This window comes from Mesorhizobium sp. RCC_202, from assembly GCF_041355295.1.
In the GTDB taxonomy this organism is placed as follows: domain Bacteria; phylum Pseudomonadota; class Alphaproteobacteria; order Rhizobiales; family Rhizobiaceae; genus Mesorhizobium.
This window is the reverse complement of sequence record NZ_JBFUPO010000017.1, coordinates 1-109723: the sequence shown is the minus strand read 5'-3', so window position 1 is coordinate 109723 and position 109723 is coordinate 1. Positions and strand designations below refer to the sequence as shown.

The 109723-nt window shown below is 63.4% G+C and carries 103 protein-coding genes and 1 pseudogene; 50 read left to right on the top strand and 54 right to left on the bottom strand.

Translation table 11 applies throughout. The features are described 5' to 3' along the window. Nucleotides 1-111: 111 nt before the first annotated feature. The gene (locus AB6802_RS28370) at nucleotides 112-495 is read right to left on the bottom strand and encodes a RidA family protein (protein ID WP_371013514.1); all 384 of its coding nucleotides are present in this window, start codon (nucleotides 493-495) and stop codon (nucleotides 112-114) included. A 253-nt stretch (nucleotides 496-748) separates the two neighbouring features. Here AB6802_RS28370 and AB6802_RS28365 point away from each other — a divergent pair, with 253 nt between their 5' ends. The 7 genes from AB6802_RS28365 to AB6802_RS28335 all read left to right on the top strand — a co-directional run bounded on the left by AB6802_RS28365 (nucleotide 749) and on the right by AB6802_RS28335 (nucleotide 7540). Beyond that, a complete protein-coding gene (locus AB6802_RS28365; protein WP_371013513.1) occupies nucleotides 749-1753 on the top strand; it encodes an ABC transporter substrate-binding protein in 1005 nt (334 codons plus the stop codon). Nucleotides 1754-1768: 15 nt separating this feature from the next. After that, on the top strand, nucleotides 1769-2590 hold the full coding sequence (locus AB6802_RS28360) for an ABC transporter ATP-binding protein (RefSeq protein WP_371013512.1): 822 nt from the start codon (nucleotides 1769-1771) through the stop codon (nucleotides 2588-2590). Next, nucleotides 2577-3428 carry an ABC transporter permease gene (locus AB6802_RS28355; RefSeq protein WP_371013511.1) on the top strand — a complete coding sequence of 284 codons (852 nt, stop codon included), beginning with the start codon at nucleotides 2577-2579 and terminating at the stop codon, nucleotides 3426-3428. Before AB6802_RS28360 ends, AB6802_RS28355 begins: the two co-directional genes overlap by 14 nt. Nucleotides 3429-3461: 33 nt before the next feature. After that, nucleotides 3462-4763, top strand: coding sequence for a cytosine deaminase (locus tag AB6802_RS28350; RefSeq protein WP_371013510.1), 1302 nt, complete (start codon nucleotides 3462-3464; stop codon nucleotides 4761-4763). Beyond that, entirely contained in the window at nucleotides 4763-6166 is a 1404-nt protein-coding gene (locus tag AB6802_RS28345) for an FAD-binding oxidoreductase (RefSeq protein WP_371013519.1), read from the top strand. Before AB6802_RS28350 ends, AB6802_RS28345 begins: the two co-directional genes overlap by 1 nt. 205 nt (nucleotides 6167-6371) lie before the next feature. Continuing rightward, complete coding sequence (locus AB6802_RS28340; protein WP_371013509.1) at nucleotides 6372-6953, top strand: NAD(P)H-dependent oxidoreductase; 582 nt, start codon at nucleotides 6372-6374, stop codon at nucleotides 6951-6953. Continuing rightward, the gene (locus tag AB6802_RS28335; protein ID WP_371013508.1) at nucleotides 6953-7540 is read left to right on the top strand and encodes an NAD(P)H-dependent oxidoreductase; all 588 of its coding nucleotides are present in this window, start codon (nucleotides 6953-6955) and stop codon (nucleotides 7538-7540) included. Before AB6802_RS28340 ends, AB6802_RS28335 begins: the two co-directional genes overlap by 1 nt. 145 nt (nucleotides 7541-7685) lie before the next feature. Here the strand turns inward: AB6802_RS28335 and AB6802_RS28330 are convergent, their stop codons facing one another. Genes AB6802_RS28330 through AB6802_RS28310 form a run of 5 tightly spaced genes read right to left on the bottom strand, consistent with a single transcriptional unit; the run spans nucleotide 7686 to nucleotide 15275 of the window. Further along, complete coding sequence (locus tag AB6802_RS28330) at nucleotides 7686-10133, bottom strand: FAD-dependent oxidoreductase (protein WP_371013507.1); 2448 nt, start codon at nucleotides 10131-10133, stop codon at nucleotides 7686-7688. Further along, complete coding sequence (locus AB6802_RS28325; RefSeq protein WP_371013506.1) at nucleotides 10130-11311, bottom strand: pyridoxal phosphate-dependent aminotransferase; 1182 nt, start codon at nucleotides 11309-11311, stop codon at nucleotides 10130-10132. The genes AB6802_RS28330 and AB6802_RS28325 overlap by 4 nt, the downstream gene beginning before the upstream one ends. Next, nucleotides 11311-12210, bottom strand: a complete 900-nt coding sequence (locus AB6802_RS28320; RefSeq protein WP_371013505.1) for a homocysteine S-methyltransferase family protein — start codon at nucleotides 12208-12210, stop codon at nucleotides 11311-11313. The genes AB6802_RS28325 and AB6802_RS28320 overlap by 1 nt, the downstream gene beginning before the upstream one ends. After that, nucleotides 12207-14660, bottom strand: a complete 2454-nt coding sequence (locus tag AB6802_RS28315) for an FAD-dependent oxidoreductase (RefSeq protein WP_371013504.1) — start codon at nucleotides 14658-14660, stop codon at nucleotides 12207-12209. The genes AB6802_RS28320 and AB6802_RS28315 overlap by 4 nt, the downstream gene beginning before the upstream one ends. A gap of 21 nt (nucleotides 14661-14681) precedes the next feature. Beyond that, nucleotides 14682-15275, bottom strand: coding sequence for a helix-turn-helix domain-containing protein (locus AB6802_RS28310; RefSeq protein ID WP_371013503.1), 594 nt, complete (start codon nucleotides 15273-15275; stop codon nucleotides 14682-14684). Nucleotides 15276-15501: 226 nt separating this feature from the next. On the opposite strand from AB6802_RS28310, the gene AB6802_RS28305 reads away from it, so the two are divergent. Further along, nucleotides 15502-16206 carry a nitroreductase gene (locus tag AB6802_RS28305; protein WP_371013502.1) on the top strand — a complete coding sequence of 235 codons (705 nt, stop codon included), beginning with the start codon at nucleotides 15502-15504 and terminating at the stop codon, nucleotides 16204-16206. Nucleotides 16207-16232: 26 nt separating this feature from the next. Here the strand turns inward: AB6802_RS28305 and AB6802_RS28300 are convergent, their stop codons facing one another. The 5 genes from AB6802_RS28300 to AB6802_RS28280 form a co-directional block, all read right to left on the bottom strand. Then, nucleotides 16233-17615: an MFS transporter gene (locus AB6802_RS28300; protein WP_371013501.1), complete on the bottom strand. Its 1383-nt coding sequence runs from the start codon at nucleotides 17613-17615 to the stop codon at nucleotides 16233-16235. A 350-nt stretch (nucleotides 17616-17965) separates the two neighbouring features. Next, entirely contained in the window at nucleotides 17966-18583 is a 618-nt protein-coding gene (gene soxG / locus AB6802_RS28295) for a sarcosine oxidase subunit gamma family protein (RefSeq protein WP_371013500.1), read from the bottom strand. Beyond that, nucleotides 18576-21569, bottom strand: coding sequence for a sarcosine oxidase subunit alpha (locus tag AB6802_RS28290; RefSeq protein ID WP_371013499.1), 2994 nt, complete (start codon nucleotides 21567-21569; stop codon nucleotides 18576-18578). Before AB6802_RS28290 ends, soxG begins: the two co-directional genes overlap by 8 nt. Beyond that, nucleotides 21566-21859, bottom strand: coding sequence for a sarcosine oxidase subunit delta (locus tag AB6802_RS28285; protein WP_371013498.1), 294 nt, complete (start codon nucleotides 21857-21859; stop codon nucleotides 21566-21568). The genes AB6802_RS28290 and AB6802_RS28285 overlap by 4 nt, the downstream gene beginning before the upstream one ends. A 69-nt stretch (nucleotides 21860-21928) precedes the next feature. Continuing rightward, nucleotides 21929-23188 carry a sarcosine oxidase subunit beta gene (locus AB6802_RS28280; protein ID WP_371013497.1) on the bottom strand — a complete coding sequence of 420 codons (1260 nt, stop codon included), beginning with the start codon at nucleotides 23186-23188 and terminating at the stop codon, nucleotides 21929-21931. Nucleotides 23189-23392: 204 nt separating this feature from the next. Between AB6802_RS28280 and AB6802_RS28275 the strand changes: the two genes are divergently transcribed. Further along, on the top strand, nucleotides 23393-25882 hold the full coding sequence (locus AB6802_RS28275; RefSeq protein WP_371013496.1) for a mechanosensitive ion channel family protein: 2490 nt from the start codon (nucleotides 23393-23395) through the stop codon (nucleotides 25880-25882). Here AB6802_RS28275 and AB6802_RS28270 read toward each other — a convergent pair. Then, nucleotides 25879-26775 (bottom strand): NAD(P)H-binding protein, encoded by an 897-nt coding sequence (locus AB6802_RS28270; RefSeq protein WP_371013495.1) that lies wholly within the window; start codon nucleotides 26773-26775, stop codon nucleotides 25879-25881. The genes AB6802_RS28275 and AB6802_RS28270 overlap by 4 nt on opposite strands. A 105-nt stretch (nucleotides 26776-26880) precedes the next feature. Next, nucleotides 26881-27732: a helix-turn-helix domain-containing protein gene (locus AB6802_RS28265; RefSeq protein ID WP_371013494.1), complete on the bottom strand. Its 852-nt coding sequence runs from the start codon at nucleotides 27730-27732 to the stop codon at nucleotides 26881-26883. A gap of 167 nt (nucleotides 27733-27899) precedes the next feature. Here AB6802_RS28265 and AB6802_RS28260 point away from each other — a divergent pair, with 167 nt between their 5' ends. The 14 genes and pseudogenes from AB6802_RS28260 (at nucleotide 27900) to AB6802_RS28195 (ending at nucleotide 43080) form a co-directional block, all read left to right on the top strand. Then, nucleotides 27900-28163 (top strand): hypothetical protein, encoded by a 264-nt coding sequence (locus AB6802_RS28260; RefSeq protein ID WP_371013493.1) that lies wholly within the window; start codon nucleotides 27900-27902, stop codon nucleotides 28161-28163. A 237-nt stretch (nucleotides 28164-28400) separates the two neighbouring features. Beyond that, nucleotides 28401-29834, top strand: coding sequence for a UbiA family prenyltransferase (locus AB6802_RS28255; RefSeq protein WP_371013492.1), 1434 nt, complete (start codon nucleotides 28401-28403; stop codon nucleotides 29832-29834). Then, nucleotides 29834-31186, top strand: a complete 1353-nt coding sequence (locus AB6802_RS28250) for an FAD-dependent oxidoreductase (RefSeq protein ID WP_371013491.1) — start codon at nucleotides 29834-29836, stop codon at nucleotides 31184-31186. The genes AB6802_RS28255 and AB6802_RS28250 overlap by 1 nt, the downstream gene beginning before the upstream one ends. A gap of 122 nt (nucleotides 31187-31308) precedes the next feature. After that, nucleotides 31309-31743: an EamA family transporter gene (locus AB6802_RS28245; RefSeq protein ID WP_371013490.1), complete on the top strand. Its 435-nt coding sequence runs from the start codon at nucleotides 31309-31311 to the stop codon at nucleotides 31741-31743. Next, nucleotides 31740-32747, top strand: coding sequence for an NAD-dependent epimerase/dehydratase family protein (locus tag AB6802_RS28240; RefSeq protein WP_371013489.1), 1008 nt, complete (start codon nucleotides 31740-31742; stop codon nucleotides 32745-32747). The genes AB6802_RS28245 and AB6802_RS28240 overlap by 4 nt, the downstream gene beginning before the upstream one ends. A 22-nt stretch (nucleotides 32748-32769) precedes the next feature. Then, a complete protein-coding gene (locus tag AB6802_RS28235) occupies nucleotides 32770-34245 on the top strand; it encodes an aspartate aminotransferase family protein (RefSeq protein ID WP_371013488.1) in 1476 nt (491 codons plus the stop codon). 18 nt (nucleotides 34246-34263) lie between these two features. Further along, complete coding sequence (locus AB6802_RS28230) at nucleotides 34264-35496, top strand: hypothetical protein (protein ID WP_371013487.1); 1233 nt, start codon at nucleotides 34264-34266, stop codon at nucleotides 35494-35496. Then, on the top strand, nucleotides 35493-36245 hold the full coding sequence (locus AB6802_RS28225) for an FkbM family methyltransferase (RefSeq protein WP_371013486.1): 753 nt from the start codon (nucleotides 35493-35495) through the stop codon (nucleotides 36243-36245). The genes AB6802_RS28230 and AB6802_RS28225 overlap by 4 nt, the downstream gene beginning before the upstream one ends. Before the next feature lie 157 nt (nucleotides 36246-36402). Next, a complete protein-coding gene (locus AB6802_RS28220; protein WP_371013485.1) occupies nucleotides 36403-38964 on the top strand; it encodes an FAD-dependent oxidoreductase in 2562 nt (853 codons plus the stop codon). An 86-nt stretch (nucleotides 38965-39050) separates the two neighbouring features. Beyond that, nucleotides 39051-39884 (top strand): annotated as a pseudogene (locus AB6802_RS28215) (DUF1194 domain-containing protein); the annotation flags it as partial. Then, a complete protein-coding gene (locus tag AB6802_RS28210; protein ID WP_371013518.1) occupies nucleotides 39861-40346 on the top strand; it encodes a beta/gamma crystallin-related protein in 486 nt (161 codons plus the stop codon). The pseudogene AB6802_RS28215 and the gene AB6802_RS28210, both read left to right, overlap by 24 nt. A 148-nt stretch (nucleotides 40347-40494) precedes the next feature. Continuing rightward, complete coding sequence (locus tag AB6802_RS28205) at nucleotides 40495-41445, top strand: ABC transporter substrate-binding protein (protein WP_371013484.1); 951 nt, start codon at nucleotides 40495-40497, stop codon at nucleotides 41443-41445. A gap of 64 nt (nucleotides 41446-41509) precedes the next feature. Then, nucleotides 41510-42286 (top strand): ABC transporter permease, encoded by a 777-nt coding sequence (locus AB6802_RS28200; RefSeq protein ID WP_371013483.1) that lies wholly within the window; start codon nucleotides 41510-41512, stop codon nucleotides 42284-42286. After that, nucleotides 42283-43080: an ABC transporter ATP-binding protein gene (locus AB6802_RS28195; protein WP_371013482.1), complete on the top strand. Its 798-nt coding sequence runs from the start codon at nucleotides 42283-42285 to the stop codon at nucleotides 43078-43080. Before AB6802_RS28200 ends, AB6802_RS28195 begins: the two co-directional genes overlap by 4 nt. 13 nt (nucleotides 43081-43093) lie before the next feature. Here the strand turns inward: AB6802_RS28195 and AB6802_RS28190 are convergent, their stop codons facing one another. The 3 genes from AB6802_RS28190 to AB6802_RS28180 all read right to left on the bottom strand — a co-directional run bounded on the left by AB6802_RS28190 (nucleotide 43094) and on the right by AB6802_RS28180 (nucleotide 45026). Continuing rightward, entirely contained in the window at nucleotides 43094-44032 is a 939-nt protein-coding gene (locus AB6802_RS28190; protein WP_371013517.1) for a GlxA family transcriptional regulator, read from the bottom strand. A 304-nt stretch (nucleotides 44033-44336) separates the two neighbouring features. Beyond that, the gene (locus tag AB6802_RS28185; protein WP_112394928.1) at nucleotides 44337-44471 is read right to left on the bottom strand and encodes a hypothetical protein; all 135 of its coding nucleotides are present in this window, start codon (nucleotides 44469-44471) and stop codon (nucleotides 44337-44339) included. Between the two features lie 369 nt (nucleotides 44472-44840). Further along, the gene (locus tag AB6802_RS28180; protein ID WP_371013481.1) at nucleotides 44841-45026 is read right to left on the bottom strand and encodes a hypothetical protein; all 186 of its coding nucleotides are present in this window, start codon (nucleotides 45024-45026) and stop codon (nucleotides 44841-44843) included. A gap of 220 nt (nucleotides 45027-45246) precedes the next feature. On the opposite strand from AB6802_RS28180, the gene AB6802_RS28175 reads away from it, so the two are divergent. Together AB6802_RS28175 and AB6802_RS28170 are read left to right on the top strand one after the other, a co-directional pair. After that, entirely contained in the window at nucleotides 45247-46146 is a 900-nt protein-coding gene (locus AB6802_RS28175) for a LysR substrate-binding domain-containing protein (protein ID WP_371013480.1), read from the top strand. 10 nt (nucleotides 46147-46156) lie between these two features. Next, complete coding sequence (locus AB6802_RS28170) at nucleotides 46157-46495, top strand: hypothetical protein (protein ID WP_371013479.1); 339 nt, start codon at nucleotides 46157-46159, stop codon at nucleotides 46493-46495. Here AB6802_RS28170 and AB6802_RS28165 read toward each other — a convergent pair. The 10 genes from AB6802_RS28165 to AB6802_RS28120 form a co-directional block, all read right to left on the bottom strand. Beyond that, complete coding sequence (locus tag AB6802_RS28165) at nucleotides 46414-47391, bottom strand: alpha/beta hydrolase (protein ID WP_371013478.1); 978 nt, start codon at nucleotides 47389-47391, stop codon at nucleotides 46414-46416. The genes AB6802_RS28170 and AB6802_RS28165 overlap by 82 nt on opposite strands. Nucleotides 47392-47702: 311 nt before the next feature. Continuing rightward, a complete protein-coding gene (locus AB6802_RS28160; RefSeq protein ID WP_371013477.1) occupies nucleotides 47703-47876 on the bottom strand; it encodes a hypothetical protein in 174 nt (57 codons plus the stop codon). Nucleotides 47877-48053: 177 nt separating this feature from the next. Continuing rightward, on the bottom strand, nucleotides 48054-50144 hold the full coding sequence (locus AB6802_RS28155; RefSeq protein WP_371013476.1) for an ASKHA domain-containing protein: 2091 nt from the start codon (nucleotides 50142-50144) through the stop codon (nucleotides 48054-48056). Between the two features lie 234 nt (nucleotides 50145-50378). Continuing rightward, entirely contained in the window at nucleotides 50379-51353 is a 975-nt protein-coding gene (locus AB6802_RS28150; protein ID WP_371013475.1) for a methyltetrahydrofolate cobalamin methyltransferase, read from the bottom strand. Between the two features lie 81 nt (nucleotides 51354-51434). Further along, nucleotides 51435-52526, bottom strand: coding sequence for a methylenetetrahydrofolate reductase (locus AB6802_RS28145; protein ID WP_371013474.1), 1092 nt, complete (start codon nucleotides 52524-52526; stop codon nucleotides 51435-51437). Beyond that, nucleotides 52523-53134: a methylenetetrahydrofolate reductase C-terminal domain-containing protein gene (locus AB6802_RS28140; protein ID WP_371013473.1), complete on the bottom strand. Its 612-nt coding sequence runs from the start codon at nucleotides 53132-53134 to the stop codon at nucleotides 52523-52525. Before AB6802_RS28140 ends, AB6802_RS28145 begins: the two co-directional genes overlap by 4 nt. Beyond that, nucleotides 53127-53429: a virulence factor gene (locus AB6802_RS28135; RefSeq protein WP_371013472.1), complete on the bottom strand. Its 303-nt coding sequence runs from the start codon at nucleotides 53427-53429 to the stop codon at nucleotides 53127-53129. The genes AB6802_RS28140 and AB6802_RS28135 overlap by 8 nt, the downstream gene beginning before the upstream one ends. Nucleotides 53430-53606: 177 nt before the next feature. Beyond that, a complete protein-coding gene (locus AB6802_RS28130) occupies nucleotides 53607-53873 on the bottom strand; it encodes a DUF1778 domain-containing protein (RefSeq protein ID WP_371013471.1) in 267 nt (88 codons plus the stop codon). A 58-nt stretch (nucleotides 53874-53931) separates the two neighbouring features. Next, nucleotides 53932-54714, bottom strand: a complete 783-nt coding sequence (locus tag AB6802_RS28125; RefSeq protein WP_371013470.1) for a formyl transferase — start codon at nucleotides 54712-54714, stop codon at nucleotides 53932-53934. A gap of 93 nt (nucleotides 54715-54807) precedes the next feature. Continuing rightward, on the bottom strand, nucleotides 54808-55383 hold the full coding sequence (locus AB6802_RS28120) for a DUF4893 domain-containing protein (protein WP_371013469.1): 576 nt from the start codon (nucleotides 55381-55383) through the stop codon (nucleotides 54808-54810). A 123-nt stretch (nucleotides 55384-55506) separates the two neighbouring features. On the opposite strand from AB6802_RS28120, the gene AB6802_RS28115 reads away from it, so the two are divergent. Beyond that, complete coding sequence (locus AB6802_RS28115; RefSeq protein ID WP_371013468.1) at nucleotides 55507-56421, top strand: NAD-dependent epimerase/dehydratase family protein; 915 nt, start codon at nucleotides 55507-55509, stop codon at nucleotides 56419-56421. Nucleotides 56422-56424: 3 nt separating this feature from the next. Here the strand turns inward: AB6802_RS28115 and AB6802_RS28110 are convergent, their stop codons facing one another. Continuing rightward, entirely contained in the window at nucleotides 56425-57057 is a 633-nt protein-coding gene (locus AB6802_RS28110; protein ID WP_371013467.1) for a DUF1638 domain-containing protein, read from the bottom strand. A 53-nt stretch (nucleotides 57058-57110) separates the two neighbouring features. On the opposite strand from AB6802_RS28110, the gene AB6802_RS28105 reads away from it, so the two are divergent. Beyond that, nucleotides 57111-57245 (top strand): entericidin A/B family lipoprotein, encoded by a 135-nt coding sequence (locus tag AB6802_RS28105; RefSeq protein WP_041003961.1) that lies wholly within the window; start codon nucleotides 57111-57113, stop codon nucleotides 57243-57245. A gap of 101 nt (nucleotides 57246-57346) precedes the next feature. Here AB6802_RS28105 and AB6802_RS28100 read toward each other — a convergent pair whose 3' ends face one another. Then, complete coding sequence (locus tag AB6802_RS28100) at nucleotides 57347-58045, bottom strand: B12-binding domain-containing protein (protein WP_149905338.1); 699 nt, start codon at nucleotides 58043-58045, stop codon at nucleotides 57347-57349. Nucleotides 58046-58314: 269 nt separating this feature from the next. Between AB6802_RS28100 and AB6802_RS28095 the strand changes: the two genes are divergently transcribed. Beyond that, complete coding sequence (locus AB6802_RS28095) at nucleotides 58315-59889, top strand: trimethylamine methyltransferase family protein (protein ID WP_371013466.1); 1575 nt, start codon at nucleotides 58315-58317, stop codon at nucleotides 59887-59889. A gap of 89 nt (nucleotides 59890-59978) precedes the next feature. Further along, the gene (locus AB6802_RS28090; RefSeq protein WP_371013465.1) at nucleotides 59979-60665 is read left to right on the top strand and encodes a hypothetical protein; all 687 of its coding nucleotides are present in this window, start codon (nucleotides 59979-59981) and stop codon (nucleotides 60663-60665) included. A gap of 19 nt (nucleotides 60666-60684) precedes the next feature. Here AB6802_RS28090 and AB6802_RS28085 read toward each other — a convergent pair whose 3' ends face one another. Beyond that, nucleotides 60685-61071 carry a hypothetical protein gene (locus AB6802_RS28085; protein WP_371013464.1) on the bottom strand — a complete coding sequence of 129 codons (387 nt, stop codon included), beginning with the start codon at nucleotides 61069-61071 and terminating at the stop codon, nucleotides 60685-60687. A gap of 58 nt (nucleotides 61072-61129) precedes the next feature. Between AB6802_RS28085 and AB6802_RS28080 the strand changes: the two genes are divergently transcribed. The 4 genes from AB6802_RS28080 to AB6802_RS28065 all read left to right on the top strand — a co-directional run bounded on the left by AB6802_RS28080 (nucleotide 61130) and on the right by AB6802_RS28065 (nucleotide 65175). Next, a complete protein-coding gene (locus AB6802_RS28080; RefSeq protein ID WP_371013463.1) occupies nucleotides 61130-61861 on the top strand; it encodes a dienelactone hydrolase family protein in 732 nt (243 codons plus the stop codon). A 186-nt stretch (nucleotides 61862-62047) separates the two neighbouring features. Next, nucleotides 62048-62608, top strand: a complete 561-nt coding sequence (locus AB6802_RS28075; protein WP_371013462.1) for an RNA polymerase sigma factor — start codon at nucleotides 62048-62050, stop codon at nucleotides 62606-62608. A 2-nt stretch (nucleotides 62609-62610) separates the two neighbouring features. Next, nucleotides 62611-64758 carry a von Willebrand factor type A domain-containing protein gene (locus AB6802_RS28070; protein WP_371013461.1) on the top strand — a complete coding sequence of 716 codons (2148 nt, stop codon included), beginning with the start codon at nucleotides 62611-62613 and terminating at the stop codon, nucleotides 64756-64758. Nucleotides 64759-64896: 138 nt separating this feature from the next. Continuing rightward, nucleotides 64897-65175 carry a hypothetical protein gene (locus tag AB6802_RS28065; RefSeq protein ID WP_371013460.1) on the top strand — a complete coding sequence of 93 codons (279 nt, stop codon included), beginning with the start codon at nucleotides 64897-64899 and terminating at the stop codon, nucleotides 65173-65175. Between the two features lie 9 nt (nucleotides 65176-65184). On the opposite strand, the gene bmt is transcribed toward AB6802_RS28065, so the two are convergent. The 3 genes from bmt to AB6802_RS28050 form a co-directional block, all read right to left on the bottom strand. Next, entirely contained in the window at nucleotides 65185-66207 is a 1023-nt protein-coding gene (gene bmt, locus AB6802_RS28060) for a betaine--homocysteine S-methyltransferase (protein WP_371013459.1), read from the bottom strand. Nucleotides 66208-66315: 108 nt separating this feature from the next. Beyond that, nucleotides 66316-66918 (bottom strand): DUF1989 domain-containing protein, encoded by a 603-nt coding sequence (locus AB6802_RS28055; protein WP_371013458.1) that lies wholly within the window; start codon nucleotides 66916-66918, stop codon nucleotides 66316-66318. A gap of 73 nt (nucleotides 66919-66991) precedes the next feature. Beyond that, a complete protein-coding gene (locus AB6802_RS28050) occupies nucleotides 66992-67849 on the bottom strand; it encodes a helix-turn-helix domain-containing protein (protein WP_371013457.1) in 858 nt (285 codons plus the stop codon). 231 nt (nucleotides 67850-68080) lie between these two features. Between AB6802_RS28050 and AB6802_RS28045 the strand changes: the two genes are divergently transcribed. Further along, nucleotides 68081-69094 (top strand): fatty acid desaturase, encoded by a 1014-nt coding sequence (locus AB6802_RS28045; RefSeq protein ID WP_371013456.1) that lies wholly within the window; start codon nucleotides 68081-68083, stop codon nucleotides 69092-69094. 91 nt (nucleotides 69095-69185) lie between these two features. Beyond that, nucleotides 69186-70013 carry a phosphate/phosphite/phosphonate ABC transporter substrate-binding protein gene (locus AB6802_RS28040; protein WP_371013455.1) on the top strand — a complete coding sequence of 276 codons (828 nt, stop codon included), beginning with the start codon at nucleotides 69186-69188 and terminating at the stop codon, nucleotides 70011-70013. On the opposite strand, the gene AB6802_RS28035 is transcribed toward AB6802_RS28040, so the two are convergent. The 3 genes from AB6802_RS28035 to AB6802_RS28025 form a co-directional block, all read right to left on the bottom strand. Further along, complete coding sequence (locus tag AB6802_RS28035; RefSeq protein ID WP_371013454.1) at nucleotides 69978-71333, bottom strand: M24 family metallopeptidase; 1356 nt, start codon at nucleotides 71331-71333, stop codon at nucleotides 69978-69980. The two genes, AB6802_RS28040 and AB6802_RS28035, sit on opposite strands and share 36 nt — an antisense overlap. Before the next feature lie 9 nt (nucleotides 71334-71342). After that, complete coding sequence (locus AB6802_RS28030; RefSeq protein WP_371013453.1) at nucleotides 71343-73913, bottom strand: FAD-dependent oxidoreductase; 2571 nt, start codon at nucleotides 73911-73913, stop codon at nucleotides 71343-71345. 80 nt (nucleotides 73914-73993) lie between these two features. Next, nucleotides 73994-75571, bottom strand: a complete 1578-nt coding sequence (locus AB6802_RS28025) for a trimethylamine methyltransferase family protein (RefSeq protein ID WP_371013452.1) — start codon at nucleotides 75569-75571, stop codon at nucleotides 73994-73996. A gap of 238 nt (nucleotides 75572-75809) precedes the next feature. Here AB6802_RS28025 and AB6802_RS28020 point away from each other — a divergent pair, with 238 nt between their 5' ends. Then, entirely contained in the window at nucleotides 75810-76970 is a 1161-nt protein-coding gene (locus AB6802_RS28020) for an MFS transporter (protein WP_371013451.1), read from the top strand. 12 nt (nucleotides 76971-76982) lie between these two features. Here the strand turns inward: AB6802_RS28020 and AB6802_RS28015 are convergent, their stop codons facing one another. After that, the gene (locus AB6802_RS28015; protein ID WP_371013450.1) at nucleotides 76983-77522 is read right to left on the bottom strand and encodes a hypothetical protein; all 540 of its coding nucleotides are present in this window, start codon (nucleotides 77520-77522) and stop codon (nucleotides 76983-76985) included. A 114-nt stretch (nucleotides 77523-77636) separates the two neighbouring features. Between AB6802_RS28015 and AB6802_RS28010 the strand changes: the two genes are divergently transcribed. The 4 genes from AB6802_RS28010 (at nucleotide 77637) to AB6802_RS27995 (ending at nucleotide 81802) form a co-directional block, all read left to right on the top strand. Then, nucleotides 77637-79709: a prolyl oligopeptidase family protein gene (locus tag AB6802_RS28010; protein WP_371013449.1), complete on the top strand. Its 2073-nt coding sequence runs from the start codon at nucleotides 77637-77639 to the stop codon at nucleotides 79707-79709. A 47-nt stretch (nucleotides 79710-79756) separates the two neighbouring features. After that, a complete protein-coding gene (locus AB6802_RS28005; protein ID WP_371013448.1) occupies nucleotides 79757-79879 on the top strand; it encodes a capsid protein in 123 nt (40 codons plus the stop codon). Nucleotides 79880-79931: 52 nt separating this feature from the next. Next, nucleotides 79932-81311 carry an aspartate aminotransferase family protein gene (locus AB6802_RS28000; protein WP_371013447.1) on the top strand — a complete coding sequence of 460 codons (1380 nt, stop codon included), beginning with the start codon at nucleotides 79932-79934 and terminating at the stop codon, nucleotides 81309-81311. Nucleotides 81312-81442: 131 nt separating this feature from the next. Next, the gene (locus AB6802_RS27995) at nucleotides 81443-81802 is read left to right on the top strand and encodes a hypothetical protein (protein WP_371013446.1); all 360 of its coding nucleotides are present in this window, start codon (nucleotides 81443-81445) and stop codon (nucleotides 81800-81802) included. A 280-nt stretch (nucleotides 81803-82082) separates the two neighbouring features. Here AB6802_RS27995 and mmsB read toward each other — a convergent pair whose 3' ends face one another. Continuing rightward, entirely contained in the window at nucleotides 82083-82967 is an 885-nt protein-coding gene (gene mmsB, locus AB6802_RS27990; RefSeq protein ID WP_371013445.1) for a 3-hydroxyisobutyrate dehydrogenase, read from the bottom strand. A 23-nt stretch (nucleotides 82968-82990) separates the two neighbouring features. Further along, nucleotides 82991-84157 carry an isobutyryl-CoA dehydrogenase gene (locus tag AB6802_RS27985; protein ID WP_371013444.1) on the bottom strand — a complete coding sequence of 389 codons (1167 nt, stop codon included), beginning with the start codon at nucleotides 84155-84157 and terminating at the stop codon, nucleotides 82991-82993. A gap of 145 nt (nucleotides 84158-84302) precedes the next feature. Between AB6802_RS27985 and AB6802_RS27980 the strand changes: the two genes are divergently transcribed. The 3 genes from AB6802_RS27980 to AB6802_RS27970 all read left to right on the top strand — a co-directional run bounded on the left by AB6802_RS27980 (nucleotide 84303) and on the right by AB6802_RS27970 (nucleotide 86954). Further along, a complete protein-coding gene (locus tag AB6802_RS27980) occupies nucleotides 84303-84908 on the top strand; it encodes a dimethylsulfonioproprionate lyase family protein (RefSeq protein ID WP_371013443.1) in 606 nt (201 codons plus the stop codon). Then, on the top strand, nucleotides 84908-86383 hold the full coding sequence (locus AB6802_RS27975) for a cobyric acid synthase (protein WP_371013442.1): 1476 nt from the start codon (nucleotides 84908-84910) through the stop codon (nucleotides 86381-86383). Before AB6802_RS27980 ends, AB6802_RS27975 begins: the two co-directional genes overlap by 1 nt. A gap of 112 nt (nucleotides 86384-86495) precedes the next feature. Next, entirely contained in the window at nucleotides 86496-86954 is a 459-nt protein-coding gene (locus tag AB6802_RS27970; RefSeq protein ID WP_371013441.1) for a hypothetical protein, read from the top strand. On the opposite strand, the gene AB6802_RS27965 is transcribed toward AB6802_RS27970, so the two are convergent. The 4 genes from AB6802_RS27965 to AB6802_RS27950 all read right to left on the bottom strand — a co-directional run bounded on the left by AB6802_RS27965 (nucleotide 86949) and on the right by AB6802_RS27950 (nucleotide 89365). Next, a complete protein-coding gene (locus tag AB6802_RS27965; protein WP_371013440.1) occupies nucleotides 86949-87368 on the bottom strand; it encodes a VOC family protein in 420 nt (139 codons plus the stop codon). The two genes, AB6802_RS27970 and AB6802_RS27965, sit on opposite strands and share 6 nt — an antisense overlap. A 72-nt stretch (nucleotides 87369-87440) precedes the next feature. After that, the gene (locus AB6802_RS27960; protein ID WP_371013439.1) at nucleotides 87441-88274 is read right to left on the bottom strand and encodes a helix-turn-helix domain-containing protein; all 834 of its coding nucleotides are present in this window, start codon (nucleotides 88272-88274) and stop codon (nucleotides 87441-87443) included. A gap of 83 nt (nucleotides 88275-88357) precedes the next feature. Further along, a complete protein-coding gene (locus AB6802_RS27955; RefSeq protein WP_371013438.1) occupies nucleotides 88358-88528 on the bottom strand; it encodes a hypothetical protein in 171 nt (56 codons plus the stop codon). Between the two features lie 51 nt (nucleotides 88529-88579). Then, a complete protein-coding gene (locus AB6802_RS27950) occupies nucleotides 88580-89365 on the bottom strand; it encodes a TSUP family transporter (RefSeq protein ID WP_371013437.1) in 786 nt (261 codons plus the stop codon). A gap of 104 nt (nucleotides 89366-89469) precedes the next feature. Between AB6802_RS27950 and AB6802_RS27945 the strand changes: the two genes are divergently transcribed. Next, nucleotides 89470-89901 carry a TerB family tellurite resistance protein gene (locus tag AB6802_RS27945; RefSeq protein ID WP_371013436.1) on the top strand — a complete coding sequence of 144 codons (432 nt, stop codon included), beginning with the start codon at nucleotides 89470-89472 and terminating at the stop codon, nucleotides 89899-89901. A gap of 105 nt (nucleotides 89902-90006) precedes the next feature. On the opposite strand, the gene AB6802_RS27940 is transcribed toward AB6802_RS27945, so the two are convergent. The 5 genes from AB6802_RS27940 to AB6802_RS27920 form a co-directional block, all read right to left on the bottom strand. Further along, complete coding sequence (locus tag AB6802_RS27940; RefSeq protein WP_371013435.1) at nucleotides 90007-91629, bottom strand: ABC transporter ATP-binding protein; 1623 nt, start codon at nucleotides 91627-91629, stop codon at nucleotides 90007-90009. Continuing rightward, nucleotides 91626-92495: an ABC transporter permease gene (locus AB6802_RS27935; RefSeq protein ID WP_371013434.1), complete on the bottom strand. Its 870-nt coding sequence runs from the start codon at nucleotides 92493-92495 to the stop codon at nucleotides 91626-91628. Before AB6802_RS27935 ends, AB6802_RS27940 begins: the two co-directional genes overlap by 4 nt. Beyond that, on the bottom strand, nucleotides 92492-93439 hold the full coding sequence (locus AB6802_RS27930) for an ABC transporter permease (protein ID WP_371013433.1): 948 nt from the start codon (nucleotides 93437-93439) through the stop codon (nucleotides 92492-92494). Before AB6802_RS27930 ends, AB6802_RS27935 begins: the two co-directional genes overlap by 4 nt. Before the next feature lie 27 nt (nucleotides 93440-93466). Next, nucleotides 93467-94948: an ABC transporter substrate-binding protein gene (locus AB6802_RS27925; protein ID WP_371013432.1), complete on the bottom strand. Its 1482-nt coding sequence runs from the start codon at nucleotides 94946-94948 to the stop codon at nucleotides 93467-93469. Between the two features lie 125 nt (nucleotides 94949-95073). Then, nucleotides 95074-96351 (bottom strand): acetylornithine deacetylase/succinyl-diaminopimelate desuccinylase family protein, encoded by a 1278-nt coding sequence (locus AB6802_RS27920; protein WP_371013431.1) that lies wholly within the window; start codon nucleotides 96349-96351, stop codon nucleotides 95074-95076. A gap of 261 nt (nucleotides 96352-96612) precedes the next feature. On the opposite strand from AB6802_RS27920, the gene AB6802_RS27915 reads away from it, so the two are divergent. Continuing rightward, complete coding sequence (locus AB6802_RS27915; protein WP_371013430.1) at nucleotides 96613-97044, top strand: L,D-transpeptidase; 432 nt, start codon at nucleotides 96613-96615, stop codon at nucleotides 97042-97044. Between the two features lie 22 nt (nucleotides 97045-97066). On the opposite strand, the gene AB6802_RS27910 is transcribed toward AB6802_RS27915, so the two are convergent. The 6 genes from AB6802_RS27910 to AB6802_RS27885 all read right to left on the bottom strand — a co-directional run bounded on the left by AB6802_RS27910 (nucleotide 97067) and on the right by AB6802_RS27885 (nucleotide 102877). After that, entirely contained in the window at nucleotides 97067-98059 is a 993-nt protein-coding gene (locus AB6802_RS27910) for a lipid A biosynthesis lauroyl acyltransferase (protein WP_371013429.1), read from the bottom strand. A 107-nt stretch (nucleotides 98060-98166) separates the two neighbouring features. Then, nucleotides 98167-99192 carry a zinc-binding dehydrogenase gene (locus AB6802_RS27905; RefSeq protein ID WP_371013428.1) on the bottom strand — a complete coding sequence of 342 codons (1026 nt, stop codon included), beginning with the start codon at nucleotides 99190-99192 and terminating at the stop codon, nucleotides 98167-98169. A 36-nt stretch (nucleotides 99193-99228) separates the two neighbouring features. Continuing rightward, the gene (locus AB6802_RS27900) at nucleotides 99229-100500 is read right to left on the bottom strand and encodes a beta-ketoacyl-ACP synthase (protein WP_371013427.1); all 1272 of its coding nucleotides are present in this window, start codon (nucleotides 100498-100500) and stop codon (nucleotides 99229-99231) included. Between the two features lie 17 nt (nucleotides 100501-100517). Beyond that, the gene (locus tag AB6802_RS27895) at nucleotides 100518-101708 is read right to left on the bottom strand and encodes a beta-ketoacyl-ACP synthase (protein WP_371013516.1); all 1191 of its coding nucleotides are present in this window, start codon (nucleotides 101706-101708) and stop codon (nucleotides 100518-100520) included. Nucleotides 101709-101823: 115 nt separating this feature from the next. Further along, a complete protein-coding gene (locus AB6802_RS27890) occupies nucleotides 101824-102105 on the bottom strand; it encodes an acyl carrier protein (protein WP_181056006.1) in 282 nt (93 codons plus the stop codon). Nucleotides 102106-102328: 223 nt separating this feature from the next. Further along, a complete protein-coding gene (locus AB6802_RS27885) occupies nucleotides 102329-102877 on the bottom strand; it encodes a histidine phosphatase family protein (protein ID WP_371013426.1) in 549 nt (182 codons plus the stop codon). A gap of 153 nt (nucleotides 102878-103030) precedes the next feature. On the opposite strand from AB6802_RS27885, the gene AB6802_RS27880 reads away from it, so the two are divergent. The 3 genes from AB6802_RS27880 to AB6802_RS27870 all read left to right on the top strand — a co-directional run bounded on the left by AB6802_RS27880 (nucleotide 103031) and on the right by AB6802_RS27870 (nucleotide 106752). Next, nucleotides 103031-103981, top strand: coding sequence for an AEC family transporter (locus tag AB6802_RS27880; protein WP_371013425.1), 951 nt, complete (start codon nucleotides 103031-103033; stop codon nucleotides 103979-103981). 162 nt (nucleotides 103982-104143) lie between these two features. After that, entirely contained in the window at nucleotides 104144-105601 is a 1458-nt protein-coding gene (locus AB6802_RS27875; protein WP_371013424.1) for an NAD-dependent succinate-semialdehyde dehydrogenase, read from the top strand. A gap of 125 nt (nucleotides 105602-105726) precedes the next feature. Next, the gene (locus tag AB6802_RS27870; protein WP_371013515.1) at nucleotides 105727-106752 is read left to right on the top strand and encodes an aldose epimerase family protein; all 1026 of its coding nucleotides are present in this window, start codon (nucleotides 105727-105729) and stop codon (nucleotides 106750-106752) included. 45 nt (nucleotides 106753-106797) lie between these two features. Here AB6802_RS27870 and AB6802_RS27865 read toward each other — a convergent pair whose 3' ends face one another. After that, nucleotides 106798-107718: a sugar kinase gene (locus AB6802_RS27865; protein ID WP_371013423.1), complete on the bottom strand. Its 921-nt coding sequence runs from the start codon at nucleotides 107716-107718 to the stop codon at nucleotides 106798-106800. A 158-nt stretch (nucleotides 107719-107876) separates the two neighbouring features. On the opposite strand from AB6802_RS27865, the gene AB6802_RS27860 reads away from it, so the two are divergent. Both AB6802_RS27860 and AB6802_RS27855 read left to right on the top strand, forming a co-directional pair. Continuing rightward, nucleotides 107877-108320 carry a FixH family protein gene (locus AB6802_RS27860; RefSeq protein WP_371013422.1) on the top strand — a complete coding sequence of 148 codons (444 nt, stop codon included), beginning with the start codon at nucleotides 107877-107879 and terminating at the stop codon, nucleotides 108318-108320. Between the two features lie 7 nt (nucleotides 108321-108327). Continuing rightward, nucleotides 108328-109536: a cytochrome-c peroxidase gene (locus tag AB6802_RS27855; RefSeq protein ID WP_371013421.1), complete on the top strand. Its 1209-nt coding sequence runs from the start codon at nucleotides 108328-108330 to the stop codon at nucleotides 109534-109536. Nucleotides 109537-109723 lie beyond the last annotated feature (187 nt).

Sequence of the window (109723 nt, the reverse complement as noted above, 5' to 3'; positions counted from 1 at the left end):
ACCGACCAGAGCTTCAACGCCATTATCCATCTCGCCGCCGCCGTCATAAACTCAAGATGAATCTCAACAGGCCCTAGACGGTCTAGTGCGCCTGACAGCCATCGGCAACCGTCAGCCCGCGGCCAACACTTCCACCTCGACCTTGAATTCCGGGCGGGCAAAGCCGGAAACGATCATCAGTGTCGAGGCCGGCGCCGGGCTGGTAAACAAGCGGTCGCGGACGTCCATATAGGGACGCAGGAAGGCGCGATCGGTGACATAGGTGTTGATGCGCACGATGTCGGAGAGCCCGAGCCCGGCCTCGCCCAGAATCGCGGCTATGTTCTGAAAGCATAGTTCCGTCTGGGCGCCGGCATCCTCCGGGATCTGGTCATCCGCGGTGATGGCAACCTGACCCGAACACAGCACCAGCCTTTTGCCCGCGGGGATCTCGACGCCGTGGCTGTAGCGGGCGAAGGGCGGCTTGATCGACTTCGGTGTCAGGAATCTGAACATTGGCAATCTCCGATTTGCAGCCAGCCTAAGGCTGGACGGCGGACCCCTCAAGATGCCGTGCATGCCGGCCGGGCGATTATGGACAGGCGTCCAAAAAATAGGCACGATGCCTTTCGTACAGCATGACCCGTCCGGTCTTTGGGGTGACTGTCGCGCAAGCAGGCGGCCCAGGCGGTGGCATGTGTCTTGCTTCTTGAAACAATGGTGTCGAGCTCCGCGCGTTGCGCGCCGGAGCCAACAGAGGGTGATGTTGATGATCGGAAGAGGGAATATCCTGGCAGGCTCGATTGCCCTGCTGGCGGCAGGCACGCTCAACGCGGCCGCGAACGAGAAAGCCACGTTCGGCACCAATTGGCTGGCTGAGCCGGAGCATGGCGGTTACTACCAGGCGGTCGCCGATGGCACCTACGCCGCTTGCGGCCTCGATGTTACCATCATGCAGGGCGGGCCGCAGGTCAGCGGCCGGCCGATGCTGCTTGCCGGCAAGATCGATTTCTACATGGGCGGCAATCTGCTGTCGGCTTTCGATGCCGTGCAGCAGGGCATTCCGATGCGCGTCGTCGCGTCCGACTTCCAGAAGGATCCGCAGGTCATCATGTCCCAGCCGGGGCAGGGGCTCGACAAGTGGGAAGACCTGAAGAACGCCGACCAGTATATCCTCGGCGACGAGGGCGCGCAGACCTTCTTCCAATGGATGGTCACCGAGCTCGGCTACGATGCCGCCAAGCGCGTGCCCTACACCTTCAACCCGGCGCCCTTCATCGCCAACAAGAAGTCGATCCAGCAGGGCTATGTCACGTCGGAGCCCTTCGCGGTGCAGAAGGCGGCCGGTTTCGTCCCCAACCAGTTCCTGCTCGCCGATTATGGCTGGGATACCTATGCGACGACCGTCGAGGTGATGCAGGACACCATCGACAAGCGGCCGGAGGTGGTCCAGTGCTTCGTCGATGGCTCGGCCAAGGGCTGGTACAATTATCTCTACGGCGACAACAAGGCCGCCAACGAGATGATCAAGAAGGACAATCCGGACATGACGGATGAGCAGATCGCCTTCTCGATCGAGCAGATGAAGAAGTTCGGCGTGGTCGATTCCGGCGATTCGGAAAAGCTCGGCATCGGCGCCATGACCGAAGCCCGCATCCAGAGTTTCTACGACAAGATGGTCAAGGCCAAGGTCGCGCAGCCGGGCATCGATATCAAGAAGGCCTATACGCTGGCCTTCATCAACAAAGGTGTCGGGCTGGAGCTGAAGAAGTAAAACGGCCTGCCTGAGATGATCCAGGAGAAAGTGGCGCAGATACCGGCAGCATCGGGTGAAGCCCCGATGCTGCTTTCGTTGCGCAATGTCGGCAAGGTCTTTTCCAACGGCGTCACGGCGCTGAGCAAGGTCGATCTCGCGATCCGGGAAGGCGATTTCCTGAGCCTGCTCGGACCCTCCGGCTGCGGCAAATCCACGGCGCTGCGATTGATCGCCGGCCTGTCGACGCCGACCTCGGGCCAGCTCGACTGGGGAGGCTCGATCGACCGCTCCAACATCGGCTTCGTCTTCCAGGAGCCGACGCTGCTGCCCTGGGCCAGCGTCTTCGACAATGTCTGGCTACCGCTGCGCTTGAAGGGCGTGTCGCGCGCCAAGGCCGAACCGGCGGTGATGGAGATGCTGTCGCGCGTCCATCTCACCGGCTTCGAGAACGCGGTGCCGCGCGAGCTGTCCGGCGGCATGAAGATGCGCGTCTCGATCGCGCGCGCCATGGTGACCAAGCCGCGCATCCTGTTGATGGACGAGCCGTTCGCCGCGCTCGACGAAATCACCCGCTTCAAGCTCAACAACGACCTTCTGGAGCTTTGGCAGGACGAGCGCTTCACCGTTGTCTTCGTCACCCACAGCGTGTTCGAAAGCGTGTTCCTGTCCAGCCGCGTCGTCGTCATGGCGGCGCGACCGGGCCGTGTCTTTGGGGAACTCGCCGTCGACGCGCCTTATCCACGCGACGAAGCATTCCGGACCTCGCCCGACTATGCCGCGCTTTGCCGGCAGGCCTCGGACGTGCTGGTCGACGCCATCAACTCAACTGTTGGACCGCATCATGACGGCCATTGAAGAAACAGCGCTCAAGCTCGACCCCGAAGAGGCGCGCCGTGTTCGCCAGGAACGGCTGGAGCGCATCGGCCGATGGGTGCTGCCGCTGGCGATCATGGTGCTGGCGATCTGGCTTTGGGACCGCATCTGCGTCTGGAACGAGATTCCGCAATACATCCTGCCGCGGCCAGGCGTGGTGTTGCAGACGCTGTATAACGATGCCGGGCTGTTGTTCTCGTCGCTCCTGGTGACGCTGAGGATCACTTTTCTCAGCCTGCTTTTGGCCGTTATCGGCGGTGTCGGGCTGGCGGTGCTGTTTGCGCAATCGAAATGGGTGGAGATGTCGTTCTTCCCCTTCGCCATCGTTCTGCAGGTGACGCCGATCGTCGCCATCTTCCCGCTGATCAACATCTATGTGGACAACCAGACGGTGAAACTGCTGCTGTGCGCCTGGATCGTCGCCTTCTTCCCGATCCTCTCCAATACCACGCTCGGGTTGAACTCGGTCGACCGCAACCTGCGCGACTTGTTCAAGCTCAATGGCGCGACGCACTGGCAGCAATTGCGCTATCTGCGCCTGCCGGCGGCGATGCCTTACTTCCTCGGCGGCCTGAAGATCGCCGGCGGCTTGTCGCTGATCGGCGCGGTGGTGGCGGAATTCGTCGCCGGCGCACAGGGGCAGTCGTCAGGTCTGGCGTCGCGCATCATCGAGGCCGGCTACCGGCTCAACGCACCGCGGCTGTTCGCGGCGCTGATCCTGATCTCGCTCACCGGCATCCTGATTTTCCTGGTGCTGTCGCTGGTGTCGCATCTCATCCTGCGGCGCTGGCATGAGAGCGCGCTGAAGCAGGAGCGCTAGGGTGGTTAGGCTCGTCACCCAGGAGAGCTGCATTTGATTCCGGACTCCGCCTCATACCGGCTGGCCAACGCCCGCGTTCACCGCTCGCTGACGCCTGGGCTGGCCGCAATTTTCGACACTGACGGTTTCGCGCTTGTCGACATCGCTGTCGCCGACGGGAAGATCTCCAGCATTGCGGCGCATGGCAAATCGAACGCTGGCGCCGAGGCGATCGACGTTGGTGGTCGCATCGTCCTGCCATGTTTCGTCGATTGCCACACCCATATCGACAAAGGCCATATCTGGCCGCGCAAGCCTAATCCCGACGGTACCTTCATGGGCGCGCTCAACGCCACCGGTGCCGACCGGGCCGCGCGCTGGAGCGCACAAGATGTGGCTCGGCGCATGGATTTCTCGCTGCGCTCGGCCTACGCGCATGGCACCAGGGCCGTGCGCACGCATCTCGACAGTGTGGCGCCGCAGGAGGAGATTTCCTGGCCGGTGTTCGAGGCGATGCGCGAGACCTGGCGCGGCCGCATCGACCTCCAGGCGGCCTGCCTGATCGGCATCGAAGGCGTGCGCGACAGGAAATGGTTCGAGAAACTGGCGAAACGCGTCGCCGCCGCCAAAGGCGTGCTCGGCGTCGTTACCTATATGGTGCCCGATCTCGAAGAGCTTATCGACAAGGTGTTCGCCGAAGCGATCAAGCACGGGCTTGACCTCGACTTTCACGCCGACGAGACCGACGATGTCGCGGCCATCTCCTTGAAGAAGATCGCGGAAGCCTCGCTGTGGAACGGTTTTGAGGGCAATATCCTTGTTGGCCATTGCTGCTCACTGGCGCGGCAGCCGGATCTCGACGTGCTCGACACGCTGGACAAGGTGGCGAAGGCGGGGCTGGCCGTCGTGTCGCTGCCAATGTGCAATCTCTATCTGCAGGACCGGCGCAACAACGCCACGACGCCGCGCTGGCGCGGCGTGACGCTGTTGCACGAGATGAAGGCGCGCGGCATCAAGGTGGCGGTCGCCTCCGACAACACGCGCGACCCGTTCTACGCCTATGGTGATCTCGACATGCTCGAAGTCTATCGCATGGCTACGCGCATCCTGCATTTCGACCATCCGGTCGGTGACTGGCCGAAGGCCGTGGCGGCGGCGCCCGCCGAGGTGATGCGGCTCGATGGTGCCGGCACGCTGGCCGCCGGCGGCAGCGCCGATTTCATCGTCTTCAAGGGCCGCAGCTGGACGGAATTGCTGTCGCGACCCGAATCGGATCGCATCGTCGTGCGCGCGGGCCGAGCGATCGAGCGCCAACTGCCCGACTATGCCGAGCTCGACGAACTGATGGTGGGATGATGGATATCGCGGCGCTGAAGCGCGATCTCGAAGGGCTGAAGATCGACGACCATCCTGCGATCGTCCAGCAGAAGAGCCGCGACTTCTACTGGTACAGCCCGGTGCTGAAAGCGCAGCTCGACCATGTCAAAGGCGATCTGATCGTGACGCCGAAGAGCGAGGATGAGGTAATCCGCGTTCTGGCCGCCTGCCACAAGCACGGCGTCCCGGTGACGCCACGCGGCAGCGGCACCGGCAATTACGGCCAGGCGATGCCGTTGTCGGGCGGTGTGGTGCTCAACCTGGCTGAAATGAGCGAGATCAAGACGATCGCGCCGGGCCGCGTGGTGACCGGACCTGGCGCGATCCTCGCCGACATCGACAAGGCGACGCGGGTGCATTCCGGGCAGGAGCTGCGGCTGTCGCCTTCGACCTACAACACGGCCTCGATCGGCGGCTTCATCGCCGGTGGCTCCGGCGGGGTCGGCTCGATCAATTTCGGCGGCTTGCGCGATTTCGGCAATGTGCTGCGGCTGCGCGTCGTCACCATGGAGGCCGAGCCGAAGGTGCTCGAACTCACCGGCGAGGATTTGCACAAGGTGACGCATGCTTACGGCACCAACGGCATCATCACCGAAGTCGAGATGCCGCTGACGGCAGCCTATGAGTGGATCGATGTGATTGTCGGCTTCGACCGTTTCATGGATGCAGCCCGCTACGGCAATGCGCTGGCATGCCAGGACGGCATCCTGACCAAGCTGATCACGCCGATCGCAGCGCCCGTGCCGCAGCTCTATTTCAAACGCCACCAGAAATTTTTCCGCCAGGGGCAAAGCATCTGCGTCGTCATGGTGGCCAGGCACGGGCTGGATGCCTTCCTCGCTTTCACCCGCCGCGCTGGCGGCGAGATTATCTTCAACGCGGCGACGGCGACGGACGAAGACAAGAAGGGCCTGCCGCCGGCCTATGAACTTGCCTGGAACCATACGACGCTGAGGGCGCTACGCGTCGATCCTTCCATCACTTACCTGCAGTCGCTCTATCCGTTTCCCAACCAGTTGGCGCTGGTCGAGAAGATGGACGCCATGTTCCCGGGTGAGGTGTTTTCGCATCTCGAATTCGTGCGCCTCGACGGCAACATCACCTGCTTCGGTCTGCCGCTGGTCAAATTCACCACCGAGGCGCGGCTCGACGAGATCATCCGCCTGCATGAGGAGAATGGCTGCCCGATCTTCAACCCGCACCGCTACACGCTGGAGGAGGGCGGCATGAAGCAGACCGACGCGATCCAGCTCGCCTTCAAGCGCGAGACCGATCCGCAGGGGCTGCTCAATCCTGGCAAGATGATCGCCTGGGAAAATCCGGACTACGACTATCGATCGGGCCGGACATTCCTGTTCAAGGGACTGCAGAAGGCGGGCTGATGATAGGTTTGCGCCTAGGCCCCCCTCTCTGGCCTGCCGGCCATCTCCCCCTCAAGGGGGGAGATCATTCGCTTCGCCGCTTTCGCCTATCTTCAACGTTGGAGGGACAGGCGCGGCGCAAGAACTGCCAATCTCCCCCCTTGAGGGGGAGATGCCCGGCAGGGCAGAGAGGGGGGCCTCGCGCTGACATGGGCAATCCTTTCCCATGAAAGTCCTCGTCCTCTACGCTCATCCGGTGGAGACCAGCTTCAATGCTGGCTTGCACCGGACGATCGTCGAGCGACTGGAGGCGGCGGGCCATATGGTCGATGATTGCGATCTCTACGCGGAAGATTTCGATCCGCGACTGACGCGCGCCGAGCGGCTCGGCTACCACGACCCGCGCGGACCGGACGATGCGGTCGCCTCCTATGTCGGAAGGCTGCAAAAGGCCGAGGCGCTGGTGCTGTCCTTTCCGGTCTGGAATTACGGCTACCCGGCAATTCTGAAAGGTTTCTTCGACCGCGTGTTTCTGCCCGGCGTGTCGTTCAAGCTGGTCGACGGCAAAGTGCAGCCATCATTGCACAACATCCGTAAGGTCGCGGCGATCACCACCTATGGCGGCAGTCGCTTCCGCGCCATGCTGATGGGCGATCCGCCGCGCAAACTGATCAAGCGCATGCTGCGCGCCACCGTGAAGCCGGGCGCGCCGGTGACTTACCTGGCGCATTACGCGATGAATTTGTCGACCGACGAGACTCGTAAAGCCTTCATGACCAAGGTCGCGGCCGGCATGGATTCATTCTGATGCGCGCGCTGGTCGTCTATTGCCACCCGGTACCGGAGAGCTTTTGCGCGGCCATCCGCGACACCGCCGTGGACGTGCTGAAGGCGAGGGGCTGGGAGGTGCGGTTGCTCGACCTCTATGCGGAAAAATTCGATCCGGTGATGGGGTGCGAGGAGCGTCGCAGCTACAATGATCAGGCGCCGGATGATCCGGCGCTGAAGCCGCATTTCGAGCATCTGAAATGGGCCGAGGCGATCCTCTTCATCTATCCGACCTGGTGGTATGGCCTGCCAGCGATGCTGAAGGGATGGCTCGACCGTGTCTGGGCGACGAATGTCGCCTTCAAGCTGCCAGGCGGCAAGGGGCGGATCACTTCGCTGATGACGCATGTCACCAAGGTCGGCGTCATCACCACCTGCGGCGCGCCGACCTGGTGGAGCGTCGTCGTCGGCCAGCCCGGCCGCAAGACCCTTTTGCGCGGCATGCGGGCGCTCTGCGCCAAACGCTGCCGGACGTTTTTCCTGGCGCATTATCTGATGGATGCCTCGACCCCGAAGAGCCGTGCGGCATTTCTGGCGAAAGTAAGGGCGAGGCTGGACCGGTTTTAAGGAATTAGCTTTCTTCTCCCCGTTCTACGGGGAGAAGATGGCGGCAGGCAGATGAGGGGCAGCGCGAACTTACGAGATGCTGGCGCCGCCCCTCATCCGCCCTTCGGGCACCTTCTCCCCGTGGAACGGGGAGAAGGAAAAGCCGCTACATCTTCACCCGTTCCGCCTTCGGGTCGTACATAGGCTTCAGCGAGGCTTCCACGGCAAAACGCTCGCCGGCTATCTCCACCTCGTAGCTCGAACCCAACACGTCCGCCTCGCTCTCGCCCTGGCACGGTACGTAGCCGAGGCCGATCGCGCCGCCGAGATGGTGGCCGTAATTGCCAGAGGTGATCGGGCCGACAATCCGGCCGTCGCGCAGGATCGCCTCATTGTGGAAGAGCAGGGGCTCAGGATCCCTCAAGCGGAACTGCACCAGCCGGCGGCTCAGTCCGGCTTCCTTCTTCTTCAGCACGGCATCGCGGCCGATGAAATCGGCCTTGGCCGTCTTCACGGCGAAGCCGAGGCCGGCCTCCAACACATTGTCCTCATCGGTGATGTCGTGGCCGAAATGGCGGAAGGCCTTTTCGATGCGGCAGGAATCCAGCGTATGCAGGCCGCATAGTTTCAGGCCGGTATCGGCGCCGGCTTCAGTGATCGCCTCGAAGACATGCGCCGCCTGTTCGGTCGAAACGTAGAGCTCCCAGCCGAGTTCGCCGACATAGGTGACGCGGTGGGCGCGGGCCAGCCCCATGCCGATCTCGATTTCCTGAAAGGTGCCGAACGGATTGGCCTCGTTGGAAAAGTCGTTCGGGCTGACCTTCTGGATCAGTTTTCGCGAGTCGGGCCCCATCACGCAGATGACGGCTTCAGCCGCGGTCACATCGGTGATGACGGCGAACTCGTCGGCGACGTGGCGTCTCAGCCAGGCAAGGTCGCGCTGCAACGTAGCGCCCGGCACGACGAGGAAATAGGCCGTCTCCGAAAGTCGCGTCACAGTGAGATCGCTCTCGATGCCGCCGCGCTGGTTGAGCATCTGGGTGTAGACAATCTTGCCCGGCGCGACATCCATGTCGTTGGCGCAGAGGCGCTGCAGGAAGGCGCATGCGTCGCGGCCCTCGACGCGGATCTTGCCGAAAGAGGTCATGTCGAACAGGCAGACGCCGTTGCGGACCGCCAGATGCTCCTCGCGCTGGTTGTCGAACCAGTTCTGCCGCTTCCAGGAATAGCGGTATTCGCGTTCCTGGCCCTCGCGGGCGAACCAGTTGGCGCGTTCCCAGCCGGCGACTTCGCCGAAGACGGCGCCGCGCGCCTTCAGATGCTCGTGCAGCGGCGAGCGGCGCACGCCGCGCGAGGTCGCCATCTGCCGATAGGGGAAATGGTCGGCATAGAGCAGGCCGAGCGTTTCAGAGACCCGCTCCTTGAGATAGCGGCGGTTCTTCTGGAACGGCTGAGCGCGGCGGATGTCGACCTCCCAGAGATCGAAGGGCGCCTCGCCATCGTCGATCCACTGCGCCAGCGCCATGCCGGCGCCGCCGGAAGAGACGATGCCGATCGAATTATAGCCGGTCGCCATCCAGTAGCCGGCAAGTTCCGGCGCCTCGCCGAGATAGTAGCGGTCGTCCGGCGTAAAGCTTTCGGGGCCGTTGAAAAAGGTGTGGATGCCGGCTGAGCCCAGCATCGGCATGCGGTTGACGCCCATTTCGAGGATCGGCTCGAAATGGTCCATGTCCTCGGGCAACTGGTCGAAGCAGAAATCCTCGCGGATGCCGTCCATGCCCCAGGGTTTTGCGACTGGCTCGAAGGCGCCGAGCATCATCTTGCCGGCGTCTTCCTTGTAATAAGCGCATTCGTCCGGCACGCGCAGCACCGGCAGGCGGGTCAACCCGGGGATCGGCTCGGTGACGAGATAGAAGTGTTCGCAGGCGTGCAGCGGGATGGTGACGCCGTTCTGGGCACCGAGTTCGCGCGCCCACATGCCGGCGCAGTTGACGACGATGCCGGTCCCGATCGTGCCTTGCTCGTCGCCCTGTGCCCAGGAGACGCCGGAAACGCGACCGTTCCTGGTATGCACCTTAGTGACCTTGACGTTCTCGATGATCGCCGCGCCGCGCTGGCGGGCGCCCTTGGCCAACGCCATGGCGATGTTGGCCGGGTCGCACTGGCCGTCGAGCGGCAGATGCACGGCGCCGACCACGTCCGAGACGTTGAGATGCGGGTACATTTCTTTGACTTCGCGGGGCGAAATCTCGCGCACGTCGACATCGAAGGCGCGGGCCAAAGATGCCTGCCGGTAGATCTCGTGCTTGCGCTCCTCGGTCAGCGCGACGGTGATCGAGCCGACCTGGCGCATGCCGGTGCCGACCTCTGTCTCGGCTTCGAGCTTGACGTAGAGGTCGGCCGAATATTTGGCCAGCCGCGTCATATTCTGCGAGCCGCGCAACTGGCCGATGAGACCGGCCGCATGCCAGGTCGTGCCCGAGGTGAGTTGCTTGCGCTCGAGCAGAACGATGTCGGTCCAGCCGAGCTTGGCGAGGTGATAGGCGACCGAACAGCCGGAGACGCCGCCGCCGATGATCACGGCGCGGGCCTTTGTTGGGATCGTCTTGGTCATGCGGCCTCGCGGCGATAGTTGGAAGCGAAGCGGCGCACGCGCAGCGCTGCTTCCTTGAGAATGGGTTCAGGCTGGCAGAGGCTGATGCGGATATGGCCGGCGGCGGCCTCGCCGAAGCTCGATCCGGGCATGACGCCGACCTTTTCCTTGTCGAGTAGCGCCCAGGCGAATTTCTCGTCGTCGGGCTCGACGGCGGAGACATCGAGCATGATGTACATGCCGCCCTCCGAGCCGCGCACGGTGACCTCGTTGGCGCCTCGTATGGCGTCGAGAAAGATGGTGCGGCGGGCCGCGTAGCGCTCGGCGATCTCCTTGACGCCATAGTGGTTCTCAAGCGCCTCCGCGCAGGCGATCGATATGAAGGCCGGCAGGCCGTAGGTCGTCACCAGGTTGAGATCGGTCATCAGCGCGATCATCGCCTTCGGGCCGGTCAGCCAGCCCATGCGCCATCCGGTCATGCCGTGGCTTTTCGACATCGAGTTGATGACCAGCGTGCGCTCGGCCATGCCGGGCAGCGAGCGCGGCGAGATATGCTCGCCGCCGCCAAGCGTCCAGTAGACTTCGTCGCACAGCAGCCAGAGATCGTGTTCCTTGCAGATCGCGGCCAGCTGTTCGAGCCGCTCGCGCGAATAGACCGCGCCCGTCGGGTTGTTCGGCGTGTTGATCAGGATGGCGCGCGTGTTGGGCTTCAGCGCCGCGTGGATCATGTCCGCGCGGGGTTGAAACCCGTCCTTGGCTGGAGTTTCGACCACGGTGAAGCTGGCGCCGGCGGCGCTGAAGGTGTTCGGGTAAGTGGCGTAGTAGGGCGCGACGACGATAGCGTGGTCGCCCGCGTCGAGCACGCCTTGCACGGCGGCGTAAAGCGCTGCCTGGCCGCCGGGCGTGGCGATCACTTCCTCAGGCTCGGTCAGGATGCCGCTGCAAGCGGTGGCGGCCGCCGCCATCGCTTTGCGCAGACGCGGCAGGCCGGGAAGCGGCGTGTAATGATGGTTGCTGCCGCGAACGGCATTGACGCAGGCTTCGATCGTCTCCGAGGGCGTGTCGAAGTCATGATCTCCGACCGAGAGCATGATGATGTCCTCGCCGGCCTGTTTGCGCGCCCAGGCGGCCGAGTGAACTTCCCAGCCATCCTTGCCTGAAGGCACGATGCCGGTGATGCGCTTTGATGGTCTGGGCATCAGGACACTCCCGAAATCTGGTGGCCGGCCTGCACGAGCCGGTCGCGCAGGGCTGCGATATGGGCTGGTCCGACCTCGCAGCAGCCGCCGACGATTTGCGCGCCGCCGTCGACCCAGCCGATGGCCTGGTCGGCATAGGCCTTCGGATCGAGATCGTGGCGGGCGTGCAGCACGTCGACCGTGCCGCCATGCTCGAGCGCTTCGACCGAGGTGAAGCCGTTGGCATAGGCGCCGACCGGGCCGCCGAGGCCGATGAGTTCGGGCAAGGCAGCGGTGATGGCTTCGGGCCGGCAACAGTTGAGCAGCCGAGCCGCGACCGTCAGGCCGTCGAGCGCACTGGCCGCTTCGGCTACGGTTTCGCCGCTGCGCAGGCGCGGCGCACCGTGGTCGGCGAGCGTCCAGGACACCCAAACCGGCTTGCCGCTTTCCGAGGCCGCGGTGACCGCCGCGTGCGCTTCTTCTGTGGAAGCCATTGTCTCGCACAGGAACAGATCGACGCCCTCGGCCTGCTCGGCGACGATGCGGCGATAGATGTCGAGCGTCTCTTCGAACGAGATGGTCAGCGCCGGCGCGTAGCTGCCGAACAACGGCGACAGGCAGCCGGCGATAGCCACGTCGCCGGCTTCGTCTCGCGCTTGTCTCGCCAGTTCGATGCCGCGCTTCTGCAGCGGTTTGAACAGGTCTTCCGCGCCCTCGCGCGCAAGGCGCTCCGGGGTTGCCGAATAGGTGTTGATGGTGATGACGCGGGCCCCGGCGCGGATGAATTCGGCATGCAGGTCGCGCACCAGGTCGGGCTCGTCGATCAGTACCCTGGCCGACCATAGCGGCGTCGGTTCGGAACTGCTGCGCCGGACCAGTTCCTGGCCCATGCCGCCGTCAGTGAGGATGATAGACGTCATGCCCGCAACCTCTCGTTCTTCGGATCCCAGAGCGGCTCGTCGTTCTGCACGACAGCCTTGAATCGGTCGCCGAAGATTTCAACTTCGACCGCCGTGCCCGGTTCGGTCAGATCGGTGCGCAACGTGCCGAGCGCGATCGATTTCTCGACCCGGTGGCCCCAGCCGCCGGACGTCGTCTCGCCGACGATCTTGCCGTCATGCCAGAGCGTCGACATGTAAGGCGCATCGCAATCGCCCGGGTTCTCGACGACCAAGGTGACGAATCGCTTCTTCACACCTTGCTGCTTTTCGTTCTGCAGTGCGGCCTTGCCGCGGAACTCCGGTTTTTCCCATTTCACGAAGCGCTCCAATCCGCCCTGCAGGATCGAATAGTCGGTGCTCAGGTCGCCTTTCCAGGTGCGGTAGCCTTTCTCGAGCCTGAGCGAATCCAGCGCGTACATGCCGAACGGCTTCAGGCCGTGCTTCTGGCCGGCTGCCCAGACCGCATCGAAGACCGTGGCGGTGTCGGCGATCTTGGTGTGGACTTCCCAGCCGAGCTCGCCGGCGAAGGACACGCGCACCAGCTTTGCCCAGCGCCCGGCGATCGTCGTTTCCTGATGTGTGAGCCAAGGCAAGGTGAGGTCGGCATCGCAGACCTCGGCGAGGATTTTCCGCGCGTTGGGGCCGGCGAGGATCTGCGTTGAGTATTCCTCGGTTCGGTCGGTCAGGGTGAAGGCAGCGTCTTTCGGCATGTGCGACTTCAGCCATTCGAAATCGTGCCATTGCGCCACTGCCGCGGTGATCAGCGTCATCTGGTCCTCGCCATGGCGTACCACCGACATCTCGGTGACGATGCGGCCCTTGTCGTCGGCGAAATAGACCAGCCCGATGCGGCCGGGCTTCGGCACCAGGCCGGTGACCTGCAGCGCCAGCCAGTCGGCGGCGCCCGGACCTTCGAGGTTGAAGCGCGAGAAGCCGGGCAGGTCGAGGATCCCCGCGGCGTCGCGTACGGCGAGGCATTCCTCGCGCACGCTGCGCTGCCAAGGCCCGTCGCGGCGGAATGTCAGCGTTGATTCCTCCGACGTATCGTCGCCGGGCTTCGCATACCAGGTGGCGCGCTCCCAGCCGTTGTAAGCGTCGAACTGGCCGCCGAGCGCCTTGATGCGGTCATGCAGCGGCGACAGCTTGCGGTCGCGCCCCTCCGGCCAGGCATGACGTGGAAACTGGATGGCGTATTCGTTGCCGTAGATCTCCAGGCCCTTGGCGACGCAATAGTCGGGCGCGGCGGCAAAGGACGTGAAGCGGCGGGGGTCGCAGGACCACATGTCCCATTCGGTCTGGCCCTCGGTGATCCACTCCGCCAGCACCTTGCCGGCGCCGCCGCCTTGCGCGATGCCGAAGGTGAAGACGCAGGCCTCGAAGGCGTTCGGCACGCCCGGCATCGGCCCGATCAGCGGATTGCCGTCCGGCGCATAGGGGATCGGTCCGTTGATGACCTTGGAAAGGCCGGCGGTGCCGAGGATCGGCACGCGCGCGACGGCGTCGGCGAGATAGTGCTCGAGGCGGTCGAGATCGTCGGGGAAGAGCTGGAAGGAAAAATCATCCGGCATTGGATCGTTGTGGCTCGCCCAATGCGCGCGGCAATTGCGCTCATAGGGGCCGAGATTCATGCCGCTCTTTTCCTGGCGCAGATAGTAGGAGGTGTCGACATCGCGCAGCAGCGGCAGTTTTTTCCCCTGTTCCTTCGACCAGGCGGCGAGTTCGGGAATTTCCTCGAACAGAATGTACTGATGGCTCATCACCATCATCGGCACGTCGCGGCCGAACATCTTGCCGACTTCCGCAGCACGGTAGCCGGCGGCATTGACGACGATTTCGCAGCGGATCTCGCCTTGCGGTGTCTCGACCACCCATTCATCGTTCTCGCGGCGCACGCCGGTGACCGGGCAGAAGCGGATGATTTTCGCGCCCATGTCGCGCGCGCCTTTGGCGAGCGCCTGGGTCAACTGGGCCGGGTCGATGTCGCCGTCGCTCGGGTCGTAGAGCGCGCCTTTCAGCTCATGCGTCTCGATGAAGGGATAGCGGCGTTTGATCTCGTCGACGCCGACCACATCGATGTCCATGCCCTGGTAGCGGCCCATGCCCTTGGCGCGCTGGAACTCCTGCATGCGCTCGTTGCTGTGAGCAAGTCTGAGCGAGCCGGTGACATGGTAGTTCATCGGATAGTCGACGGCGTCGGCAAGGCCCCGGTAAAGCTCGGTCGAATAGCGCTGCATGTTCATCAGCGACCAGGACGAGGAGAAGGTCGGCACGTTGCCGGCGGCATGCCAGGTCGAGCCGGAGGTCAGCTCGTTCTTTTCAAGCAGCACGCAGTCGGTCCAGCCCGCTTTACAGAGGTGATATAGCGATGAAGCGCCGACGACACCGCCCCCGATGATCACCACGCGTGCCGTGGTCGGCAAACCGGCCATTTTTATCCTCCCAAACTTAACCTAATAAACAGGCGGCGAAACCACCCAGATCACGACCACCGGTTCGGTCCCCGGATTGCGCCAGCGATAAGGCTTGCGCTCGAAGCGAAACGAGTCGCCTTCGCTGAGACGATGCCAGACGCCGGCGATCTCGATGTCGAACTGGCCCGAAGCGATGTAACCTGCCTCCTCGGTCGGCCGCAGCGATGCCGTCTTCATCTCCGCGCCGGGCGCGAACACCGAGCGCACCATCTCGAAACTACCGCCGAGATCGGGCGACAGAAGCTCTTCCACCAGGCCGGATTCACTTGTGCCAAGCACGCGCCGGCGGCCGGCGCGCACGATGACGCCGCGCTCCTGTTCGTCCGGCACGTCATGGCTGAAAAACAGGCTGATCGGAACGCCGAAGAGGTCGGCGAAGGCGCGCAGATCGCCGAGCGAAGGAACCGAAAGACCGCGCTCAACCTGGCTGACCCAGCCGACGGAGCGGCCAAGCTTGAGGGCGATTTCCGAAAGCGTGAGCCCGCGCGCCTTGCGCAGCGCGCGGATGTCGCCGGCAAGCAGCCGGTCGCCATTGTCCTGCTCCGTTCTGGCGGCGGTCGGGGTCAATCGCATCGTGAAAAAATCCGAATAAATTTCATGAGAGGGCAGGCTTGTGAAAAAATCAAGAGGATTTTCATAGGCCACAAGATTTGCTTGCGCGATTCCGCCTGTTGATGCAAAGGCTCGCGCACGAGCGGCGAGTGGGGCGTCCGGTCGGGACCAGGTTTGAGATTTGAGTCTGCGCATGGTCCTTCGGGCAACCGGTCTCCGGTTCCGGGCATGCGCAAAAGGACGGCCCATGCTGGAAAACAACAGCCGGATAGCCAAGGATGCGGCCATCGTCGACGAGGCGATCCTGTCGCGCCGTTCGGTGCGCGCCTTCCTGTCCGATATGGTCGACGAGGACACGATCCGCGCCATACTGGCGGTCGCCGCGCGCGCGCCCTCGGGCACCAACATGCAGCCCTGGCGGGTCTATGTGACCAAAGGCGAGATCAAGCAGCAGATCAGCGACGCCATCCTCAATTCCGGCATCCGCGCCGAGAAGGCCGATTGGGACGAATACCGCTACTACCCGACCCAATTCTTCGAGCCTTATCTGACGCGCCGTCGTGCCAACGGTTTCGGGCTCTATGGCGCGCTCGGCATCGGCCGCCGCGAGGTCGACAAGATGCGCGCCCAGCACGACCGTAACTTCGTCTTCTTCGACGCGCCGGTCGGCATGATATTTACCATCGACCGGCGATTGAACCAGGGCTCGTGGATCGACTACGGCATGTTTCTGCAAAACATCATGGTGGCGGCGCGGGGCAGGGGCCTGCACACCTGTCCGCAGGCTGCTTTCGCGCCCTATCACCGGCAAATAAGGCCGGTGCTCAACATTCCCGACGAAGAGATCGTCGTCTGCGGCATGGCGCTGGGTTATGAGGACACGTCCAAACCCGAGAATGAATTCCGCACCGACCGCGCGCCGCTCGAGGACTGGGTGACGTTCTCGGAATAGAGTCGCCGAAATCTACTGCGATGAAGTTAGTCGGTGTTCATATGCGCCCCATGGCCGCTGACATGGGCGCCGTCCTGCGGGGTCAGCCGCAGATAGGCCGATAGCGCGCAGAGCGTGATCAGGCCCTCGACCACGAACAGGATGCGATAGTCGTTGACGCTGGCCTGGCCGCCGCCGGCCAGCAGCGACAGCAAGGCCGCCGCCAGGCCGACGCTGACCGCCACCGCCAGCTGCCAAAGAATGTAATAGAGCGCGCTGAAGCGGGCGAGCTGCTCCGGCGCGATATCCGAGTAAGCGAGATTGCCGGTCGAGGCCCATTGCGCCGAGCGGAAGACGCCGAAGGCGAAGATATAGGCGAGCACGGTCCAGGTCGGCAGGTTCTCGTGCATCAGGGCAAAGCCGGCGACCAGCAAGGCGACGATCGGCGTGTTGGTGACCAGAACGCGCTTGAAGCCGAAGCGGTTCAGAAGGCGGGGCATGAAGACGCGCATCATCAAGGACCCGATCGCGGCGACGAAGGTCAGCGATCCGGCCTGCACGGCGCTCATGCCGAAGCCGAGCTGGAACATCAGCGGCAACAGGAAGACGACCGAGCTCAAGCCGATCGTGTCGAGGCCGCCGCCGGTGAGGAAGCTGATGCGGAAAGTGCGGATGCGCAGCAGATTGAGATCGAGCAGCGGGTTGCGGGCACGCAGGCAATAGAAGGCGGCCACAGTGAGAATGGCGATCGCCAGGCCGAGTTCAAGACCGATGACGCTGGAGGCTGCGTCCTTCGCGGCCAGCGAGTCCATGCCGAAGACCAGCAGCCCCATGCCGCAGCCCACAAGCAGGAAGCCGGGGAAATCGAAACGCGTTCGCACCGGCTTGGTGGTGGTGGGAAATAACGACGCGGCAAGCAGCGCCGCAGTCAGCGCGATCGGGATGTTGATATAGAAGATCCACCGCCAGGAGACGTAAGTGGTGAGCGCGCCGCCGACCAGTGGCCCCACAAGCGGTCCAGACTGACCGGCGAGCGAGATGTACATGTTGATCTTCAGCGTGCGGTCGCGCGGGAAGCTGGACAGGATGACGACCTGGCCAAGCGTACCCATCAGCGCCCCGCCGCAGCCCTGCAGGGCGCGCGAGCCGACCAGCATCCAGATGTTTTCCGAAAGGCCGCACAAAGCTGACGAGCCGGCGAACACCAAGAGCGCAAAGCAGTAGACGTTGCGCAGGCCGAAACGGTCTGCCATCCAGCCGCCGAGCGGCATGGTGACGATGAGGCTGGCGACATAGACGGTGATCAGCAGACCGAGCTGGCTCGGCGGGCGGTCGAGGCTCTCACCGATGCCGGGCAACGCCGTGACTATGACGTTCTGGTCGAGGCTGGTCATGAACACGCCGCAAGCGACGGTCGCCGGCAACAGCATCGACGGGCCGTCCGCTGGAGCAAAGCGGGTCGTGGCCGTCGCCGAAGTCTCTAAAGTCATGGGAGAATAAAGTCGAATTCGTTGCCTGAACGGACGCTTGCCGTGGCAAACGCCGGTGATTCCTTATCTATCGTCCCTGCTGGCCCAACCCTCAAGCAGCAGTTGTAGTCGTCAATAGTGCCAGATGCCGACTGGACCAAAGGTGCGGTGATATTCAGGTGAGGCCTGCCTGCAAATGACGGTTCCCTGCGCTTCCGGTGCTCACGTACTTCAAGTACGCTCCGCTCCGGTTCTCGGAAACCGCCATTTTCGGCTCGGCCTGACCTGAATCTCAACACACCTTAAATGCTCTACTGGACCTCGTACCCGACTTCCTCGCTGGCGTGGCATAAGGCCTTCCAGAACGAGCGTGCGAAGGAGCGGAACACATAGATGTCGAACTGATCGGCGCCGGTGCGCTGGATCTGAGCGAAGATGTCGTGATGATTGGTCGAGCGGCCGGCGCCCAGCGGAAAGGCCGGCAGGGCGAAGTCGATGGCGAAGAATTTCGCCATGATCCATTCGGCCTTCGGTCCGGCGATGCGGATCGCGGTGCGTCCGTGCGACAGATCGGTCAGCGTGCCGATGGCCGGCGTGATGACGCCGGCAAAGGCTTGAGCCAGTCCCTCGGCATCGTCGACGACGGTGAACTTGCCAGGCGCGAAGCCAAAGACCGATTTCGTGCCGTTGATGACGCCCCCACCGGCGCCATCGGGCAAAGGAAGACCGGTGACCTTGCGGATGGCGTCGATCAGCTGCTTTTCCTCGCCTGCCCAGGCAGCGAGCTGCAGGATGGAGCCCGGCCGTGTCTCCGACAGGATGACATCGACGCCGTGCTCGAAATTGCCGTGCGAGCCCGGATGATATTCCGGCTCCAGCGGCGACAGGCGCTCCGGTAATTGGCGTTCGGGCGACTGGTGGTCAGCCATGCATGCGGCTCCCGTCCGGATCGTAGAAATGGTTGGAGACGATTTCGATCGGCCCAAACCGGTTGCGCAGCGGGTCGGAGACGAAAGCGCGGGTGCCATGCCTTGCCTTGCCGCCCTTGACCAGCGCCAACGCGATGTATTTGCCGAGCGCCGGCGAATAGCAGCAGGCGGTGATGTGGCCGAGCGAACCGTGCGGATTGGCCTCGTCCAGCTCTTCGACGATGTGGCCGCCGCCGTTGAGCGGGCGGTTGTCGAGCGCGATCAGGCCGACGAGCTGCAGCCGGTCGGACGCGATCAGGCCCTCGCGGTCCATCATGGCCGAGCCGATGAAGGGCTTCTTCTTCGACAGCATCCAGTCGAGATGCAGGTCGCGCGCCGTGGTGCGGCCGTCGATCTCGGCGCCGGTGACATGGCCCTTCTCGATGCGCATCGTGCCCAGAGCCTCGAGCCCGTAGGTGACGAGGCCGAACGGCTTGCCGGCCTCGATCAACGCTTCCCAGACATGTGTGCCGTAGCCGGCGCCGGAATAGACCTCGAAAGCCATTTCGCCGGAGAAGGAGAGGCGGCAGATCATCACCGGGACGCCTGCGATCTCGCCATAGACGATGCCCATGAAGGGCAAGGTTGCGTTGTCGACCGCCGTGCCTTTGACGCAGGCCGCAAGAATGGCCCGCGCGTTCGGTCCGCCGATCGCCGCGCCCGCCCATTCGTCGGTGACGGAAGTGACGGTGACCTTCAGCTCCGGCCAGATGACGTCGAGGAAATACTCCAGATGCTGCATCACCTTGCCGGCGTTCGCCGTGGTGGTGGTCATCAGGAAGTCCTGCTCGCCGAGCCGCCAGGTGGTGCCGTCGTCGAAGGCAAGGCCGTCCTCGCGCAGCATCAGGCCGTAGCGCGCCTTGCCGAGGGCCAGAGTTGAAAACATGTTGGTGTAGACCCGGTCGAGAAGTTCGGCGGCGTCGGGCCCTTGCACGGCGATCTTGCCCAGTGTCGAGACATCGACGATGCCGGCGCTGTCGCGGGTCGCCTTGGCTTCGCGCACATAGGCCTGCTCGACGGTCTCGCCGGCATGGCCGTAGATCATCGGCCGGTACCAGAGGCCGGCCGAGTACATGGTCGCGCCATTGGCGAGGTGCCAGTCATGCATCGGCGTCAAACGCTCAGGCTTCAGGTCGCCAAAGCGCTCGGCGGCCAGCGAGCCGATCGAGACCGCCGTATAGGGCGGGCGGAAGCGGGTCTTGCCGACTTCCGGGATCGGCTTGCCGAGCGCCTCGGCCATGATGGCGAGGCCCGGCACGTTGGAGTTCTTGCCCTGGTCGGTCGCCATGCCGAGCGTGGTGTAGCGCTTCAGATGCTCGACCGAGACGAAGCCCTCGCGATGCGCGAGCCGCACGTCCTCGGCGGTCACGTCATGCTGGAAATCGACGAAGCTCTTGCCCTTGGCTTTGATCTCGAACACGGGCGCCGGATCGGGATCGCCGGGTGCTGCCTCGACAACCGGCAGGAGAGCGGAGGAAGCCGCTCCGCCCGCGGCCTGAAGACCGGCGGCGCGGCCTTCCGCAATCGCCTCAGTGGTCGAGAAACTGCCGGTAAAGGCGCCGGCGCCAATCCAATGTTGCGTCGGCTTTGGCGGCAGGAAAGCTTGTCTCGCCGGATCCCACTCGGCTTTGGCGCCGGCCTGGCTGGCGAGGTGGATGGTCGGCGACCAGCCGCCAGACATCAACAGGCAGTCGGCGTGGATACTGCGTTCGTCGCCGCTCAGTGCCCCGCTCACGGCGTCGAAGCGCTGCACTTTCAGGCCAGAGAGCGCCTTGCCGCCTTCGGTGGCGATCACCGCATGGCCGGTGAGCAGCTCGGCTTCCGCCTCGCTCGCCAGCCTGCGCATGTCGCCGGTCACGTCGCTGCGGACATCGACAATGGCAACCACCGCCGCCCCCGCTTTCTTCAAGGCAACGGCGGAGCGGTAGGCGCTGTCATTGTTGGTGAGGAGCGCGATGCGCTGCCCCGGCAGCACCCCATATTCAACGGCGTAGCGCTCGGCAGCATGCGCCAGCATGACGCCCGGACGGTCGTTGCCCGGAAACACCAGCGGACGTTCGAACGAGCCGGTGGCGAGAACGATCGTGCCGGCGCGGATGGCCCAATAGCGCTGGCGCGGCTCGCCCTTGTTGGCCACTTCCTTGTGGTCTGTCACGCGTTCCAGGGCGGCCAGCGTGTTGCCGTCGTAATAGCCCCACACCGTCGTGCGCGGCAAAAGCCGCACATTGTCGTTGCCTTCGAGCTGACCAACCATGCGTTGGGCCCAGTCGGCGGCAGGTAAGCCGTCGATGGTTTCGCCCGACCAGTTGGCGGAACCGCCGAAATGAGCCTCGAGATCGGCCAGGATGACGCGCGCGCCCTGGTCGGCGGCGGCCTTGGCCGCCATCAGTCCGGCCGGGCCGGAGCCGACGACCAGCACGTCGCAAAAGGCGTTCATGCGTTCGTAGCGCGCCGGATCCGGCGCCGTGCCGGCCTTGCCGAGACCGGCGGCGCGGCGGATGAAATGCTCGCAAAACATCCAGAAGCGCGTGCCTTTGAGCGGACCGAATACCGGTCCCATGAAGGTCTTGTAGTAGAAGCCGGCCGACAGGATCTTGCCGCCGAGCTGGTTGACGGCGTTGATATCCCAGGCAAGCGAGGGCATGCGGTTCTGGCTGACGGCGACCAGCCCGTCATAGATCTCGACCATGGTGGCCGCGACATTGGGCTCGCGCACTTCGCCGCGCAGCACCGTCACCAGCGCGTTCGGCTCCTCGACGCCGGCGGCGAGCAGGCCGCGCGGACGGTGGTATTTGAACGAGCGGCCGAAGAGCGTCACGCCGTTGGCAAGCAACGCCGAGGCGAGCGTATCGCCGGCATGGCCCGTATAAGCAGCGCCGTCGAAGGTGAAGCGGATTGTGCGCAGCCTGTCGATGCGGCCGCCGGTCTCGGTCCGGCGCGGGCTCACGACCGGACCCCCGCTTTATGGCCAGCGGATTTGTGTCCGCCACGGGCGAATTCGGTGCTCAGGATCTCATGTGTGACGGTGTTGCGCACGACGCGCAAATGCGCGCGGCAGCCGCCGGAATGCTGCCAGATCTCGTTGTGCTCGCCGGCCGGGTTCAGCCGGTCGTAGACATAGGCGTTCCAGGCGTCGAGGTTCTGCGAGGCCGGCTGCGGCCGCTCGCGGTTGCCGTCGCCCTGGTAGGTGAACTCGATAACGTCGCGCGGGCCGCAATAGGGACAAGTGATCAGCATTTCTTTGAATCTTTTTGTTCAACCATATTCTCTTCCAAAAACCGGCTTCCACTTTTTGGGATCATGGTCCTAATGCAGCCGCGGATTCGCGCCCTGGCCTTTGTCGTCGATGACGAGGCCGCGGTAGAAACGGTCGAGCGTGAAGGGCGCGTTGAATTCGTGCGGCTCGTCCTTGGCGATGGTATGGGCGAAGCACCAGCCAGAGGCAGGCGTCGCCTTGAAGCCGCCGTAGCACCAGCCGCAATTGAGATACATGCCAGGCAGCGGCCCCGCGGTGATGATCGGCGAGCCGTCCATGGTCATGTCGCAGACGCCGCCCCAGGAGCGCAGCATGCGCACCCGGGCGAGGCCCGGAAACAGCGCCAGCATCTCGCTCATCACCTCGTCGACGACGGGCAGGCTGCCGCGCTGGGCGTAGCTGTTGTAGCCGTCGAGGTCGCCGCCATAGACGAGGCCGCCCTTGTCGGACTGGGAGATGTAGAAATGGCCCATGCCGAAAGTCAGCACGGTGTCAATGACCGGCTTCAGCGATTCGGAGACGAAAGCCTGCAGCACATGGCTTTCGATCGGCATGTGGGAAATGCCGGCAAGCTGCATGACGCGTCCGGTGCTGCCGGCAACGGCAAGCGCCACCTTCTTGGCGCGGATCTCGCCGCGCGTCGTCGTCACGCCGGTGATCTGGCCGCCGTCGCGCAGGAAGCCGGTGACTTCGCAATTCTCGATGATGTCGACGCCGCGCCGGTCGGCGCCGCGCGCATAGCCCCAGGCGACGGCGTCGTGGCGGGCGGTGCCGGCCCGCGGCTGCATCAGGCCGCCAAGCACGGGAAAGCGCGCGGAACCGGAGAGGTCCAGCGCCGGCACCAGCCGCTTGATCTGGTCAAGGCTCATCAGCTCGGCGTCGACGCCGAGATGGCGCATGGCGTTGCCACGCCGGGCGTAGTCATCAAGCTGGGCGGGCGTGTGCGCGAGGTTGAGGCAGCCGCGTTGCGAGAACATGACGTTGTAGTTGAGCTCGTGCGAGAGGTTCTCCCACAGCTTCATCGAATGCTCGTAGAAACGGGTATTTTCCGGCAGAAGATAGTTGGAGCGCACGGCCGTCGTGTTGCGGCCGACATTGCCGGAGCCTAGCCAGCCTTTTTCCAGCACCGCGACATTGGTGATGCCGTGTTCCTTGGCGAGATAATAGGCGGTCGAGAGGCCATGTCCGCCGCCGCCAATGACGATCACGTCGTAGGAGGCCTTGGGGTCCGGCTTGCGCCAGGCGGGCTTCCAGTCCTTGTTGCCGGACAGCGCGTTCTTGAGCAGCGAAAAGGCTGAATACTCCGCCATTCTTCTTGTCGTCCTTATCATGCGAGGCGGCACACTATAGAGCGGCCTGTAAGCGCAAAGCCAGGATTGCGCCATGGCTTTTCGACAGGCCGACTCCGGTCCCGATGCCCGTCGTGAACGGGAACGGCTTGCCGCGTGGTATGGCGGTCTTTATCAAGGGCTGAATTTTCGAAGGCTTTCCGGTCGCGAGTCGCCAATAAAATCATGTTCTTTCGACTGCTACGCCCGATCCTGGTCCTGCTCGTCGCCGCATTGGCGCAGCCGTCGTTCGACGCCTTGGCGCAGGCGATCGGCCATGGGTCGAGCCAACTCATCGCCGATCAGACCAAGGTCATTCAGGACCTGACGACCAGGACCGATGGCCTGGAGAAGAAACTGAACGATCCTGGCCAGGACGATGCCGGCCTCGTCGATATCCGCCTGCAGATGGAGGACATTTCGCGGGCGGCGCTCAACAGCGCGCTGGCGTTCCGGCAGCGGCTCACCGATATCAACAACCGCATCGAAGTGCTTGGTCCGGCGCCGGCGCAAGGACAGCCGCCGGAGCCGGAGATCGTCAGCAGCGAGCGTAGCGCGCTTACCTCCGAGAAGGCTCAGATCAACGCGGTTGTCGCCAGCGCACAGAATCTTTCGATCCGCGTCAATGGACTGATCGACAAGATCGCGACGATGCGCAGCGCGCTTTTTCGTAATGTCATCACCAAGCAATACGAGCTGACGGATGCACTGAGCCCGCAAGCCTTTTCGGACGCCCACGACCAGTTCAGCGGTCTCTACAAGGCGGTCAGTTCCTGGCTGAGCTTCGCTTTCAAATTCAAGTTCCAGGCAGTCCTTGTCGCAACGCTGATGGCATTGGCACTGGCCGCCGTTCTCTTGATCGGCGGCAGACGGTTCTTCGGCCGTATTTTCGAGGCAGACCCCAGCATTGAGGAGCCGTCCTACCTCAGCCGGCTTTCGGTGGCATTCTGGTCGACGCTGCTGCCCACCGTGGCGCTAGGCGCCTTCTTCGCTTCCGCTGTCTTCTTCTTCAATTATTACAATGTCTTGCGCGGCGATATCGGCACATTCCTCAACGCGCTGCTTACCGTCATCGCGATGGTCTTCTGCGTCAACAGGCTGACCAATGCGGCGCTGGAGCCTCGCTTGCCGAACTGGCGGCTCATTCCGGTCGCAACCGGCCCGGCGCGCTGGCTGGCTGGATTGACCACCGCCATGGCCATCGTCCTGGGGCTCAACTATTTCTTTTCGGTCGTCAACGAAAAGATGGGCTCGCCGCTCTCGTTGACGATCGCCAGGGGGTTCGTCGCCACCATCATCATCGGCGTCATCCTGATCCTGATGAGCTTGATCAGGCCTTTCAGGGCGAAGGATGGTTCATGGCGGCCGTGGCCGGCGTGGCTTCGTTTCCTTGCCATAGGGCTTGGGCTGTTCACCATTGCCGCAGCGTTGCTCGGCTATATCGGTCTGGCGCTTTTCGTCTCATTCCAGGTGGTGGTTACCGGCACCATCCTGATCACCGCCTACATCGGCTTCCTGTCGGCGCGGGCGATCGGCGAGGAGGGCGGCTTCGCCGACACGTCGGCAGGGCGCTGGCTTTCCGCCAATTCCAGCTACGAGGACACCGCGCTCGACCAGCTTGGCCTGGTCGTAAGCATCGCCATCAACGTGATGATCGTGCTGGTGTTCCTGCCGTTGATCCTGCTGATGTGGGGGTTCCAGCCCGGCGATATCGAGGCGTGGGCCTACAAGCTTGCCACCGGCGTCCAGGTCGGCTCGGTGACGATCTCCTTCCTCGGCATTCTCACCGGCATCGTCGTCTTCATCATCGGCTATTTCCTGACACGCTGGTTCCAGGGCTGGCTCGACGGCTCGGTGATGGCGCGCGGCAAGGTCGATGCCGGCGTGCGCAATTCGATCCGGCTGGGGGTAGGTTACGCCGGCGTCGCGCTCGCGGGGCTGGTTGGCATTTCGGCCGCGGGCATCGACCTCTCCAACCTTGCGCTGGTTGCCGGCGCGCTGTCGCTTGGTATTGGTTTTGGCTTGCAGAATGTGGTCTCGAATTTCGTTTCGGGTCTCATCCTGCTCGCCGAGCGGCCGTTCAAGGTCGGCGACTGGATCGTCGCCGGCGACACCAGCGGCACGGTGAAGAAGATCAGCGTGCGCGCCACCGAGATCGAGACATTCCAGCGCCAGTCGGTGATCCTGCCCAATTCGAACCTCATCAACAATGCGGTCGGCAACTGGACGCATCGCAACAAGCTCGGCCGTGTCGATATCAAGGTCGGTGTTGCCTATGGCACCGACATCAAACGCGTCCATGCGATCCTCTCCAACATCGCGCGCGCCCATCCGATGGTGCTGAAGAATCCCGAGCCCTTCGTGCTGTTCGCCAATTTTGGCGCCGCCGCGCTCGAATTCGAGATCCGCGTGTTCGTGGCCGACATCATGAACGGCAGCATCGTCCAGAACGACATCCGTTTCGCCATCTTCGATATTTTCGAGGACGAGCACATCGAGATACCATCGACGCCGCGCGCCGTCATCGAGACCAAGAAACACGAGGCCTGGCCGATCGACGACGACAAGATCGAGGCCGAATTTGCCGAACGCCAGCGACTTGAGGCGGAGGCTGCGGCTGAAGCTGCCCGGCTTGCCAAGCTGAAACGCAAAGGCCGCAAGCCAGATCCGAGCTAGGCGCTACCACTCGCTTGCTGAAGCGGTGGAACTAAAGCGGATAGAGCCGCCGAAAGCTCCGTCTTGCCCTTTCTGATCTCGCCGACGCCTTGCTCGGCATCGATGCGGCCGGCGTTGTGGGCATCGAACAGGTCGGCGACAAGCTGCGCGTAGCTTGTGCTCATGCCGCCTGCGGTCAAAATCGCGACCCAATCCTGTCTTGGCATCTCGCGGGCGACGATTTCGCGGCCGACGATCGCGCTCAACGCCTGGGCTACGTCGGACGCGCTGCAACGCCGAGGTCCCTCGGCATGGACGATCCGTGGCGCCTTGCCGGCGTCCGCCATGAGCAGATCGGCGGCGATCAGCCCGACATCGCCCGCCGAGACGGTCGGGAACGACTTGGAGAGAGGATGATGCAGGGTGCCGAGGACGCCGGTCTGCAGCGCCCGGCCGGTGCTGCGGCCCCAATTCTGCATGTGCTCGGCCGAGCGCAGCAAGGTCAGCGACGCCGGCAGCGTCCGCAGTTGCGCTTCGAGATGGTGGAAGGTGAGCGTAATGCCGGTGCCGGTCGGTAGCTGAGCGCCGTAGTCGGAGATCGCCAGGACATGGGCCGGTTGGCTTTGCGCGAGCGCTTCGACGATCGTGTCGATCGTCGCTTTCATATGCGACAATGCATTTTCCGCTCGGACAAGCGTCGGGCAGATGACCTGCACGGCCGAAGCGCCTTTTGTTGCCTCGATAAGCGCTGGCATGTCCGAGAAGTCGGCGACGGCTATGTCGCAGCCGATCGCGCGGAACTCGTCAGCGGTCGATGGATTGCGGACAACGGCCCTGACCGGGAGGCTGTTCCGGCGCAGCGCGCCGACCGTTGCCCGGCCGATTTTTCCAGTGGCGCCCATAATCACTAACATCTTCATTCTCCTATGTGTTGGAGCGCTGGATGCCCGATATGCGCGGGCGCGTCGCACCGGGAAGGACGGCGGCGCGCACAAAAAGACGATGATGTTTTAGCGGAGCTATCGCTGCAGACGGGCGAGCGCCGCCGGCGTCACGCCCAGCACGCGCTTCATGCTGCGGGCCATGTGGCTTTGGTGGGCGAAACCTGCCTCCAGCGCAATCTGGCTGAGCGGCAACTTGCTCTCACCGAGCAACAGCCGGGCGCGCTCGACGCGACGTTGGATGACATATTGATGCGCCGGCAGGCCGAAGCTGCGGCGAAACAGGACCTTCAGATGCGAGACGCTGATCGCCGCGACCTCGGCAAGGTCATCGAGTGAAAGCTCCTGGTCGAGATTCGCCTCGATGAATTCCTGCAATCTACGCTTCTGGCCGGACGACAGCATCTGCCCGGACGGCAGCGACCTTATGGCCGCGCCATGAACCAGTCGCACGGCCAGCGCCCGTGCCAGGCTTTCGCCATAGAGCCGATCCGACGGCATCTCGGGGCTCAGTTCGCTCGCCAGCGCCCAGACAATATGCTCGATCCTGGGATCGCGGCGCTGGAATTGCGGCTCGACGATAATCCGGTCCGGGTCGAGGTCCAGGTCCAGCGCGGCCTGCCGAACCAAGGCCGGGCTGACCCAGAGCCGCAGGATGGTGCAGTCCGCATCATCCTGCCAATTGCCATCCAGACCGGCCGGCACGATGTCGATATCGCCATGGGCCTGGACACGCCAATGATGCTTGTCGTCGCAGCGGCATGAGGCATTGACGGGTGGCCCGACATGCATGCCGAGACGATGATAGGGCGATGCGGGCACATAATAGTTCAGGCCGGCCGTGATGTTTCGCCGCTCAACCTCGACGCCGATCGTCTCAAGCCATGTGCTGGGCACCGCGCTGACCTCGCCTGTGATGTGCCGTACCATATCGGGTTCGCGGCCCGAGTTTAACAGGGTGTGGAGGCCGAAACCGATTGTGGCATGAATGCGGCATTCAGTTGCGGTTCAGGTTACATCTCATATAAGCTCAGATGCAAAGGGCGAGAATGCCTTGCAAATTTGAACAGAGGCGGTGTGCAAACACCGGAAATGCAATGTGGAAGTCTGTCGTTGCCGCCATCGCTTTGCTGGCTCTGGGCGGTTCGGCTTTCGCCGCCAGCGCGATCAACAGGGACGCTCAGACGCGGACCCTGATCGTGACCGAAGGCGGCGCCAAGAGCGAGTTGACGCTCGGCGCCGGCGAGACGGCGGAATTCTGCTCGAATGGCTGCTTCGTCACCTTGCCGAATGGCGACCTCGAAGCGCTGACCGGTTCGGAAACGGTCGAGATTTCGGGCGGCGCCGCCCGCATCAAGTAATCGTCGTCGCACGATTGGCAAAAGGCCGGGCGGATGTCCGGCCTTTTATCGTTTCCGGTAGCCGAAGCTTAACGATGCCGTCTGAAAAACCGGTATGACTACGCGTTGCAACCGGACGTTTTAACGTTCGCTACGCCGTCCCCCGCTATATCCGATGCGAAGACGCCGAAACACGGCGCGGATTTTGGCGGCGATGACCCATTGGCAAATGGGTCATCGCCCGAGCAGGGCAGAACAATGGACGCGCGGTCGGACAGGAACGCAATTCCCCTTGCGGTCGATCTCGACGGCACGCTGATTGCAACGGACCTTCTGTGGGAAGGCCTGTTCATCCTGCTCAAGAAGAATCCGCTCTATCTCTTTCTGGTGCCGTTCTGGCTGGCCGGCGGTCCGGCCCGGCTGAAGCAGGAAATCGCCCGGCGTGTCGACATCGATCCGGCCTCGCTGCCTTATCGCCGGGACCTGCTCGACCGCTTGCGGGTCGAGCACCAGGAGGGGCGCCAGATCGTCCTGGCGACGGGGACGCCGCGCAAATTCGCCGAAGCCATCGCCTCGCATCTCGGCATCTTCGACCGCGTGCTGGCCACCGACGGTCCGCACAACATGACCTCGGCCAGGAAGCGCGCCGCGCTGATCGCCGCCTATGGCGATGCCGGCTTCGACTATGCCGGCAACAGCCGCCACGACCTCAAAGTGTTCGACGCCGCGCGCAGCGCCCTTGTCGTGGCCCCCGATCGCAGCGCCCGGCGCTGGCAGGCGGCGCATGGCGCCGAGGCCATGCCGGCGCCGAAGCGCACGCTCAAGACCTATATCAAGATGCTGCGCGTGCATCAGTGGCTGAAGAATTCGCTGATCGCCGTGCCGATGGTGCTGTCGCACGAATATTTCAACGCCAACATGATCTGGCAGTGCCTGCTGGCGTTCGTGTCGTTCAGCGCGGTGGCATCGGCCATCTACATCCTCAACGATTTCTTCGATCTGGCGCTCGACCGCAAGCATCCGACAAAACGCAACCGGCCTTTCGCCAGCGGCGCGCTGTCGATCCCGTTCGGCCTCGGTGCGATTGCCGTGCTGCTGGCCATCGGCATCGCCGCCGGCCTGTTCCTGCCGATCGAATTCCTCGGTGTGCTCGCCGGCTATATGGCGGTCACCACCGCCTATTCGCTGTCGTTCAAGCGCATGCTTCTGGTCGATGTGCTGACGCTTGCCGGCCTCTACACGATCCGCGTGCTGGCGGGCGCTGCCGCCACCGGCGTCGACGTGTCGTTCTGGCTGCTTGCCTTTTCGATCTTCTTCTTCCTGTCGCTGGCACTGGTGAAGCGTTTCGTCGAATTGCGCACCACCGCCATCCCGCCGGGCGAGCGCATCGCCGGCCGTGGCTATCGCACCGAGGACCAGGAGATCGTGGCGCAGGCGGGCATGGCTTCGGCCTTCTCCTCGGCGCTGGTGCTGGCTCTCTATATGGACAGCCCGGCTGTGCGCGAGCTCTATCCGCATCCGTGGCTGATATGGCCGCTGGCGCCGATCGTGCTTTACCTCACGATGCGCGTGTGGATCCTTGCCCGGCGCGACGAGATGCATGACGACCCGGTCGTCTTCATCATCCGCGACTGGCGCAGCCAGATCGTCGTCGCCATCGGCGCGGTGTTTCTCGTAATCGGGGGCTGGTGATGGACGCCAAGCGCTTCGGCAGCTTCGGACTGGCGACGCCGCCGGCGCGCCAGGCGATTTCGGCGGATGAGGCGATCGCGCTGCTGAAGAGCGGCACCGCTGGGCCGGGCTCGCTGCTCGGCTACGGCAATGGCCGCTCCTACGGCGACAGCTGCCAAAACGATGCCGGCGCGGTGGTCGATATGCGACCGGTTGACCGCATCCGATCCTTCAATGCCGAGACCGGCGTGCTCGAGGCCGATGCCGGCGCGCTGCTTTGCGATATCATTGCGCATGCCGCGCCCTACGGTTTCTTTCCGGCGGTGATTCCGGGCACCCAGTTCGTCACGCTGGGCGGCGCCATCGCCAACGACGTTCACGGCAAGAACCACCACCGGCGCGGCACTTTTGGTTGCCATGTCGAGAGCTTCGCGTTGCTGAGGTCCGATGGCCGCATCCATCGCTGCTCGCAAAACGAGAATGGTCAATTGTTCAGGGCGACCATCGGCGGCATGGGCCTGACCGGGCTGATCCTGTCAGCGTCGATCCGGCTGATGCGCGTGGCGTCGCTCGACATCATCGAGAAGGCGACGCGGTTTCGCGATCTGAGCGAGTTCTTCGACCTTGCCGAAGCCGCGGACCAGGCCAATGAATATGCCGTCGCCTGGATCGACCAGATGGCCGGCGGCCATGGGCGAGGCCGCGGCCTTCTGTTCACCGGCAATCATGCCGAGCACGGCTCGCACGCCGCCGTCCGCGCCGGCAGCCGGCTGTCCGTGCCGGTGCAGCCGCCGTTCAACGTGCTCAACCGGCTGTTCCTGACCGCCTTCAATGCTGCCTATCGCTGGGCGAAAGGCCGGTCTGCGGCTCCGCGTCAGGCCGGCTATCAAGGCTTCTTCTTTCCACTTGACGGTGTGCGCGACTGGAACCGGCTCTACGGGCCGCGTGGCCTGTTCCAGCACCAGAGCGTTGTGCCGGAGGCCCATGCGCGCCACGCGGTGCCGGCGCTGCTCGAAGCCGCAAGACGTGCAGGGCAAGGCTCCTTCCTGACGGTGCTGAAGCGCTTCGGCGGCGTCCGCTCGCCGGCGCTGCTGTCGTTTCCGCGGCCGGGCTACACGCTGACGCTGGATTTTCCCAACAAGGGCGAGAAAACCTTGCGCCTGCTGGCCGACCTCGACCGCATCACGGTCGAAGCCGGCGGGGCGGTCAATCCGTATAAGGATGCCCGCATGCCGCCCGAAACCTTCGCCGCGTCGTTCCCGACATGGCAGCGTCTGGAGGCGCTTCGCGACCCGGCATTCCTGTCGAGTTTCTGGGCCCGTACGGCAAAAAAGTTGGATGTCGGACGAAGGAATGCTGAGGCCGCGGAGTAGATAAAATTTGAGTAAATCGTGGTAAATGAAATGTTAAACCATGGTTTACTCAAAATATTCTTGTGACTTCACGAAATGTTTGCAGGTTAGTAGTAGGACAGCCGCGGGGCAGGGTGGCGCATATGAAATACATCGTCTTCATTCTCTTTACGGTCATGACCAATGCCGCGGCGCAGCTGATGCTGAAGCAGGGCATGATGTCGCTTGGCCCGATTTCGTTCGAAGGCACCAACCCGCTCTTGAAGCTGTTGCAGATCGTGTTCAGCCCGTGGGTGTTCCTGGGGCTGTGCACCTTCGTGATCTCGATGGCGTCGCACCTCTATGTGCTGTCCAAGGTCGAGCTCAGCTTCGCCTATCCGTTCCTCAGCCTCGCCTATGTCGCGGTCGCGATTTTCGCCTATTTCGTCTTTCGCGAGGATCTCAATGGCTGGCGCATCGCCGGCATCGCCTGCATCTGCGTCGGCACCGTGCTGATCGCGCAAAGCGGACGCGGACATGAGGACCAGACCGCCTCCATCGCCTCCGACAAAATACAAGCTAACGAGATCGTCCGATGAGACATGTGATTTTCGGCGGCGACGGCTTCGTCGGCCGTCACCTTGCCCCCAAGCTCGTTGCCGATGGCGAGGACGTCGTCGTCGCCGACATCGTCAAGAGCGACCTGCCGCATTACCGCTCGGTTCGCTTCATCACTTGCGACGTCACCGATCCAGCCTCGGTCGCGAAGGTTGGATTGAAGGCCGACGACATGGTCTACAATCTGTCGGCCAAAATGCTGTCGCCGATCCAGATCCGCGCCAAGCGCCACGATTTCTTCTTCCCGGTGAATTTCCACGGCACCGAGCACATCATGCAGGCCATGGACAAGGCCGGCGCGCCAAGGCTCGTCCACTACACGACCGACATGATCTACGGCCACACAGTGACCTTCCCCATGACGGAGGAACACCCGGTCGCGCCGCTCGGCGAATATGGCTGGTCGAAGCAGAAGACCGAGGAGCTCGCTGCCGAATGGCGCAAGCGCGGCATGTCGATCTCGCTGTTTCGGCCGCGCCTGATCATCGGTCCCGGCCGTCTCGGCATCCTCGAAAAACTGTTCAAGATGATCGACTGGAATTTGCCGGTGCCGATGATCGGCTCGGGCCGGAATCCTTACCAGTTCATCTCGGTGTTCGACTGCGCCGAGGCTGCCCGCGCGGCCTGGAAAGCAGGCGTGCCGAACGAGGCCTATAATCTCGGCTCGCTCAACCCGCCGCCGGTCAGGAAACTGCTGGGTGACCTGATCAAGCATGCCGGTTCCAAGTCGCTGCTCATTCCGACGCCGGGCTGGGCGGTCAAGCGCACGCTTGATCTGCTCGATCTCATGAACATGCCGATCATGGATCCGGAGCAGTATCTGATCGCCGACGAGGAATGCGTGCTCGACGTGTCGAAAGCCGAACGCCAGCTCGGCTGGGTGCCGCAGCACCGCGACGAGGACATGCTGATTGCCGCCTACAGCGAATACCGCGCCAAGAAGGACGGCCACGCCGTCGCCACCAAACACGTTCCTGCCGAATAAGGCGACGAAGGGGAGATTTGAGATGACCGTCATGGCCAAGCCGGAACAGACGAACGCGCGCACGCTGGTCGATGCGCCGGCGCTGTCGCGGGCAGCAATAGCCAAGCCCGATTTGATCAGCGTCGAGCAAGCCAAGGCGCTTGATGTCGCCCGCATCACCGACCTGTTCAAAGCGCATCTCAATCCTGGCCAGCTGCATTTCATGAAGCTGCTCGGCTTCCACAAGATCAAGATCGAGCGTGCCGAAGGCATGTTCTACATCGACCAGAATGGCCGTAAGATTCTCGATTTCTTCGGCGGCTTCGGCTCGCTGGCCTTCGGTCATAACCATCCGCGTATCCTGGAAGCCCGCAAAAAATTCCAGGAGGAAAAGCGCCAGGAGATCGCGATTGCCTTCATGTCGCAATATGCGGCGGCGCTGGCGCACAACATCGCCAAATGCTCGCCGGGCGAGCTCGACATGGTGTTCCTCGGCTCCTCCGGCTCGGAAGCGATGGAGGCGGCTGTGAAACTCGCCGAGCGCGCCGCCGGCCCGAAGCGGCCGAAGGTGGTCTATGCCGAGAATTCCTTCCACGGCAAAACCAAGGGCGTGCTGGCGATCACCGACGGCCAGCTCTACCGCGCCGACTTCAAGGTGGCCGACAATGTCGTGCGCGTTCCGTTTGCCGACATCGACGCCGTCGAGCGCTTGTTCAAGAGCGATCCCGAGATCGGCGTCATCGTGCTGGAAACCATCCAGGGCGGCGGTGGCATCATCCAGGCGCCAGCCGAATATTGGCGCAAGCTGCGCGCGCTCTGCGACCAGCATGGCGTGCTGTGGGTCGCCGACGAGGTGCAGTGCGGTTACGGCCGCTCCGGCCGCTTCTATGCCTTCGAACATTATGGCGTGGTGCCGGACGTGACGGCGCTGGCAAAATCGCTGGGCGCCGGCAAGGCCGCGGTCGGCGCCATGATCGCCAAGCGCGACGTCTACATGAAGGCCTATGGCACGCCGAAGACAGCGATGATCCACGCCATGGCGACGTTCGGTGGCATGGGCGAAGCCTGCATCACCGCGATCGAAGGCATCAACGTGCTCTATGACGAAGGGCTGATCGACAACGCCGCCTCGACTGGCGATTACCTGCTGCAGCGCCTGCAGGCGCTGAAGCAGAAATACCCGAAGATCATCACGGACGTGCGCGGCAAGGGTTTCATGGTCGGGCTCGAATTCCACGATTTCTCGCAGACCTTGCCGATGGTGCTGCGTCCGATTGTCAGCGTGCTCGACGACAAGCTGAAGGGCTCGCTGTCAGGCTTCGTCGGTTCGCTGCTGCTGCGCGACTATGACGTGCTCGTCGCCTTCACCGAATACAACCGCAACGTCATCCGTCTCGAGCCGCCGCTGATCTGCCAGCGCGAGCATGTCGACCGCTTCGTCGATGCCTTCGACAGCCTGTTGTCGCGCGGCATCGCCGGAATCGTGAAGGATTTCGTCAAAAGCCAGGTCGGCAAATAGAGATCGCCGAGGCAAACGATGCTGACCAAGTCTCCTGCTCCGCAAAACCCGCTGGACCGGCTTATCTCGGCCGGTCTCGCCTGGGGCGAGGGGACCTATGCGCGGTGGGCGGCGGCGATCGGCGCGATCGCGTTTTCGCTCTACATCCTGCTCACCGCTTTTACCGCCTGGTTCATGCCCGACGCCAATTGGGACATGCTGCCTTATCTCGCCATCGCCGAGGAGGGCACGCACCCGGATGTCCAGGCGCTGCATGATTATGCCTACAGCACGGTCAAGGCCGGTGTGTCTGCGGGCGACTATAAAACGCTGACCGATGACGGCGGCGGCTTCCGCAGCCACATGAGCGACAACGCTGCCGACTTCCATTCGCTGCTCGGCATGTATCGCATCAAATTCCTCTATGCCGAGATCCTGTCGGGCTTGAGCCATGTCGTGTCGCCGGTCGAGGCGATGCGGCTGGTGCAGGCGTTCTCGGTGCTGCTGTTCGGCGCCATCACGCTCGCCTGGTTGCGTTCGGAAGGCGCGCTGGCATTGGCGCCTGTCGTTGGCGCCGTGCTGATCATGGCCGATTTCGGCGACGCCGCGCGTGCTTCGACACCCGACCTGTTGTGCTCGGCGCTGTTTCTCGGCGGGCTGTTCGCCTATATGCGCAAACGCGAGGCGGCGACCGCGATCCTGCTTTTCCTGGCGTTCATGGCGCGGCCGGACAACATCGTCTTCCTCGCCATCTTTGCCGTGCTGCTCGTCGCCTTCCGCCAGAAGGCCTGGGGCGCGCTGGCCGGTTTCGCAGCCTCGTTCGTTGCCTATTTCGCCATTTCGCATTGGGCGCAGCATCCGGGCTGGTGGCCGCATCTGTGGTTTTCCAGCATCGAGCAGCACTACAATATGGACGGGTTCGAACCGCCATTCTCGGTGGCCGCCTATCTGAAGGCCTTCGCCGCCTCGGTCGTGCGCGCCGTGACCGTCAACAGCTGGGTCGGCGTCTCGGTTCTGGCTCTGGCCGGCTGGTTCGGGCTTCATCGCGCCGGCTTCCGGCTCGACCGCCGCGCCGGCATTTTGCTCGCGGCGCTGGTGCTCGGCGTGCTGGCGAAATTCACCGTCTTCCCGATCCACGATACCCGTATCTATTTCCCCAATCTTCTGCCGCCCTTCCTGTTGCTCATTGCGCCGCTGACGGGGTTGTGGGCATCGGCAAGCCAGGGCGGCCGTCGAGCCACGCTGCAGGTCATTCCCGGAGACAAGTCATGAGTTCGGTATCCAGCCTGGCGCGCATCCTGCTTTCACTCGGCCTTCCATCGGGCCTGCTCGACCGCGGACCCGCGTTGCGCGGCACGAAGTTCCTGGCCAAGGCCTCGCTCAAGGCGCGCTTCGGCGGCCGGCCGTTCCAGATGGTCAATGTCGGCGCCTGCGACGGCGCGCTGTTCGACGACGTGACGCCCTCGCTGCATCGCATTCCTGGCGCCCGCGCCATGCTGGTCGAGCCGATCCCCTATAACCAGAAGCGCCTGCGCGCCAATTATCCGGATGCAAGCCGCTTCGTCATCGAGCCGGTGGCGGTGACCAGGACCAAAGGCACGATCACCGTGCACACTTTCGACGCCGCGGCGCTCGAGGCCGGCACACTGCCGATCGAATTCATCGGCTGCTCCTCGGTCACCGACACGAATCTGATGTCGGGCAAGAATGCCTGGGGCGAGGCGGATGCCAATTTCAACAAGTTCGCGCCGCATCTGAAGGACATCGAGGTGCCGTCGGAGACGCTGCAGACGCTGCTCGACCGCAATGGCATCGACCATATCGATGCGTTTCTGGTCGATTGCGAGGGCGCCGACTGGATGGTGTTCGAGCAGCTCGATCTGCAGCGTTACCGCCCCGGCATGATCAAGATCGAGGTCGGCGCGTTGCCTGCCGCCGAGATTGGCCAGGTCGTGGTCAAGCTCAAGACCGCCGGCTATCAGGTCGGCTTCCAGGCCGAGGACATCTGGGCCTTCGCCTGAACCGGGCGCTTCTTCCAGCCAGCATGACCCAAGGCGACGACATAATGCATTCCGTGCTCTGGTCGCACGGCTTTTTGCCGATGTCGCAAACAGGCTTCAATCACCCTGCCGCTCCGCCCTATAGTCCGCCCGCTTTATCCCTTTGGAGTCGCGGGCAATGGCAGAGTTTCCGAAAAAGGCGAAGGTCGTCATCGTTGGCCTGGGCGGTATCGTCGGCGCGTCCGTCGCCCACCATCTGATCGAGCGCGGCTGGGACGATATCGTCGGCATCGACAAGTCCGGCATCCCGACCGATATCGGCTCGACGGCGCATGCCTCCGACTTCTGCTACACGACCAGCCACGATTTCCTGTCCTGCTGGACGACGCTCTACTCCATCGATTTCTACGAGAAGATGGGTCACTACGCCCGCGTCGGCGGCCTCGAAGTGGCGCGCGTCGGTGACGATGCCCGCATGGAAGAGATCAAGCGCAAGATCGCCTCCGCCAAGGCTTTCGGCACCCGCGCGCGTTTGATCGAGCCGGCCGAGATCAAGGAGAAATTCCCGCTGATCGAGGAGCATCTGGTGCAGGGCGGCCTGTGGGATCCGGATGCCGGCCTGGTCATCCCGCGCTCGCAGACCGTGGCCGGCAAGCTGGTCGACCAGGGCGAGGCCTCCGGCAAGCTCAAGGCTTTCGCCAACACCTCGGCCAAGTCGCTCATCGTCGAGAACGGCCGCATCAAGGGCGTGGTGACCGAGCGCGGCACGATCGAGGCCGACTATGTCGTGGTCTGCACCGGCATCTGGGGCCGCCTGACCGCGGCGCTGGTGGGCGAGGACCTGCCAGTGATGCCGATCGACCATCCGCTGACCTTCTTCGGCCCTTACAACGAGTTCGCCGGCACCGGCAAGGAGATCGGCTGGCCGCTGCTGCGCGACCAGGGCAACTCGGCCTATATGCGCGACACCGGCGATCCGAAGACCGCAGAGGGCGGGCAGATCGAGTGGGGCTATTACGAAGAGAACAATCCGCGCCTTTGCCATCCGCGCGATCTGCTCGAAAAGGATCAGGCGCGTTTGTCGCCGTCGCAGCGCGACCTCGACATGGAGCAGATCCTGGCGCCGCTGGAGCGCGCCATGGAGCTGACGCCGATCCTCGGCGAGCTCGGCTACAATGAAGGCCATTCCTTCAACGGCCTGTTGCAGGTGACCACCGATGGCGGCCCGTCCATGGGCGAAAGCCAGAAGGTGAGAGGCCTGTGGTATGCGGTTGCCATCTGGGTCAAGGACGGCCCGGGCATGGGCAAATTGATCGCCGACTGGATGACCGACGGCCGCACCGAAATCGACCATCACGCCATCGACTATTCGCGCTTCTACCCGCACCAGACGCAGGAGCAGTTCATCTGGGATCGCTGCACCGAAACGGCGATGAAGGTCTACAATCCGGCAGTCCATCCGCGCGAGCCGTTCTCGAAGGGCCGCAACATCCGCCGCTCGCCGTTCTGGGAGCGCGAGAAGGAGCTCGGCGGCTACTTCATGGAGCTCGGCGGCTGGGAGCGTGCCCACGGCTATGCCGCCAACGAGCACCTGCTTGAAAAGTACGGCAACCGGGTTCCCGTGCGCGAGAACGAGTGGGACAACCGCCATTTCTGGCGCGTTTCCAATGCCGAGCATCTGGCGATGAGCGAGGATTGCGGCATCGTCAACCTGTCGCATTTCTCCATGTACGACGTTGAAGGACCCGACCATGTCGCGCTGCTGGAATGGCTGTGCGCGGCCAAGATCGGCGGCGACAACAACATCGGCAAGGGCATCTACACCCACTTCCTCGACGAGGAAGGCATGGTGCGCGCCGACTTCACCGTCATCCGCATGGCCGACCGCTGCCGCGTGATCGACGGCGCCGACGCGGGGCCGCGCGACTTCCGCTACATGCAGCGCACCGCGCAGGACAAAGGTTTTAACGCCACCGTCACCGACGTGACCGAGAAATACGTCACCATCGGCATCTGGGGTCCGAACGCGCGTACGACCTTGCAGAAGGTGGTCGAGGATCCGGACGGCCTTTCGATCGAGAACTTCCCCTTCGCGGCGATCAAACCGATCAGGATCGGCGGCAAGGACGTCACCGCCTTCCGCATCTCCTATGTCGGCGAGCAGGGCTGGGAATTGCATATGCGCTACGAAGACGGGCTTGCCGTCTGGGATGCGCTGCGCTCGACCGGCGTGATGCCGTTCGGCGTCGAGACCTATGCCAACACGCGCCGCATGGAAAAGAGCCTGCGGCTGCAGAACGCCGATCTCCTGACCGAGTACAATCTGCTCGAGGCCGATCTCGCGCGTCCGAAGGTCAAGGACAACGATTTCTGCGGCAAGGCCCGGCATGTCGAGTATCGCGCCCGGGAGCACCAACCGGCCATCCTGTGCACGCTGGTGATGACCGACAACAAGGATGCCAAGGGCGTCGCCCGCTATCCGGTCGGCATCATGCCGGTGCAGGATCCGGCGACTGGTGAAACCCTGGTCGACGAGCTTGGCCGCCGTTCCTTCACCACGTCGGTCGCCTACGGTCCGACGATCGGCAAGAACATCGCGCTCGCCTATCTGCCCTGGGCCTTCGCCCAAGAAGGCCGCAAGCTCAATGTCGAATATTTCGGCGAGACCTATCCGGTCGAGGTCGCCGCCGTCGGCTACAAGCCGCTCTACGACCCGGAGAGCCTCAAGCCGCGCAGCTGAGGACCGGCCACATCGTTACCGATAGGCCCGGCTGATGCCGGGCCTTTTTGCTTTGTCCGAGCGCCGTTATCGCTTACCCTTGCGTGATGTCCGCTTTTGGCCGTGCAGGTCCTTGGCTTTCGAGCGCTGCCGCGTTGGCGATGGTCCTTGGGTTGACCGCACGCTCGGCAGCGGCCGAGCCCGTCGATGTCCAGTTGGTGCTGGCGGTCGATGTTTCGCTCTCCATGTCGCCGGCGGAGCTCGAAATCCAGCGCCATGGCTACGCGGCGGCGCTGACGCATGACAATGTGCTCAAGGCCATCGCCGACGGCGCCAATGGCAAGATCGCCGTCACTTATGTCGAATGGGCCGGAACGACCTGGCAGCGCGTCATCGTGCCGTGGACCGTGATCGCCAGCCGCGCCGATGCCGAAAGGTTCGTCACGCAGCTCAACGCCAGCCCGCCGGACAGCGCGCGCCGAACCTCGATCTCCGGCGCGCTGACCTTCGGCAGCGATCTTTTCGCCGAGAGCGGTTTTCAAGGCACCAAGCGGGTCATCGATGTCTCGGGAGACGGGCCGAACAACCAGGGCGCGCCGGTCAACCTGACGCGTGACGAGGTGGTGAAGCAGGGCATCACCATCAATGGCCTGCCGCTGATGACACGCGGCGGCTTCAGCGGTGCCTTCGATGTCGACAATCTCGACCGCTACTACAGCGACTGCGTCATCGGCGGTCCTGGCGCCTTCATGATCCCGGTCAACGACTGGACGCAGTTTCCCGACGCCATTCGCCGCAAGCTGGTTCTGGAGCTTGCCGGTCCGGCGTCGCCGCAATGGGCGGCGGAAGAGGCGGCGCATCCGGCGGTCGTGCTGGCGGACGACAGACCGGCAGCCGATTGCCTGGCAGGCGAGAAGATGTGGCGCAACCGTAATTGGGTGCCGGGCACAACCCTGATCAAGACGCCAGGCCGGAGCGCGCAGGCTTGCCTCCCTGGGTCGCACGATGGCAAAGTGGGGCAGGGACGGTGTCATTGCGTGAAGCAATTTTATGAGGAACATCACATGAAGCGTTTGGTTACCTTGGCTGCATTCGCGTCGATAATTTTCACCGGCAGCGCCATCGCCCAATCCTATGGCGGGCCAGCCTGCGCAATGTTCGAGGACACCAACTTCCGCGGCCGGTCCATTGAAATGGAGCCCGACGATTCGGTCAATTTCCGCGGCGGCCAGTTCTGGAACGACCGTGTCTCGTCCATCTTCGTGAGCCGCGGCTGCACGCTGGTCGCCTATGAGGATAGCGGGATGCGTGGCCGATCGATCGAGGTGCAGCGCAGGGCTCGCAGCCTCGGCGGCTGGAATGATCGCATCTCCTCGGCGGAGTGCACCTGCGACCAGTACTGAGCGCTGTGCCAGGCCTTTTACCAGGCGCGTTGCCGAAGCTGTGAATAGGTTCGATTGAAGATGGCACGGGCGAGGGCCTGTGCTTGATTGACAAGCCTTTTGGCGTCTGTGAGACAATTCGATCTCACAACACAAAAGGGGAACCACAATGAACAGGACCAGCATTTTCACCGCGGCGCTGACGGCGGCCGTCGTGCTCGGCGCGCCGGCAATGGCCGCCACCTCGGTTACCATCGGCATCAGCGGCTGGACCGGCTTCGCGCCGCTGACTTTGGCCAAGCAGGCCGGCTTGTTCGAAAAGCACGGACTCGACGTCACGCTGAAGAAGGTGCCGCAGGCGAGCCGCCCGCTGGCGATTGCCAGCGGCGACCTGCAATGCGCGGCGACCACCGTCGAGACCTGGATGGTGTGGAACGCCAGCGGCGTCACCACCAAGCAGATCTTCCAGCTCGACAAGTCCTACGGCGCCGACGGCATCGTCGTGCGCAACGACATCAAGACGGTGGCCGATCTCAAGGGCAAGAATGTCGCCTCGTCGGCGCCTGGCACCTCGCCTTATTTCATGCTCGCCTGGGTGCTCAACAAGAACGGCTTGTCGACCAAGGATGTGACGGTCGTCAATCTGGAGCCGGACGCGGCGGCGCAAGCCTTCCTGGCTGGCCAGAACGACGCCGCCGTCACCTATGAGCCTTTCATTTCGGCGGTGCGCGACAAGTCCGACCAGGGGCATATCCTGGCCACCACGCTCGACTATCCGATGGTGCTCGATACGGTTGGCTGCACGCCTGATTTCCTCAAAGCCAATCCCGATGCCGCCAAGGCGCTGGCGGACAGCTATTTCGAGGCGCTCGACCTGATCAAGAAGGATCCGCAGAAATCCTACGAAATCATGGGCGCCGACGTGAAGCAGTCGGCCAAGGAGTTCGAGGATTCGGCCAAGTACCTGAAATGGGCCGACAAGGCGGAGAACAAGCAGTTCTTCACCAAGGATTTCCAGGACTTTTCCAAAATCGCGGGTGAGCTTCTGCTGCAGATGGGGCTGATCAAGGAAGCGCCGGATGTGACGACGCTTGCCGACACCAGCGCGGTGGCGAACTGATCCTCAATCCCGCGATCGGCGGTGGCTTCCGGCCACCGCCATTCCTTGTCAACGAGAGGGCCTGATGCTGCGTCCCCTGCATCCTGTTGCGCCCGGCGTGCGAGCCGTGCTCGGCGTCGCCTTCTTCGTGCTGTTCGTGGCGTTCTGGGCTTGGATCACGCTCGGCGGCCATGTGAACCGGATCTTTCTCGCCGATCCGCTGTCGATGCTGAAGGATGGCTGGCGGCTGCTCGTCGAGGATCGTTTCTGGCTCGATATCCTGATCACCATGTGGCGCGTCTTCGGCGGCTTCGTGCTGGCCTCGCTCATCGCCGTGCCGATCGGCATCGCCATGGGCGCTTGGAAGCCGGTCGAGGCCTTCCTTGAGCCGTTCGTGTCCTTCGCCCGCTACCTGCCGGCATCGGCCTTCATCCCGCTGCTCCTCTTGTGGGCGGGTATCGGAGAGCTCGAAAAGCTCCTTGTGATCTTCGTCGGCTCGGTTTTCCAGATCATATTGATCGTGGCCGTCAAGGTCGGCTCGACGCGGCGCGATCTGGTCGAGGCGGCTTATACGCTGGGCTCGACCGACAACGGCATCGTCAAGCGCGTCATCATGCCGGCCAACGCGCCGGAGATCGCCGAGACGCTGCGGCTGGTGCTCGGCTGGGCCTGGACCTACGTCATCGTCGCCGAGCTGATCGGCTCGTCGTCCGGCATCGGCTACATGATCATCAACAGCCAGTCGCGTCTGGCGACGGGGCAGATCATCTTCGGTATCATCGTAATCGGGTTGATCGGGCTGCTGTCCGATTTCGCCTTCAAGGCGCTCAACCGCTGGCTCTATCCATGGAGCCTGGCATGAGCAAGCTTGTCATCGAAGGCGTTTCGCGGACTTTTGCCGGAGTCAGGGGCGGCAGGCCGGTGCAGGCGCTGCAGCCGGTCGACCTCTCGGTCGCGGCCAATGATTTCATCACCATTCTAGGCCCTTCCGGCTGCGGCAAGTCGACCTTGCTCAGGATCGTCGCCGGGCTGGAGGCGCCAAGCACGGGTAAGGTGCTGCTCGACGGCAAAGCCGTCACGCGTCCGGGGCCGGATCGCGGCATGGTGTTCCAGTCCTACACGCTGTTTCCCTGGCTGACGGTGGCTGAAAACATCGGCTTCGGGCTGCGCGAGCGCGGCATGCCGGAGAGCGAGCGCAACGCCATCGTCGCCTCCTATGTCGACCTCGTCGGTTTGAAGGGTTTCGAGAACCATTGGCCGAAGCAGCTTTCGGGCGGCATGCAGCAACGCACCGCGATCGCGCGGGCGCTTGCCAACGATCCGGAAATCCTGCTTCTCGACGAGCCGTTCGGCGCGCTCGACAACCAGACGCGGGGGCTGATGCAGGAATTGCTGCTCGGCATCTGGGAGCGGCGCAAGAAGACGGTGCTGTTCGTCACCCATGACATCGAGGAAGCGATTTTCATGGCGTCGCGGGTGATCGTGATGAGCGCGCGGCCCGGCCGCATCAAGTCGGACGTGCCGGTCGACCTGCCGCATCCGCGCCATTACACGCTGAAGACCAGCCCGGAATTTTCGGCGCTGAAGGCGCAACTCACCGAAGACATCCGCATCGAGGCGATGCGGACGGCGCAAGGGCAGGCGGCCGTGGCTTGATCCGAGGGCCGGCTCAGGCCGCCAGCAACTGCTTGCGGTCGACGCGTTCCTGCTGCGGCGAGCGGGCGTAGAGCTCGCGGTAGCATTTGGAGAAATGCGAGGCCGAGACGAAACCGCAGGCCACGGCCACCTCGACCACCGGCATTGACGACTGGATCAGCAAGTGCCTGGCGCGGTCGAGCCGGATCTCTAGATAGTAGCGGGCTGGCGAACGGCCCATCTCGGTGCGGAACAGGCGCTCGATCTGCCGGCGCGACAGATCGACATGGTCGGCGATCTCGATCAGCGACAGCGGCTCGGAAAGGTTGGCTTCCATCAGTTCGATGATGGTCAGCACCTTGGAATTCTGCACACCGAGGCGGGCGCGCAGCGGTAGGCGCTGGCGATCGGTCGGGCTGCGCACGCGGTCGGTCAGCACCTGCTCGCAGACGCGGTTGACCAGGCTTTCGTCGAAATCGTCGCCGATCAGCTTCAGCATCATGTCGAGCGCGGCGGTGCCGCCGGCGCAGGTGTAGACGTTCTGGTCGATCTCAAAGAGATCGGCAAAGACATTGGCCTTCGGGAAGGCTTCGGAGAAGCCGGGCAGGTTTTCCCAATGGATGGCGCAGCGCTTGTTGGACAACAGGCCGGCGGCGGCCAGGATATGCGCGCCGGTGCACAGGCCGCCGACGGCGACGCCGCGGTTGTATTCCTCGCGCAGCCAGGCGAAGGCCGACCTGTTCTGGTAGCGCTCGACATTCACACCGCTGCAGACGATGGCCATCGACGGGCGATCGGGCCCCGCCATCTTCTTGCGCTCTTCCTCCAGCGAGGTGTTGACGGCGCATTCGACGCCGTTCGAGGCGCTCACCGGCTTACCGTCGATGCTGGCCAGACGCCAGCGATAAGCCTCGTAGCCGAGCATCCGGTTGGCGGAGCGCAACGGATCGAGCGCTGTCGCAAAGGCGATCATGGTGAAGTCAGGGACAAGGAAGAACACAAACGATCGCTTGATCGGATGCTTTACGACGTTCACGGGAACCTCACGCAGCCATGACGCGAACAGGATGTCGCGAATAGCATAGCGACATCAGGAAAAATCATTCCTGTCAATCGGGTAGGCGGCTAAGTGAAGATTAAATTTGCGACACGGGTCGCAAATGGGCAATTCACGCCGCGCTAACGCATTGCGCCAGGGCAACACGGGGCGAGCGCAAATGAAAACGCCGCCTCGGTGAAACCGGGCGGCGCTGAATTCAGCTTGGTTGCCGATTGCCTCAGGCGACGAAGCCGAGGCGCGAGGCATTCATGGCGCCGGTCTGGCCGGGCATGGTGTTGGCAAGACGCTGACGCTCGAGAGCGGTGGTCAGGTTCATTTCGCGGCGGGCGAAGAGGCGGGCAAAAAGCTTCATGATCATCTCCAATCGATTGCTCAGACGGGTCGCCTTCGCTTGATGGAGTGGGGCAGCTCGTTTGCTGGCGGTGATATAGGCTCACTCCAGCATAAACTAAATCGCAAAAGCGAAGCGCTTGATATGAAATGCGACACCGTTTGCGACATTTTTAGGCAGGCTGCGTTAAATTGCTTATTTCTTACAATGCTTTAGATTGAAAATTAACCCGCTATGCGGCTGCTTCATATGCGTCATGCGTCGCTCGCATGGCTGGGAAAGTCGTTTGAATGCAAACAAAAAGGCCCTGCACAACCAAAAAGGCGCCGGCATAAACGAAAAGGCCTGCCGAGCTGACGCGGCAGGCCTTAGCATTGAACATTCACTGGGTTACTTCGCTCCGGCCCAGCTTCCGACGCCGAAGCGCATGTTGGTCTTGGCGTCGGCGGCTTCCGGCCAGCCGATGTCCTTCTGCAGTTCGATCGGCAGCGCGTGGATGGCGCGTTCCGTCTGGTAGCGGGCGCGGGCCGCGCTGAATTCGGTCGCGAGACGACCGATGGACGAGAGGATGGACATAATCTTTCTCCTTGATTCGGGCGGGGAGGCGCCCGGCAATGCGTTAAGTCAGGTATGTTTCAGCTTCATTTCATGTCGATTGCAGATCTGTGTCGTGGTCGTTCGATGGCTGCTTTTGGCAGCATCCTGCATCGATCGAGTTGACTATGCGCCCGAAGTGATGTTCAATCAAACGAAATGGAATGATCGTTTGCATCAGAAAAATTGAAGGTCGGTTCCAATGAACGCCCCGCTCAATCATCCTTTGCCGCTGCTCGACCTCGACGTTCTGCGGACCTTTGTGGCGATTGCCGAGACCGGCAGCTTCACCACTGCCGCAACAGCGGTGTTCCGCACGCCATCGGCGGTATCCATGCAGATCAAGAAGCTCGAGGATATTCTCGGCCGCTCCGTCTTTGCGCGTGACGCGCGTTCGGTGACGCTGACCACCGATGGCGAGATGCTGCTCGGCTATGCCCGCCGGCTGCTGTCGATCAACCGCGAGGTGGTGTCGAAGTTCATCATTCCCGATATTGTCGGCGTGGTCCGCCTGGGGTCGCCCGACGACTATGGCGAGCGTGTGCTGCCGCATGTCTTGAAGCGCTTCGCGCAGTCGCATCCGTCGATCGCCGTCGACGTCACCATCGACCAGAGCATCAATCTGCGCCGCCGCATGGATGATCGCGCGCTCGACATCACGCTGCTCACCAACTCCTACAAGACCAGCGCGATCGGCGCCGAGGTGCTGCTCACCGAGCCGATCGTGTGGGCTGGCGCCAAGGGCGGCTGCGCGCATCTGCGCGAACCGCTGCCGGTGTCGCTGTGGGAAGAGGGCTGCAGCTGGCGGGCCGGCGCGCTGGAAGCGCTCGGCCGCGAAGGTCGCAATTACCGCATCGCCTATATGAGCGCCCATACCGCCGGCCAGCGCGCCGCGATCATGGCCGACCTCGCGGTGGCCCCGCTGCCGAAATCCTTCCTGGGTGACGACATGGTCTCGCTCAGCGCGAAGGACGGCATGCCGGATATCGGCACCTACAACTTGGCCATGGTCGTGGCGCCGGACGCCAGCGCGCCGGTGCAGGCCGTTGCCGACCACATGCGCGCGACGTTCGAGCTGTTCCGCGAAACCGGCAAGTTCTGACGAACCCTACATGAGCCTTGTTTCCGCGCTCAGTGATCTCATCGAGTTCAATAAGCCTATCAATCTGTTGGCTGAAGGGACGAGCGGCTTGGGTTGGGCTGAAACGCCTCTGGTCGTCCTAACTGCCGACCATATCGTGAGTGTCCTTCACCGGTTTCGGGCAGGAGCATTCACCGCTGCAGATGTAGAACAGTGGGCGGATATGATCGAATGCCGCGAGGACATCGACTATCAAGAAGATCGCGACGAGGAGATATTGCAAGCGATCTACGTGTTGGCCAATCCGGTCCTGAACGGATTGCTCGATGACGCTTTGACTGACCAGGTGATCGCCTCGCTCTCGTCCTGATCGGTTTTTTCGCTGCCCAGAAAGGCCACTATGCTGTCCCTCGCACGGCGCGTCTCCGGCATCTCGATCAGCGGCCAGACGTGGAACATGCCTTCCTCGTAGACCACATCGACCTCGACGCCAGCGGCGCGCGCCCGCTCGGCGAAGATCAGGCTGTCGGGGCTGAGAAGATCGCGCGAGCCGGTGAGCAGCAGCGTCTTCGGCAGCACCGAGAGGTCGCCGTAGAGCGGGCTGATGTGCCAGTCGGAGCGGTCGATGCCAGCGCTGTAGAGCCGGATCGCCTCGAGCCCGCCAGGGATGCCGAGCCAGGGATCGTTGCGTTCCGCCTCGAACACTTCCGGATTGGATAAGGACATGTCGAGGCCGGGCGAGATCAGCACGTGGCGCGACGGCGCGGGCTGGCCTTCCTCGGCGGCCATCATGGTCAGCACCACGGCCATGTTGCCGCCGGCCGAATCGCCCATGAAGACGATGTCTTCGGCATCCGTTTCCTCGAGCATGCGCCGGTAGACGTCGCCGACCATGCCGAACATGTCATGAAAATTGTGCTCCGGCGCGATCGGATAGATCGGCACCGTGATGCCGAAACCCAGTCGCTCGGCCATCTCGGCGATCAGCCCCCAGTGATAGGAGGTGATCTGGAAGACATAGGCGCCGCCATGCATGTAGAGGATGCGGCGGCGTTCGCCTGCCTTCGGTGCGATTTCGTAGACGGGAAAGCCGTCGATGTCGGTCTCGGTGATGTCCAGCCGAGTCCTCAGCAAAGCCGGCGGGTGGTAGTCCTCGGTCTTGCGGGCGTAGGCGATCCAGCGCTGCAGGTTTTCAGGGCTGGAAAAGGCCTTCTTGCGGCTGTGCCTGAGGACGAACGAGACGACGTGGCTTTTCAAACTGGGCATGCGGATACACGAATCTCGGCAGAGCCGACTAAGAGTATTCCCCCGCTATCCGAAGATCGTACCTCAGTAATAAATGTCAAGGTTTTGGCACTGGCACATTGGCGCGATCCCATAGTGCCAGTTTCTTTGCTTGCGCAATTCCGGACGGAAGCTACGGCGAACCGCCGCGCCGAACCGCTGCGCATTTTTCCTGAAATTGCTCTAACGCCGCCCTGGCAACAGCGCGGCCCGCAGTTTGTTGTCGCGTGGCGCCGGGCCCGTGTCCCGGCCCCGGCGCTTGCCGAGCAGCTTGCACTTGTCGGTGAAGGTCATCAGCGGCCCGAGCCCAGGATCAGACGCGACAGGTTGGCCTGGGCGTCGATGCGCGGCGGCGCGGGCCAGCCGATATCCTTCTGGATTTCGGGCGGCAGGTTGTTCAAGGCGCGCACCGCCTTTGCATGCTTGATGGCCGCACGAAAACGGCCGAGGCTGTCGAACATCGACATCTTCATTCTCCTTGAAGCGTTGTGACGGCGGGATAGTTCGGCCCGCCATTCGATGTCCGTTAAATGCTTCACCTCTGTATCGGATGGATTTCGCGAAAACAGCGTTTCGGTTTCCAGATCGGTTCGATCTGGAAACATTTGTATGCAAATGAAATGGAATACGGTGGAGTGGCTTGGCTACTCGCGACTGCGCCGGGCCGCGTGGCCTTCGCGCGAACGCCGGCGTGGCGCGGCGTCGCCGGCGACGCCATCCTCGCTGACCGTCTTGCGCGGCGGCAGCTTCACCGCCGCCGACAGTTTCGGGAACGGATCGACCTTGTTGGGCAGCGCCATGGCGTAGACGAAATGCTCCTGGAATTTCGGCTCGAGTGCTGTCTCGATCTTCTCGATGTGGCTGACCGTGTCCTCGATCTCGCGGCGGTAGCCGCGATTGAGCAGCGCCATGCGCGCGCCAGCACCCGCGGCGTTGCCGACGGCCGAGACCTTGTCGAGGTCGCAGTCGGGGATCAGGCCGAGCACCATGGCGTATTTCGGATCGATGAAAGAGCCGAAGGCGCCGGCGAAATGGATGCGGTCGACATGCTCGGTGTTCTGCTTTTCCATCAACAGCTTGGTGCCGGCATAAAGCGCTGCCTTGGCAAGCTGGATGGCACGCACGTCGGTCTGGGTGATGGTGATCTTGGGCCCATCTTCCTTCAATGAATCGGAGCCCTCCTTCAGCACGTAGGAGAAGGTGCGGCCGTTGGCGATGATGCGCGGCGAGCGTGCGGCCAGCGAGCCGTCGACGACGCCGTCCTCCGAGATGATGCCGGCGAGATACATCTCGGCCACGATCTCGATGATGCCGGAGCCGCAAATGCCGGTGACGCCGGTTGCCTGCACGCTGCCGAGGAAGCCTGGCTCATCGGACCACAGCTCCGAGCCGATGACACGGTATTTCGGCTCCAGCGTCTCGGGATCGATGCGCACGCGCTCGATGGCGCCGGGCGCGGCGCGCTGGCCGCCGGAGATCTCGGCGCCCTCGAAGGCCGGGCCGGTGGGGGAGGAGGCGGCGACGACGCGGGTAGAATTGCCGAGGACGATTTCGGCATTGGTGCCGACGTCGACGATCAGCATCATCTCTTCCTGGCGATGCGGGCCTTCCGACAGCGTGACGGCGGCGGCGTCGGCGCCGACATGGCCGGCGATGCAAGGCAGCATGTAGAGGCGGGCGCCCTGGTTCAGTTTGAGGCCGATGTCGGAGGCCTTGATGCGCACCGCGCCGGAGACGGCGAGCGCGAAGGGCGCGCCGCCAAGCTCGGTCGGGTCGATGCCGAGGAACAGATGGTGCATGATCGGATTGCCGACGAAGACGGAATCCAGGATGTCGTTGCGCTGGACATTGCCTTCGGCACAGACCTTGTCGACGAGGCTGGAGATCGCCTCGCGCACGGCAACCGTCATGCCCTCGCGGCCGTCCGGATTCATCATCACGTAGGAAACGCGGCTCATCAGATCCTCGCCGAAACGGATCTGCGGGTTCGAGGTGCCGGAGGACGCCGCGACGCGGCCCGATAGCAGCGAGACCAGATGCATGGCGATGGTGGTGGAGCCAATATCGCAGGCCAGACCATAGGCCTCGTTCTTGAGGCCGGGCCAGAGCGCGATGACACGCGCGATGTCGCTGTCGGCATCCTTGTGGATGGCGGCGGTCGCGGTCCAGTTGCCCTTGCGCAGGATGCCCTGCACCTGCGGCAGCAGGTAGAAATCGAATTCGAGGTTCTTGAGGCCCCAGTCCTTCATCAAGGCGATCTTCAAGCGATCGAGATCGCCGAGCGGCTTGTGCATGTCGGGCTCTTCGATCTCGACATAGCACATGCGGATCGCCGTATCGCGGGCGATGACCCTGGTGTCGGCATCCTTGCGGATGGTCTGCGCGTTGATGACGGTATCCTGCGGCACGTCGATGACGAGGTCGCCGAGGATTTGCGCCGAGCAGGAGAGACGGCGGCGCTCAGGCAGGCCGCGCACGCGCTCATAGCGCTCTTCCTTGGCGCCCTTGGGCGAGATGTGGTCGTTGGACGAGACGATCTTGTGCTTGGCGAAATTGCCTTCCTGCACCTCGATCTGGCAACGCCCGCAGGTGGCGCGGCCACCGCAGACGCTTTCGACATAGACGCCGAGCTGGCGCGCGGCATCGAGCACCGGTGTTCCGACGGGAAACCGCCCGCGCTTGCCAGACGGCATGAACAGCACGAGTGGATCGGTGATGTTGGCAGGCGGGTTCATGCTGGCACGTATCTCGAGGGCAATTGCCGATGCCGTTTAACGGATCGTTTTACTATTGGGTGGAGTGCCCGTTGGTCCAGGGACCAGACATGTCGGGCCTTCTGCCTTACTGGGCGGGAATGGGTATGTTCGATGCCATATAGGGTATCGCCAGAGTGCAAAACAGACCGATCCGACCGTATCGGCGATGCGGTCGGATCGGCATTGTTTGCGGTGCGGCTCACGGTAGCGCGCTTACCCCCGACCCATCCGGGCCTCTCGGCCGCCGCGGCGGCGGCCACCGGCGGCAGCGCCATCGCCGGGCGCGTTGACCTGCGTGGGTGCTGCAATCGCCTGGCCGCCTTCGGCCGGCTTGTAGTCCTTGTAGGTGCGGATCCAGTTGGTGCAGTTCTCGTCGGTGCCGTTGAGCACATTGGCGCCGCGCACGGCTTCCATTTCCTGCGGACGGACCGGGTTCATGATCGCCGAGGTCATGCCGGCGCCGATCACCATCGGGATGAAGGCGGCGTTGATGCCGTGGCGGTGCGGTAGGCCGAAGGAGATATTCGACAGGCCGCAGGTGGTGTTGACCTTTAGCTCCTCGCGCAGGCGGCGCAGCAGCGCGAACACCTGGCGGCCGGCGTCGCCCAGCGCGCCGATCGGCATCACCAGCGGATCGACGACAACGTCATGCGCGGGGATACCGAAATCGGCGCAGCGCTGCACGATCTTCTTGGCGACGGCAAAGCGGACATCCGGATCCATCGAGATGCCGGTCTCGTCGTTGGAGATGGCAACCACGGGCACGTTGTACTTCTTGACCAGCGGCAGGATCGCCTCGAGCTTTTCCTCTTCGCCGGTGACGGAGTTGACCAGCGGGCGGCCCTTGGCGACCTTGAGCGCTGCCTCGATCGCGGCGGTGACGGAGCTGTCGATCGACAGCGGCAAGTCGACAAGGCCCTGCACGATCTCCAGCGTCTGCACCAGCAGGCCCGGCTCGGTTTCATTCGGGTTGACCGAGGTCACGCCGGCATTGACGTCGAGCATGGTGGCGCCGCAGGCGGCCTGTTCCAGCGCGTCCTTGATGACGGTTTCGAAATTGCCAACCACCATCTCGGCGGCCAGCTTCTTGCGGCCGGTCGGGTTGATGCGCTCGCCGATGACGCAGAAGGGCTGGTCGAAGCCGATGATGATCTCGCGTGTCGCCGAGGCGACGATGGTCCGGGTCATGAAGTCTCTCCGCCTTGATATAAAGTGCTTCTTTATATCGTGTCTGGTTTCGTTCCAGGGTCTTGGTGATCGGCCGCGTTTTCAGTGCGCGGTCTTTACCATGTCCACCTGCGTTTCGGTAATCTCGTCGTGCAGTATGTGGTCGAGCCGGTCGGCGACCATCTGGTCGTCGCGACGGATTTCGCGCTTCCATGGCTGGCGGCCCTTCAGCACGCCCGATTCATCGACGATCTCGGCGACATATTCCTCCTGGCGGTAGGCCATCACATGGATGCCGGCAACGCCCGGGATTTCCTTCACCTCGTTGATGATGTCGGTGCAGAGCTGCTTGCCTTCCTTCTTCTGGTCCTGCGCGCCTTCCAGCCGCTTGATGACGGCGTCGGGGATATGGATGCCCGGCACGTTGGAGCGGATCCACTTGGCCGTCTTGGCCGAAGCGAGGGGGCCGACGCCGCAGAGGACGAAGACCTTTTCGGTGTGCCCCAAGTCGCGCGCCTTCTGCATGAAGGTCCTGAACATCGGCACGTCGAAGCAATATTGCGTCTGCACGAATTGCGCGCCGGCTGCGATCTTCTTGCCGAGATGGATGGGGCGGAAGTCGAAGGGCGGCGCGAACGGGTTGACGGCCGCGCCCAGGAAGACTTGTGGCGGCGTCGTCAGTTTGCGCCCGGACAGGAACTTGCCGTTGTCGCGCATGATGCGGACGGTTTCGAGCAGCGACATGGAATCGAGGTCGAACACCGGCTTGGCGCCGGGCTGGTCGCCGGCCTGCACGCCGTCGCCGGTCAGGCACAGCATGTTGGCGACGCCCATGGCCGCGCCGCCCAGCACGTCGCCCTGGATGGCGATGCGGTTCTTGTCGCGGCAGGCGATCTGCATGATCGGCGCGTAGCCCATACGGGTCAGAAGCGCGCAGATGCCGACCGAGGACATGTGGCAATTGGCGCCCGAGGCATCGACGGCGTTGATGGCGTCGACCCAGCCGTCGAAGATCTTGGCGCGGTTGTAGACGTCTTCCGGATCGGCGCTGTCGGGCGGGTTGAGCTCGGTGGTCACGGCGAATTCGCCGCGCCGCAGCACGCGCTCCAGGCGGCCGCGCGAAGAATGGCCGGGCAGGGGATCGAGCGGCAAATGGATGCCGGCCGGGTTCTCGTCGCGCTGGCGGCTGGTCATGCGGCCGCTCCGGTCTTGGGGGCGGCAGCGGCTTCACGGGCTGCCGCCGCCTGCGCGGTGACCCGCAGCCAGGCGGAGGTTTCGCGCAGCGACTGATCGACCGGCTTCTGCACGGTCAGGATCTTGTCCGAGTTGACCATGTTCTGCGAGCCTTCCCAGGCCTTGACCCAGACGCAGGGCATATCGGGCTCGACCTCGCAATTGCCGTTGGCGCGCACGCCGCCGCAGGGGCCGTTGCGCAGCTGCTTGGGGCAGTTCATCGGGCACGACATGCCGGTCGACGACAGGATGCACTGGCCGCACATGCGGCAGTCGAACATGAAGCCTTTGACGCGCTTTTCGACGAACTTGATCGGCGCCTCGACGCGCCCGTAGCCAAGGCCTTTCCAGAGCGGGTGGAGCAGCAGGAAGGTGTCGGCAAAACGCGCATAGAACCATTCGAGCAATCGCGAATGGCGGATCGACCACAGCCTGATCGCGAACGAGCGCTGCACGCGCCGCTGCGGCGATACATCGGCCGGCTTGTAGTCGGATTTCGGCGCGGCCTTCTTGACCTGAGTGGCCTGGGTAACCGCCGGCCCCTCTTTGGCAGGAATGGTGTCAGACATTTTCTTTGCCGCCCGCCTTGACGAGAGCGACCAGCCGCTCACGGTCATATTTCGTGTCGAGGTCCTGAAAAGCCTTTTCGACTTCGGCTTCGAGGTCGTCGCTGACTGAAACCGGGTCAGCCTTGCGCCATTCGGCCAGATAGTCGTCGGTGCCGCCGGCGCCGGTGCGCATGGCGCACATGTCGATCGCCTCGGTGAAGCGCAACGGCAATTCGCGCTTGGCGTTCTGCCGTCCCTTTTTAACGATGACCTGGGCGGGAATGTCGCGCCAGTAGACGACGATCAGATCGGCCATGAATTCTCAACTCCTCGACGTCATGGAGCATTGCCGCAAGCGCCATCAGGCTGCTTGTTATGGGACGACGCGCGCGCCTTCAAAAGCGACGCTGTCGGAGGTCGCAAAAAGAAAGGTCGCAAGCCCGGATTGGGAGACAGTTGTCTCCATCCTCGATGGCAAGCGGCCGAAGAGGCGTCAGTCCTGCCATAGAGGTCGTGACGCAGCGAGTTTTTGCAGACCGAGGCGCGCTCGCGGCGGCGACTTCGCCCAAGCCTCGAACTTTTCCCAATCGGCCGCTGGGATCGTCACAACAAGCCCGCTCAGCACCTGCATTTCGGCTGCTTCAACGGCCTTGCGCCGGATGAAATCGCTGAGATTGGTGTGCGCTTGACTGGCAGCAGCTTCAAGAAGCTCACGTTCGTCGCAGGTGACGCGGATATAGATAGGGACCATGTTGGTCATCGGCAGAACTCACTTTCCTGTAGGACAATAGCATACAGGACGGCCCATTGACCGGGGCCTACCAGACGCGCTTGGCCAGGCCCGTCCAGAGGTAGAACCAGATCGTCGGGTGATACCATTGCTTGGACGGCAGGCTGGGATCGATCGTTTCCAGCCGGCCGGCCAGCGCGTCGCTGACCGCGTCGACGCAGATGTCGCGCGAAAACGCCGCCTGCCGCAGCGCATAGCTGGCGATGGTATCGCCTGTTTTGGGCTCACCGCGCGTCTGCTTCAGCACGCCGCCCGTGTCGACGCCGGCATCGACCAGATGTACGGTGGTGCCGAAATTCCGGGCATCGCCCGAAGCCAGCGCCCAATAGCCGCCATTCATGCCACGATATTTGGGGGCGATGCCGGCGTGATAGTTGAGCACCGGGGAAGGCATCTTTGCCAGCGTGCCTTTCGACAGCAGCCGGCAGCCGGCGAGCAGCACGACGCCCGGCTTGATCCTTGCGATCGCCTCGAGGCATTCCGGCCCGTTGGCGGACGGCACATGGATGATCGTCTGGCCCGGCCGAGGCTCGGTGTCGAGTTTTTCTTCGGCAATTAGCCGCGCGGCATGGCTGGCCAGGGCTCGCTTGCCAAGCCGGGTCAGCACCATGGTGCCGAGCTGGCCGATGGCCGAGACCCAGCCTTGGCGGCGGGCACGGCCGAGCAGCAAACGCTTTTTGGAATCAGGCTCTTCGAGGATGACGCTGACAGGACCGACTCGGTCGGCTAGCGCGTTGACGATGGCCCAGATATGCGGGCCGCCTTCGGTGACGACCACGATCGGCCGTGTACTGGATACCAATCCTGCCATGGCGAGCACCCGCTCCGAGAACCGGGCGGATGCTATGCGGGGCGGGTTAATCCTTGGTGTGCCGCAACCCTCAATGAGGCATGTGGGTTGCGCTCAGCGCTTGAACTCCATGATGTCGAGCTTCGATTCGTAGTAGGGCGCCGGGAATTCGATACGCCATTGGGTGGCGCCGTTGCGGAAGGCGTAACCGACCTGGTCGCTTTCGGGGCCGCTGCCGTAGGGCTTGGGTTTGTCTTCATTGACTGAGCCCGAGCCGAGATAGATGGCGCGCTTTTCGCTCTCGTCGAAGAAACGGCCGGTGGTGCGCTGCGAGCCGGAGATCTTCTCCAGCTTCCAGCCCGAGCCGTCGTCGGTAATCTTGCATTTGAACCAGCCATAGATGACCAGGGGGCTCAGGCCGCCGACTTTGATGGTGCGGCACGTCCAGTTGCCGGTGAGATCCTTGTCGGAGAAGGCGACCAGTGGCCTGGCCAGCAACTCGTCCAGCTGTTTGACGTCGGCTGGATCGCCGGACTTCGCTTCATCGAGGGCTGCCTTGCGGGTTTCGCCGTATTTGTCGAGCCGCGCCTTGTCGGCGGCGGTGATCAGTTTCTGCACCGCGCCGTCGGCATGCGCCGGCAAGGCGAAAGCGATGACACCAAGGACGGCAAGCAAAAGGCGAGGGATCATCAACGCGTTTCCTCAAATCAATGGCTGGAACAGTTCTTTTCGTCACTGGCGCACAACTTACCGGTTCGCACTGGTCTGTCATCCGTGCTTAACACCGGCAGTTCGGAAAAAACGGTTTGATCGATGCGGATCTTGCTCACGGGATCGTCCGGATGGCTGGGCAGCGCGCTCGGGCCACGGCTGGAAACACTTGGCCATGAGGTGGTCGGCCTCGATCCTGTCCCATCGGCGCGCACGCAGGTGGTCGGCTCGATCGCGGATCGCGATCTTGTCTTCAGCGCTGTCCACGACAATCGCGTCGAAGCCATCATCCACACCGGTGCGCTGCATAAGCCGAACATCGAACATTCCGAGAATGCCGATTTCGTGGCGACCAATGTCCAGGGCACGCTGAACCTGCTCGACGCGGCCGTGGCGTGTGGCGTCGGTCGTTTCGTCTTCACCTCGACGACGTCGCTGATGATATCGCAGGCGATCCGCGCCGGTTTCCAGGGCGGCGCGCGCAAGGCCGCCTGGCTGACCGAAGAGATGTCGCCGGAGCCGCGCAACATCTATGGCGTGACGAAGCTTTCGGCCGAGCATCTGTGCCGTCTCTACCATATCGAGCATGGACTGCCGGTCGTCGTGCTGCGCACGGCGCGCTTCTTTCCCGAGGCCGACGACATGGCGCATGCGATCGACCAGTCGGATGCCAACACCAAGGCCAATGAACTGCTCTTCCGCCGATTGACCGTCGAGGACGCGGCCGAGGTGCATGTTGCGGCGCTTGAGAAAGCGCCGCAGCTCGGCTTCGACATCTTCATCATCTCGGCATCGACGCCGTTCCAGCCGCAGGATTGTGCCGAGCTGATCGCCGACGCGCCTTCGGTCGTCGCGCGTTACTTCCCGGACTATCAGCGGCTCTATGCCAAAAAGGGCTGGACGATGTTTTCGTCGATCGATCGCGTTTACGATCCTTCGCGGGCGAGAGAGCGGCTCAGTTTCATCTGCAAGACGAGTTTTGCCGACGTGCTTGCAGCGCTCGAAGCCGAGGCCTGACCGTCAGGCCGCGCTTGCTGAGGCCCGTGCCAGCTCGCTGGTCAGGTCGCCATACCCGGTGGCCCGACGCTCATAGGCGAGGCCGAGCATGACTGCTGCCTTCTCGGCGACCTTGTCGAGTTCCGGATCGTCGGTCTGGGCGAGGTAGATCAGCTTCTCGTAATTGCCGAAATAATCCTTGATCAGCTCGGGATGCCTGTCGAGGCCGAGCGGCTTGATGAAGAAGGCCTCGAACTGGCGGCAGAGGAAGTCGGTCATGTAGAACGACATCATGTCGTCGTCGCCGACCTTCGCGTAAGCGTCCATGCCCTGGTAGAAGGCGAAGCAATGCGGCCCGGCCATGCGTTCGACGCCATGCTTCTCGATGACGCGATCGAGCAGGCCGCCGGTGCCGCAATCGGCATAGCCGACGAAGATGTGGCTGTAGCCTTCCGCCTTGGCCTTTTCGATCGCCTTGTCCATCGCCGGCGCAATGCGGTCGGGATAAAAATGGAACTCGGCAGGCAGACAGGTCAACTCGAGATGGTCGAGCTTTAGCTGCTGCTTGACGGCCAAAACTTCGCGCGCAATCATTCCGCAGGCGATGACGAGCAGCCTGTCTGTTTGATTCGGTTCTGTTTTTTGCGTCTTGACCAAGTCGGGCCGGCTTTCGCTGCGGGCTTATTTATCTGTCGAGGGAGACACCGTTCATGAAACTGCTACGCATCGCGCCGATCGCCATCCTGGCCTGCGCGCTCGCACTCACCGCCTGCGCCAACACCATCCGTGGCGTCGGCAAGGACGTCAAATCGACGGCTAGGGCGGTCAAAGACACTGTCAACTGATCGGCAGCCTCGTCCATCATCTGGGAACAAAAAAGCCGCGCTGCAAGGCGCGGCTTTTCCTATCGATCCATCCTGATGCCTTGAGTCAGGCGGACTTGGGGTCAGGCGGAAGCGCGCACGTTATGCTTGCGCTTCATGAAATCCTTGGCGGTCTCGACCGCCACCGCGGCATCGCGGCAATAGGCGTCGGCGCCGACGGCCTTGCCGAATTCCTCGTTGAGCGGCGCGCCGCCGACGAGAACGACATAGTCGTCGCGGATGCCCTTTTCCTTCATCGTGTCGATGACGACCTTCATGTAGGGCATGGTGGTGGTGAGCAGCGCCGACATGCCGATGATGTCGGGCTGATGCTGCTCGATGGCGTCGAGATATTTCTCGACCGCATTGTTGATGCCGAGGTCGATGACGTCGAAGCCGGCACCTTCCATCATCATGCCGACGAGGTTCTTGCCGATGTCGTGGATGTCACCCTTGACGGTGCCGATCACCATCTTGCCCTGCTTGGGCGCGCCGGTGGCGGCGAGCAGCGGGCGCAGGATGAACATGCCGGCCTTCATGGCGTTGGCCGAGAGCAGCACTTCGGGAACGAACAGGATGCCGTCGCGGAAATCCTCGCCGACGATGCGCATGCCTTCGACCAGCGCTTCGGTCAGCACCTTGTAGGGCGCCCAGCCGCGATCGAGCAGGATGCGGGTGCCTTCCTCGATCTCTTCCTTCAGCCCGTCATAGAGATCGTCGTGCATCTGTTGCACGAGTTCGTCGTCGGAAAGCTCGGAAAGGATGATCTCGTCGTCGGACATTTTTCTCGGGCTCCTTGCTGCTCGGACTGACTGCGGCAGCTTAAAAATCGATGCGCCAATACCTAACCCGCCAGGGCCGTGCATCCATAGCTGATTTGCGACTTCCCGCAAAAGGAAAGCGACTGAAAAATTAGCGCTTTTCTTGTCGATTTTGCGACAGGCGTTGGCGCTGGCTGGCCGTTTCGAATAGAGTGCATGGCTACGATCCGGCAAGACGCGGCGGCGAGGCGCCGCAAGCCAATTCGGGCCAGGTTATAGGAAGCACGATCATGAGCGAGAACGCGGCAGTCGACCAGGAAGCGTCCAATGCGCGACGCGGACGCGGCGCCAGTGGCGGAGCGGCGGCAAGGCGCGCGGCGCGCGCCGGCGGCGGTCCAGGCACCCAGCTCACCTACATCAAGCGCAAGATCAACGTCTATGAAGTCCTCAACGAGGAAGGCCTGGCGCTGATCGAGAAGAATACCGACACGGTGCTGGAAGAGATCGGCATCATTTTCCGCGATGACGCTGAAGCCCTGCAATTGTGGAAAGAAGCCGGCGCCGACATCAAGGGCGAGCGCGTGCACTTCCCCAAGGGCCTGTGCCGCTCGCTGCTGAAGACCGCGCCGCCCATCTATACCCAGCATGCGCGCAACCCCGAGCGTTCGGTGCAGATCGGCGGCAACGCGACGGTGTTCGCGCCGGTCTATGGCCCGCCCTTCGTGCGCGACCTCGACGGCAACCGCCGCTACGCCACGATCGAGGATTTCCAGAATTTCGTGAAGCTCGCCTATATGGCGCCGTCGATCCATCATTCGGGCGGCACTGTCTGCGAGCCGGTCGACGTGCCGGTCAACAAGCGTCACCTCGACATGGTCTACAGCCATATCAAATATTCCGATAAGCCGTTCATGGGCTCGGTCACCGCGCCGGAACGGGCCGAGGATACCGTCGCGATGGCCAAGATCGTGTTCGGCGACGATTTCGTCGAAAACAACACGGTGCTGACCAGCCTGATCAACGCCAACTCGCCGATGGTGTTCGACGAGACCATGCTCGGTGCGCTGAAGGTCTATTCGCGCCACAACCAGGCCTGCATCGTCACGCCGTTCATCCTGGCCGGTGCGATGAGCCCGGTGACGGTTGCCGGCACGCTGACACAGGTGCTGGCCGAAGTGCTGGCGGGCGCTTCGTTCACGCAGCTGATCCGTCCCGGCGCTCCAGTGCTGTTCGGCACCTTCGCATCGTCGATCTCGATGCAGTCGGGCGCGCCTACTTTCGGCACGCCGGAGCCGTCGCTGGTCTCCTATGGCGCCGCCCAACTCGCGCGCCGCCTCGGCCTGCCGTTCCGCACCGGCGGTTCGCTCTGCGCGTCCAAGGTTCCGGATGCGCAGGCGGCCTATGAAAGTGCCAACACGCTCAACTCGACCATCCTTGCCGGCACCAATTTCGTGCTGCATTCGGCCGGCTGGCTCGAGGGCGGTCTGGCCTCCTGCTATGAAAAATTCATGATGGATATCGACCAGCTCGGCATGCAGCAGAAGTTCGCCGAAGGCGTCGATCTGTCGGAAAACGGCCAGGCGATGGACGCCATCCGCCAGGTCGGCCCGGGCAGCCACTATCTCGGCTGCGACCACACCCAGGCGAATTTCCAGACCGCCTTCTACCGTTCCAACATCGCCGACAACAATTCCTACGAGCAGTGGCTGGCCGAGGGCGAAAAGACCGCGCCCCAACGCGCTAACGATCTCGCACGCCGCTGGCTGGAAAGCTATGAGGCGCCGTTCCTCGACCCGTCCATCGACGAGGCGCTGAAGGACTTCATCGCCAAGAAGAAGGGGTCGATGCCCGACGCCTTCACTTGAAAGGAGCCCGAGTCAGGCGGGGCTAAAGTCGCCAACATCATCCACAAGGAAGTCTGGCGGAGCGCCTTCTCCGACCCGGACAAGAAGGGATGACGCTTTCGCGCGGCCCGGTCGAGGAGATCGCGACCGCGCTGGCGGCCAATGGCCTGATCCTGCGCGGCGGCTTTAATTTTCCCGATGGCGAGGACCCCCCGATCGGCCCATCCGGCGTCCGTGCAAAATCGGTGTTGCTGGTCGGGCAGGCTGGCGCGGCGCCCTGGCCGCATTTCCTGCGCTGGCGGGAAAAGCAGCCACAGGCGCTCGCCAATCCGCTCGATAGCTGGTCGCGCGAGACGATCGGCGCTGTCGCGGCGGAATTCGGCGCACGCGCCGTGTCGCCTTCCGACAGGCCTTACCTGCCGTTCCAGCAATGGGCGATGCGGGCGGAAGGGCTGAAACCGTCGCCACTCGGTATCCTCATGCATCCGCAATACGGGCTCTGGCACGCCTATCGCGGCGCATTGCTGTTCGAGGACGAGCTTGCGCTCGCCGAACCTCATGCAGCGATTCATCTTTGCGACACATGCATCGATAAACCTTGCCTGAAATCCTGCCCGGTCGACGCCTATTCGAGGGATGGCTTTTCCTACCAGTCCTGTCTGGCGCATGTGCGGGGCGCGAATGGCGCGCCGTGCCGCGACGGCGGTTGCCTTGACCGCAATGCCTGTCCTTACGGCACGTCCTATCGCTATCCGGCGCACGTGCAGGCCTTCCATATGAGGGCTTTTGCGCGCTAGCCGGCAAGCTTCTCCGGTCTCAGGACTTCCGGCCGAAGGCGAGGCCAGCCGCATGGAACAGACCCATCAGCAGAACGCCGATGGCAGCCGAGACCAGCGAAATGATGGGATACTGCGCGAAATTGGCCATGTAGGCGAAGAGGCTCGCTACAACCAAGCTCGTCCAGCCCGCAATCAGATTGGGGATAGCGGAGTTGCCAAACAGGCAAGGGTAGGAGCCCTTGGTTATCCCACTGACGAAATGCGGGACGCCGTTGGAGCCAAAAACGCCTGCGAGAAAAGCAAGCAATGCAGTCAGCCACATAGAAGCTTCGTCTCTCAGGCCAGGTGGAAGAGTGTCAAATTGCGCAGAAGCCAAGCAAAAGCCAAGGGCGATACGCATTTGTGAACATGGCTGGTCGACCATTGACTTGCCCGACGGTCGCGCACGGATATGTATCTCTCGACAAGAAAACGGAGCGTCCATGGCCAAGCAGCAGATCGAGATCGAAACCAGGGACGGCAAGGCGAAAGCCGGGCTTTTCCGACCGTCCGGCGCAGCCAAGGCCGGCGTGATCGTCTATATGGACGCGTTCGGGCCGCGGCCGGTGCTGGATCAGATGGCCGGGCGTCTGGCCGGTCACGGCTATGCCGTTTTGGTGCCCGACCTTTTCCACCGCAACGCGCCCTATGGGCCGTTCGACGCCAAGACCGCCTTCACGGTAGAGGAAACCAAGACCAGGCTGATGGCGCTGGTGAGCGGCACCACTCAGGAGATGACCATCCGCGACAGCGAGGCGTTCCTGGATGCTTTGAAGGCGGAAGGCATCGATGGGCCTGTCGGTGTCGTCGGCTACTGCATGGGCGGCGCGCGGGCGCTGAACGCGGCGGCCACCTATCCCGACCGTATCGCCGCGGCTGCGAGTTTTCATGGCGGCAATCTGGCCAGCGAGGCGCCAGACAGTCCGCACCGCAAGGCGGCCTCGATCGAGGCGCGCGTCTATGTCGGCACCGCCGGCGTCGACCGCAGCTTCCCGCCGGAACAGTCGGCGCGGCTGGCGGAAGCGCTGCGGGTGGCCGAGGTCGACCATGTCATCGAGAACTATGTCGGTGTAGGGCATGGCTGGTGCGTGCCGGACCATAGCGTCTATGACGAGGTGGGCGCCGAGCGGCACTGGAAGCGGCTGACGGCCTTTTTCGGCGAGACGCTGGGCTGAGTCTCCGCGCGCGCATTGCCTGAAGGGCGCCTCGTGGTGCGAACCTTCGAAGGTTGGCGCCGCCCCTCATCCGCCCTTCGGGCAGCTTCTTCCCGTGAAACGGGGAGAAGGAAGAAAATGGAGCCGCAAAAAAATCTTTGCATCGCCCCAAGGATTGGTCATTAGCCTTCGTCCAACAGGCAAATGATGGCGATGATGCTGGACGACAGCGATGCCTCCGATGCCGAATTGATCGGGCGGGCGAGGGGCGGAGACAAAGGGGCTTTCGGCATATTGCTCGAAAGGCACTATGGCTTTGTCTATCGCGCCGCCTATCGCTGGTGCGGCCGCAAGGCCGACGCCGAGGACATCGCCCAGGACGTCTGCGTGCGGCTCGGCCGCGCAATCCGCGACTATCAGGGCAGCGGCGCGTTCACGACCTGGCTCTATGCCATGACGCTGAACGCGGCGCGCGACATGATGCGCAAGCGCGCCCGCGACACTGCCAAGACCGATGCCTACGGCGCCTATGCGCGGATTTCCGGCGAAGGGGCGGCTGAGCCCCAGGATCCGGCCGAAGCGTTATGGGCGGCGGTGCGCCTGTTACCCGACAAGCAACGCGACGCCGTGCTGCTGGTCTATGGTGAAGGTCTTAATCACGCGGCGGCGGCGGAGGTGATGGCGATCTCGGAGACGACGGTCTCCTGGCACATCCATGAAGCGAAGAAACGGCTGAAAGTGCTGATGCGCTCAGCCGGGGAAGTGTGACCATGGTCGACGACAACGAACTCGAAAGGCTGCGCGATCTCGCCGTGCCGGCGCCGGATAGCGAGGCGAAGGCGCGCGCGTTTGCTGCCGCCATGCAGGCTTTCGACACGAGCGAAAAAATTTCGACGGCACCCAAAGGATCGGCATCAGGCCTTCGTCTCACGGAGCGAGCACACAAGCTCTGGAGAGACATCATGCAACGCAAACTCATTGCCACCCCGGCTATCACCGCGCTGGTCGCGCTGCCCATCGCCGGTTATGCCGCTTTTGAGATGCTGAAGGAGCAGCCGCCGGTCGCTATCGACAATGGCAAGATCGCCGAGACGGTTGCCGACAAGCCGGAGGCGCAGAAGCCTGCGCCGGAGCAGCCGGCGGTCAACGAGCCGTTGGCGGCAGCACCCGCCAAGGAGAAGAAGACCGACGCCGACAGTGAGAGGCGTGTCGAAGATGAGGCGCAGGTTGCACCGGCATCCCCGCCAAAACCGGCAACTGAGGTCGACAGCCTCAAGCAGGAAATGGCCCCAGAAGCGGTGCCTGCGCCCTCGCCGGCTGGGACAGTTGGAGGCAAAGCCGGGGCGGCGGATAATGGGGTGGTGCGGATGGGTTTCTCGGCTCCGGGTGATGCCGCGAAGCTTAAACGTGCGCTCGAAGCGGTCCCCGATTCCAAGCTGATGGTGCAGCCCACGCCGATGCCATCCGATCAGTTGCAGCCGCAGGAGGAAAACCGCAATCGCATAGAGACCTTCAAGACCAATCCGGTGCATGAAACCGCGCAGGATCCGGTTTCGACCTTCTCGATCGATGTCGATACGGCGTCCTATTCCTTCGTGCGCCGTTCGCTGAAGGAAGGCGCTCTGCCGGACGCCGACACGGTGCGTGTCGAGGAAATGATCAACTACTTCCCCTATGACTGGAAGGGACCGGATTCGGCCAAGACGCCGTTCAACTCAACGGTCACCGTCATGCCGACGCCGTGGAATGAGCACACCAAGCTCATGCATGTCGCGATCAAAGGTTTCGACGTGAAGCCGGCCGAGCAACCGAAGGCCAATCTGGTCTTCCTGATCGATGTCTCAGGCTCGATGGACGAGCCGGACAAGCTGCCGCTGCTGAAGTCGGCCTTCCGAATGCTGGTCAACAAGCTCAAGGCCGACGACACCGTCTCGATCGTCACCTATGCAGGCAATGCCGGCACGGTGCTGATGCCGACCAAGGCGGCGGAGAAAGAGAAGATCCTTGCGGCCATCGACAACCTCGAGCCGGGCGGCTCGACGGCCGGCGAGGAAGGCATTCGCGAAGCCTACAAGCTTGCCCAGCAATCCTTCGTCAAGGGCGGCGTCAACCGGGTGATGCTTGCCACCGACGGCGATTTTAACGTCGGCCAGACCGACGACGACGATCTCAAGCGGCTGATCGAGACGGAGCGCAAGACCGGCGTGTTCCTGTCGGTGTTCGGCTTCGGCCGCGACAACCTCAACGACCAGATGATGCAGACCATCGCCCAGAACGGCAATGGCACGGCCGCCTATATCGACACGCTGGCCGAGGCGCAGAAGGTGCTGGTCGACGATGCGTCCTCGACACTGTTCACGATCGCCAAGGACGTCAAGATCCAGGTCGAGTTCAACCCGGCCACGGTGTCGGAATATCGGCTGGTCGGCTACGAGACCCGGGCGCTGAACCGCGAGGACTTCAACAACGACCGCGTCGACGCCGGCGATATCGGCTCGGGCCATGCAGTGACCGCGATCTACGAGATCACGCCCAAGGGCAGCGGCGGCGAGCAGGTCGATCCGCTCCGCTACGGCCAGGCCAAGGTCGACAATGGCGGCGTCGCCAATGCCGGCGAATATGCCTTCGTCAAGATCCGCTACAAGCTCCCGGACGAGAATGTCTCGAAGCTGATCACCACGCCGGTGACGGCCGCCAACGAGGTTTCCTCTTTTGACCAGGCAGGCACAGACCAGCGCTTCTCGGTTGCGGTCGCGGCTTTCGGCCAGAAGCTGCGTGACGAGGACCAGACGGCGAATTTCGGCTACGACCGGATCGCCGAGATCGCCAACGCCGCGCGCGGCGCCGATCCGTTCGGCTACAGGGCCGAGTTCCTGTCGCTGGTGCGGCTGGCTTCTTCGCTGGGCGCCAGCAAGTAAGGCATTTTGCATCGAACGCGGGGCCGGCGGGACAAATCCGCCGGCCTTCCGCGATCGTTAAATTGCGTGGCTTTTCCGGAACCTGATCGCAATGACCCTCTGTTAGCACTGCCGATAGAGGGGTCTGAGGGAATAGCAGTGCATATCACGACGACCGGGAACGCGAATGCAACGGCGGCGAACGCGCCGATACGCAAAGAAGCTGCTCCGTCGGCGGAATCCACACGCATCAGGAATGATGTCGACGCGGCCCGCAACACTGCGCTCTCGGCGCTGAACAACGACCGCTTCCACTCGATGCTGGAGCAGATCAGCGACGCGAGTTCGTCCGGTGCCCTCATGGCGATGAGCACCGACAATCAGAATGTCGTCGATTTCAACACAGCGCTGTCGCGCTACGCCGAAAACAGCAAGTAGAACCCGCTATCAGGCACGGCCGCGTCGGCGCTCGCGGCGTGCTTCGCTGGTCTCGGCCGTGTTTGCCGTCGCCACCTTGTTGCGCATCGGGCCGATGCGCTCGACGATCGTCTGGACAGTCGGGCGGTCAGCCTTGGTGTGCGCGTCGAGCGCCTTGCGCATTGCGGCGAGATGAGCGAACGAGGTGCCGCAGCAGCCACCGACGATTTTCGCGCCGCCATCGACCGCCAGCCTGACATAGTCGGCCATCAATTCCGGCGTGCCGGAATAATGGATCTCGGTGCTGCGGAATTCCGGAATGCCGCAATTGCCTTTGACGATGACGGTAGCTTCCGGCTTTGCCTCGGTCATGTCGAGCAGCGAGGCCAGGATGTCGGAAGCGCCGACACCGCAATTGGCGCCGACGCCGAGCGGCACCTGCGACAGGCCGTCGACGACGCCATGGATATCCTTCGGCAGCAGCCCCATCATGGTGCGGCCGGCAGTGTCGAAGGAGCCGGTATAGGTGTAGGGCAGGCCGACGCGGATCGCGGCTTCCGCGGCGGCGCGGATTTCGTCGGGCGCCGACATGGTCTCGATCCAGGCGACTTCGGCGCCGCCGGCCTTTAAGCCTTCGATCTGCTCAGCAAAGGCCTCGACCGCTTCGTCATAGGTCATGGCGCCAAGCGGCACCAGCAATTCGCCTGTAGGGCCGACCGAGCCGGCGACGATCACCTTGCGGCCGGCCTTGTCGGCGACGGAACGGGCGATCTCGGCGGCGCGCTTGTTCAGCTCGAAAACACGGTCCTGCGCATGATGCAGCTTCAGGCGGTGGCGGGTGCCGCCGAAGGAGTTGGTGAGGATGATGTCGGCGCCGGCATCGACGAAATTCTGGTGCAGGCTGGCGATGGTGTCGGGCGCGGTATCGTTGAGCAACTCCGGCGCCTCGCCGGCCTCCAGACCCATCGCGAACAGGTTGGTGCCGGTGGCGCCGTCGGCCAGAAGCACGCCCTTTTCGGCAAGCAGTGCGTCGATCGGATTGGTCGCGGTCATGGCGATAGCTTTCGTGCCGAAATTGGAATAAGGATATGGAATTGGAATAAGGATATAAACAAGTCTTTATGTCCAGTCAACGAATTTGCGCCCGAATTCGCCTGCTGCTTACGCAGCCGAACTGATCTCGACCTCGATCTCGGTGCAGGCATCGCCATTGGTCGGGTGATGGTCGACCGAGCAAGCGGTGACGACAAGCAGGAGATCCTGCTCCGCGCGCAAGGTGACATAGCCGCCGGGCGGATTGATCGAGGCCTCGACCACCAGCGTGCCGTCCGGCTGCGGCAAGGAATTCTGGAACAGATCGACCGGGTCGGGCGCAAAAGGCAGCTCGATGCCTTCACCAGCCAACGCCGTCATCAGATTGTCGCGGCAGTTCGGGTGGTTCGGCAGGCCGGCCCGCTCGTAAAGCGCGTTGTCGCAAGCCGGGTAGAGCATGTCATGTGGGCCGGGCGATGCGTCCTCGACCAAGGTCAGCATGATCTTGCCGGCGGCGCTGTAGAAATGCTCGCCCGATTTGGGAAACAGCCGTTCGACGATGTCGCGTGTCTGCGAGGTGCTCAGCCAGTCGAGTTTGCCATCGGTCGAGAAGGCCCAGAGGTCGGAGACCTGCTGTCCACGGGGGTCGATGACGCGGATGAGATCGCCACGCTTGACGCGTATGGCGCGGCCTGATTGCGGAGGAACGACGATGCGAGCAGGTTCTTGCATGGATTTCCCTGAAACGATGAACATCCGGCCCTGACACGGCCCGGTCCTGCCAGCATCGCAACGACGACCGCGGTCAGACAGTGCCTGATGGGAACGACATGCCGGCCAGATTGCGCGCGAAGGCGGCGGCCTCATGCGGGTTGACGTCGGCAGCGCGGATCAGATTGTCGAAATGCTGGGTCAGCGCCTGGATCGGCTGGGTGGCGTTGAGCACGACGTACATGTCGCCGACATAGATGGCGGCGCGGTAGGGGCCGAAGATGGTCAGCGGGATGGAGTAGCGCATGCGGCCGTCATAGAGGAACAGACGGAACGTCGGGTATAGATCGTCAAGCAGCGTCGCCATGTGATCGAGCTGCTGCCGGCGATCGACTTCCGGAAAACGGTCCCAGACACCGAGGCCACGCGCAAAAATCTCCAGTGTGTGGCGCGGCATGCAGACCTCCATGTCTGTCTCCGGACGCCGGTTGTACTCGATGCGATACTGCGTCTCGCTGGCCTGTGCCGAACGGCTGCGGTTGGTGATGTTGGCTTCGTAATCGACCAGCTGGCGCGTGCGCAGAAGATCGGGGATGCCGGCCGGCACATAGCGAATCTTGGTGCCGGCGGCCTCGGCGAACCATTTGGCCAGCAGCGTGCGGTCGAAGCCGTCCGGGGCCTCCTCGATCTCCAGGCTTTCGCGGATTTCGCCGGTGACGCCTTCGTCCTGGCTCAGACCAAGCAACCAGTCGAGCGAGACCTTGAACTCGGCGGCTATGTTGAGCAGCGTCTCGGCGCGCGGCAAGCGGGTCGAAGCGCCGGACATCAACTGCGACAACGCCGATCGATCGATGCCGACAGCGGACGCGAAGGCCGCCTGGTTGAGGTCGGAACGTGTCAGGAGCAGCTTCAGCCGCTCCCGGAAGATTGCTGACAGGTCCCGTTTGTCCACCCTTCGTCCTCCCTAGACTTTGAGGAAAAATTTGCGCCGATGCCCGCTTAACAGGCGCTCCAGGCGTAAATGAATCCCTAAGGTTGTTCACAATGTGCAACATATGCGGCTAAAAATGCGCAGACGCAACATTTTGTGCACTTTGTCGCGTTGAGTGGAATCGTTTCTCCTGACATTATGCTGTCAGGAACCAGTTGGGGTTCCGGCGACTGAGGGGCAGTGGTCGATAGCATGACAAGCAGTGCAGGCATCCGTCGAAGTAGCAAGCCGGCCATCGAATGGCCGACCGTGGTCCTCGCCTTCTTCTGCAACGGTACATGGCTTGTCGCCGGCTTCTTTCTCTGGCCCTCCTATCCCATTCTCGCGCTGGCCATCCTGGCGCTGACGCTGGCGCTGCAGTCATCGATCATGCATGAAGTGCTGCATGGCCATCCGACGCGCAACGCGCTGGCCAACGAAGCTTTCGTTTTCCTGCCGATTGGCCTGACCTGGCCCTTCCGCCGCTTCAAGACCATTCATCTTCGCCATCATGCCGATGAACGGCTGACCGATCCGCTGGACGATCCCGAGAGCTATTACCAGGCGCTCTGGATGCACGAGGACATGCCGTCGTGGATGAAGTTCCTGCTCAAGGTCAACAACACGATGATTGGCCGCCTTATACTCGGCCCGTGGCTGTCCTGCATCGGCTTCTTCATCGACGACGCCAAGCACATTGTTGCTGGTGACAAGGCGATCCGCAAAGCCTGGTTGCTGCATGCCATCGGTCTTGCTTTTGTGCTGCCGGTCGTCCAGTTCGGTTTTGGCATGCCGCTTTGGCTCTACCTTCTGGTGCCGGTCTGGCTCGGACAGTCGCTGATCTCGATCCGTACCTATGCCGAGCATCAGTGGTCCGAGCACCCGGAAGGGCGCACGGTGATCGTCGAGCGCTCGCCGCTGTCGTTCCTGTTCCTCAACAACAATCTGCACTTCGTCCACCACAAGACCCCAACGGTCGCCTGGTACAGGCTGCCGAAGCTGTTTCGCGACCGTCGCGACGAGTGGCTGCGGATGAACAATGGCTATGCCTATCCGAACTATTTCGCGCTGCTCAAGGCCTATGCCTTCAAGGCGAAGGAGCCGATCGTGCATCCGGCCTTGCGACGCAGGCCGGAGCCAGGCCGGGCTTTCAAGCCGCGCATCCGGGCGCGCAGCATCAGTGGACTCGGCAGCGCGCCCGTGCCGGCCGAGCCGCCCAAGGAATAAGTCCGGGCATCCAGGAATCGGTGTCGGCCAATTCTGATTGGACGCCGCGTTTTTGCGATCCTTTCTCCAGACATGATGATTGAGTGTCGGCATGAGTGAATTGGTTGCGGCCCTGCCGATGTATGACTGGCCCGAAATGCGCGGCGAGATCGACGCGCAATGGGCGCTGCTGCGCGATGCCTTCCGAAAAAAGGGCATCGACGCGCCGCAATCGATCGTGCGCCGCAATGGCGACCTGCCGCCAGTGCCGGGTGGCATCCGCGATGCGGGCGCCGACCTGATCGCGCCCGATCCCGCGATGCTGCCGCCGGACGAACTTGACTTCCACAAGCTGTGGCTGCATCCGGCCCTGCTCTTCGCACAGACCTGCTGGGGGCCGATGGAGCTCGGCCTTTCTGGTCAGGTGCAGGTGGTCGGCCAGCCGAGCTACGACGCCTATGAGGGCGGGCAGGGCGAACTCTATTCGAGCGCCCTGGTGATGCGGACTGGCGAGGGGCCACAGATTCGCTCGCCCGCCGACGGCAAGGCTATCCTCCCGCTCGATCTGATGCGCGGCAAGCGCTTCACCTTCAACAGCCTCGATTCCATGTCGGGCATCATCGCGCTGACGCGCGATCTTCAAGCGGTAGGTGAAAGCCTGGATATCTTTTCATCGCGCAGCGAAAGCGGCGGCCACCGGGGCTCGATCGTCGCCGTCGCCGAGGGCAAAGCGGATGTCGCCGCGATCGACTGCGAAAGCTGGGCGCTGGCGCAGCGTTTCGAGCCGGCGGCGCGCAAGGTCGTGATCGTCGGCTGGACGGCAAGGCGCAAAGGCCTGCCCTATATCACTGCCCGGACAACACCTGGAAAGACCCTCAGCGCCATGCGCGAAGCCCTTGCCGGCTTAGCCGAGCAGCCTCGCATCCAGCTTGTAGGTTGAAAGCTGCTGATTGCCGGTTTCGGTGATCAGGATCTGCTCCTCGATCTTTACGCCCTCGCGGCCGCCGAGCCTGCCGATATAGCTTTCCACGCACAGCACCATGCCGGGTTCGAGCACGCCGTCGGGTGTGTCGGCGGTCCAGTCGCTGGCATGCGGCAGCGTCGGGTATTCGTCGGCCAGGCCGACGCCGTGATAGAGCACGCCGTAGCGGGTCGGGAAGCAATCGCCCGGCGGCACGGCGGAGCGTTCGACTAGATCGCGAAAAGATACGCCCGGCTGCATCAGCTCGGTGTTGTGGGCGATCTGGTCGGCGGCGATGCGGAACAGGTCGCGCTGCTCGTTCGATGGTTTTTTGTCGCCGCACAGCCAGGTGCGCGACAGGTCGGCGCAAAAACCGTAAGGGCCGATCAGGTCGGTGTCGAAAGCGACAAGGTCGCCATTCTCGATGACGCGCGAGGAGCATTCCTGGAACCAGGGGTTGGTGCGCGGACCCGACGCCAGCAGCCGCGTCTCGATCCATTCGCCACCGCGCGCGATGTTGCCGCGATGCAGTTCAGCCCACAATTCGTTCTCGGAAATGCCCGGCTTGAGCGCTGCTTCCATCTCGCCCATCGCCGCTTCGCAGGCGACGATCGAACGACGCATGGCCAGGATTTCGTCGGTCGACTTGATCAGCCGCGCGTTCTCCATGACGGCTTCGCCATTGCCGATGGAGACACCAAGGCGGGCGAGTTCCTCGACACCTTCGGGGTTGATGTGGTCGACGGCGATACGCCGGTTGCCGCCGCCATGCTCGGCGACCAGATCGGCAATGCCGGCGGCCCAGCGGCGAACCTTCTGCTCGGTAAGCTCGCCGCCGTAAAGATACATCCACGAAATCGCCGGCCGCACCTCGTCGACGACGCCGGAATGGTCGGACAGATGCTCGCAGGAGAAATAGTCGAACAGCACCACCGGGCCTTCCGCTGCAACGAAGCAGTGCCGGGTCGGATTGTGCGCGACCCAGAGCTGCATATTCGTCGAGTCGGTGGCGTAGCGGATGTTGACCGGGTCGTAGAGCAGGGCGCCGGCATAGCCGCGGCGCTTCAGCTCGGCGCGGATGCGCTGCAGCCGGTATTTCCGCATCGCCGGCAGATCGGGCGCGGCAATGCCTGCCACGGCCCACTCGGCTTGCGCCTGCTCGCCATAGCCCAGAACATGCTGGTTGAGCGAGGCGGCCTTCTCACGGGAAGCCTCGCGCAACGCCTCGATCGAGCCGGGCTCGAACGGCATGATCTTGCGGTGGCGGCCGAAGCTTCCCTTTGGCGCCGCGCTGTCCATGGCCGAGCCTTAGCTCCGCATCTTCTCGCCACTCGGGTCGAACGGCGCCTCGACATTGATGCGGGCCGGACGGCGATGGCCGAGAATCTCGATCTCGAACAGGCCAGCGCTTTCGTCCTCGGCGAGAGCCGCCGGCACATAGCCTTGCGCCATCGACTTCTGGACGTAATGCGCATAGCCGCCCGACGTCACCCAGCCGACCACACGCCACTCGCCGTCGACGATGCCGCGCACGGCGGACGCGCCTTCGGCGGCCTTGGAGCCACGCACTTCCTTGCCCGCCGTATCGAAGCGCGGCGCGCCATAGCCGTGCGGCTTTTCCACCGTGCCGTAATCCTTGCTGACCTTGGCCCAGATCGGCTCGTCGCCCATCACGTCGGCATCGGTCGCATCGACGATGAACGAGACGCGGCGCAACTTCGGGCCGTCGGCCTGTTCCTTGGCGGATGCTTCGCGGCCGATGAAATCGTTCTTCTCCAGCTTGATGAAGCGGTCCATCGAACCTTCGAACGGGCCGTAGATCGGGCGCAGTTCGCGGAACCAGGTCGGGAAGTTCTTCTCGAGACGCATCGACAGCAGCGCGCGCATGCCGAAATCGACGATGCCGAACTCCGCGCCCGCATCCTTGATCGCCTTGTAGACCAGGCGTTCATAGGCCGGAGCCATCCAGATCTCGTAGCCGAGGTCGCCGGTATAGGTGATGCGGTTGACCAGGCACGGCGCGCCACCGACAGCCATCTCGCGGAAATCCATGAAGCGGAAGGCCTTGGTCGAGACGTCCGTATCCACGAGCTTTTGCAGCAAATCCCGCGCGTTCGGACCGGCGATCGACAGACCGACCAGCGTCTGGTCGAAGCGGTGGATGCGCACCGAACCGTCCTTCGGCAGGTGCTTCTCGAACCAGCGCATATGGTATTTCTGCGCGGCCGACGAGCCCCAGATCATGAAGCGGTCCTCGCCCGCCTTGGCGATGGTGAAGTCACCGATCAGCTTGCCGAACTCGTTGACCATCGGGGTCAGCACGATGCGGCCGACCTTGGGCATGCGGTTGGTCATCAGCCGGTTGAGGAAATCCTCGGCCGCCGGTCCCGACACCTCGTATTTGGCGAAGTTGGCGATCTCGGTGACGCCGACGCGCTCGCGCGTGGCGCGCACTTCCTCGCCGATCGGGCCGAAATCGTTGGAGCGGTGGAAGGATACGATGTCCTTGGGCTCTGAGCCTTTCGGCGCGAACCAGAGCGGCGTTTCCAAGCCCCACGAATCGCCCATTACGGCGTTGTTGGCAAGCATCGTGTCGTAGAGCGGCGTCGTCTGCGCCGGACGGGCGGCCGGCAGCTCTTCGTTCGGGAAGCGGATCGAGAAGCGGCGCGAATAGTTTTCGCGAACCTTGGCGTTGGTGTAGCGCAGGCCGGCCCATTCGCCGAAGCGGGCGACGTCCATGCCCCAGACGTCGAAGCCAGGATCGCCATGCACCATCCAGTTGGACAGCGCCAGGCCGACGCCGCCGCCCTGGCTGAAGCCGGCCATGACGGCGCAGGCGCACCAGAAATTGGTCAGGCCCTGCACCGGACCGACCAGCGGGTTGCCGTCGAGCGCGAAGGTGAAGGGGCCGTTGATGATCTGCTTGATGCCGGCCTTCTCGATGCCGGGGAAATGCTTGAAGCCGATCTCCAGCGACGGCGCGATGCGGTCGATGTCGGGTGGCAGGAGTTCATGGCCGAAATCCCACGGCGTGTTGACCGGCGACCAGGGCTTGCAGGCCTTCTCATAAGTGCCGAGCAGGATGCCGTTGCGCTCCTGGCGCGTGTAGATCTCGCCCTTGAAATCGAGCACGCCGATCATCTCGCGGCCGGTCGACTTGCTGAATTCCTCGACCTCGGGCATCGGCTCGGTCAAGAGGTACATGTGCTCCATGGCCAGCACCGGCAGCTCGACGCCGACCATGCGGCCGATCTCGCGTGCCCACAGGCCGCCGCAGTTGACGACATGCTCGGCATGCACCGTGCCTTGCTCGGTGACGACGTTCCAGGTTCCGTCCGGCTGCTGGGTGAGGTCGACGACGCGGTTGCGTAGCACGATCTCGGCGCCGAGTTTCTTCGCGGCCTTGGAGTAGGCGATGGTGGTGCCGGACGGATCGAGATGGCCTTCGACCGGATCCCACATGGCGCCGACGAAATTGGTCTCGTCCATCAGCGGGAACATCGCCTTGGCTTCCGATGGCGTGATCAGCTCGGTGTCCATGCCGAGATAGCGGCCCTTGGCGTGGGCCAGGCGCAGGAAGTCCATGCGCTCGGGCGTATCGGCCATCATGACGCCGCCGGTCAGGTGCAGCGAGCAGGACTGGCCGGAAATCTCTTCGATCTCCTTGTAGAGCTGCACCGTATAAGCCTGCAGCTTGGCGACGTTCGGGTCACCGTTCAGCGTGTGGAAGCCGCCCGCCGCGTGCCAGGACGAACCGGAGGTGAGCTCGGAACGCTCGATCAGCATGATGTCGGTCCAGCCGGCCTTGGCCAGATGATAGAGCACCGAGCAGCCAACGACGCCGCCACCGATGACAACCGCTTTTACATGGGATTTCATGAAGACAGGTCCGTTTTTATAGAGACTGAATCGAGTGAATGCGGGCGACGAGTTGCCGGTCGATCGTTCATCGCCATTGATCAAAAATCGGTCGGCGCGCCGCCTTCGGCCGTGCGCTTCTGGACGAAGTCGTTGAGCTCCTCGCGGATGGCCGGATCCATGTAGGGCTCGTCATAGGACGCCAGCCGTTCCTTCCAGACCTTGTTGGCCTTCTCCAACGCGGTCGGCGAGCCAGCTTCGGCCCAGGTCTCGAAATTGCGCCAGTCGGACAGGATCGGCGAGTAGAAGGCGGTCTTGTAGCGGTCCTGCGTGTGCTGGGTGCCGAAGAAATGGCCGCCGGGGCCGACAGACTGGATGGCGTCGAAGCCGAGCGCTTCTTCGGACAGGTCGAGCGGGGTGAGGAATTCGGCCACCATCTGCAACAGGTCGATGTCCAGAATGGTTTTTTCATAAGAGCAGCGCAGTCCGCCTTCGAGCCAGCCGGCGCCGTGCATCATCAAATTGCCGCCGCCCTGGATGGCGCCCCACAGCGAAAAGACGCTTTCATAGGCCGCCTGTGCGTCGACGGTGTTGGCGGCGCAAGTGTTGGAGGTGCGGTAGGGGATGTTGTAGCGGCGGGCGAGCTGCCCGCCGACGAGCTGCGCCTTCATGTATTCGGGCGTGCCGAAGGCCGGTGAGCCGGATTTCATGTCGACATTGGAGGTGAAGCCGCCATAGCCGACCGGCGCGCCTTTTTTCACCATTTGCGCGAAGGCGATGCCCGACAGCGCCTCGGCATTCTGCTGCACCAGCGCGCCGGCGATGGTCACGGGCGCCATGGCGCCCGACAGGGTGAAGGGCGTGACGATGACGACCTGGCCCTTGCTCGACATCTGGATGATGCCTTCCATCATCGGCACGTCGAGCTTGAGCGGCGAATTGGTGTTGATGATGGTGAAGACCGACGGCTCTTCCAGCATCTGCTCAGGGCTGATGCCGCGCGCGATCCGGGTGATCTCGATGCCGTCGACGTTGCGTTCCTTGCCGAGGGAATAGATGTGGAAGACCTTGTCGGTCAGCGTGGCGAGATCGCGGATGCATTCGAGATGGCGCACCGAAGGGTGGATATCGGTCGGCTCGACCGGATAGCCGCCGGTGCAGTTCAGGATGTTGTGCATCTGCGCCAGGCGCAGGAAGTTGCGGTAGTCGGCCTGGTTGCCGGGGCGGCGGCCGCGGTCGAGATCGGAGCAGTTCGGCGCCGAGGCCATCATCGACAGGATGACGTTGTTGCCGCCGAAACGCAGATTGTGCGCCGGGTTGCGGGCATGCAGCGTGAATTCCGAGGGGCAGTTCGAGATCAGATCGAGGATCATGTCGCTGTCGAAGCGCACCCGCTCCGAGCCTTCGGTCACGTCGGCGCCATGCGCCTTCATGATGCGGCGAGCCTCGTCATGCAGGACGTCGACGCCGATTTCCTTCAAGACGCGCAATGAGGCGAGGTGGATCGATTCCAGCTCGTCGTCGGAAACCAGCTTTGTCGGGGTCAGCGGGTTTCTCAACTGCCTGAACGCCGGCTGTTCGAAGGCGGCCGAGCCGCCGGCGCGCTTGCCCGCGCGGCCACCGCGACGGGCGCGGTCGGTTGCCAAGGGCGGTTCGGCTGGGTGCAGGGCGGCGGTCATGGGAGGCCTCGTACGCTTCGATAATGCGGCGGCATAATGGACCGGCGGCTGTCCAGCCATTGCGGAGGCGGCGACCACTAGGACGAGGGAAGCGACATGCCGGAACGGCAGTTTGCGCTGGTGATCTTCGCGCTCTGTCGCGCGCGCCAACGTCGTCACGCCTGACAGGAGCTGACTGGAGCAAGCGCTTTTCGCCGGCGGGGCTTACCGCGGTCGCGGCGACCCGCTAAGTCGCATCATGGATCTTGCGGAAAAGAGCAGCGGCGAGCCGATGCAATGGGCGGCGATCATCGGCGTGATCGCGACCGTTTCGGTTTTTGCCATCGCGCAAGGGCTTTCCTATCCACTGTTGAGCTTCATCCTGCAACGTCAAGGCGTATCGCCGGCCGTCATCGGGCTTTCGGCGGCGATGACGCCGATCGGCTTCATCCTGTCCTCGCCGTTGATCCCGGGGCTGGCGCGCCGCTTCGGGGCAGGGCGCACGGCGCTCACCTGTGCGGCGCTGTCGGCGCTGGTGCTGGGGCTGATCGGCTGGACGCAGGATGTCACTCTCTGGTTCCCGCTGCGTTTCCTGACCGGCGTGGTGACCAATCCGCTTTATGTTTTGAGCGAGACCTGGGTGATCGCGCTGGCGCCGCCGTCGCGGCGCGGGCGGATCATGGGCCTCTATTCGACCATCATTTCGGCTGGCTTCGCCGCCGGCCCGCTCTGCCTTCTGGCCGTTGGCACCGAAGGCTGGGCGCCATTCCTGGTCGGCATCTTCGCCTTTCTCTTCTGCGGTTGCTGCCTGGCATTGGTGGTTCGACGACTGCCCAAAGTCGACGAGACGGGTCACAAGGTTTCGGTTCTGGCTTTCATACCGATGGCGTGGCTGCTGATGTCGGCGGTCGTCGTTGCCGCCGGTTTCGAGCAAGCCATACTGTCCTTGCTTCCGGTCTATGGGACGCACCATGGCATCCCCGATGCGCGCATGTCGGCGCTGCTGTCGGTGATGATTGCCGGCAACATCGCCATGCAGGTGCCGCTCGGCCTGCTTGCCGAAAGGCTAACGGCACGGCTGGTGCGCTTCGGCTGCGTTCTCGCGACAATTCTGGGCTGCGCGCTGTTGCCGGCGCTGATCGACACGCCACTGATCTGGCCCTGCGTGTTCGTCTGGGGCGCGGTCTCCTACGGCGTCTACACCATGTCGATCATCGAGCTCGGCGAACGGTTCACCGGCTCGGCGCTGGTCGCGGGCAACGCCGCCTTTTCGCTGATGTGGGGCCTTGGCGGCATCATCGTGCCGCCGCTGACCGGCAGCGCCATGGACGTCATCGGCACCGCCGGCCTGCCGCTCACGCTCGGCGCAATCTGCGCGGCGCTGGCGGCGGCCACGGTCGCGCGCCGGCGGGTGGTGTAAGCCGGCGGACTCTTAGGTCTCTCGTCGTCTGAAAATGGCCCAGAGATCGCAATCGGCATGGTGTTCGGGCGGATAGTATTTGCGGCGCAGCGTCTGCTGGATTTCGACGGCGCGTTCAAAATCCGTGACTAGTCCGAATCTCGATAGCTCTGAATTCGCGAACGCTTCGGGAAAGCCGCCGCAATTGGTCAACGCGCTGTTGCCGACGTCCTTGTCCATGAGATCGTAGCCAAGGAACGCAAACCCGTCCCATGCAAGTGAGCTGACATCTTCAACGGGTTTTCGGATGACACCAAGAAGGTTGAACTCTCGCGTATCCGGCAGTTCCGACAGGAGGAAATCCAAATCCAGGAAGAAGCTGAGCATATAGTCTTCGTTCACGATGTGAGGCCAGTAGCTTTTCCTTATCTCGTCAAGGACGATAGGGCAGAGCATTCCATCGAGCGTGACCACCTCGGCCAGCTGCGTCAGGCCTGACCATGCGACGTAATTTTCCCATCTGGGGCCGTCGGATGGGCCAAATTTCTCCGTCGCTATGTAAAGACGTTGCATGAGGTCCGGCCTGGCGTTGATGACTTCAGATCGCCTTTTTATCGGCTTCGATTGAATGTCGGTAGCGCCATGCCGATGTTTGTGGCACCGAGCGAGACGAATTTCGGAGACCGCATGACCCAATCGACCGCACAAAAGCAGCCTGGTTCGGCCGTCAAGGCCGAAGATCCTTTTCTCTGGCTGGAGGACCGCAACGGCAAGGAAGCGCTCGACTGGGTTCACCGCCAGAATGCGCTGACGGTCGGCGAGTTGCAGGGCGATCCTTCCTACCAGGCGACCTTCGAGACCGCGCTCGATCTGATGACAGCCGAGGACAATATGCCGGTCGGCGCGGCACTTGCCGGCTATGTCTATAATTTCTGGCAGGACAAGACCAATGCGCTCGGACTGTGGCGGCGCACGACGGTTGCCTCCTACAAGACCGACAAGCCGGACTGGGAGACGATCATCGATTTCGATCAGCTTTCCGCGAAGGAAGGTGTGAAATGGGTGTTCGGCGGCGCCAGCAGGCTTTATCCCGATTTCGACCGCTGCCTGCTCTCCATGTCGCCGGACGGCGGCGACGCCAGCGAGATGCGTGAGTTCGACATCGCCACGAAGTCCTTTGTCGACGGCGGTTTTTCCGCGCCCGCCTCGAAGTCGGGCTTTTCCTGGCTGGACGAGGATACGGTGATCGTCTCGGCGGCTTTCGAGGAAGACGACAAGACCCAGTCGGGCTATCCGCGCGTCATCAAGCTTTGGCCGCGCGGCACGAAGCTCGAAGACGCGACGCCGATCTTCGAAGCCGATAAGCAGGATCTCGCGGTCGGAGGCGGCGTCGAGTTCGACGGCGACAAGCGCCATGTGCTGCTTGGCAGGACGATCGATTTTTTTACCGCGCATAGTTTTTTGCGGCTTCCCTCGGGCGAGAACAGGCGCATCCCGCTGCCCGACGACGCCACCGACACGGCGATCTTCAAGGGCCAGCTCATCTTCGGCGTGCGCAGCCCGTGGACGGCGCCTGACGGCACGCATTGTTTGCCGGACGGGCTCTACTCAATCGATTTCGACCGCTGGATCAAAACCGGCAGATTCGAACCGGTCGAAACCGTGCTGGAGCCGGCACATCGGGTGTCGATCGCCGGCAGCGCCCGCACGCAGGACCGCCTGTTCATCAACCTGATGGACAATGTGCGCGGCAAGGTCATCGGCTGCGACCGAACGGCTGAGGGCTGGACGCTGAAGCCCGTGGCGCTGCCCGAAAACGGCAATGTCGGCATCAGCCATGCCGAGCATTTCGGCTCGAGCGTGTCCTTCTCCTTTACCGATTTCCTGACGCCAAGCTCGATCATCTGGTCGGACGACAATGGCGAGACGCTTGCGACGGTGAAGTCGCAGCCGGCCCGCTTCGACGCCTCGCCTTATATTTCGGAGCAATTCGAGGCGCGCTCGAAGGACGGCACGATGATCCCGTATTTCGTCGTCAGGCGGCGCGACCAGAAAGCGCCGGTGCCGGCGCTGCTCTATGGCTATGGCGGCTTCGAAGTGCCGCTGCTGCCGGGCTATGCCGGCATTCGCGGCAGACTGTGGCTGGACAAGGGCAACGCCTATGTCCAGGCCAACATCCGCGGCGGCGGCGAGTTCGGCCCGGCCTGGCATCAGGCGGCGCTGAAGGGCAAACGCCAGAATGCCTATGACGACTTCGCCGCCGTGGCCGAAGACGTGGTCAAGCGCGGCATCACGACGGCGGCGCAGCTCGGCATCCAGGGCGGTTCCAATGGCGGCCTGCTGACCGGCGTGTCGCTGACGCAGCGGCCGGACCTGTTCGGCGCCGTCATCATCGACGTGCCGCTGCTCGACATGCTGCGCTACACCGAACTGCCGCCCGGCGCCTCGTGGATCGCCGAGTATGGCGACCCGGCCAAGCCGGAAGAGGCTGCCTGGCTTGGCGCTTACTCGCCCTATCAGCATGTCTCGGATGCCGCCTATCCGCCGGTGCTGTTGATGACCTCGACCGCCGACGACCGCGTCCATCCTGGCCATGCCCGCAAGATGGCGGCGCGCCTGCAGGAGACGGGCCATGCCAGGACGCGGTTCTTCGAAGAAACCGAAGGCGGCCATGGCGGGCGCGGCGACCGCCGTCCGCAAGCGGCGCAAACGGCGATGCGCTATATGTTCCTGCAGCGCGCGCTTGGTGAATCTGCCTGACCGGTACGGCTTGAATCTTGGGCCTCAGGCGGCGTAAGCTGCCTGGCATGGCTCGCAAGATGACATATGGCGCCTTTGGGGTCGCGGTGACGCCGTCGCCGCGCACGCTGCGCGCCGAGCTTTTGCGACTGTGCGCCCGCATCGGCTATTCGCCCCCCCGCTTCCTCTGACGAATCCGCCCCCGGCGGCTGCCGGATTGATTCAAGAGGAAAGATCAAATCGATGACTTATCAGAACTATTCGCTGAAGCAGCTTCAGCAGATCGACGCCGCGCATCACCTGCATCCCTTCACCGACCACAAGGAACTGCGCGAAACAGGCTCGCGCATCATCACCCACGCCAACGGCCCCTTCATCTACGATGCCGACGGCACGGAAATCCTCGACGGCATGGCCGGGCTATGGTGTGTCAATGTCGGCTATGGCCGCGACGAGCTGGCCGAGGCCGCCTATGCGCAGATGAAGGAGCTGCCCTACTACAACTCCTTCTTCAAATGCTCGACGCCGACGCCGGTGCTTCTGTCGAAGAAGCTGGCCGAGCTGGCGCCCAAGCATGTCAGCCAGGTGTTTTACGGCTCGTCCGGTTCGGAAGCCAACGATACGGCGTTGCGGCTTGTCCGCCACTATTGGGCGCTCGAAGGCAAGCCCGAGAAGAACCGCATCATCTCGCGCAAGTCGGCCTATCACGGCTCGACGGTCGCCGGCACGTCGCTTGGCGGCATGGAGCCGATGCACAAGCAGTTGGGCGGCGCGGTGCCCAACATCGTCCATGTGATGATGCCTTATGCTTATGAGCTCGCTCTGCCGGGCGAAAGCGACCATGATTTCGGCATCCGCGCCGCCAAGGCGGTGGAGGACGCGATCCTCGAAGCCGGCGCCGACAAGGTCGCCGCTTTCATCGGCGAACCGGTGATGGGCGCCGGCGGCGTGAAAATCCCGCCGATGAGCTATTGGCCGGAAGTCGAGCGCATCTGCCGCAAATACGATGTGCTGTTGATGCTGGACGAGGTCATCACCGGCTATGGCCGCACCGGCGAATGGTTCGCGGCGCAGACTTTCGGAATCGAGCCCGACACCATCACCACCGCCAAGGCGCTGACTTCGGGCTACCAGCCGCTGTCGGCGCTGCTGGTCGGCGACCGCGTCGCCAAGACGCTGGTCGAGAAAGGTGGCGAGTTCTATCACGGCTACACCTATTCCGGTCATCCGGTGGCCTGCGCCGTGGCGTTGAAGAACCTCGAGATCATCGAGCGCGAAGGCCTGGTCGAACGCGTCAAGAACGACACCGGCCCGTATTTCGCGCAGGCGCTGCAGGAGCAGCTTGCCGGCCACAGGCTGGTCGGCGAAGTGCGCTCCATCGGCCTGATGGGCGCGATCGAGATCGTCAAGGACAAGGCGACCAAGGAGCGTTACCTGCCGTCGGGAAGTGCTGCCGTCGTGGTGCGCGATCACGCGATCGCGCAGGGCCTGATGCTGCGCGCCACCGGCGACACGATGATCCTGTCGCCGCCGCTGATCTGGACGCGCGACACCGTCGACATGGCTTGCGACCGCATCGCAAAGGCGCTCGATCTTGCCGAGGCGGATTTGCGCAAGCGCTAGGACAAAAGGGCCGGGCGCCTTTTGATACGTGGCGCCCGGCCAACTTTCCAGATATGTCGGGGAACGAATGGCCCGCCACGCGCTTAAGTGTCGGGAGCCGGCCACACCGGCTGCATTGGGGTTGGATTTTCATGGCAAAGACAGGCAAGAGCCGGCGGTCGCTTGAAGCGGCAGGGATCGGTCAGGACCTGATGCTGGCGCCGCTGGTGGCGCTGATGCGGCTGCCGCTGATGGCCGCCGAAACCGGCCGAGCCTATAGTCCTGAAACCGCACGCGCGGTGCAGGAGAAAGCCAACGCGGTAGCCGAAGGCGCGTTTGCGGCGCAGATGGCGCTGTGGCACTCGGCGGCGCGTTTCTGGCCTGAGGTTTTTTCGGGCCGCACGCCATCGCTGTTCAACGGCATCGCGGCGGAACGGTCGATCAGCGCGGCGCTGAAGCCTGCCAGCCGCGCTGTGAAGGCAAATTTCCGGCGGTTGTCCAACAAGGCTTAGGGAAATTGCTTGGAAGGGCTGAGCAGTATAGCGCCCGGAAAAGCAAAAACCGCGCCCCAATGGGAACGCGGCTTTGCCAGATACACATGGCGTTTCGCGACGAAGCACTTGCGAAACTAACGGGCTCCGGTACGCGAGACCTGATCCGGAGCGCCGGGCGAATGTGATGTCCGCCTCGAAGTCCGTTTTATAGGCACATCGTTACCGGTGCGTTATCGAGACCTTAAGCAAATCTAAATTTTCTAGCCGCTGCGGCTAATAACCTTTTGTAATCAGTGACTTATTTTAAATTACCGCGCAGAAAATTTATGATGCCGGAAAAATCGACGCCGGCATGGCCTTGTGCATTGAACAGCGCATAAAGCTGCGTCGCCTCGGCGCCCAAGGGCGTTACCGCACCGGCGCTCTGGGCGGCTTCCTGCGCCAATTTCAGGTCTTTCAGCATCAGCGCCGCGGCGAAGCCGGGCTTGTAATCGCGATTCGCCGGCGATGCCGGAACCGGGCCGGGCACCGGGCAATAGGTGGTCAGCGACCAGCACTGGCCGGAGGAGGTGGAGGCAACGTCGAAAAGCGCCTGGTGCGACAGGCCGAGCTTTTCGGCCAGCACAAAGGCTTCGGCGACGCCGATCATCGAGATGCCGAGAATCATGTTGTTGCAGATCTTGGCCGCCTGTCCGGCGCCATCGCCGCCGCAATGGACGATGCGGCCGGCCATCGGTTTCAGGATCGGCTCGGCGGCGGCGAAAGCCGCATCGGAGCCGCCGGCCATGAAGGTCAACGTGCCGGCGGTGGCGCCGCCGGTGCCGCCGGAGACAGGCGCATCAATCGAGGGCAGGCCGTGCTTCGCGGCGATCGCATGCGACTTGCGAGCCGATTCGACGTCGATGGTCGAGGAGTCGATGAACAACGCGCCCGGCTTGGCCTTAGGCGCAATGTCTTCGTAGACGGAGAGCACATGCTTGCCGGCGGGCAACATGGTGATGACGACGTCGGCGTCTTTCACAGCAGCCATCGCGTTGGCCATCACCGTCACGCCATGCTCCCGGGCCACGGTAAGGTTTTCCGGCACAAGGTCGAACCCGTTCACAGCGTGTCCGGCCTTGACCAGATTGGCAGCCATGGGATTGCCCATGTTGCCGAGGCCGATGAAGGCGATGGTTGCCATCGTTTTCTCCCGAATGTTTTCTGTCAGCGGCCGATCAGCGATCGCGCGATGATGACGCGCATGATCTCGTTGGTGCCCTCGAGGATCTGGTGGACGCGGAGATCCCGCACCAGTTTCTCGATGCCGTAGTCGTGCAGATAGCCGTAGCCGCCATGCAACTGCAGCGCCTGGTTGGCGACGTCGAAGCCGATATCGGTGACGAAACGCTTGGCCATCGCCGACCATTTGCCGGCGTCCGGGGCCTTGCGGTCGAGTTTCGAGGCGGCGGCGTAGAGGAAGATGCGCGCCGCCTGCAACTCTGTCTCCATGTCGGCCAGCCTGAATTGCAGCGCCTGGAACTGGTTGATCTTCGAGCCGAACGCCTTTCGCTCGCTTGTATAGCCAAGCGCCTTGTCGAGCGCCGATTGCGCGCCGCCGAGCGAACACGCGGCGATGTTGAGGCGGCCGCCGTCGAGCCCGGCCATGGCGATGCCGAAACCGGCGCCTTCGCCTGAAAGCAGGTTTTCGGCCGGCACCTTGCAATCCTCGAGGATGACCTGGCGCGTCGACTGCATGTGCCAGCCCATCTTGTGCTCGTTGGCGCCGAAGGAGAGGCCAGGCGCGTCATTCGGCACGACAAAGGTGGAAATGCCTTTCGGGCCGTCGGCGCCGGTGCGCGCCATCACGACATAAAGGTCGCTGTCGCCGGCGCCGGAGATGAACTGCTTGGCGCCATTCAAGACATAGTCGCCGCCGCCTTTCACCGCCCGGGTCTTCAGGGCGGCTGCGTCCGAGCCGGAGCCAGGCTCGGTCAGGCAGTAGCTGGCCAGCCACTCCATCGAGGTCAGCCTCGGCAGGAAGCGCTGGCGCTGCTCGTCGGAGCCGAAGCGGTCGATCATCGAGGCCGCCATGTTGTGGATCGAAATGAAGGACGAAAAGGCGGGGTCGGCATGCGCCAGCGCCTCGAAGATCAGCACGGCATCGAGCCGGCCCAGCGCCGAACCGCCGACATCGTCGCGTACGTAAATGCCGCCCAGACCGAGCGGGCCGGTCTCGCGGATCACATCGGCGGGGAAGTGCTTTGCCTTGTCCCAATCGAGCGCATTGGGCGCAACGCGATCGGCCGCGAAAGCCTGGGCCATCTCCTGGATGGCGCGTTGGTCCTCGTTGAGTTCGAATTGGCCAGTGCCCGCATCGACTGCCGCGTCCATGACGTGCTCCCTGATGGTTTTCGGCCGGCCTGTCGCTGGCCTGTCGTTTTTGGCTATGCGCGCTCGCCAATCTAGACCAATGATGCCGCCGCGCAACCCGGCCCCCTGCGGACCGGTTGTGCATGGAATGATAACGGAGCCGTTTGTGCCGACAATTTTCGATGCTTTGCTCCGGGAGTTCCGGGGGTATCTCAAGAGCGTTGAGGGCGCGGTGGTCAGGGGCGCGGTCGCCGCTATCGATTGGACCATGCCGGCACGTTCGCTTGAACCGCATGGTCTTGCCTGCCTTCACCATCTCGACCGCATCGCTGAGCTTGCGCCTCCGGCAATCCAGCCGCTGGTGCGGCTCGTCGCCAACAATCGCGACGCGTTGCGCTGGGGCCAGACCTATAGCGCCGCCGATTTCGGCCAGGGCTTCATCGACAATTACGGCTGGTTGGAGGTGTTCGGCACGCGCGGGCATTTCGCCAATGACGCGGTCGCTGGCGGCGTGCTGATCCTTGGGCCGGACATCGTCTATCCCGACCACCATCACATCGCCGAGGAAATCTACATTCCGCTGACCGGCGGCACCGAATGGCGCATGGGCGAGGGTGGTTTCCAGCTGCGTGCGGCAGGCGAGGTGATCCACCACGCGTCCAATGTCAGCCACGCCATGCGCACCGGCAAGGATCCGCTGATGGCGCTCTATCTCTGGCGCGGCGGGCCGCTGGCGCAGACATCGACCATCGGCACGGGGGGCAGGGGCTGATGGCCAAGGCATTCATGCTGCAAGGCACCGGTTCGGATGTCGGCAAGACCGTGCTGGTGGCAGGGCTCTGCCGCGCCGCCAGGAAGCGCGGGCTGAATGTCCGGCCGTTCAAGCCGCAAAACATGTCGAACAATGCCGCCGTCGCCGAAATCCCCGGCGACAACAGGTCCGGCGATGGCGAGATCGGCCGCGGGCAATGGCTGCAGGCGCTGGCCTGTGGGGTCAAGCCGACGGTGCATATGAACCCGGTGCTGCTCAAGCCGCAGAGCGATATCGGCTCGCAGGTGATCGTGCAGGGCAAGGTGTTCGGCGAGGCGCGGGCGCGCGACTACCAGACGATGAAGGCCAGGCTGATGGACGCCGTTCTGGACTCCTGGGACAAGGTCGGCGAGGGCGCCGATCTGGTCATCGTCGAGGGCGCCGGATCGCCGGCAGAGATCAATCTGCGTCCCCGCGACATCGCCAATATGGGCTTTGCCACGCGCGCCAACGTGCCGGTGATCCTGGTCGGCGACATCGATCGCGGCGGCGTCATCGCCTCGGTTGCCGGCACGCATTTGATCCTGCCGGAGGAAGACAGGCGCATGATCGCCGGCTATATCATCAACAAGTTCCGCGGCGATGTTTCGCTGTTCGACGACGGGATCAAGGCGATCGACAGCTTCACCGGCTGGCGCTGCTTTGGCGTCGTGCCGTGGCTCAAGGCTGCCGGCCGGCTGCCGTCCGAGGATTCGGTGGTGCTCGAACGCCTCGTTTCCGGCGGGAAGCGAGCGCTGAAGGTTGCCGTGCCGATGCTGGCGCGCATCGCCAATTTCGACGATCTCGATCCGCTCAAGGCCGAGCCGCAGGTCGAGGTGGTGTTCGTGCCGCCGGGCAAGCGACTGCCGGAGGATGCGGGACTGGTGATCATTCCGGGCTCGAAGTCGACGATCGGCGACCTGATCAAATTCCGTGAAAACGGCTGGGATCGCGATCTCGCCGCCCACCGAAAACGCGGCGGCCACGTCGTCGGTATCTGCGGCGGCTATCAGATGCTTGGCCGGGTGGTGCGTGACCCCGAAGGCATCGAAGGCAGCGTGAGGGAGACGGAAGGCCTCGGCCTGCTGGATATCGAAACGGTGATGGAGCCGGAAAAGACGGTGCGCAATTCAAGCGCGCGGTCGGTGCCGTTCGATCTGCCGCTGGAAGGCTACGAAATCCATCTCGGCCGCACCACCGGTCCCGACACCGCGCGGCCGTCGGCCGTCATCGATGGCGTCGAGGACGGCGCGATCTCGGCCGACGGCAAGGTGATCGGCACCTACCTGCACGGGCTGTTTTCCGCCGACGCCTTTCGCGCCGCCTATCTGGAAAGCCTGGGCGTCAAGGGCGGCGGCCTCGACTATCGCGCCGAGGTCGAGAAGGCGCTTGACGATATCGCGGCCGAACTGGAGGCCCATCTCGACTGCGAGGCCATCTTCTCGCTGGCCCGCTAGGCCATCCCTCATCGCCTTGCGGAATGTGTTTTGGCGCTGTCGGAGCCGCTTCATCGAATTCGTCCTTGAACAGGGGGAGGCGCTCGGAAAGGAGATCGCTCGATGTTTCAAGGTGACCGCCGATGATCTAAACGACTATTTCGGCTTCGATCCGGAACGGGAGCCGGACCTTCGGAAATTCGACGGATTGATCCGCGAAGCTGCCCGGTCGCTGCAACGCCATTTTCATGCAGGCACTCCGGCGGGAAGCGCCGGCATGCGCATGAAAATGATCGGCTACGGCAGGTTCCGCTACTCCATAAAATGCGGCAAATCGACCGACTGGCCGGTGATCGGCGTCGCCCTCCAGAGGAGCTACATAAGCGTCTATGTTTCGGTCGCTGTCGACGGCCACCCGATCGTCGATCGCTACCGAGGCAAGCTCGGGGAAACACGGTCGGGAAGAAACAATTTCAGCTTCGTGCGATTTGATGAGCTCGAAGCCGAAATGGTTGCGAAGCTGGTTGCCGAAACAGCCAGTATGTTCAACGCGGACCCCGAGAACCCCGTTCGTTACCGAGAGGGTTCATGATGCCTTTTCGCCTGCCTTCGGCCAATAGGTGCCGAAGGACCAGACATTGCCTTCCGGGTCGAGGCAGATGAACTCGCGGCTGCCATAGTCGCGGTCGACCAGCTCTTGGATGATTTTCGCGCCGGCTGTCTTCGCCTTGGCATAAGCCGCGTCGGCGTCGTCGACGGCGATATAGGTCGACTTGCCGCCTCCGCCCGGATCGCCGACCATCTTGCCGTAATCGTCGTCGCGGGCGGTGCCGAGCATGATCATCGAGGAGCCGAATGTGAGCTCGGCATGATGGACGACATCGCCCTCGCCATAGCGGGCGCGGACCTCGAAGCCGAAGGCCTCGCACAGCCAGTCGATCATGGCGGCCGCGTTTTTGTAGCGCAGTGTAGGATAAATGCGTGGTGCTTCGTTGGCCGTGGACATGGCGGTCTCCTTTTTTGGGTCGATAAACCCAGTCTCGACGAAGGCCGTTGCGGCGTCTTGAAGAAATGTTACCTACATCAGGGCGGCGAGCGCGGTCGGCGTTTGCCCGGCGAACTGGCGGAATTCGCGCACCAGATGCGCCTGGTCGGCATAGCCGCAGTCCGCGGCGATGCTGGCCCAGTCGTCGTCCTGCTGTTTCGACAGCGACAGCGCGCGGTTGAAGCGCACGACGCGCGACAGCGTCTTTGGCCCGATGCCGATGGCGTCCGAAAATTTTGCCGCCAGATGCTTGCGGCTCCAGCCGATTTCGCCGGCAAGCAAAGAGATGCGTGTGCGCCCGCCTGAGGCGATGACGGTCCGGTAGGCCCAGGCAATCTCGGGCGAAAGCGCATTCGCCTCAGCAAGGCGGCCAGCAATGAAGCCCTCAGCAATGTCGAAGCGCGCGTCCCAATCCGACGCCTCGCCAAGCCGTTCGCGCAGTGCCATGCCATCGAGACCCAGGGCGTCGTCGAGGCCGACCATCCGGTCGCGCAATTCGCTCATCGGCAGGCCGAAGAACTTCCTGGCGCCAAGCGGCGTGAAATTGACCTGGATGCAGCAACAGCCGCCGAAGGATTCGATCATGACCGGCCCGGCATAGAGGCCGGCGGCGAAACTGGCGTAACGATCATTGTCGCCCGGGGCGTGGCCGAGGCCGATGGCGAAGGCGTCGGCGAAGCTGATCACCAGCGGTACGGTGAGCGAGGCATATTCGACGATGCGGAAATGGCCGGGACGGATTTCGCGGTAGCCGCAGATGTCGGTGACGATGCCGGCGAGCGAAGATGCTGGTTTGCGCCGCACCATCTCGAAATTGAGGGCGGGAGAGCGATTGTCGTGTCGATGGCGCTCTGTCTCGTCGGACATGACCCGAGCCTAGCAGAACACGCTCGCAAAAATCAAAAGCGCCCGGCAGGGCCGGGCGCTCCGAGTTGCCTGAGATGCAATGCTCACGCGCCGCGCATCAAACAGCCGGCGGCGAGCACGACATAAGCGACGAGCATAATCCACACCGATGCAAGCGGAATGAATGCAAGAACGTTGACAGCAGCGAGAAGGCCGATGACGGCGATGACCAACGAAATGATGAATACGATCTGGGTAGGTGCACTGAGATTCATGTCCGGTCCCTCCAACATGATTCGCACACTCATATAGTATCAGCAGGGGCCTCACATACCAATGAGCTGGCGTAGCGGATTGGCCGGGTCGGCCAAGAGCTTCGCGGCAAGCGCCAGGCAGACGACTACCAACAGCGGCTTGATCAGTTTCGCGCCGATCTTGATGGCGAGGCTGGCACCGACGCGGGCGCCGATGAATTGCGCCACGCCCATCATCAGGCCGATCTTCCAGTCGATGACCCCGACGGCGGCAAAGACGATGAAACCGCCGATGTTGGAAGCCAGATTGAGCAGCTTGGTGTGGGCGGTCGCCTTGAGCACGCCGTAGCCGGCAAGGGAGACGAAGGCGAGCATATAGAAGGAGCCGGCGCCCGGGCCGAACACGCCGTCATAGAAGCCGACCAGCGGCGGGATGATCAACCCGAACAGGAAAGGCGACAGCCGCTCGGCGCGGTCGACATCGTCCATGTTGGGCTTCAGCGCGAAATAGAGCGCAATCGCGATCAGGAGCAGCGGCAGGATGGCGCGCAGGACATCGCCGGGAACAACCGTCGCCAGCAGGGCGCCGATGGCGCCGCCGGCGAGCGCCAGCGCCGCGGACGGCAGTTGCCGGCGCAGGTCGACCTGACCCTTGGCGGCATAGTGGATGGTGGCCGAACCCGAGCCGAATATGCCCTGCAGCTTGTTGGTGCCGAGGGCCGCAACCGGTGAGAAGCCGGCCAGCAGCAACGCCGGGATGGTGATCAGCCCGCCGCCGCCGGCGATCGAATCGACAAAGCCCGCGGCAAAGGCCGCAGCGACGAGCATGAGGACAGTCTGCAGGGTGAGGTCGATCATCAGGAGGGCGCTTGGAAGGAAACAGCAGCTTCCATCATGCTCGCCTCGTTTGCGCAAGAGCGATTCCACGCTAACAATCCCTCCGGAATCGAAACGGGAGTTTTATGGTGATGGCGCTGCTCGATCAGATACGCTCGATCTTCGACGGCGATCCCGGTGTGCGCAAAGTGGCGGACGACCCGGTGCTGTCGGCGGAACTCTTGATGCTGTTCCGGATGATCCTGGCCGACGGCTCGGTCTCAGAGAGTGAGATGGTCGTCTTCCGGCGCATCTGCAAGGAGGCGTTCGGCATTGCCGAAAGCAGCATCGACAGCGTCATCGAATATCTCAACGATTACGGCTACGAGACCAACGGCTCGCAGGCGATCGCGCTGTTTCGCGATCTCGATGTCGAGCGGCGCAAGCTGCTCGCCCAGCATATGGCGGAGATCGCCAAGGCCGATTCCAAGCTTGCCGAGAGCGAAGTGCGACTGTTGCGCCGCACACTCGACCTGCTCGATATCAGCCCGGTCGATGTGGTGAAGCCGGAAGGCTGAACGCGGCCGCCCGGCCGGGTCCGCGCTGCTTCGCAGCGTCCCGGCGTTCGGTGGCCTTTCATCGTGCCACTGGCACGATGAATTCGCCTTTGGCGAACCGGTTGCTCACCCCTGTTCCTGCATGCGCCGGGCAATCGCCCGATGCAGATCGGGAGCGGCGGCAACCAGCGCCTTGGCAGCCTCTGACTGTGGGCGGTCGAGCACTTCACTCGCCTTGCCGCGCTCGACGATCCTGCCCTCATGCATCACGAGCACTTCGTCGGCCATGGCGCGGGCAACCGTCAGGTCGTGGGTGATGAACAGATAGGCGATGCCGAGCTTCTGGTTGAGCTCGGCGAACAGATCGAGGATCTGAGCGCGGATCGACACGTCCAGCGCCGAAACAGGCTCATCGGCCACGACCAGCTTCGGCCGGGTGATGATGGCGCGGGCAATCGACAGCCGCTGGCGCTGGCCGCCCGAGAATTCATGCGGGTATTTGTCCATGTCGCTTTGCGCGAGGCCAACCTCATGCAGCGCACGCGCGACCATATCGCGCTGCTCCGGCCTCATCGGCTGCTTTTCCAGGAGATGCAGCGGTTCGGCCACCAGTTTGTCGACCTTCTGGCGCGGGTCGAAGGAGCCGTAGGGATCCTGGAACACAACCTGCATGTCGCGCCGTGCCGGTTTGAGCTCGGATGCGGCCCTGCCGGTGATGGTCTCGCCCCGAAAACGAATTGTGCCCGCCGTCGGCCTGTCCAGCGCCAGGATCATGCGGGCAAGCGTGGACTTGCCGCAGCCGGAGCGGCCGACGAGCGCCACCGATTGTGCAGGTTCAATGGTCAGCGAGACGTCGTCGACGGCGCGGATCGGCTGCGCCGGCCGGAACAGCGATGTGCGCCTCCCTGCATAATCGCGACTGACGCCTTCGACGTCGAGCAGCGGCTTTGCCGAGCCGGCCTGATGCGGCTTCGGGCGCGCCGGTACATGCATCGAAGCCAGCGCCAGTTGGCGCGTATAAGGGTGGAGTTGCTCCGACAGCGTGCGGGCCGTGTCACCGGCCTCCATCACCTCGCCATGGCGCAGGATGGTCAGGCGGTCGGCCATCTCGGTCACCACCGCAAGATCATGCGAGATCAGCAGCAGGCCCATACGGCTCTCGCTGACCAGATCGCGCAACAGATCGAGGATCTGCGCCTGCAGCACGACATCGAGCGCGGTGGTCGGTTCGTCGGCAATCAACAATTTCGGCTTCAGCGCGCAAGCGATCGCGATGACGACGCGCTGGCGCTGGCCGCCGGACAGTTCGTGCGGGTAGCGCGACAACGGGAATCTTGCTTCGGGCAGGCCGACCCGGTCGAGCATTTTTCGCGCGCGGTACTCGGCCTCGGCGCGGCTTGCCTTTGTGTGCCAGCGTATGCCTTCGGCCACTTGCTCGCCGATCGTCTTGACCGGATTGAGCGCCGTCATCGGCTCCTGGAAGACCATGCCGATGTCGTCGCCGCGGAGCGCGCACATCTGGTCTTCGCTGGCGGCGAGGATGTCGATGCCGTCGAAAGTAACGCGACCCCCGGCGCGCGCCAGATGCGGCAAGAGCCGCATGATCGTCAGCGCCGTCATCGACTTGCCCGAGCCGGATTCGCCGACCAGGCCTACGACTTCGCCGGCCGCGACGGTGAGCTCCATTGCCTTCAGGATCGGCGTCTGGCCGATCGACAGCGACAGGTTCTCGATCTCGAGCAGGCTCATCGGCGCCGCCGCGATTTCGGGTCGAGGATATCGGCGATGCCGTCGCCGAGCAGGTTCAGGCCGAGCACCGTGACGACGATCGCCATGCCAGGGAAAATCGCCATCCAGGGCGCGGTCACCATGCGCGTCTGCGCGTCGAACAGCATGCGGCCCCAGCTCGGCATCGGCGGCTGGGCGCCCAAGCCGACATAGGAGAGCCCTGCCTCGGCGAGGATGCCCAGCGCGAACTGGATGGTGCCTTGCACCAGAAGCAGCGTCGCGATGTTGGGCAGGACATGCTCGATCGTGATCTGCGTGGCGCCTTTGCCGGCCGCACGGGCGGCAAGGATGAACTCGCGCGGCCAGATCGCCAGCGCGCCGGCGCGGGCGACACGCGCGAACACCGGGATGTTGAAGATGCCGATGGCGATGATGGCGTTGACGGCGCCGGGACCGAAGATGGCGGTGATCATGATTGCCGACAGCAGCGCCGGGAAAGCGAAGACGAGATCGTTGACGCGCATCAGCGCCTCGTCGGCGAGGCCGCCGCGCGCCGCGGCCAAGGCGCCGAGCGGCACGCCGATGCCCATGCCGATGCCGACCGCAACCAGCGCCACGGCGATCGAGTTGCGGGCGCCGACCATGATCATCGACAGGATGTCGCGACCGAAATGGTCGGTGCCGAACCAGTGTGTCCATGCGGGCGCCAGCGTCTTGTCGGCGATCACCAGTTTGGTGACGTCGTAGGGCGTCCAGGCGAAGGAAAGCAGCGCGACCGCGGCCACCAGCAACGTGATGGCAAAGCCGATCAGGAACGAGCGGTTGCCGAAGGCCTTTGCCAGCACGCTGGCGAGTGTTTCCTCGGGCAATTCGACACGCATCGTCATTGCCGGCCTCGCAGGCGCGGATCGACGACGGCGTAGGAGAAATCGACGACGAGGTTGATGACGATCACGGCGGCGACCAACAGCATGACGACGCCCTCGACGACGATCAGGTCGCGCTGGGTAATCGCCTGGAATACGAGCCGGCCGAGGCCGGGGAGATAAAAAACGTTCTCGATGATGACGGTGCCGGCGACCAGGAAGGCGAATTGCAGGCCGAGGATGGTAAGCACCGGGATCAAGGCGTTGCGCAGCGCGTGACGCCAAAGCACAGCCCGGTAAGGCAGGCCCTTGGCGCGGGCGGTACGGATGTAATCCTCGTTCAGCACCTCGATCAGCGCCGAGCGGGCGACACGGGCCAGGATCGCCGCCTGCGGAAGCGCCAGCGCGATTGCCGGCAGGAGCAGCGACTTCAGCGCCGGCCAGATCCCGGCGCTCCAGCCGGGGAAACCGCCGGCCGGCACCAGTCGTAGCCAGACGGCAAAGAGATAGATCAGCATCAGCGCGAACCAGAAGTTCGGCACCGCGACGCCAAGCTGGGCCGCACCCATGGCAAGCGTATCGCCGGCACGGCCTTGCCGGCTGGCGGAAAACACGCCGACCGGAATTGCGATGATCGTCGACAGCGCGAGCGCGATCAGCGCCAAGGGCAGGGAAACGACCACGCGTTCGCGGATCAGGTCGATGACCGGCACCGAATAGGTGTAGGAGCGGCCGAAATCGAGGCTGAGCAGCCCGCCCGCCCAATGCAGGTAGCGCAGCACCAGCGGCGCGTTCAGCCCCATCTGGTTGCGCAGCAATTCAACCTGGTCGGCGCTGGCGTTCAGCCCCAGCATCAGGCGCGCCGGATCTCCAGGCAGGATCTCCATGACCGCAAACACCACAATCGAGGCCAGCACCAAGGTGAGGGCCGCGATGCCAAGGCGCTTGAGGAGGTAGGCGGTCATGGGAGGCGATCAGGCGATCGCATCGCCTCAATCCGTCCACTTCACCTTGGTCAGATCATCCGCCTCGATCGGCCAGTTCGTCCACATGCCCCGCAGCTTGGCGTCCCAGACGCCGATCTTCGGCAGCTCGAACAGGTAGACGGCGGGAACGTCGTGCGCGAGAATTTTCTGCGCCTCGCCCAGCAGCTCCAGCCTCTTGTCCTTGTCGACCGTGGCGCCGAGCTCCTTGATGACGTCGTTGAATTTCGGATTGTCGTACTGGAAATAGTAGCCGGGCCGTGAGTAGATATCGATGTCGTTTGGCTCGACATGGGAAACGATGGTCAGGTCGTAGTCCTTGTTGGTGAAGACCTGGCTCAGCCACTCCGCCCATTCGACCGGAATGATCTGCAGATCGACCCCGATTTCCTTCAGTTGCGACTGGATAACCTGGCCGCCGTCGCGTGCGTAGGGCACGGGCGGCAGCTTGATCGTGGCCGAGAAGCCGTTCTCCAGACCGGCTTCCTTCAGATACGCCTTGGCCTTGGCGATGTCGTGCGGATAGACGCCGGTGAGGTCGACATAACCCGCATCGCCTGGCGAGAAATGAGAGCCGATGGGCTTGCCAAGACCGTTCGAAGCCGCCTCGATGATGGCGCTGCGATCAATCGCCGAGGCGAGGGCCTGTCGCACCGCAAGCTTGTCGAAGGGCGGCTTCTTGTTGTTGATCGACAGGATTGTCTCGCCCTCGGTCGAGCCGATCACGACGCTGAAGCGCGGATCGGACTGGAGCTGCGCGAGCGCGTCCTGTGCGGGCATGTTGGCGAAGGCCTGGATGTCGCCCGAGAGCAAGGCAGGGACAGCCGCGGCGGCGTCGGGAACGATGCGGAATGTGGCCTTGTCGAGCGCGGCGGGTGTGCCCCAGTAATCGGGGTTCTTGACGAGCGTGATCTCGGAACCCTTGGCCCAGTGATCGAGCTTGAACGGACCGGTGCCGATCGGCTTGTCCTTGTTGCCGTCGGCCGACCCTTTGCCCACGATCACCGCGGCAACCTCGCCTATGTCGTAGAGGAAATCGCCCTGCGGACCGTCGAGCGTGACCTTCACCGTCGCCGGGTCGACCGCCGTGACGTCGGTGATGTGCGCAAAGAGCGGCTTTTGCGGATTGAGCGAATCCTTGGCGCGCGCCCGGTCCAACGAGAACTTCACGTCCTCGGCGCTGAAGGCCGAGCCATCGTGGAATTTCACGCCGGAATGCAGCTTGAACGTGTAGACCTTGCCGTCGTCGGAGACGGCCCAGCTCTCGGCGAGACCGGGCTGAACCTGGCCGTTCTCGTCGATGCGCGTCAGCCCTTCAAAGACATTGGCATAGGTGATTTCGCCGATGGCCGCGGCCGCGCCGGCGGTCGGATCGAGATGCGGCGGCTCAAGCACGATGCCGAGCGTGAGATCGGTGCGCGCGGCGAAGGCCGACGTGGCGGCGGCAAGCGACAGCACAGCCGCGGCCAGGATGGTCTTCCACAGTTTCATCGCTGAACTCCCATTGCTTAAAAATGCTCAAGCCGGCGGATAGAAGCGTGATTTCGCGCACTAGTAAATTGCGTTTCGTGCTGCCGTGCCCTGCCAATGGGAATGTTTTTCCCATTGCCGCCGGATCAGCCCGTCGTCCCTCTCAGCAAGACGTTGAGGCCGATCGCCATCACCTTGGCCGATTCCACCATGTCGGCGATGCCCACCCATTCGTCGGGCCGGTGCGCAAGGTCGAGAATGCCTGGACCGTAAGCGATGCAATCATAGAGGTGGCCGATGCGAGCGATGTGCTTCTGGTCGTAGGTGCCGGGCGAGATGACATAGTCCGGTTCGCGGTCGAAGACCGCCATGATGCCTTGCGCAACCGCCTTGACCACCGGCGCGTCGCGCTCGGTCATCAGCGGCAGCACTTCCATCAGGTCACGGATCTCGTAGTCGAATTTCCTGCGCTCGCGCTTCAGCCGCTCGAGGATATCAGTGACCTCGGCTTTGACGGTGCCGATATCCTCCTCCAGGAGGAAGCGGCGGTCGATGGTCAGCCGGCAGGCATCCGGCACGTTGGGCGAGGGCAGGCCCGGCCGGAAATCCTCGGTCTGGCCACCGTGGATCGAGTTGATGTTCATGGTCGAGCGCCGGGCCCCTTCGGGCACCACCGGCATGCGCGTCATCTTGCGGTCGAGGGTAGGGAAAAGTTCGTCCTCGAAGGCCTGCAGGACAGCGCCCATGTGGCGCACCGCATTGTCGCCGAGGAACGGCATCGAGCCATGCGCGATCTCGCCCTTGGTCTCGATTTCGGCCCACCACACGCCGCGATGGCCAAGGCAGATACGATCCTTGTTCAACGGCTCCGGGATGATGACGTGATCGACCTTCGGCTTGGAGAAGTAGCCGAGCCTGGCCAGGTATGCGACGCCGCCGAACCCGCCCGACTCCTCGTCCGCCGTGCCCGAAATCTCGATGGCGCCGGGGAAATCGGGATGGACCGCCATGAACGCCTCCACGGCGATGATCGAGGCAGCCAGACCGCCTTTCATGTCGCAGGCGCCGCGGCCATATACGCGCCCGTCTTTCACCACGCCGGCAAAGGGGTCGACGGTCCACCCTTCGCCGGCTTCGACGACATCGATATGCGAATTGAAATGCACGCAAGGCCCTGGCGAGCGGCCGTCGCGGCGGGCGACGACATTGATGCGCGGGTAGCGATCGGTGTCGCCCGGCGTGCCTTGCGCCCGGATGAATTCGGTTTCGAAGCCGAGCTTGCTCAGGCGCTCGCCGACATACTCGGCGCAAGGCCCATAGGCTTCGCCTGGCGGATTGACGGTCGGAAACCGGATTAGGTCGGTGGTGAGCTGGACCAGGTCATCGACCCGATCGTCGACCGCCTTGAGGAGTCGTTCATTCATGCAGCGGATTGAAAGAGCAATGCCGAGCTTTTGCAAGCAGCCTCTCGCTGATTGTCAAACGGCCATCCCCGCATGGCCCAAAGCCGATGATTGAAACTCGGGAGCGTGGGTGTCGTGGTAGCAACTATGACGAGAATCGTTCAAATTCGTGGCTTTAGGTTGGGCGATTTTTCAAGGAGTGTGTGGTAATTCATTCACCTGCCAATAAAACGATGAAAAATCACGTGATGGCGGGAAGGGCAATCAAAGGGGTTTGATCGCATGAAGAAATTCGCTCTCATGGCAACAATGATGGCAATCGCCATGCTCGGCATGTCGGTTGCAAGCCGGGCGGCATCGCTCGTCGCTAGCATCGACGTGTCGTCGCAAACGATGACTGTCAGCAAATATGGGCAGGTCATGTATCGGTGGAGCGTGTCGACCGCGCGCCGCGGCTACTTCACGCCGCCCGGCACCTATCGGCCGCAACGGACGGCGCGGATGTGGTATTCGAAAAAATATCACATGTCGCCAATGCCTTATTCGGTGTTCTTCCATGGCGGCTACGCCATCCACGGCACCAATGCGGTGAGATATCTGGGAAGTCCCGCATCGCATGGCTGCGTGCGCCTGCATACGGCGAACGCCGCGACCTTCTACGCGATGGTCAAGGAAGCAGGCTTCGGCAACACGCGGATCGTGGTGACCAACTGATCTCCGGCTGAAAGCCGGAGAATTATTCGCCGGCTTTCGCCGTGGCCTGTCCGCGCTTGCGGCGGCGGCCACTGATTTCCCAGCGCTTGTGGAACCACATCCACTGTCCAGGATCCTCGCGCACCCAGCGCTCGACCACGTCGGCGAGAAGCTGGGTGGTCGCCCTGACGTCGACGCTGCCGTCTTCGGTGCGCGGCAAGGTCAGCTTGTCCTCGATCTCCAGGCGGAAACGGTTGCCCGGCAGCCTGACGCAGCGCGCCGGATAGACGTCGCAATCGTAGTGGCGCGCCAGCATGCCAAGCACCGGATTGCTCTGGCAGGGGCGGCCGAAGAAGCTGGTGTCGACACCGCTGGAGAATTTCTGGTCGACCAGCACTCCGATATTGCCGCCGCTTTCCAGAATGGAAGCCAGCGCGAATGACGCGCCGGTGGAGGAGGGCAACAGGTCGCCCATCGTAGAACGTCGCGTCGAGTGGATGTAGTCGGCGAGATAAGGATTGTTCGGCGGGCGAAACAGCGCCGTGATCTTCATGCCGAATGTCGCGGCCGCAACCGGCAGCAGCTCGAAATTGCCGAGATGGCCGGTAAACAGGATGTGCGGCTTGTTCTCGCCGGCGATCTCGAGGAAATGCTCAACGCCGCGAACTTCGACCCGGCCCGGTTTGGCCGCCTTCGGATCATAGTCGAAGAGCGCATCAAGGAAGATGTATTCGGCGGCAAGCCGGGCCATGTTGCCCCACATGTCGAGCGCGATGGCTTCGATCTCGGCGTCGCTCTTTTCAGGGTAGGCCAGGCGCAGATTGTCGATCGCCACGCGGTGGCGGCCGACCATCGGCCCGATGCGGCGGGCGACCCGGTCGGCGAAGTTGAGCGCGCTGTCCGCCGGCAAAAGCCGCAGCAGGCGGATAATTACCATGGCAAGGCGCGCCACCAGCCAGTGCTCCATCTGGCGCAGCCGCCGGCCGTAGCGGAACATGAAGTCCCGGCGGGCTTTCTTGAACACCTTGCCGACCATGTCGCGTCAGATCAGCATGACGTTTCGTTGAATCGTCATGCTGATCTAACCTTTTGTTGGAGCATGATCTTGTCCGAAAACCGGTTTCCACTTTTCGGGATCATGCTCTAGACCCGCAGAATGATCTTGCCGAAAACGTCGCGGCCTTCCATGCGCTTCAGCGCGGCGTCGATGTCGTCGAAACCGACCTCGGTGTCGATGACGGGAGCCACCTGTCCCGCCGCCATCTTCTGCATGGCATTGGCCATGTTCTCCATACGGCAGCCGAAGGATCCAAGAAGCTTGAGCTGCTGTTGGAAGAGCTGCATCAGATTGATCTGCGTCGACACGCCGGACGTCGAGCCGCAGGTGACGAGGCGGCCGCCGCGCCTGAGGCACAGCATCGAGCCAGCAAAAGTGTCGGCGCCGACATGCTCGAACACGACATCGACGCCCTTTTTCTTGGTCAGCTTGCGCACCACGCCCTCGAAGCGGTCGTCGCGGTAGTTGATGACATGGTCGGCGCCGAGCGCCTTGGCCTTGTCGATCTTGTCGTTGGAGCCGACCGTCGTGATGATGGTGCAGCCCATCCGCTTGGCGAGCTGGATCGCCGCCGAGCCGATGCCGGAGCCACCGGCATGGATGAGGATGGTTTCGCCGGGCTGGAGTTTGGCGTTGTCGAACAGCATGTGCTCGACGGTGCCGAAGGTGACAGGCGCAACAGCGGCGCCGATGTCGGTCACGCCGGGCGGGGCGGGGACCAGCAGGCGCGCCGGCAGGTTGATCTTCTCCTGCGCGAAACCGTCGAGATGGAAGCCGTGGACGCCGGAGACGTGTTCGCAGAGATTGTCGCGGCCTTCGCGGCAGGCGCGGCAAAGTCCGCAGGTGCGGGCGCCGTAGATCGACACCAATTGTCCGGGCAGCAGGCTGGAAACGCCGGGGCCGACCGTCTCGACCTCGCCCGAGGCCTCGGCGCCGACGACCAGCGGCAGTTTGCGCTTGGCGAAGGCCATGCCGCGCCAGCCCCAGACGTCGATATGGTTCAGCGCCACCGCCTTGATGCGCAGCGTGACTTCGCCGAGCGCGGGTGGCGGCGGGGGCGGCAGGTCCACCGTTTCAAGACGGCGGTCCTCGATAAGTTGCAGTGCGCGCATGAAGCCTGTCGGTTCTATTGAGCGGAAAGCGCTCGCTTAGACCGGTTCCCGCGCCATGACAAGGCAAGTGTTCTGGCCCCCGAAACCGAAGGAGTTCGACAAAACGCTGCGAACCTCGGCATTGCGCTTCTTGTTGGGCACCACGTCGAGCACGATCGCCGGGTCAGGGTTGTCGTAATTGATGGTCGGCGGGATGACGCTTTCGCGCATCGTCATCAGCGAGAACGCCGCCTCGACGGCACCCGCGGCCGAGAGCGTGTGACCGATCATCGACTTGTTGGAAGACACCGGCATCGAGCCGATCCGCTCGCCAAACACCGTCGACAGCGACAGATGCTCCATCTTGTCGTTTTCCGGTGTCGACGTGCCATGCGCATTGACGTAGTCGATCTCGTCCTTGCTCAGGCCCGCGTCGGCAAGGGCGGCGCGGACCGCGGCGATCGCCGGCGAACCGTCGGGCTTGGAGCGGGTACGGTGGAAATCGTCGGCTTTCTCGCCGCAGCCGCTGAGGATGCCCAGAACGCTGGCACCCCGGGCAAGGGCTGCTTCCAGCGATTCCAATACGAGGGCGCCGGAGCCTTCCGCCAATACGAAGCCGTCGCGATCCTTGGAGAAGGGTTTTGACGCCTTTTCGGGATTGTCATTGTGGGTGGAAAGAGCCGACAGCAGCGAGAAACGGATCAACGCCTCGGCGGTCGCCGAACCGTCGGCGCCGATCGACAGCGCCCGGTCGCATTCGCCACGGCGGATCGCCTCGACCCCGAGCTGGATGGCGGTGGCGCCGGAAGCGCAAGCCGTCGACAGCGTGATCGGCAGGCCGCGCGTGCCGAAATGGTCGGCCAGACGGTCGGCGATCGAGCCGAACTGAGTGGTGTCGAAAACGTCGAGTTCCTTCAGCCCGCGAGCCACGCGCAGCAGCCTGTCGGCGCCGGCATCGTTTTTGTCGGAATTGTAGAGCGCGAAGCGATCGTGCCAGTCGAGTTCGACCGGTGGCGAAGCAAGGAATAGCGGCCCACCGAAATCGCCGGCATCGAGGCCGGCTTCCGACACAGCTTCCTGGGCGGCCGTTTCGGCCAGTTCATAGGTAAGTTGGCTGGCGCCTTTCGAGCTTGAGTCCAGGAAGTCGACCATGCCGGAAATGCGGGTGTTCAGGTGATCGACCGGAAAGCGGGTGATCGGATGGATGCCCGACTTGCCCGAGGTCAGCGCCGCCCAATTGTCCTTTTTGCCGACGCCCAGCGAAGTCACGACGCCGATGCCGGTCACGGCGACGATCGGCCTGCCCATATGATCGCGGAGATTGGCCATGCTTTACGTGCCTCGTTCTAGGCGGCCTTGATCAGGCCCAGGCCTTCGAATTGGTGATAGCCGATCGCCGTTGCAAGGACGGATGTCGGAGCGCCGGCGAAGGGTCGCTCCGCTGTCGCGTCGAAGACAGGGTAGGCGGCCTTGCGATCGACGGCCAGCGCCGCCAGCGCCACGGCAAACGGGAATTGCGCTTCCTTCATGTGGCCGGTCAGCGTCGAGAAAGCGCGCACGGCCAGCGCGGGGTTGGCGTCCAGTACGGCTTTCTCCGCTGCTGTCGCGGCATGCGCGCCCGAGGCGCCCGAAATCGTCAGCAGTTCGCCAGCCGGCAATGCCGCCTGCTGCAACAGTGCGGCGATCTCCGTATTCAACTCGCCGCGCCGGCGCCGGGCGCGGCCGGAAGCCACAGGCCCGAGCTCTGCATAGATCTTGCGGCCTCGGCTTTGCGCGTGCTGGCGCTGTTCGAGCACCAGGAAAGCCCCGCCGGAACCGGTCACCACGCCGCCGCCTTCAGCGCCTTGCCTTTGCCAGACCGGCTTCCACGGGCCGCGATGCAGATAGCCGGCAAGCTCGTAGCCGAGCAGCATGTCGGAATGGGCGGTCTGAAAGGCTCCGCCGACCAGCACATGCGTCGACTGCCCGGAGCGGATGCGCGCGGCGGCCGTCTCGACGGCGGAAACGCCTGCGCCTTCCTCGCCCATGAACGTGCGCGACGAACCGGTGACTTTGTGCACGATGGAAATGTTGCCGGCGAGCAGGTTGGAGAGCTGCGCCAGGAACAAGGTCGGCCGCAATTCGGTGGTCAGCTTCTCGTTGAGCAGCACGTCGCGATCGTTGCGGGCCTCCGAAGCGGCCAGGATCGCGGCATCGACCGCCTCGTCGCGCTCGCCGCCGCCGGCCGCCACCACCATGTCCATGGTGGCGCAAAGCTCGTCATTGCCCTTGATGCCGGCGTCGTCCAGGGCGAGGCCGGCGACATAGGTGCCGAGCCGCTGCCAGGTTTCCATCTGGCGCTGGTCGCCGCGCTTGGCGATCTGCAGGTTCCAGTCGATCTCGGGCAGGGGGTGGATGGTGTAGGGCGCAAAGCGCGTCGCCTCCAGCACTGGCTCGAGGCCCGGCTGGGTCAGCTTTTGCCAATGCGCATCCGGACCCTCTCCCAAAGAAGAGACCAGGCCGATGCCGGTGATGACGACGTCGTGCGGATTGCTCATGGATGGCTTTTGTGGGTCAGGCGATTTTTTGATCTTGCGCATGATCCTTTCCGAAAATCGATGCCGATTTCGGGGTCATGCGCTGTGCGCGTCAAGTTCACGCGCTCTTTGAACATCACGCGGTCTTGGCTGCGACCAGCGCGTCGATCTTGGCGCAGAGGTTCTTCATGACGAAGTAGTCGTCGGTCGAAGCCTTGCCGTCATTGACTTCCTGCGTCCACTTCTCCAGCGGCACCTTGATGCCGAATTCCTTGTCTATGGCAAAGACGATGTCGAGGAAATCGAGGCTGTCGATGCCGAGATCGTCGATGGTGTGGCTCTCGGGCGTGATGGTGTCGATATCGATCTCGCTGGTGTCGGCAATGATCTTGGCGACTTTCTCGAACGTGGTGGACAAGGGCTCTTCCTTCGGTTGCGGGCGGAATCTGTCCGCATCTTGTTTGGGCGCTGTCTAATCGGTTTTTCCCGACAGGAAAAGGCCTGATGCGCCGGGCGCAGATGGGATGCCGGCTTGTAGAACGCAATCCAAAGGGACTTCGGCGGGTTCTCGGCCCTGAGCTTGCAGCTTGCGGTAGTGGTATTTCTGCAACAATTGTGCCGTAAAACCAGACGCAGCGCCCTCAGAACGTGACGCGTCCAAGTACCTTGAGGCCGTCGCCTTCCGGTGCCACCACCACCGCCTCGCCCTCGCGCGGCGAGACGCCGGTGAGGGCCTGGATGTTTTCGAGATGCGTAACCAGCACCAGATTGTCGGATCCGGAATAGCCGCGGATCTCCTTCATCACCGCCGCGATCTGCCCGGCCTTCTCGGCGGGATCGGTTTTCAAAAGGTCGAGCGGCGCGAAAGGCTGCGGCTCGGCTTCGAAAGCGATGCGGGCGGTGTCGAGACTGCGGCAATAGCGGCTGGAGAGCACGTGATCGATGGGGGCGGCGCGGGCCGCGAAAAGCGCGCCGATGCGGCTCGCCTGCTGCTTGCCGCGCTCCGACAGATTGAGCTGCGTGGCGCAATTGTCGATGCTGAAATTCGCCGGATCGGTCGCGCCGGTGACGTAGGCGTGGCGAAGCAGGACGACATGGCCGCCTTCGCGCAGCAGCGCCCAGCCCGCGTCGGTCGCGTTAGCGAGGCTCGGAACGGCAAGCAGGAAAAGCGCCAGGGCAAGTCGCAGCATGAGAAGTCCTTATGGCAGCCCGAGGGCCGGGGCCATGATTGGCATATAGGGACCGTAAAGCCGGCTGAAAGACAAGCAGAGGACTAACGGCTAGGAGACGAGAGCTCCGCCGGCCGATTGCGCGGTGGTCCGGCCTCGCCTATCACGGAAAAAATGTCTCCGCTTGTCGAAACGGTCCTCTTCGTCTTCAGTCTCGTCGCGCTCGGCTATCTCGCCGGGCTGACCGGCTATCTGAAGCCGGCGAGCGGGGAGGGCATTTCCGAATTCGCCGTCAACGTGGCAATGCCGCTGCTTCTGTTCCAGACCATGGTGCAGTCGGATTTCCATGGCGTCACGCCGTGGTCGCTGTGGGCCGCCTATTTCGCGGCGGCGGCCATCACCTGGACCGCCGGCCATCTGGTCATGACGCGCATCTTCGGCCGGGACGCCCGCGCGGGCATCGTCGGCGGCGTGTCGTCGGCCTATTCCAATGTCGTGCTGCTCGGCGCGCCGTTTATCCTCGGCATCTTCGGGGCGAGCGGCTTCGAGGTGCTCTCGCTGTTGGTCTCGGTCCATCTGCCGATCATGATGATGGCCTCGATCGTGCTGTTCGAGATGTTCGGCCGCGCCGGCGGCGAAACCGTCCATCCGCTGCGCATCATCAAGAGCTTCCTCAAGCGGCTGTTCATCAATCCGCTGATCATCGGCATTCTGGCAGGGCTCGCCTGGCGCATCAGTGGCGTGCCGATGCCGGACCTTGTCGAACGTCTGGTCGATACGCTGGCGGATACGGCCGGCCCCGTAGCGCTGTTTGCGATGGGGCTCAGCCTGCGTCGCTTCGGCATTTCCGGCAACATCCGCCCGGCCTTGGCGCTGTCGGTCCTGAAACTGTTCCTGATGCCAGCGCTGGTGCTGGTCTTCGTCTGGCTGCTCGGCCTGCCGCCACTGACAGCCAAGGTCGCGGTCGTCGTCGCGGCGCTGCCGTCGGGCATCAACTCCTACCTGATCGCCGTCCAGTTCAACACCGGACAGGCACTGGCCTCGAACCAGATGACGCTGGCCACGGCAAGCGCGGTGCTGACCACGTCGATCTGGCTGACGGTGGCGATCCACGTCTTTGGATAAGTCTCCCGGCTCGCTTTTGCTGGCCCAACCCCTATATGCCATCTTGTGATTGCTTGCCCGCCTTTCCCTAGGTAAGAGCAATGCGCCGGCGTGCGGCTCAAGCACGCTCCATCGGATATCCAGACAAAACGGCCGATCAGCGCGCCGTACGGAGGCCAGACCATGCTTCAGAAAACCAGCCATTTCATGCGCCAGGCCAATCTCATCAACGGCGAATGGGTGCAGGCCGACAGCGGCCAGACCATCGACGTCACCAATCCGGCGACGGGCCTCAAGATCGGCACCGTGCCGAAGGCCGGCAAGACCGAGACCCGCCGCGCCATCGAGGCAGCCCAGGAAGCCTTCAAGAGCTGGCGCAAGACGACCGCGCTCGAGCGCTCGAAGCTGCTGCGCAAGCTGCATGACGCGATGATGGACAATCAGGACGTGCTGGCCGAGCTGCTCACCATCGAGCAGGGCAAGTCGCTCGCCGAATCCAAGGGCGAGATCGGCTCGGCCGCGAGCTACGTTCTGTGGTTCGCCGAGGAAGGCCGCCGCACCTATGGCGATGTCGTGCCGTCGCCGTGGGGCGACCGCCGCATCCTGGTGACCAAGGAGCCGGTCGGCGTCATCGCCGCCATCACACCATGGAATTTTCCATCCTCGATGCTGGCCCGCAAGCTCGGCCCGGCGCTGGCCGCCGGCTGCACGGCCGTCGTCAAGCCGGCGACGCAGACACCTTATTCCGGTCTCGCCTGGGGCGCGCTTGCCGAGGAAGTCGGCTTCCCCAAGGGCGTCGTCAACATCCTGACCGGTTCGGCCGCCGAGATCGGCGACGAGATCTGCGCCAACCCGCTGGTGTCGAAAATCACCTTCACCGGCTCGACCGAGGTCGGCAAGCTTCTCATCCAGAAGTCGTCGGTGACCGTCAAGAAAGTGTCGATGGAGCTTGGCGGCAACGCGCCGTTCCTGGTCTTCGACGACGCCGACCTCGACCGCGCGGTCGCCGGCGCCATCACGGCCAAGTATCGCAACTCCGGCCAGACCTGCGTCTGCACCAATCGCTTCCTCGTCCAGGCCGGCGTCTATGACAAGTTCGTCGAAAAGCTTGCCGCGGCCTCGAACAATTTGAAGGTCGGTTCGGGCCTGGAGGAAGGTGTGCAGCAGGGCCCGCTGATCGATGAGAAGGCGGTCGAGAAGGTCGAGGAATTCATCGCCGACGCGACGGAGAAGGGCGGCAAGATCGTTGCCGGCGGCAAGCGCCATGCGCTTGGCGGCTCGTTCTTCCAGCCGACCGTGATCGCCAACGCCACGCCGAAGATGCGCTTCATGAAGGAAGAGATCTTTGGGCCGATCGCGCCGGTGTTCAAGTTCGAAACCGAGGAAGAGGCCGTCGCTTTGGCCAATGACACCGAATTCGGCCTCGCCGCCTATTTCTACACCGGCGATCTCGGTCGCGCGTTCCGCGTCATGGAAGGGCTGAAATACGGCATGGTCGGCGTCAATGAAGGCCTGATCACCACGCCCGAGGCGCCGTTCGGCGGCGTCAAGGAATCCGGCCTCGGCAAGGAAGGCGGACATCAGGGTATCGAGGATTACCTCGACACCAAATATGTCTGCATCGGTGGTCTCGGCCTCTGAAATTGATCTGAGAAGCGGCTCGATCAGGATAACGGCTTAACCAACCGGCATCGTGATCGAGCCTGCCCTTGCCGGACGCTATGCAGCCGGCCACAGTCGCGGATTAACAGACAGACGATTCGGACATTGCGATGAAGGACGGCGAGGTCTTCGGCACGACGCAGGCGGGCGAGGCCGTGCGCCGCTTCACTATCCGGGGCGGCGGCATCACCGCCAACATCATCGGGCTTGGCGCGATCGTCCAGGACCTTAGGCTCACGGGCCATGATGCGCCGCTGGTGCTGGGCTATGACCGTTTCGAGCCCTACGAGACCGACCGCGCTTTCTTCGGCGCGGTGGTTGGCCGCTTCGCCAATCGGATCGGCAATGGCCGCTTCACCCTTGCCGGCAAGCGCTACCAGACGGAGCGCAATTTCCTCGGCAAGCACACGCTGCACGGCGGCTCGGAAGGCTATTTCCACCGGCCATGGACGGTTTCGCTGCATGGCCGGGATTTCGTGACGCTGACACTGCATGACCCGGACGGCGCGATGGGCTTTCCCGGCGCGCTCGACGTCACCTGCACCTACCGGCTGAAGATTCCCGGCACACTCAGCATGGAGCTGACCGCCACCTGCGAGGAGCCGACGCTGTGCAACCTCGCGCAGCATTCTTATTTCAACCTCGACGATGGCGGCACCAGTGACATTCTCGACCACCGGCTGATGCTCAACGCCGGCGCCTTCACGCCGGTCGACGCCGAGATGATCCCGACCGGTGTCGTCAAGCCGGTCGACGGCACGCCTTACGATTTCCGCCAGGCGCGGCCGCTGCGCATGGAAATGGAAGGCGAGCAGCTTGCCTATGACCTGAATTACTGCCTGGCCTCCAGCCGCGGACCGCTGCACCAGGCGGCCTGGGTGCAGGGCGCCAATTCCGGCGTCGAAATGGAGGTCTGGACCACGGAGCCCGGCTTGCAGCTCTATAGCGGCCAGTATGTGGCGCCGACATCGCCTGGCCTCGACGGTCGCCGCTACAGGGCGTTTTCAGGGCTATGCCTCGAAGCGCAGACTTGGCCGGACGCGCCGAATAGGCCCTATTTCCCGCAGGCCACGCTGTGGCCGGGGCAGATCTATCACCAGGTGACGGAATATCGGTTCCGGCTGCCGTAAGGTTTTCCATTATTGAAGTGAAGTGCGTCTAAGCTTCGACGGCGTTTAACTGTCGAAGGCAGCTCTGAGCGTCTCGAACGGCGCCAGCGCGCCGCGCACCTGGACGACTGCGGCGGCAACACGATGCGCGCGGCGGGCCGCGTCGGCGGGCGCATGGCCGGCCAGCCGTGCCGCGAGGTAACCGCCGTTGAAGGAGTCGCCGGCACCGGTGGTGTCGACAGGCGTCGCGACATGGACCGCCTCGACGCTCAGCGCGTTGCCGTTCACAGCAATCAGGGCCGGCTGTTCGCCGTTCTTGACGATCACTTCGCCGGTCAGCCTGCCGAGCCGCCCTGCGGTTGTTTCCGGCGTCTCGTCGGCGAACAGCATCTGTTCGTCGGGGAATGTCGGCAGTGCGATATCCGCGACGCCAAGCGCTTCCAGGATCGCGGCTTGCGCCGTCTCGCGATTCGACCAAAGCCGGGGACGATAGTTGGGATCGAAAGCAACAAGGGAACCAGCGGCGCGAGCTGCCGCAACGGCGTCCAGCAAGATTTTTCGCGCGCCTTCGTCCAGGATTGCCAGGGTGATTCCGGAAAAATAGACAAGCGCCTGGTTTTCGAGGCTTTTCGCCAGGGCGGCCGGGTCCGAGGCGAGCTTGCGGGCCGCGGCATCGGCGCGCCAATAAGTGAAGGCGCGCTCGGCGCCGGTCAGCGTGATGGCATAGAGGCCGGGCCTTGCGCCGGAGATGATCGGGCTCGAGCCGATGCCGATGCCGTTCCGGCCGAAGAAATCGATCTGGTCGCGCGAGAAAGGATCGTCGCCGAAGGCAGAGACATAGGTCGCCGGCCGGTCCGGGCTCAGCGCATGCAGGGCCCACAGCGTGTTGAAGGTGTCGCCGGCAAAGCCCATGCGCCAATTGTCGCCGGCCTGGCCCGAGAGTTCGAGCATGCACTCGCCGATTGACGCAATACCGTTGCCTGCCATGCAGCCCATTCCTGCTCTAACGCTTTGTTGCTGTAGCTTTTTGCAGCCGATAGCGCCATGCTTGGCGAAGGTCGAATTTTGCGCCAGAAGCGATTTCCCACAGGCCATGCGGGACGCGACAAGCAGTTCGCGACGTTAGCAGCCGAAGAGGAACGGGTTTGGCATCGGTATGGCGTTATATTCTCGCGGGTCTCGGTCTGGCTGCCTTGCTGGTCGGCATCTTGGCTGCCGTCTATCTGATGCTGCCGCAACCGGCATCCGGCCCGGACCTGTCGCGTTCGAAAAAGACGGTGAACGGCCTGTTCGTGGCGAGCTTCGAGCCGGAACGCGGCGTCGTGCGGCAAGGCGAGCTGCAATCCTGGCTGCTGACGCTGAAAACCGCCGCCGGCGCGCCGGTCGAGGGCGCGGCGATCGCCGTTTCCGGCGGCATGCCGCAGCACGACCACGGCCTGCCGACCAGTCCGCAAGCAACCGACTATCTCGGCGGCGGGCGCTACCGCATCGACGGCGTGAAGTTCACGATGGGCGGCTGGTGGCAGTTGCATTTTGGCATTTCAGCCGCGGCGGGGTCGGATTCCGTCGTCTTCAACATCGTGCTGTGAGCTGCAAATGAGCCGGTTTGCCGCTGCCGCAGGCCTGCTCGCATTGACGGCGCTCGCCTTTCTCGGCGGCTGCGGCAAGCCGCAGTTCAGCGACACGGAGAAGAAGACCATCGCCTCGCTGGCGCTGAACACGCTGCCTTCGCTGAAACCCGACACCACCAACCAGTATGCCGACCTGCCGGCTGCCGCTGCGCTGGGCTCGACGCTGTTCTTTGACGGCGGCATGAGCCGCGACGGCAGCGTATCCTGCTCGACCTGCCATAAGATCGGCCGCCAGTTCCAGGACGACCTGCCGCAAGCCGTCGGCGTTGCCCGCACCAACCGGCGCACCATGCCGCTGGCCGGCGTGGCGCGCAATCCGTGGTTCTTCTGGGACGGACGGCGCGACAGCCTGTGGGCGCAGGCGCTGACACCGCTGGAAAACCCGCTCGAGCAGGCCGGCAACCGGGCTGCCTTCGCGCATTACATCAAAAAGCGGTTCGGCGAGCGCTATGAGCGCATCTTCGGGCCACTGCCCGATCTGTCGACCGTGCCTGCCAATGCCAGCCCGCTCGGCACCGATGCGGAGAAGGCCGCATGGAACGCCATGGCCGCCGGCCAGCAAGAGGACGTCAACCGCGTCTATGCCAATATCGGCAAGGCGATCGCCGCCTTCGAGCGCTCGATCGAGCCTGGGCAAACGCGCTTCGACCGCTTTGCCATCGATCTGGCGACCGGCGCCAAGCCGCAAGGCGACGCGGCGTTCTCGCCGGAAGAAATTCTCGGGCTGAAACTGTTCATCGGCAAGGGCAACTGCGTCACCTGCCACAACGGGCCGCGCTTCACCGACAATTCCTTCCACAACACGGGCGTGCCGCCGGTCGACGGACTGCCTCTGGACCGCGGCCGGATCGACGCCGTGGCGCAGGTTCAGGTCGACCCCTTCAACTGTCTCGGCAAATTCCGCGATGGCGACGACAGTGCCTGCAAGGAATTGCGCTTCATGGTGAAGGACGGTCCGCGGATCATGCGCGCCTATAAGACGCCGTCACTCAGGGGCGCGGCGGATCGCCCGCCCTTCATGCATGCCGGGCAGTTCTCGACGCTCGACGAGGTCGTGGCGCATTATTCGAAAGCAGCACCCAGCGTGGAAGGAACAACCGAGATTCACCCGCTGGAGCTGTCGGATCGCGAACGCGCAGCGCTGGTGGCGTTCCTTAAGACGCTGGCGGAGTAAGATTGTCGACGAAAAGAATGGTTGAAGGCGCGAAGCTGGATGAGGCGGTGCCTCCGCGATTGGCGCAAACATCCCATCGCTTCGTCATCCACGGGCGAAGCAAGGAGCGAAGCGACGCGGCGCAGACCCGAGGATCCTGTGTGTTGGTCCCATGCTATGTTTGAAGTGGGAAGGAGACCGAGAGGAT

Coding starts and splice junctions, on each gene's coding strand:
- AB6802_RS28370 (WP_371013514.1), bottom strand. CDS start 495: ATGTTCAGATTCCTGACACCGAAGTCGATCAAGCCGCCCTTCGCCCGC.
- AB6802_RS28365 (WP_371013513.1), top strand. CDS start 749: ATGATCGGAAGAGGGAATATCCTGGCAGGCTCGATTGCCCTGCTGGCG.
- AB6802_RS28360 (WP_371013512.1), top strand. CDS start 1,769: ATGATCCAGGAGAAAGTGGCGCAGATACCGGCAGCATCGGGTGAAGCC.
- AB6802_RS28355 (WP_371013511.1), top strand. CDS start 2,577: ATGACGGCCATTGAAGAAACAGCGCTCAAGCTCGACCCCGAAGAGGCG.
- AB6802_RS28345 (WP_371013519.1), top strand. CDS start 4,763: ATGGATATCGCGGCGCTGAAGCGCGATCTCGAAGGGCTGAAGATCGAC.
- AB6802_RS28340 (WP_371013509.1), top strand. CDS start 6,372: ATGAAAGTCCTCGTCCTCTACGCTCATCCGGTGGAGACCAGCTTCAAT.
- AB6802_RS28335 (WP_371013508.1), top strand. CDS start 6,953: ATGCGCGCGCTGGTCGTCTATTGCCACCCGGTACCGGAGAGCTTTTGC.
- AB6802_RS28330 (WP_371013507.1), bottom strand. CDS start 10,133: ATGACCAAGACGATCCCAACAAAGGCCCGCGCCGTGATCATCGGCGGC.
- AB6802_RS28325 (WP_371013506.1), bottom strand. CDS start 11,311: ATGCCCAGACCATCAAAGCGCATCACCGGCATCGTGCCTTCAGGCAAG.
- AB6802_RS28320 (WP_371013505.1), bottom strand. CDS start 12,210: ATGACGTCTATCATCCTCACTGACGGCGGCATGGGCCAGGAACTGGTC.
- AB6802_RS28315 (WP_371013504.1), bottom strand. CDS start 14,660: ATGGCCGGTTTGCCGACCACGGCACGCGTGGTGATCATCGGGGGCGGT.
- AB6802_RS28310 (WP_371013503.1), bottom strand. CDS start 15,275: ATGCGATTGACCCCGACCGCCGCCAGAACGGAGCAGGACAATGGCGAC.
- AB6802_RS28305 (WP_371013502.1), top strand. CDS start 15,502: ATGCTGGAAAACAACAGCCGGATAGCCAAGGATGCGGCCATCGTCGAC.
- AB6802_RS28300 (WP_371013501.1), bottom strand. CDS start 17,615: ATGCTGTTGCCGGCGACCGTCGCTTGCGGCGTGTTCATGACCAGCCTC.
- soxG (WP_371013500.1), bottom strand. CDS start 18,583: ATGGCTGACCACCAGTCGCCCGAACGCCAATTACCGGAGCGCCTGTCG.
- AB6802_RS28285 (WP_371013498.1), bottom strand. CDS start 21,859: ATGCTGATCACTTGTCCCTATTGCGGCCCGCGCGACGTTATCGAGTTC.
- AB6802_RS28280 (WP_371013497.1), bottom strand. CDS start 23,188: ATGGCGGAGTATTCAGCCTTTTCGCTGCTCAAGAACGCGCTGTCCGGC.
- AB6802_RS28275 (WP_371013496.1), top strand. CDS start 23,393: ATGTTCTTTCGACTGCTACGCCCGATCCTGGTCCTGCTCGTCGCCGCA.
- AB6802_RS28270 (WP_371013495.1), bottom strand. CDS start 26,775: ATGTTAGTGATTATGGGCGCCACTGGAAAAATCGGCCGGGCAACGGTC.
- AB6802_RS28265 (WP_371013494.1), bottom strand. CDS start 27,732: ATGGTACGGCACATCACAGGCGAGGTCAGCGCGGTGCCCAGCACATGG.
- AB6802_RS28260 (WP_371013493.1), top strand. CDS start 27,900: ATGTGGAAGTCTGTCGTTGCCGCCATCGCTTTGCTGGCTCTGGGCGGT.
- AB6802_RS28255 (WP_371013492.1), top strand. CDS start 28,401: ATGGACGCGCGGTCGGACAGGAACGCAATTCCCCTTGCGGTCGATCTC.
- AB6802_RS28250 (WP_371013491.1), top strand. CDS start 29,834: ATGGACGCCAAGCGCTTCGGCAGCTTCGGACTGGCGACGCCGCCGGCG.
- AB6802_RS28245 (WP_371013490.1), top strand. CDS start 31,309: ATGAAATACATCGTCTTCATTCTCTTTACGGTCATGACCAATGCCGCG.
- AB6802_RS28240 (WP_371013489.1), top strand. CDS start 31,740: ATGAGACATGTGATTTTCGGCGGCGACGGCTTCGTCGGCCGTCACCTT.
- AB6802_RS28235 (WP_371013488.1), top strand. CDS start 32,770: ATGACCGTCATGGCCAAGCCGGAACAGACGAACGCGCGCACGCTGGTC.
- AB6802_RS28230 (WP_371013487.1), top strand. CDS start 34,264: ATGCTGACCAAGTCTCCTGCTCCGCAAAACCCGCTGGACCGGCTTATC.
- AB6802_RS28225 (WP_371013486.1), top strand. CDS start 35,493: ATGAGTTCGGTATCCAGCCTGGCGCGCATCCTGCTTTCACTCGGCCTT.
- AB6802_RS28220 (WP_371013485.1), top strand. CDS start 36,403: ATGGCAGAGTTTCCGAAAAAGGCGAAGGTCGTCATCGTTGGCCTGGGC.
- AB6802_RS28210 (WP_371013518.1), top strand. CDS start 39,861: ATGTGGCGCAACCGTAATTGGGTGCCGGGCACAACCCTGATCAAGACG.
- AB6802_RS28205 (WP_371013484.1), top strand. CDS start 40,495: ATGAACAGGACCAGCATTTTCACCGCGGCGCTGACGGCGGCCGTCGTG.
- AB6802_RS28200 (WP_371013483.1), top strand. CDS start 41,510: ATGCTGCGTCCCCTGCATCCTGTTGCGCCCGGCGTGCGAGCCGTGCTC.
- AB6802_RS28195 (WP_371013482.1), top strand. CDS start 42,283: ATGAGCAAGCTTGTCATCGAAGGCGTTTCGCGGACTTTTGCCGGAGTC.
- AB6802_RS28190 (WP_371013517.1), bottom strand. CDS start 44,032: ATGATCGCCTTTGCGACAGCGCTCGATCCGTTGCGCTCCGCCAACCGG.
- AB6802_RS28185 (WP_112394928.1), bottom strand. CDS start 44,471: ATGAAGCTTTTTGCCCGCCTCTTCGCCCGCCGCGAAATGAACCTGACC.
- AB6802_RS28180 (WP_371013481.1), bottom strand. CDS start 45,026: ATGTCCATCCTCTCGTCCATCGGTCGTCTCGCGACCGAATTCAGCGCG.
- AB6802_RS28175 (WP_371013480.1), top strand. CDS start 45,247: ATGAACGCCCCGCTCAATCATCCTTTGCCGCTGCTCGACCTCGACGTT.
- AB6802_RS28170 (WP_371013479.1), top strand. CDS start 46,157: ATGAGCCTTGTTTCCGCGCTCAGTGATCTCATCGAGTTCAATAAGCCT.
- AB6802_RS28165 (WP_371013478.1), bottom strand. CDS start 47,391: ATGCCCAGTTTGAAAAGCCACGTCGTCTCGTTCGTCCTCAGGCACAGC.
- AB6802_RS28160 (WP_371013477.1), bottom strand. CDS start 47,876: ATGTCGATGTTCGACAGCCTCGGCCGTTTTCGTGCGGCCATCAAGCAT.
- AB6802_RS28155 (WP_371013476.1), bottom strand. CDS start 50,144: ATGAACCCGCCTGCCAACATCACCGATCCACTCGTGCTGTTCATGCCG.
- AB6802_RS28150 (WP_371013475.1), bottom strand. CDS start 51,353: ATGACCCGGACCATCGTCGCCTCGGCGACACGCGAGATCATCATCGGC.
- AB6802_RS28145 (WP_371013474.1), bottom strand. CDS start 52,526: ATGACCAGCCGCCAGCGCGACGAGAACCCGGCCGGCATCCATTTGCCG.
- AB6802_RS28140 (WP_371013473.1), bottom strand. CDS start 53,134: ATGTCTGACACCATTCCTGCCAAAGAGGGGCCGGCGGTTACCCAGGCC.
- AB6802_RS28135 (WP_371013472.1), bottom strand. CDS start 53,429: ATGGCCGATCTGATCGTCGTCTACTGGCGCGACATTCCCGCCCAGGTC.
- AB6802_RS28130 (WP_371013471.1), bottom strand. CDS start 53,873: ATGACCAACATGGTCCCTATCTATATCCGCGTCACCTGCGACGAACGT.
- AB6802_RS28125 (WP_371013470.1), bottom strand. CDS start 54,714: ATGGCAGGATTGGTATCCAGTACACGGCCGATCGTGGTCGTCACCGAA.
- AB6802_RS28120 (WP_371013469.1), bottom strand. CDS start 55,383: ATGATCCCTCGCCTTTTGCTTGCCGTCCTTGGTGTCATCGCTTTCGCC.
- AB6802_RS28115 (WP_371013468.1), top strand. CDS start 55,507: ATGCGGATCTTGCTCACGGGATCGTCCGGATGGCTGGGCAGCGCGCTC.
- AB6802_RS28105 (WP_041003961.1), top strand. CDS start 57,111: ATGAAACTGCTACGCATCGCGCCGATCGCCATCCTGGCCTGCGCGCTC.
- AB6802_RS28100 (WP_149905338.1), bottom strand. CDS start 58,045: ATGTCCGACGACGAGATCATCCTTTCCGAGCTTTCCGACGACGAACTC.
- AB6802_RS28095 (WP_371013466.1), top strand. CDS start 58,315: ATGAGCGAGAACGCGGCAGTCGACCAGGAAGCGTCCAATGCGCGACGC.
- AB6802_RS28090 (WP_371013465.1), top strand. CDS start 59,979: ATGACGCTTTCGCGCGGCCCGGTCGAGGAGATCGCGACCGCGCTGGCG.
- AB6802_RS28085 (WP_371013464.1), bottom strand. CDS start 61,071: ATGGTCGACCAGCCATGTTCACAAATGCGTATCGCCCTTGGCTTTTGC.
- AB6802_RS28080 (WP_371013463.1), top strand. CDS start 61,130: ATGGCCAAGCAGCAGATCGAGATCGAAACCAGGGACGGCAAGGCGAAA.
- AB6802_RS28075 (WP_371013462.1), top strand. CDS start 62,048: ATGGCGATGATGCTGGACGACAGCGATGCCTCCGATGCCGAATTGATC.
- AB6802_RS28070 (WP_371013461.1), top strand. CDS start 62,611: ATGGTCGACGACAACGAACTCGAAAGGCTGCGCGATCTCGCCGTGCCG.
- bmt (WP_371013459.1), bottom strand. CDS start 66,207: ATGACCGCGACCAATCCGATCGACGCACTGCTTGCCGAAAAGGGCGTG.
- AB6802_RS28055 (WP_371013458.1), bottom strand. CDS start 66,918: ATGCAAGAACCTGCTCGCATCGTCGTTCCTCCGCAATCAGGCCGCGCC.
- AB6802_RS28045 (WP_371013456.1), top strand. CDS start 68,081: ATGACAAGCAGTGCAGGCATCCGTCGAAGTAGCAAGCCGGCCATCGAA.
- AB6802_RS28040 (WP_371013455.1), top strand. CDS start 69,186: ATGAGTGAATTGGTTGCGGCCCTGCCGATGTATGACTGGCCCGAAATG.
- AB6802_RS28035 (WP_371013454.1), bottom strand. CDS start 71,333: ATGGACAGCGCGGCGCCAAAGGGAAGCTTCGGCCGCCACCGCAAGATC.
- AB6802_RS28030 (WP_371013453.1), bottom strand. CDS start 73,913: ATGAAATCCCATGTAAAAGCGGTTGTCATCGGTGGCGGCGTCGTTGGC.
- AB6802_RS28025 (WP_371013452.1), bottom strand. CDS start 75,571: ATGACCGCCGCCCTGCACCCAGCCGAACCGCCCTTGGCAACCGACCGC.
- AB6802_RS28020 (WP_371013451.1), top strand. CDS start 75,810: ATGGATCTTGCGGAAAAGAGCAGCGGCGAGCCGATGCAATGGGCGGCG.
- AB6802_RS28015 (WP_371013450.1), bottom strand. CDS start 77,522: ATGCAACGTCTTTACATAGCGACGGAGAAATTTGGCCCATCCGACGGC.
- AB6802_RS28010 (WP_371013449.1), top strand. CDS start 77,637: ATGACCCAATCGACCGCACAAAAGCAGCCTGGTTCGGCCGTCAAGGCC.
- AB6802_RS28005 (WP_371013448.1), top strand. CDS start 79,757: ATGGCTCGCAAGATGACATATGGCGCCTTTGGGGTCGCGGTGACGCCG.
- AB6802_RS28000 (WP_371013447.1), top strand. CDS start 79,932: ATGACTTATCAGAACTATTCGCTGAAGCAGCTTCAGCAGATCGACGCC.
- AB6802_RS27995 (WP_371013446.1), top strand. CDS start 81,443: ATGGCAAAGACAGGCAAGAGCCGGCGGTCGCTTGAAGCGGCAGGGATC.
- mmsB (WP_371013445.1), bottom strand. CDS start 82,967: ATGGCAACCATCGCCTTCATCGGCCTCGGCAACATGGGCAATCCCATG.
- AB6802_RS27985 (WP_371013444.1), bottom strand. CDS start 84,157: ATGGACGCGGCAGTCGATGCGGGCACTGGCCAATTCGAACTCAACGAG.
- AB6802_RS27975 (WP_371013442.1), top strand. CDS start 84,908: ATGGCCAAGGCATTCATGCTGCAAGGCACCGGTTCGGATGTCGGCAAG.
- AB6802_RS27965 (WP_371013440.1), bottom strand. CDS start 87,368: ATGTCCACGGCCAACGAAGCACCACGCATTTATCCTACACTGCGCTAC.
- AB6802_RS27960 (WP_371013439.1), bottom strand. CDS start 88,274: ATGTCCGACGAGACAGAGCGCCATCGACACGACAATCGCTCTCCCGCC.
- AB6802_RS27955 (WP_371013438.1), bottom strand. CDS start 88,528: ATGAATCTCAGTGCACCTACCCAGATCGTATTCATCATTTCGTTGGTC.
- AB6802_RS27950 (WP_371013437.1), bottom strand. CDS start 89,365: ATGATCGACCTCACCCTGCAGACTGTCCTCATGCTCGTCGCTGCGGCC.
- AB6802_RS27945 (WP_371013436.1), top strand. CDS start 89,470: ATGGTGATGGCGCTGCTCGATCAGATACGCTCGATCTTCGACGGCGAT.
- AB6802_RS27940 (WP_371013435.1), bottom strand. CDS start 91,629: ATGAGCCTGCTCGAGATCGAGAACCTGTCGCTGTCGATCGGCCAGACG.
- AB6802_RS27935 (WP_371013434.1), bottom strand. CDS start 92,495: ATGACGATGCGTGTCGAATTGCCCGAGGAAACACTCGCCAGCGTGCTG.
- AB6802_RS27930 (WP_371013433.1), bottom strand. CDS start 93,439: ATGACCGCCTACCTCCTCAAGCGCCTTGGCATCGCGGCCCTCACCTTG.
- AB6802_RS27925 (WP_371013432.1), bottom strand. CDS start 94,948: ATGAAACTGTGGAAGACCATCCTGGCCGCGGCTGTGCTGTCGCTTGCC.
- AB6802_RS27920 (WP_371013431.1), bottom strand. CDS start 96,351: ATGAATGAACGACTCCTCAAGGCGGTCGACGATCGGGTCGATGACCTG.
- AB6802_RS27915 (WP_371013430.1), top strand. CDS start 96,613: ATGAAGAAATTCGCTCTCATGGCAACAATGATGGCAATCGCCATGCTC.
- AB6802_RS27910 (WP_371013429.1), bottom strand. CDS start 98,059: ATGGTCGGCAAGGTGTTCAAGAAAGCCCGCCGGGACTTCATGTTCCGC.
- AB6802_RS27905 (WP_371013428.1), bottom strand. CDS start 99,192: ATGCGCGCACTGCAACTTATCGAGGACCGCCGTCTTGAAACGGTGGAC.
- AB6802_RS27900 (WP_371013427.1), bottom strand. CDS start 100,500: ATGGCCAATCTCCGCGATCATATGGGCAGGCCGATCGTCGCCGTGACC.
- AB6802_RS27895 (WP_371013516.1), bottom strand. CDS start 101,708: ATGAGCAATCCGCACGACGTCGTCATCACCGGCATCGGCCTGGTCTCT.
- AB6802_RS27885 (WP_371013426.1), bottom strand. CDS start 102,877: ATGCTGCGACTTGCCCTGGCGCTTTTCCTGCTTGCCGTTCCGAGCCTC.
- AB6802_RS27880 (WP_371013425.1), top strand. CDS start 103,031: ATGTCTCCGCTTGTCGAAACGGTCCTCTTCGTCTTCAGTCTCGTCGCG.
- AB6802_RS27875 (WP_371013424.1), top strand. CDS start 104,144: ATGCTTCAGAAAACCAGCCATTTCATGCGCCAGGCCAATCTCATCAAC.
- AB6802_RS27865 (WP_371013423.1), bottom strand. CDS start 107,718: ATGGCAGGCAACGGTATTGCGTCAATCGGCGAGTGCATGCTCGAACTC.
- AB6802_RS27855 (WP_371013421.1), top strand. CDS start 108,328: ATGAGCCGGTTTGCCGCTGCCGCAGGCCTGCTCGCATTGACGGCGCTC.